This is a genomic window from Janthinobacterium sp. BCJ23, from assembly GCF_059617945.1.
Genome location: NZ_JCAQAW010000003.1, coordinates 396,692 through 512,034, shown reverse-complemented (window position 1 = coordinate 512,034; position 115,343 = coordinate 396,692). Strand labels below are relative to the sequence as shown.

The 115,343-nt window shown below is 61.0% G+C and carries 86 protein-coding genes and 2 tRNA genes (2 of these 88 running past the window's edge); 57 read left to right on the top strand and 31 right to left on the bottom strand.

Annotated features, from left to right (window positions below):
- Positions 1-1,778, bottom strand: the 5' portion of a protein-coding gene (locus AC54AG_RS13855) for an AsmA family protein (protein ID WP_496630658.1). The gene continues 316 nt to the left of window position 1, outside the view; the window shows 1,778 of its 2,094 coding nt (coding positions 1-1,778); its start codon is at positions 1,776-1,778; the stop codon falls past the left edge of the window.
- 121 nt (positions 1,779-1,899) lie between these two features.
- On the opposite strand from AC54AG_RS13855, the gene AC54AG_RS13850 reads away from it, so the two are divergent.
- Positions 1,900-2,271 (top strand): ArsR/SmtB family transcription factor, encoded by a 372-nt coding sequence (locus AC54AG_RS13850; protein WP_219330052.1) that lies wholly within the window; start codon positions 1,900-1,902, stop codon positions 2,269-2,271.
- Positions 2,268-2,690: an arsenate reductase (glutaredoxin) gene (gene arsC, locus AC54AG_RS13845; protein ID WP_496630657.1), complete on the top strand. Its 423-nt coding sequence runs from the start codon at positions 2,268-2,270 to the stop codon at positions 2,688-2,690. Before AC54AG_RS13850 ends, arsC begins: the two co-directional genes overlap by 4 nt.
- Positions 2,691-2,740: 50 nt before the next feature.
- Here arsC and ispB read toward each other — a convergent pair whose 3' ends face one another.
- Positions 2,741-3,730: an octaprenyl diphosphate synthase gene (ispB, locus tag AC54AG_RS13840; RefSeq protein ID WP_034754644.1), complete on the bottom strand. Its 990-nt coding sequence runs from the start codon at positions 3,728-3,730 to the stop codon at positions 2,741-2,743.
- Positions 3,731-4,034: 304 nt separating this feature from the next.
- On the opposite strand from ispB, the gene rplU reads away from it, so the two are divergent.
- From rplU to proB, 5 genes are all read left to right on the top strand, one after another.
- Positions 4,035-4,346: a 50S ribosomal protein L21 gene (rplU, locus tag AC54AG_RS13835; RefSeq protein WP_034754730.1), complete on the top strand. Its 312-nt coding sequence runs from the start codon at positions 4,035-4,037 to the stop codon at positions 4,344-4,346.
- 40 nt (positions 4,347-4,386) lie between these two features.
- Positions 4,387-4,659, top strand: a complete 273-nt coding sequence (rpmA, locus tag AC54AG_RS13830) for a 50S ribosomal protein L27 (protein WP_010395157.1) — start codon at positions 4,387-4,389, stop codon at positions 4,657-4,659.
- 113 nt (positions 4,660-4,772) lie between these two features.
- Complete coding sequence (obgE, locus tag AC54AG_RS13825) at positions 4,773-5,882, top strand: GTPase ObgE (RefSeq protein ID WP_034754647.1); 1,110 nt, start codon at positions 4,773-4,775, stop codon at positions 5,880-5,882.
- Between the two features lie 12 nt (positions 5,883-5,894).
- Positions 5,895-6,305: a hypothetical protein gene (locus AC54AG_RS13820; RefSeq protein ID WP_319992350.1), complete on the top strand. Its 411-nt coding sequence runs from the start codon at positions 5,895-5,897 to the stop codon at positions 6,303-6,305.
- Between the two features lie 27 nt (positions 6,306-6,332).
- Positions 6,333-7,451, top strand: a complete 1,119-nt coding sequence (gene proB, locus AC54AG_RS13815; RefSeq protein ID WP_496630655.1) for a glutamate 5-kinase — start codon at positions 6,333-6,335, stop codon at positions 7,449-7,451.
- Positions 7,452-7,570: 119 nt separating this feature from the next.
- On the opposite strand, the gene nth is transcribed toward proB, so the two are convergent.
- Positions 7,571-8,218 carry an endonuclease III gene (nth, locus tag AC54AG_RS13810; protein WP_331777572.1) on the bottom strand — a complete coding sequence of 216 codons (648 nt, stop codon included), beginning with the start codon at positions 8,216-8,218 and terminating at the stop codon, positions 7,571-7,573.
- On the bottom strand, positions 8,215-8,946 hold the full coding sequence (gene rsxB, locus AC54AG_RS13805) for an electron transport complex subunit RsxB (RefSeq protein WP_496630653.1): 732 nt from the start codon (positions 8,944-8,946) through the stop codon (positions 8,215-8,217). The genes nth and rsxB overlap by 4 nt, the downstream gene beginning before the upstream one ends.
- 316 nt (positions 8,947-9,262) lie before the next feature.
- On the opposite strand from rsxB, the gene AC54AG_RS13800 reads away from it, so the two are divergent.
- Positions 9,263-10,048 (top strand): substrate-binding periplasmic protein, encoded by a 786-nt coding sequence (locus AC54AG_RS13800; RefSeq protein ID WP_235194277.1) that lies wholly within the window; start codon positions 9,263-9,265, stop codon positions 10,046-10,048.
- A gap of 85 nt (positions 10,049-10,133) precedes the next feature.
- On the opposite strand, the gene AC54AG_RS13795 is transcribed toward AC54AG_RS13800, so the two are convergent.
- From AC54AG_RS13795 to AC54AG_RS13780, 4 genes are all read right to left on the bottom strand, one after another.
- A complete protein-coding gene (locus AC54AG_RS13795; RefSeq protein ID WP_072454276.1) occupies positions 10,134-11,354 on the bottom strand; it encodes a polyhydroxyalkanoate depolymerase in 1,221 nt (406 codons plus the stop codon).
- A gap of 275 nt (positions 11,355-11,629) precedes the next feature.
- Positions 11,630-11,953: a ferredoxin FdxA gene (gene fdxA, locus AC54AG_RS13790; protein WP_010395176.1), complete on the bottom strand. Its 324-nt coding sequence runs from the start codon at positions 11,951-11,953 to the stop codon at positions 11,630-11,632.
- A 341-nt stretch (positions 11,954-12,294) separates the two neighbouring features.
- Positions 12,295-12,582 carry a protealysin inhibitor emfourin gene (locus AC54AG_RS13785; RefSeq protein ID WP_496630652.1) on the bottom strand — a complete coding sequence of 96 codons (288 nt, stop codon included), beginning with the start codon at positions 12,580-12,582 and terminating at the stop codon, positions 12,295-12,297.
- 96 nt (positions 12,583-12,678) lie between these two features.
- Entirely contained in the window at positions 12,679-14,076 is a 1,398-nt protein-coding gene (locus AC54AG_RS13780; protein WP_219330049.1) for a gluzincin family metallopeptidase, read from the bottom strand.
- A 200-nt stretch (positions 14,077-14,276) separates the two neighbouring features.
- Between AC54AG_RS13780 and AC54AG_RS13775 the strand changes: the two genes are divergently transcribed.
- The 4 genes from AC54AG_RS13775 (at position 14,277) to proX (ending at position 18,549) form a co-directional block, all read left to right on the top strand.
- Complete coding sequence (locus AC54AG_RS13775) at positions 14,277-14,561, top strand: polyhydroxyalkanoic acid system family protein (RefSeq protein ID WP_034760280.1); 285 nt, start codon at positions 14,277-14,279, stop codon at positions 14,559-14,561.
- Between the two features lie 584 nt (positions 14,562-15,145).
- A complete protein-coding gene (proV, locus tag AC54AG_RS13770; RefSeq protein ID WP_034760513.1) occupies positions 15,146-16,378 on the top strand; it encodes a glycine betaine/L-proline ABC transporter ATP-binding protein ProV in 1,233 nt (410 codons plus the stop codon).
- Positions 16,375-17,478 (top strand): glycine betaine/L-proline ABC transporter permease ProW, encoded by a 1,104-nt coding sequence (gene proW / locus AC54AG_RS13765; RefSeq protein WP_070303355.1) that lies wholly within the window; start codon positions 16,375-16,377, stop codon positions 17,476-17,478. Before proV ends, proW begins: the two co-directional genes overlap by 4 nt.
- A 12-nt stretch (positions 17,479-17,490) precedes the next feature.
- On the top strand, positions 17,491-18,549 hold the full coding sequence (proX, locus tag AC54AG_RS13760; RefSeq protein ID WP_496630651.1) for a glycine betaine/L-proline ABC transporter substrate-binding protein ProX: 1,059 nt from the start codon (positions 17,491-17,493) through the stop codon (positions 18,547-18,549).
- Positions 18,550-18,640: 91 nt separating this feature from the next.
- Here proX and AC54AG_RS13755 read toward each other — a convergent pair whose 3' ends face one another.
- The 3 genes from AC54AG_RS13755 to AC54AG_RS13745 all read right to left on the bottom strand — a co-directional run bounded on the left by AC54AG_RS13755 (position 18,641) and on the right by AC54AG_RS13745 (position 19,968).
- Positions 18,641-19,111 carry a GNAT family N-acetyltransferase gene (locus AC54AG_RS13755; RefSeq protein WP_338680932.1) on the bottom strand — a complete coding sequence of 157 codons (471 nt, stop codon included), beginning with the start codon at positions 19,109-19,111 and terminating at the stop codon, positions 18,641-18,643.
- Between the two features lie 46 nt (positions 19,112-19,157).
- Positions 19,158-19,412, bottom strand: coding sequence for an acyl-CoA-binding protein (locus AC54AG_RS13750; RefSeq protein ID WP_034760268.1), 255 nt, complete (start codon positions 19,410-19,412; stop codon positions 19,158-19,160).
- Between the two features lie 199 nt (positions 19,413-19,611).
- Positions 19,612-19,968 (bottom strand): FKBP-type peptidyl-prolyl cis-trans isomerase, encoded by a 357-nt coding sequence (locus AC54AG_RS13745; RefSeq protein WP_034760263.1) that lies wholly within the window; start codon positions 19,966-19,968, stop codon positions 19,612-19,614.
- 197 nt (positions 19,969-20,165) lie between these two features.
- Between AC54AG_RS13745 and AC54AG_RS13740 the strand changes: the two genes are divergently transcribed.
- The 6 genes from AC54AG_RS13740 (at position 20,166) to AC54AG_RS13715 (ending at position 28,165) form a co-directional block, all read left to right on the top strand.
- Entirely contained in the window at positions 20,166-21,137 is a 972-nt protein-coding gene (locus AC54AG_RS13740) for a YVTN family beta-propeller repeat protein (RefSeq protein WP_034760259.1), read from the top strand.
- A gap of 50 nt (positions 21,138-21,187) precedes the next feature.
- Positions 21,188-21,991, top strand: coding sequence for a polysaccharide deacetylase family protein (locus AC54AG_RS13735; protein ID WP_496630713.1), 804 nt, complete (start codon positions 21,188-21,190; stop codon positions 21,989-21,991).
- Positions 21,988-23,028 carry a sterol desaturase family protein gene (locus AC54AG_RS13730; protein ID WP_496630649.1) on the top strand — a complete coding sequence of 347 codons (1,041 nt, stop codon included), beginning with the start codon at positions 21,988-21,990 and terminating at the stop codon, positions 23,026-23,028. Before AC54AG_RS13735 ends, AC54AG_RS13730 begins: the two co-directional genes overlap by 4 nt.
- Entirely contained in the window at positions 23,028-23,855 is an 828-nt protein-coding gene (locus tag AC54AG_RS13725) for an EI24 domain-containing protein (protein WP_219330045.1), read from the top strand. Before AC54AG_RS13730 ends, AC54AG_RS13725 begins: the two co-directional genes overlap by 1 nt.
- A gap of 31 nt (positions 23,856-23,886) precedes the next feature.
- Complete coding sequence (locus tag AC54AG_RS13720) at positions 23,887-24,672, top strand: competence/damage-inducible protein A (RefSeq protein WP_496630647.1); 786 nt, start codon at positions 23,887-23,889, stop codon at positions 24,670-24,672.
- A 364-nt stretch (positions 24,673-25,036) separates the two neighbouring features.
- Positions 25,037-28,165, top strand: a complete 3,129-nt coding sequence (locus AC54AG_RS13715; RefSeq protein WP_496630645.1) for a transglycosylase domain-containing protein — start codon at positions 25,037-25,039, stop codon at positions 28,163-28,165.
- 51 nt (positions 28,166-28,216) lie between these two features.
- Here AC54AG_RS13715 and AC54AG_RS13710 read toward each other — a convergent pair whose 3' ends face one another.
- The gene (locus tag AC54AG_RS13710) at positions 28,217-28,822 is read right to left on the bottom strand and encodes a glutathione S-transferase family protein (RefSeq protein WP_496630643.1); all 606 of its coding nucleotides are present in this window, start codon (positions 28,820-28,822) and stop codon (positions 28,217-28,219) included.
- Positions 28,823-28,953: 131 nt separating this feature from the next.
- On the opposite strand from AC54AG_RS13710, the gene AC54AG_RS13705 reads away from it, so the two are divergent.
- Positions 28,954-30,306 carry a TAXI family TRAP transporter solute-binding subunit gene (locus tag AC54AG_RS13705; RefSeq protein WP_496630642.1) on the top strand — a complete coding sequence of 451 codons (1,353 nt, stop codon included), beginning with the start codon at positions 28,954-28,956 and terminating at the stop codon, positions 30,304-30,306.
- A gap of 138 nt (positions 30,307-30,444) precedes the next feature.
- Here AC54AG_RS13705 and AC54AG_RS13700 read toward each other — a convergent pair whose 3' ends face one another.
- From AC54AG_RS13700 to AC54AG_RS13690, 3 genes are all read right to left on the bottom strand, one after another.
- Complete coding sequence (locus AC54AG_RS13700) at positions 30,445-30,729, bottom strand: XRE family transcriptional regulator (protein ID WP_034760245.1); 285 nt, start codon at positions 30,727-30,729, stop codon at positions 30,445-30,447.
- Positions 30,726-31,076, bottom strand: a complete 351-nt coding sequence (locus AC54AG_RS13695) for a type II toxin-antitoxin system RelE/ParE family toxin (RefSeq protein WP_100875765.1) — start codon at positions 31,074-31,076, stop codon at positions 30,726-30,728. The genes AC54AG_RS13700 and AC54AG_RS13695 overlap by 4 nt, the downstream gene beginning before the upstream one ends.
- Positions 31,077-31,234: 158 nt before the next feature.
- On the bottom strand, positions 31,235-31,696 hold the full coding sequence (locus AC54AG_RS13690; protein WP_070303347.1) for a rhodanese-like domain-containing protein: 462 nt from the start codon (positions 31,694-31,696) through the stop codon (positions 31,235-31,237).
- A gap of 385 nt (positions 31,697-32,081) precedes the next feature.
- Between AC54AG_RS13690 and glnA the strand changes: the two genes are divergently transcribed.
- The 7 genes from glnA (at position 32,082) to AC54AG_RS13655 (ending at position 42,521) form a co-directional block, all read left to right on the top strand.
- Positions 32,082-33,497, top strand: coding sequence for a type I glutamate--ammonia ligase (gene glnA, locus AC54AG_RS13685; RefSeq protein ID WP_029496182.1), 1,416 nt, complete (start codon positions 32,082-32,084; stop codon positions 33,495-33,497).
- 173 nt (positions 33,498-33,670) lie between these two features.
- Positions 33,671-34,153 (top strand): DUF4124 domain-containing protein, encoded by a 483-nt coding sequence (locus tag AC54AG_RS13680; RefSeq protein WP_051992119.1) that lies wholly within the window; start codon positions 33,671-33,673, stop codon positions 34,151-34,153.
- Between the two features lie 5 nt (positions 34,154-34,158).
- The gene (gene glnL / locus AC54AG_RS13675; RefSeq protein WP_034760227.1) at positions 34,159-35,247 is read left to right on the top strand and encodes a nitrogen regulation protein NR(II); all 1,089 of its coding nucleotides are present in this window, start codon (positions 34,159-34,161) and stop codon (positions 35,245-35,247) included.
- A gap of 48 nt (positions 35,248-35,295) precedes the next feature.
- Positions 35,296-36,786: a nitrogen regulation protein NR(I) gene (gene ntrC / locus AC54AG_RS13670; RefSeq protein ID WP_496630641.1), complete on the top strand. Its 1,491-nt coding sequence runs from the start codon at positions 35,296-35,298 to the stop codon at positions 36,784-36,786.
- Positions 36,787-36,926: 140 nt separating this feature from the next.
- Positions 36,927-37,892, top strand: a complete 966-nt coding sequence (gene corA, locus AC54AG_RS13665) for a magnesium/cobalt transporter CorA (protein ID WP_496630640.1) — start codon at positions 36,927-36,929, stop codon at positions 37,890-37,892.
- Positions 37,893-38,026: 134 nt separating this feature from the next.
- Entirely contained in the window at positions 38,027-39,400 is a 1,374-nt protein-coding gene (locus tag AC54AG_RS13660) for a GAF domain-containing sensor histidine kinase (RefSeq protein ID WP_034760214.1), read from the top strand.
- Positions 39,401-39,770: 370 nt separating this feature from the next.
- On the top strand, positions 39,771-42,521 hold the full coding sequence (locus tag AC54AG_RS13655) for a TonB-dependent receptor plug domain-containing protein (protein ID WP_338680939.1): 2,751 nt from the start codon (positions 39,771-39,773) through the stop codon (positions 42,519-42,521).
- A gap of 79 nt (positions 42,522-42,600) precedes the next feature.
- Here the strand turns inward: AC54AG_RS13655 and AC54AG_RS13650 are convergent, their stop codons facing one another.
- Positions 42,601-44,232, bottom strand: coding sequence for an NAD(P)/FAD-dependent oxidoreductase (locus AC54AG_RS13650; RefSeq protein ID WP_496630639.1), 1,632 nt, complete (start codon positions 44,230-44,232; stop codon positions 42,601-42,603).
- A gap of 1,091 nt (positions 44,233-45,323) precedes the next feature.
- On the opposite strand from AC54AG_RS13650, the gene AC54AG_RS13645 reads away from it, so the two are divergent.
- Positions 45,324-48,320, top strand: coding sequence for a TonB-dependent receptor (locus AC54AG_RS13645; protein WP_051992113.1), 2,997 nt, complete (start codon positions 45,324-45,326; stop codon positions 48,318-48,320).
- 126 nt (positions 48,321-48,446) lie between these two features.
- On the opposite strand, the gene AC54AG_RS13640 is transcribed toward AC54AG_RS13645, so the two are convergent.
- The gene (locus AC54AG_RS13640; RefSeq protein ID WP_496630637.1) at positions 48,447-49,172 is read right to left on the bottom strand and encodes a 16S rRNA (uracil(1498)-N(3))-methyltransferase; all 726 of its coding nucleotides are present in this window, start codon (positions 49,170-49,172) and stop codon (positions 48,447-48,449) included.
- A 196-nt stretch (positions 49,173-49,368) separates the two neighbouring features.
- Between AC54AG_RS13640 and tkt the strand changes: the two genes are divergently transcribed.
- Positions 49,369-51,366: a transketolase gene (tkt, locus tag AC54AG_RS13635; RefSeq protein ID WP_070303341.1), complete on the top strand. Its 1,998-nt coding sequence runs from the start codon at positions 49,369-49,371 to the stop codon at positions 51,364-51,366.
- Between the two features lie 77 nt (positions 51,367-51,443).
- Positions 51,444-52,454 carry a type I glyceraldehyde-3-phosphate dehydrogenase gene (gap, locus tag AC54AG_RS13630; protein ID WP_046685413.1) on the top strand — a complete coding sequence of 337 codons (1,011 nt, stop codon included), beginning with the start codon at positions 51,444-51,446 and terminating at the stop codon, positions 52,452-52,454.
- Between the two features lie 76 nt (positions 52,455-52,530).
- On the opposite strand, the gene AC54AG_RS13625 is transcribed toward gap, so the two are convergent.
- From AC54AG_RS13625 to glnE, 3 genes are all read right to left on the bottom strand, one after another.
- A complete protein-coding gene (locus AC54AG_RS13625; RefSeq protein ID WP_034760197.1) occupies positions 52,531-52,719 on the bottom strand; it encodes a hypothetical protein in 189 nt (62 codons plus the stop codon).
- A gap of 137 nt (positions 52,720-52,856) precedes the next feature.
- Entirely contained in the window at positions 52,857-53,633 is a 777-nt protein-coding gene (locus tag AC54AG_RS13620; protein WP_034760193.1) for a YoaK family protein, read from the bottom strand.
- Positions 53,634-53,646: 13 nt separating this feature from the next.
- Positions 53,647-56,400 carry a bifunctional [glutamate--ammonia ligase]-adenylyl-L-tyrosine phosphorylase/[glutamate--ammonia-ligase] adenylyltransferase gene (glnE, locus tag AC54AG_RS13615; RefSeq protein ID WP_442907247.1) on the bottom strand — a complete coding sequence of 918 codons (2,754 nt, stop codon included), beginning with the start codon at positions 56,398-56,400 and terminating at the stop codon, positions 53,647-53,649.
- A 257-nt stretch (positions 56,401-56,657) separates the two neighbouring features.
- Between glnE and AC54AG_RS13610 the strand changes: the two genes are divergently transcribed.
- Genes AC54AG_RS13610 through tldD form a run of 3 tightly spaced genes read left to right on the top strand, consistent with a single transcriptional unit; the run spans position 56,658 to position 63,128 of the window.
- On the top strand, positions 56,658-60,815 hold the full coding sequence (locus tag AC54AG_RS13610; protein ID WP_331777557.1) for a YhdP family protein: 4,158 nt from the start codon (positions 56,658-56,660) through the stop codon (positions 60,813-60,815).
- 30 nt (positions 60,816-60,845) lie between these two features.
- Positions 60,846-61,646 (top strand): carbon-nitrogen hydrolase family protein, encoded by an 801-nt coding sequence (locus tag AC54AG_RS13605; RefSeq protein ID WP_034760185.1) that lies wholly within the window; start codon positions 60,846-60,848, stop codon positions 61,644-61,646.
- Between the two features lie 21 nt (positions 61,647-61,667).
- A complete protein-coding gene (gene tldD, locus AC54AG_RS13600) occupies positions 61,668-63,128 on the top strand; it encodes a metalloprotease TldD (protein ID WP_331777556.1) in 1,461 nt (486 codons plus the stop codon).
- 138 nt (positions 63,129-63,266) lie between these two features.
- Here tldD and AC54AG_RS13595 read toward each other — a convergent pair whose 3' ends face one another.
- The gene (locus AC54AG_RS13595) at positions 63,267-66,113 is read right to left on the bottom strand and encodes a TonB-dependent receptor (protein ID WP_331777555.1); all 2,847 of its coding nucleotides are present in this window, start codon (positions 66,111-66,113) and stop codon (positions 63,267-63,269) included.
- Between the two features lie 498 nt (positions 66,114-66,611).
- Here AC54AG_RS13595 and aroG point away from each other — a divergent pair, with 498 nt between their 5' ends.
- The gene (aroG, locus tag AC54AG_RS13590; protein WP_034760477.1) at positions 66,612-67,676 is read left to right on the top strand and encodes a 3-deoxy-7-phosphoheptulonate synthase AroG; all 1,065 of its coding nucleotides are present in this window, start codon (positions 66,612-66,614) and stop codon (positions 67,674-67,676) included.
- Positions 67,677-67,764: 88 nt separating this feature from the next.
- Here the strand turns inward: aroG and AC54AG_RS13585 are convergent, their stop codons facing one another.
- The 3 genes from AC54AG_RS13585 to AC54AG_RS13575 all read right to left on the bottom strand — a co-directional run bounded on the left by AC54AG_RS13585 (position 67,765) and on the right by AC54AG_RS13575 (position 76,570).
- Positions 67,765-70,584 (bottom strand): TonB-dependent receptor, encoded by a 2,820-nt coding sequence (locus tag AC54AG_RS13585; RefSeq protein WP_496630635.1) that lies wholly within the window; start codon positions 70,582-70,584, stop codon positions 67,765-67,767.
- Between the two features lie 354 nt (positions 70,585-70,938).
- Complete coding sequence (locus AC54AG_RS13580) at positions 70,939-73,611, bottom strand: TonB-dependent receptor (RefSeq protein WP_496630633.1); 2,673 nt, start codon at positions 73,609-73,611, stop codon at positions 70,939-70,941.
- Positions 73,612-73,789: 178 nt separating this feature from the next.
- Positions 73,790-76,570, bottom strand: a complete 2,781-nt coding sequence (locus tag AC54AG_RS13575; protein ID WP_496630632.1) for a TonB-dependent receptor — start codon at positions 76,568-76,570, stop codon at positions 73,790-73,792.
- 624 nt (positions 76,571-77,194) lie between these two features.
- Here AC54AG_RS13575 and AC54AG_RS13570 point away from each other — a divergent pair.
- The 20 genes from AC54AG_RS13570 to AC54AG_RS13475 all read left to right on the top strand — a co-directional run bounded on the left by AC54AG_RS13570 (position 77,195) and on the right by AC54AG_RS13475 (position 102,820).
- A complete protein-coding gene (locus AC54AG_RS13570) occupies positions 77,195-79,036 on the top strand; it encodes an ABC transporter substrate-binding protein (protein ID WP_496630631.1) in 1,842 nt (613 codons plus the stop codon).
- A 28-nt stretch (positions 79,037-79,064) separates the two neighbouring features.
- Positions 79,065-80,003 (top strand): ABC transporter permease, encoded by a 939-nt coding sequence (locus tag AC54AG_RS13565; RefSeq protein WP_034760169.1) that lies wholly within the window; start codon positions 79,065-79,067, stop codon positions 80,001-80,003.
- Positions 80,004-80,012: 9 nt separating this feature from the next.
- A complete protein-coding gene (locus AC54AG_RS13560) occupies positions 80,013-81,122 on the top strand; it encodes an ABC transporter permease (protein WP_496630629.1) in 1,110 nt (369 codons plus the stop codon).
- A 9-nt stretch (positions 81,123-81,131) separates the two neighbouring features.
- A complete protein-coding gene (locus AC54AG_RS13555) occupies positions 81,132-82,823 on the top strand; it encodes an ABC transporter ATP-binding protein (protein ID WP_331777550.1) in 1,692 nt (563 codons plus the stop codon).
- Between the two features lie 27 nt (positions 82,824-82,850).
- A complete protein-coding gene (locus AC54AG_RS13550) occupies positions 82,851-83,813 on the top strand; it encodes a VTT domain-containing protein (protein ID WP_319992367.1) in 963 nt (320 codons plus the stop codon).
- Between the two features lie 377 nt (positions 83,814-84,190).
- Positions 84,191-85,210, top strand: coding sequence for a glucokinase (locus AC54AG_RS13545; RefSeq protein ID WP_219329499.1), 1,020 nt, complete (start codon positions 84,191-84,193; stop codon positions 85,208-85,210).
- 399 nt (positions 85,211-85,609) lie between these two features.
- Positions 85,610-86,404 carry an SMC-Scp complex subunit ScpB gene (gene scpB / locus AC54AG_RS13540; protein ID WP_034760153.1) on the top strand — a complete coding sequence of 265 codons (795 nt, stop codon included), beginning with the start codon at positions 85,610-85,612 and terminating at the stop codon, positions 86,402-86,404.
- Positions 86,397-88,478: a 23S rRNA pseudouridine(2605) synthase RluB gene (gene rluB, locus AC54AG_RS13535; protein ID WP_496630627.1), complete on the top strand. Its 2,082-nt coding sequence runs from the start codon at positions 86,397-86,399 to the stop codon at positions 88,476-88,478. Before scpB ends, rluB begins: the two co-directional genes overlap by 8 nt.
- Before the next feature lie 344 nt (positions 88,479-88,822).
- A complete protein-coding gene (gene rimP, locus AC54AG_RS13530) occupies positions 88,823-89,311 on the top strand; it encodes a ribosome maturation factor RimP (RefSeq protein ID WP_034760462.1) in 489 nt (162 codons plus the stop codon).
- Positions 89,308-90,873 (top strand): transcription termination factor NusA, encoded by a 1,566-nt coding sequence (gene nusA, locus AC54AG_RS13525; protein ID WP_034760148.1) that lies wholly within the window; start codon positions 89,308-89,310, stop codon positions 90,871-90,873. Before rimP ends, nusA begins: the two co-directional genes overlap by 4 nt.
- Before the next feature lie 46 nt (positions 90,874-90,919).
- Positions 90,920-93,778 (top strand): translation initiation factor IF-2, encoded by a 2,859-nt coding sequence (gene infB, locus AC54AG_RS13520; RefSeq protein WP_034760145.1) that lies wholly within the window; start codon positions 90,920-90,922, stop codon positions 93,776-93,778.
- Between the two features lie 114 nt (positions 93,779-93,892).
- Positions 93,893-94,309 carry a 30S ribosome-binding factor RbfA gene (rbfA, locus tag AC54AG_RS13515; protein ID WP_035825200.1) on the top strand — a complete coding sequence of 139 codons (417 nt, stop codon included), beginning with the start codon at positions 93,893-93,895 and terminating at the stop codon, positions 94,307-94,309.
- Positions 94,310-94,311: 2 nt separating this feature from the next.
- Positions 94,312-95,247: a tRNA pseudouridine(55) synthase TruB gene (truB, locus tag AC54AG_RS13510; protein WP_051992106.1), complete on the top strand. Its 936-nt coding sequence runs from the start codon at positions 94,312-94,314 to the stop codon at positions 95,245-95,247.
- Between the two features lie 207 nt (positions 95,248-95,454).
- Positions 95,455-97,287 (top strand): translational GTPase TypA, encoded by a 1,833-nt coding sequence (typA, locus tag AC54AG_RS13505; RefSeq protein WP_034760139.1) that lies wholly within the window; start codon positions 95,455-95,457, stop codon positions 97,285-97,287.
- A 119-nt stretch (positions 97,288-97,406) separates the two neighbouring features.
- On the top strand, positions 97,407-98,402 hold the full coding sequence (gene dusA / locus AC54AG_RS13500) for a tRNA dihydrouridine(20/20a) synthase DusA (RefSeq protein WP_072454302.1): 996 nt from the start codon (positions 97,407-97,409) through the stop codon (positions 98,400-98,402).
- A complete protein-coding gene (locus AC54AG_RS13495) occupies positions 98,402-98,863 on the top strand; it encodes a hypothetical protein (RefSeq protein WP_496630624.1) in 462 nt (153 codons plus the stop codon). Before dusA ends, AC54AG_RS13495 begins: the two co-directional genes overlap by 1 nt.
- A 535-nt stretch (positions 98,864-99,398) precedes the next feature.
- Positions 99,399-101,135: a methyl-accepting chemotaxis protein gene (locus AC54AG_RS13490; protein WP_072454304.1), complete on the top strand. Its 1,737-nt coding sequence runs from the start codon at positions 99,399-99,401 to the stop codon at positions 101,133-101,135.
- 63 nt (positions 101,136-101,198) lie between these two features.
- The gene (locus AC54AG_RS13485) at positions 101,199-101,546 is read left to right on the top strand and encodes an energy transducer TonB (protein ID WP_034760455.1); all 348 of its coding nucleotides are present in this window, start codon (positions 101,199-101,201) and stop codon (positions 101,544-101,546) included.
- 168 nt (positions 101,547-101,714) lie between these two features.
- Positions 101,715-102,287, top strand: a complete 573-nt coding sequence (locus AC54AG_RS13480; protein ID WP_496630622.1) for a hypothetical protein — start codon at positions 101,715-101,717, stop codon at positions 102,285-102,287.
- 149 nt (positions 102,288-102,436) lie between these two features.
- Positions 102,437-102,820: a hypothetical protein gene (locus tag AC54AG_RS13475; RefSeq protein WP_034782540.1), complete on the top strand. Its 384-nt coding sequence runs from the start codon at positions 102,437-102,439 to the stop codon at positions 102,818-102,820.
- 319 nt (positions 102,821-103,139) lie between these two features.
- On the opposite strand, the gene AC54AG_RS13470 is transcribed toward AC54AG_RS13475, so the two are convergent.
- On the bottom strand, positions 103,140-103,589 hold the full coding sequence (locus tag AC54AG_RS13470; protein WP_046685393.1) for a hypothetical protein: 450 nt from the start codon (positions 103,587-103,589) through the stop codon (positions 103,140-103,142).
- Between the two features lie 282 nt (positions 103,590-103,871).
- The gene (locus tag AC54AG_RS13465) at positions 103,872-105,983 is read right to left on the bottom strand and encodes a TonB-dependent receptor family protein (RefSeq protein WP_496630621.1); all 2,112 of its coding nucleotides are present in this window, start codon (positions 105,981-105,983) and stop codon (positions 103,872-103,874) included.
- 288 nt (positions 105,984-106,271) lie between these two features.
- On the opposite strand from AC54AG_RS13465, the gene AC54AG_RS13460 reads away from it, so the two are divergent.
- Positions 106,272-106,718 (top strand): response regulator, encoded by a 447-nt coding sequence (locus tag AC54AG_RS13460; protein WP_081368151.1) that lies wholly within the window; start codon positions 106,272-106,274, stop codon positions 106,716-106,718.
- A gap of 9 nt (positions 106,719-106,727) precedes the next feature.
- Here the strand turns inward: AC54AG_RS13460 and AC54AG_RS13455 are convergent, their stop codons facing one another.
- The 5 genes from AC54AG_RS13455 to AC54AG_RS13435 form a co-directional block, all read right to left on the bottom strand.
- Positions 106,728-108,086, bottom strand: coding sequence for a family 43 glycosylhydrolase (locus AC54AG_RS13455; protein ID WP_496630619.1), 1,359 nt, complete (start codon positions 108,084-108,086; stop codon positions 106,728-106,730).
- A 181-nt stretch (positions 108,087-108,267) separates the two neighbouring features.
- Positions 108,268-108,343: transfer RNA gene (locus AC54AG_RS13450), tRNA-His, on the bottom strand.
- Between the two features lie 133 nt (positions 108,344-108,476).
- Positions 108,477-109,322 (bottom strand): glutamate racemase, encoded by an 846-nt coding sequence (murI, locus tag AC54AG_RS13445; protein WP_496630617.1) that lies wholly within the window; start codon positions 109,320-109,322, stop codon positions 108,477-108,479.
- 65 nt (positions 109,323-109,387) lie between these two features.
- On the bottom strand, positions 109,388-110,929 hold the full coding sequence (locus AC54AG_RS13440; protein ID WP_034784516.1) for a fumarate hydratase: 1,542 nt from the start codon (positions 110,927-110,929) through the stop codon (positions 109,388-109,390).
- A 71-nt stretch (positions 110,930-111,000) separates the two neighbouring features.
- Entirely contained in the window at positions 111,001-111,624 is a 624-nt protein-coding gene (locus AC54AG_RS13435; RefSeq protein WP_046685387.1) for a YqhA family protein, read from the bottom strand.
- Between the two features lie 307 nt (positions 111,625-111,931).
- Here AC54AG_RS13435 and acs point away from each other — a divergent pair, with 307 nt between their 5' ends.
- The 3 genes from acs to AC54AG_RS13420 all read left to right on the top strand — a co-directional run.
- Positions 111,932-113,938: an acetate--CoA ligase gene (gene acs, locus AC54AG_RS13430; RefSeq protein WP_496630616.1), complete on the top strand. Its 2,007-nt coding sequence runs from the start codon at positions 111,932-111,934 to the stop codon at positions 113,936-113,938.
- Positions 113,939-114,141: 203 nt separating this feature from the next.
- A tRNA-Ser gene (locus tag AC54AG_RS13425) sits at positions 114,142-114,232 on the top strand.
- Positions 114,233-114,419: 187 nt separating this feature from the next.
- A protein-coding gene (locus AC54AG_RS13420; RefSeq protein ID WP_496630615.1) for a tyrosine-type recombinase/integrase crosses the window boundary here: on the top strand, positions 114,420-115,343 show its 5' portion. It continues 399 nt past the right edge of the window; the window shows 924 of its 1,323 coding nt (coding positions 1-924); the start codon lies at positions 114,420-114,422; its stop codon lies beyond the right edge, outside the window.

The following is a 115,343-nucleotide window of genomic DNA, read 5'->3' as shown; positions in this document are numbered from 1 at the left end:
CGCGGGCGCACGTCGAGGTCCAGGGTTTCGGTGGCCAGGTTGACGTTGCCCGTGACATTGACGACGGCCGTGTCCGTGTCGAGCACGAAGCGGCGCACGTCGGCCTGGCCATTCGTCACGGCGAAGTCGCTGGCCAGGCAGTTCAGGTGCACTTGCTTGTCGCCAAAGATTTTCACGAAGACGGCATTGGCCAGGTTCAGGCCAGCCAGTTCCAGCATGAACTGGCTGACGGAGCCTTCGCTGACGGTGGCTGCCAGCTCGCCATTCGCGCTGGCCAGCATGGCCGAGACGGAATTGCCGTGGCCCGTCAGCGCCGCGTCGCCATACACCTCGCCGAAACTCGCTTGCATCGATTGCAGCTTGGGAAACAGTTCGCGTATCTTGAGGTGGCGCGCCGCCACCTTGGCTTGCGCGGCGATGGTCTTTTGACGACCGTCGAGCGTGATGTTCGAGGTGATATTGCCGCCGGCCATGCCGAAATTGAGCGGCGTCAAACTCAGCACCTTGTCTTTCATGCGGATGTTGGCGACGATATCGTTGAGCGGGATATCGTGCGTGCGTACCAGTTTCTTGCCCGTGAACTTCACATCGGCGTCGAGCGCATCCCATTTGGCCGTATTGAACTGTTCCACTGGCAAGGCTTTATTCCCGGGTTGCACGGGCGCCTTGCCGCGCGCCTGTTTGCGCGCATTGCTGTTGGCACCGATGGTGGGGCCCAGGTCTTCCAGGCGCAGCTGCTGCGACGCCACTTCGCCGCGCAGCAGGGGCCGGGGCTGGCGTGGCAGATATTGCAGGGTGCCGGCCAGGTCGCTCTCGCCCACCGTGCCTTTGAAATTCTGGTAGGTCCAGTTCCAGCTGGCACCGTCCTTCTTGCCCAGCAGTCGACCCTTGGTGGCGTAGTCCGGCGTTTCCGGCAGCAGCACGCCCGTCAGCGGGTACAGGTCCGCCATGCTGGCGCCAGCGAGGCTCAGCTGCAAATCGATGCCGGACAGCGAGCGCGGGTCCGTCAGCGTGCCATCGATGCTGGCCTTGTTCTTGCCCAGCACGGCATGCGCCTGCACGGGATACACGGTGTGGTTGTCGGTCAATGACAGCACGGCGCCCGCCTTGCCGCCGCCCGTCACGGGCGCCTTGCGGTAGCTGCCGCCCAGGGTGAAGGCGATGCCGTATTTCTGCACGGGCGCATTGCCTGGCGCATCGCCGGGCGTGGCGTCGGGCGCCGTCGAGCTGACCTTGGCGTGCACGTCGAGGGCGATGCCTTCGTCCAGATAGCGGATGACGCCGTCGCCGAAGGCCATGCGCTGGATTTCCACGTCCCATGCCGAAGGACCGTTGTCTTTCAAGGTCCAGCTGTTGCTGCCATCGGCGCGCCGCTGCAGGGCAATGTTGGGCGCCTGGAGCGCCAGGTCCGTCAGCACCACGCGATGCTGCAACAGGGGCAAGGGATGGATGGCCACGTCGATACGTTTCGCGCTGGCCAGTTGCGGGCCGGCCGTCGCCCAGTCCGGGTTGCTCATGCGCACGTCCTGCGCGCTGATGACGGGCCGCGGCACGTAGCGGCGCCAGCCCGGCTCCGTCTTCAGCCCCTGCTGCCATTTCACCTGCAAGTCGCCGCCGATGACGAAGCTGCGGCCCGTGCTTTCCGACACCTTTTCGTTGATGTAGGGGCGGGCGCGGTTCCAGTCGAAGGTCAGCACGAAGATGACGACGATGGTGATCAGGGCGAGCAGGGCGGCCAGGCTCCAGCCGAGGATTTTGAGCGGGGTTGAGCGTGTCATGAGGATGCCAATCGCAGTGATTTTTTCATCAAGGTAGACCGATAGGCCATGACAGTCGGTGCGCTGGGTTACGTAAGACACCTCGCTTGAAATGATTCAATAATTCGACTATTATTGAAATATGGAAAATGAAAACTCAATCGCGGCGCAAGCCGAGCCACTGACAAGCACGGCCGCCATCGCAGCCCTGGCCGCGCTGGCGCAGGAATCGCGGCTGGCCGTGTTCCGCCTGCTGGTGCAAGCGGGACCGGAAGGCATGGCCGCGACGAAAATCGCCGAAGCGCTGGCCATTGCGCCATCGTCGCTGTCGTTTCACCTGAAAGAACTGGCGCACGCCAATCTGGTGACAGCGAGCAAGGCGGGCCGCTCCATCATCTACGCCGCCAACTATGCGGGCATGAACGGCTTGCTGGCCTTTTTGACCGAGAACTGCTGTGCTGGCGCGCCTTGCTGCGTCAGCGAACCACATTTATTGAAGGACATCACGACATGACGATCACGATTTATCACAACACGGCGTGCGGCACGTCGCGCAATACCCTGGCCCTGATCCGCAACACGGGCGTCGAGCCCGTCATCATCGATTACGTCAAGCATCCGCCTTCGCGTGAAGAACTGGTCGATCTGATCGCGCGCGCGGGCCTGTCCGTGCGCGCCGTCATGCGCGACAAGGGCGCCCTGTACGACGAGCTGGGCCTGGCCAATCCTGAGCTGAGCGATGCCGCCCTGCTGGACGCCATGCAAGCCCATCCTATCTTGATCAACCGTCCCATCGTCGTCACGGAACTGGGTGTGCGCCTGTGCCGGCCGTCGGAAAAGGTGCTGGAGATCCTGCCGCTGGCGCAGCAAGGGGCATTTGCCAAGGAAGATGGCCAGGCCGTGGTCGGCGCCGATGGCAAGCCGGTGAAATAAAAAAAACGGCGCCATTGGCGCCGTTTTGTATTATGGAGAGTAAAACGCGATCAGTGATTGCGGTCCACGGCAAACGAGCACAGTTGCAGCATCGATTGCTTGTAGACGCTGTCCGGCCAGCCGGCGATGGCGTCGGCGGCGCGCTGGCCGGCGATTTCCGCCTGCTTGCGCGTGTAGTCGAGGGCGCCACTGCTGGTGATGGCCGTCAAGACGGTATCGAAATGCTGTTCGTCGCCTTGCTCGATGCAGCTGCGCACCAGTTCGCGCTGTTCCGGCGTACCGTTTTCCATCAGCCAGATCAGCGGCATCGTTGGTTTGCCTTCGCGCAAGTCGTCGCCCACGTTCTTGCCGATTTCGGCGGCGTCGCCTGCATAGTCGAGCACGTCGTCGATCAGCTGGAACGCCGTACCCAGCGAGCGGCCGTATTCGGCTGCCGCTTCGATATCGTCTTCGCTGGCGCCGGCGATCAGGGCGCCCAGTTGCGCCGACGCTTCGAACAGCTTGGCCGTCTTCGAGCGGATGACGTTCAAATAGCTTTCTTGCGTCACGTCCGGATCGTGCATGTTCAGCAATTGCAGCACTTCGCCTTCGGCGATCACGTTGGTGGCGTCGGAGAGGATTTGCATGACGCGCATATTATTGAGCGACACCATCAGCTGGAACGAGCGCGAGTGCAGGAAGTCGCCCACCAGCACCGACGCGGCATTGCCGAACAGGGCATTGGCCGTCTGGCGACCACGGCGCATCGACGATTCGTCGACGACGTCATCGTGCAGCAGGGTGGCGGTGTGGATGAATTCGACCACGGCGGCCAGTTCATGGTGCGCCGTGCCGCGATAGGCGTGGGCATTGGCCACCAGCAAAATCAGCACGGGACGGATGCGTTTGCCGCCTGCGCTGATGATGTATTCAGCGATCTGGTTGATCAGAATCACATCGGAGTGCAACTTTTGGCGGATCACCGTATTGACTGCATCCATATCGGCGGCAATCGTTTGCACGATGGTGTTTTGGTTAACGTGTTTGTTAGCGTCAGACAAGGCGAACCTGCATTAGATTGTGGGTGCCGCGATTATACGACAAGGCTTGCGCGTGCGTGACGTTTGCCTATGACTGTAGGGCAATTGATTGATCTTGTTGGCACTGGCGCGCGTTTTGCTGTCCGCCTGGCGCAAGCCTGACATGACGGCCGGGTTGTCGACATACCACGATCATCGGCCTTTGTGAATAGTTTTTGACGCAATTTCTCAGTCCGTGTATAATCGCTGGTTCCCCCTGTTGTGTACGGCTTGCTTTGCACGGCAATGGGACAAATTCTTTCAACATTTGATGAGGTTTCAAATCATGTACGCGGTCATAAAAACCGGTGGCAAACAATACAAAGTTGTCGCTGGCGAAAAACTTAAAGTAGAACAGATACCGGCAGACATTGGTTCCGAAATCACCATCGATCAAGTTCTCGCAGTAGGCGCGGGCGACAGCATCAAGTTTGGTGCTCCATTGGTCGAAGGTGCAACGGTACTGGTTACGGTTGTGGCGCATGGTCGCCATGATAAGGTCAAAATTTTCAAGATGCGTCGTCGTAAGCACTACCAAAAGCATCAAGGCCATCGCCAGAATTTTACCGAAATCCAAATCGTTTCGATCAACGGCTAATCGCCGCTGTTTGAATTAATCAGCTATCAAGGAGTCTTAAATGGCACATAAAAAAGGCGGCGGCACAACGCGAAACGGCCGTGATTCAGAATCAAAACGTCTGGGCGTTAAAGTCTACGGCGGCCAAGCTATCAATGCTGGCGGCATCATCATTCGTCAACGCGGCACCCCAGTGCGCGCCGGCGAAGGCGTAGGCATGGGCAAGGACCACACGTTGTTCGCGCTGATCGCGGGCAAAGTGAAGTTCGTTGTCAAAGGTGCTGGCTCGAAGCAATTCGTGACCGTTGTACCTAACGCAGCAGTACCAGCGTAATTCATTGCGGAGCGCCAGTTCGCTCCGCAATGATCGCATGATGTAAGGCGCAAGCCTTCAATCGAAAGGCTCTGCCCAAGGTAGAGCCTTTTTAGTTTTATGGCGGCAAAATTATGAAGTTTATCGACGAAGCAAAAATCGAAGTCATCGCGGGCGATGGCGGCAACGGCTGCGCCTCTTTCTGCCGTGAAAAATTCCGGCCTTTCGGCGGTCCCGATGGCGGCGATGGCGGCAAGGGCGGCACCATTTGGGCAGTCGCCGACCGCAATATCAACACGCTCGTCGATTTCCGCTTCTCCAAAATGCACAAGGCTCGCAATGGCGAGCCTGGCCGTGGCGCAGATTGCTATGGCAAGGGCGCCGATGACATCCACCTGCGCATGCCGGTCGGCACCTTGATCATCGACAACGCGAGCGGCGAAATCCTGGCTGACCTGACCGAGCACGGCCAGACCGAAATGCTGGCCAAGGGCGGCGAAGGCGGCTGGGGCAATATCCACTTCAAGTCCTCGACCAACCGCGCACCACGCCAAAAAGGCGAGGGCAAGGAAGGCGAACGCCGCGAACTGCGCCTGGAATTGAAAGTGCTGGCTGACGTTGGCCTGCTGGGCATGCCGAACGCCGGCAAGTCGACCTTCATTTCGGCCGTCTCGAACGCGCGTCCGAAAATTGCCGATTACCCATTTACCACTCTGCACCCGAACCTGGGCGTGGTGCGCGTGTCGCACGAGAAGAGCTTTGTGATCGCCGATATTCCCGGCTTGATCGAAGGCGCTTCCGAAGGCGCCGGCCTGGGCCATCAATTCCTGCGTCACTTGCAGCGCACGGGTCTGCTGTTGCACATCGTCGACCTGGCGCCGTTTGAAACCAACGTCGATCCTGTCAAGGAAGCCAAGGCGCTGGTCAAGGAATTGAAGAAGTACGACGAGTCGCTGGTCGACAAGCCGCGCTGGCTGGTGTTGAACAAGCTCGACATGGTGCCGGAAGAAGAGCGCAAGAAGATCGTCAAGGACTTCCTCAAGCGTTTCGCCTGGAAAGGTCCCGTCTTCGAGATCTCCGCGCTGAACCATCAAGGTTGTCCGGAACTGGTGAATGCGATTTACCAGCATCTGGAAGAGAAGAAACACAGCGAAAGCCGTGCCGAAGAAACGCAGATGACCGAAGAAGCACGCGGTATCTCGTCGATCGACCCGGATGATCCGCGTTTCAAGATCCTCGACTAAGGCTTTATCCTGATGTCGGTACAAACGGTCGCTGCCGCGTCCGCGCGCAAGCAAGCGTGGCAGCGCCGTGTATTGCATCTGATCGCGTATGCTTACGGGCTGAGCGCGGTCGCCTGTCTGCTGTTCGCCGATGCAATGGCGGCCGGCATGGGCATCTTCCTCAATGGCGTCAATGGCTACAGCCAGTTCTACGCTACTCATGTCGGTGTCTGGGGCGCTACCGCGCTCCTGGCGCTGTTCGCGGCACGGCAGGGCGAACCGCCTGTCCTCGGCGATATCACTGCAATGTTGGTCCTGGCGCAGCCCGCCGGCCGTCTGTTCGCGGCCATCAGCTTCGGCTTGCCCCAGGGTTTTGTGTTGTTCATGTGCGCAATGGAGCTGACGGCGGGACTGGTCTTGCTGCTGCTGCGTCCTGCGCGCTGACGTCTATTAAGTGAAGAGCGCCGCCCCATGGATTCCGTGATTCAAAAAGCTACCCGCATCATCATCAAAGTCGGCTCCTCGCTGGTCACCAACGATGGCCGCGGGCTCGACCATGCCGCCATCGCGCGCTGGGCCGCGCAGATTTCCGGCTTGCGCGCCCTGGGCAAGGAAGTCGTGCTCGTGAGCTCCGGCGCGATCGCCGAAGGCATGCTACGCCTCGGTTTCGAGCAGCGCCCCACCGATATCCACGAATTGCAGGCGTGCGCCGCCGTTGGCCAGATGGGCCTGGCGCAAATCTATGAAAGCAGCTTCCGCGCCCACAGCCTCGGTACGGCGCAAGTGCTGCTCACGCATGCCGACCTGGCCGACCGCGAACGCTACCTCAATGCCCGCTCCACCCTGACGACCTTGCTGCGCCTGGGCGTGGTGCCGATCATTAATGAAAACGACACGGTCGTCACCGATGAAATCAAGTTCGGCGACAACGACACCCTGGGCGCCCTGGTCGCCAACCTGATCGAAGCCGATGCGCTCGTCATCCTGACGGACCAGCACGGCTTGTTCTCGGCCGACCCGCGCAAGGACCCGAACGCCTACCTGATCACGCAAGGCATCGCCGGCGACCCGGCCCTGGAAGCGATGGCCGGCGGCGCCGGCAGCAGCCTGGGACGCGGCGGCATGCTGACGAAAATCCTCGCCGCCAAGCGCGCCGCCAAGTCCGGCGCCCATACGATCATCGCCTGGGGCCGCGACAGCGACGTGCTCAGCCGTCTCGCCCAGGGCGAAGCGATCGGCACGGAGCTGCGGGCGCAAACGGGGCAATTTACGGCGCGCAAGCAGTGGATGGCCGATCATCTGCATACGGCTGGCGCCGTCGTGCTCGATGCGGGCGCCGTGCAAAAGCTGCGTCAGGAAGGCAAATCATTGTTGCCGATCGGCGTGACGGGCGTGAACGGCGAGTTCGGCCGCGGCGCCGTCATCACCTGCGTCGACGCGGACGGCGTGCCCGTGGCGCGCGGCCTGTCGAACTACACGAGCGGCGAAGCGCGCCGCATCATGCGCAAGCCGTCCACCGAGATCGAGTCCATCCTCGGCTACATGGAAGGCCATGAGCTGATTCACCGCGATAATATGGTGTTGCTGTAGGTCGGATTAGCGGAGCGTAATCCGACAACATTGTTGCCGCGTCCTGTCGGATTACGCGCTGCGCGCTAATCCGACCTACGACGTAATCACAGCGGCCCATTCGGGCCGTTTTTTTTTGACTACACCACAGCCGGCATCGGCGACTTGTCCTTGTAATCGCACAGGTCGGCGATCATGCAGTTCCAGCATTGCGGCTTGCGTGCCGTGCATGTGTAGCGGCCGTGCAGAATCAGCCAGTGGTGGGCGTCGTGCAGAAATTCTTTCGGTACAAACCTCAATAACTTTTGCTCGACGATATCGACATTCTTGCCCGGTGCGATGCCGGTGCGGTTCGAGACGCGGAAGATGTGCGTGTCGACGGCCATCGTCGGTTCGCCAAACGCCGTGTTCATGACCACATTGGCCGTCTTGCGGCCCACGCCGGGCAAGGCTTCCAGCGAGGCGCGGTCGCGCGGCACTTCGCCGCCGTGCTGCTCGAGCAGGATCTGGCAGGTGGCGATGACGTTCTTCGCCTTGGTGCGGAACAGGCCGATGGTGCGGATGTAGCTGGTCAGCTCGTCGACGCCCAGGGCTAGTATCTTGGCCGGCGTATTGGCGACCGGATACAGCAAACGGGTCGCCTTGTTGACGGACACGTCCGTTGCTTGCGCCGACAGCAGCACGGCGATCAGCAACTCGAACGGCGTCGTGTATTCGAGTTCCGTTTTCGGGGATGGATTGGCGGCGCGGAAGCGCGTAAAGATTTCCAGGCGTTTGGCGGCGTTCATGCGTCTTTTTTCGGCGTGTTGGGGGCTGGCGGGGAGGTGTCCGTGCTGGCGGCAGCGGCCTTGGCGCGCGCGCGCTCCATGGCGGCGGCGATGATGGCGCGCTTGCGCTCCTTTTCTGCTTGTTCATCTGGCGTGACGGGCACTTCCTGCGTCACTTCCTGCATCTTGGCGACTGCCTTGGCGGCCAGGCGCGCGTCGTTGGCCTCGGCTTCGCGGCGCAGGCGCTGCGTGCGGAAATCGTGGCGCACGCGCGCGTCATCGGCCTCTGCCTGGCTCCAGGCATCCCAGCCCGTGGCGTCGCCGCTGACCGGGTACATGACGATGCAGTCGACGGGGCAGGGCGCCACGCACAGGTCGCAGCCCGTGCACAGGCTAGTGACCACCGTATGCATCTGCTTGGCGGCGCCGACGATGGCGTCCACGGGACAGGCCTGAATGCACAGGGTACAGCCGATACACAGCGATTCGTCGATATAGGCGACAGATCGCGGACGTTCGAGGCCGTTGACGGGATTGAGCGGAATGACTTTTTTGCCCAGCAAGCCGGCCAGGCGCGCGATGCCTTGCACGCCGCCCGGTGGGCACTGGTTGATGTCGGCGTTGCCGGCGGCTATCGCTTCCGCATACGGGCGGCAGCCGTTGTAGCCGCATTTGGTGCATTGCGTTTGCGGCAGCAAGTCTTCGATCTGGTCGGCAAGTGAGGGAGGGGCGGGATGCGGCACGGTCATCTTCGATACGGTAAAACGCCATTATCGGCCATCCGGGGCGCGCACAAGTAAAAACCTGTTTCGCAAGAGGGGATAAGGTGTGTCATGGCGGGCTGTTGCAGGCGCGCCGCAATCGTATTTTATTTCCCTTGGGAATGTCAAAGTGCAAATAAACAACTTTGCAATTTCTTTTTTTTGTGGGAGCATGATTTTATCAAGTTAGTTATCAAAAGCCGACCGCCAGTCCTGTTGCCGCGCCTGCATTGCAATGCGCGCCAGGCCATAGGAGCCAAACATGCGTTTCCTCCGGACAGTTGGTTTGCCCTTCTGTTTGCTCATGCACTCTACACTTGCCCTTGCGTACGGGCAGGCGGCCTCGCCCATGGCGGCGCCGGGCGCTGCCAGCTCGCGCATCGTCCGCTTCGCGGCGGAAGACTGGCCGCCCTTCATTACCCGCAGCCTGCCTGCCGACGGCATGTCGGGCGCCATGGTCAGCGCCGTCTTCGAGCGCCTCGGCTATGCAGTCAAATATGAATATTTCCCCTGGAAGCGTGCCATGCAGTTTGGCCTGGCCAGCCCCCGCTACGCCGGGCTGCTGGCCGTCTGGCGCACGCCGGAACGGGAAAAGCTCTGCCACTTTTCTGTGCCGGTTGGCAATACGCAGGGCGTGCTGGCCTATTTGAAGGAAGATGGCGTGCCCGGCGCCACCCTGGCCGATCTGGGCAAGCTGCGCATCGGCACCGTGGCCGGCTATGCGAATGGGGAACAATTCGATGGCATGGTGGCGCGCGGCGAACTGAAGACGGAAGAGGGCTTGAACGACGCGACGAATCTGAAGAAGCTGTTGATCAAGCGTTACCGCGTGATCGTCATCGAGCGCCATGTCCTGCAGCACTTGCTGATGGGACGCAACTTCAGCAAGGCCGAACGGGAACGCATCGCCATCATCGATACCGTCTTCAAGGAGCGCCCCGTCTACGTGTGCTTCCAGCGCGATGCCGAAGGTGCTGCGCGGCAAAAGCGCTTCAACGAGGCGGCGCGCGATATCGACACGGCCCGGCTGGAACGCGATTACTGGAAGCGGCTCGATCAGAGCCTGGCCACGGCCCCATCCTCCCCTTGACGTGTGGCGCCGCTGTTGTACGTGCCTAAAAGAAAACGCCACGCCAGTGTGAACTGGCGTGGCGTTTTGATGGAGATGCCGTGTATCAGCCGTGTTTCTGAATGAATTCGCCGATTTTCGGGCAAATGATTTCGCGCCAGCGGCGGCCCGAGAAGATGCCGTAGTGGCCGCATTTCGGCGCCACGAAGTCTTGCTGCATCTCGGCAGGGATGCCGGAACACAAGTCATGCGCCGCCTGCGTCTGGCCGGCGCCGGAAATGTCGTCCAGTTCGCCTTCTACCGTGAACAGCGCCACGTTCGTGATGTCTTGCGGACGCACCAGCTGGCCGCCCACTTTCCACGTGCCCATCGGCAGGCTGAATTCCTGGAAAACCGTTTTAATCGTTTCCAGGTAGTACTCGGCCGGCATGTCCAGCACGGCGTTGTACTCGTTGTAGAACTGGCGATGGCCTTCCGCCGGCTCATCGTCGCCCGTCACCAGGTGCATATAGAACTCGCGGTGGCTTTGCGCGTGGCGGCCCGGGTTCATGGCGATGAAACCGGCGTGCTGCAGGAAGCCCGGATACACCTTGCGGCCAAAGCCCGGATAGTTCGGCGGCACCGCGTAGATCACGGTGTTTTCAAACCACGAGAATTTCTTTTCCGTCGCCAGGTTGTTCACTTGCGTGGGCGAGCGGCGCGGATCGATCGGGCCGCCCATCATCGTCATGGTTTTCGGCATGTGCGGATCTTTTGCCGTCGCCATCAGCGAGATGGCGGCCAGCACGGGCACGGTCGGTTGACAGACGGAAATCACGTGCAAGTCAGGCGCCAGCAGGCGGATGAATTCCTGCACATAATAAATGTAGTCGTCCAGGTGGAACGGGCCTTCCGTCAGCGGTACCATGCGCGCGTCCGTCCAGTCGGTGATGTAGACATCGTGCTCGGCCAGCAAGCCGCGCACGGTGTCGCGCAGCAGGGTCGAGTGGTGACCGGACAGGGGGGCAACCAGCAAAACTTTGGGCTGTTGCAAGCCAGTGGTTTCTTTTTTGAAGTGAATCAGGCGGCAAAACGGTTTTGTCACGACAACGTGTTCGCGGATGTCGACGCTCTCGCCTTGGACGAGAACGGATTGGATATCGAATTGCGGTTTTTCGTAGTCTTTGCCAAGGCGGTACATCAGCTCGTAGCCGGCTGCGATGCGTTGCGAAAACGGGGTGTGGGCCAGTGGAGAAACCGGGTTGGTAAATAACTTGGAGGACATGTCTGCCCATTGCATCACCGGAGTGAGGAAAGAGCGTTGCAGTTCGTGCAGTTGGTAAAGCATATAGAGTCCTTGTTTGATTCCAAGCGCCAATATCGGCTCAAATATCATAATCCAATTTTACGATATTTGTTGAGGACAAAATGTGCTTTACCGCGCATAGATCCACAGTTTGCGCATAGTTGTGACAGCGCGCCACACTTGCATGGATAGACCTGCAACCATGCTTTAAAAGCAAAAAAAGCAGCGTTTCCGCTGCTTTTTGTCTGTTTTTTGCCGCTACGCCCCTGCGGGGAAGAGCCTCCCCCGCAAGAATCGCCGCCGCAGCTGCCGTGCGCTTAGCGCACCAGCATGTCGAGCTTGTCCTTGACGTCCTTGTATTGCTCGGCTTCCGGCAAGGCAGCCTTCGTCTTGGTGATCGAAGGCCAGTTACGCGCCAGATCGACGTTGATCTTGATGAAGGCTTGCTGGTCGCCCGGCACGTCTTCTTCCGCGAAAATCGCGTTCACCGGGCACTCTGCCACGCAGACGGCGCAGTCAATACATTCGTCCGGATCGATTGCCAGGAAGTTTGGGCCTTCCCGGAAACAATCTACCGGGCAGACATCGACGCAGTCGGTATAGCGACAGGCGATGCAGGATTCGGTGACAACGTGGGTCATAACAGTCCTATCAATTTGGGGGAGGTGCTGTAGCGCCTGCAGGAACCTCGGCGGCGCGTACTAAAGCAAAGCATTGTATTTTAAGGCAATTCGCTATTTCTCACAAATCCCGCTTATATACAATACATATAAGCAAATTCATTTTTTGGCAGTGGCGTTGCCGCGCAGAGCGGGCAATTCAGCGACTATCCGGGACGTTGCGATGAAGAACGCGGCAAGAAAGCGACAGTCGCCCGATGCGGCAGGGTGCAGGGCGGGCGGCGCGCTGGCTTGCCGTGTGGTGTTTTTGTTTTACCCAAATCAAGATCGGTAAAAATAAGTGCCAAATCGTGCCGAAACTATCAGGCGCTGGCGCGTATTTGCGTCAGCAATTGCTGCCAACGTGCATTTTCAGCACTGCCATCCTCGGCAAACGTGATGGTGCGCCGCGCGTTGGGCGCGTCGACGGTGATCTGCCAGTGGGGAATATCGGCGCCCACCTGTTCGCCCGCCGCCTGCGCGTGCGTGAAAAAGCCGCTGCTGGTCAGTGCCGCTTCCAGCCCGGGGCCAGCCGGATGGGCTTGCGTATCGATCTCATATTGTTCGCTCAGGCCGGCAAAGCCGCCGCTGCTGCGGGCTGAAATTTTCATGCTGCTCCTTGCTGTTGGGGTGGTGGTGGGACGCGCCACGGCCTGCCGCTGTTCCGGCAGGCCTGGATAGGGCGCACTGGTGCGCTGCGGTGCTGTCTATTTGGGGCCGTAACTGCGGCACCAGGCGGCCAGGGCTTCACGCTCCGCTTCGAGCAATTGATCCGACTCGCTGTATTCCGCATGGTTCATGGTACCGCAGCAGGCGCGCCTGTCTTGCACGGCGTCGTCTTCGTCGACGACAGCGGGGGCAAATGTCATCTGCCCATCCTCCGTCATGGCATTGGCCTTGAGCACTTCGCGCACGGTAAAGCTGTTGCGGATGAAGTCCAGGTAGGCGCTGTTGCCATCGGTCTCGGCGATCGTCAGCATGTGGCCGGCCACGTCGGCATAGGTGGCGGCCTGGTCGGGCGATGCCACGAGGGCGCGCAGGACCAGACTGCGCAGGTAGTCGCCGCAGCGGTGCAGCACGGCCGCGTCGTCTTCCAGCTGTGGCTGGCGTTCGTGGGCAAAGATGTCGGCCAGGATGTCGTAGATGGCGCCCGTAAACACTTGCGAGATGGCGTGCACTTCCGTGCCTGCCTCCGACAACTTGATGTCGTTGTCGGCATTGCGCAAGCCGTTGGGACGGCCCAGGGCCAGGCCGAACTGCTCGGCCAGATCAGCCAGAAACGTTTTATCGTGCAGGTCGGATTTCGTTTGTGCGATGACCGCTTCCACCTGGTCCAGCTGCGACAGGGCCAGGAAGATGGCCGTCAGGTCGCCGAACGATTCGTGCAAGCCGCCCGTCTGCGGCGGGTTGTTGCTGAGCAGCCAGTTGGGCTTGAGGCCATCGAGCACGGCGTGCCCTGTTTCATGCGAGACGATGTCGAGCGAGCGGCAGGTGTAGACGCGCTCGGTGGCGCCGCTGGGAATGAAGTCGCCGAACTTGAGCGCCTTGTCGCTGCGGCTGTAATAGGCATTCATGACATTGGGCAAGCCGTGCGGGAACACGCGCAGCGGTGCCGTGTTGCTGGCGCTATTCCATTGCCAGGGCAGGGGCGGCGCCGTGTCGTTGCTGGCCAGCGCGCGCTGGTACATGGTCAATGTCATGCGCACGATGGCAAACGTGTGCACGGCGTCGAACTGGTCGGTGTTGGGCGAAACGATGAAGTCGCCGAAGGCATTCGGACTGACCTGCGCGATGCCCGGTTCGCCGAACGTGACGCGCGCGTCGCGCGGGCCTTGCAGGATCAGACCGGGCAGGAAGGTCTTGCGCGTGCCCAGTTCGCTGACGGACGGGTCCTGCTTCCAGATCAGCACGCGCGAACCGACGGGCACGGCGGCCGCGTTGCGCACCGTGGCCTCGGTCAGGCGGGGCGGCCCCGGCTGCAGAGTCAGTTGCGCATTCTTGCGGTGCTGGCGGTACGGCGCCGAGGGGGTGGGGACATAGCCGACGGGCAGGGACACGCATTTGGTCAGTACGGCTTCGACCGGCACGATGACTTTCTGGTCCATGGTAGCTCTCCAAGACACGCGCAACTGGAACTGGAATAGTCGTCCCGCTTCGGTGTATCCGGTTTGATACGGCGCAAGCGATGCGCGGGAAGGACGGGCTTTTTTAGCCGTCCGGCGCCAGCTTCGGCCGCGCCCGCCGCATGGCGGCTGGTATGATGCTGGCCGTATGGCACCCGTTTTTATAATAAAAGGATCGTTTGATGGCGGATATAAATATAGTTCAGCAACATAAGCTGACGGCGGCAAAGGCGCGCGAAGCGGCGCAGCAAGTGGCCGACAAGCTGGCCCAGGAATATGATTTGGCGTGCGCCTGGGATGGCGATGTGCTGCGCTTCGAGCGCAGCGGCGTCGATGGTTCGCTGACCCTGGAAAAAGAGCAGGCGCAACTGCAAATCAAGCTGGGCTTCATGCTCAGCGCCTTTGCTTCCACTATCGAAGGCAAGATTGCCGAGAAGATGCGCAAGGTGTTTACCGAGCCAGCTTGATGGCGTTTGCCCCGCTTGTCTCGCGCCAAGTTTGGTGGTAAAAATGGCGCTGCGGCGGAAGGCGAAAAGACGACGAAAACACGTCGCTTTTCGCCTTTTTTACGTCTGACTGTACGCTAGCGAACATTGCTAGCACATTTCTATTTGGAAAGCCATTGGACTTTGGCGGCTTTTTGCGTTATACTTGAGTCATATTTACAACAGCTACACCGCGTTTCACCTTCTGCTTCGCAGTACTCTCCACTCGCTCAGTGGTGAATAATTCTTCGGGTTTTACACCCGCATCCAGTTAAAAGTAGCTTGGTCGATTTTTTTTCGGTCAAATACATTTGGTGCCATGTATTTGCATGGCGCTAGCGTTGTTAAAAGTCCTGAACCACAGCCTCTTTTAGCACGCACACGGCACCCCGGCACCGGCCTTGGCCATCCGCTGGTCACACGCGTGTCACCCCCTGTTTCCTGTCGCTCCCGTGCGCTTTTTGCGCCGTGGCGTAGCCGACGCAACAGGGTTTGTTGATTCCCGCCGCAAGCTAGCAGGCTTGCTGGGTTTCATTCCATTCGTCAAATCGAGGGAGAACCACATCGTGGCAAAACAAATCATTATCGACCATGTGTTCAAAGTGTTCGGCGACAAGCCAGAAGAAGCACTTGAACTCGTTCATCAAGGCGCCAGCAAGCAGGACATCCTGGCCAAGACAGATTGCACCATCGGCGTTTTCGACGCCACCTTTACCATTGAAGCGGGCGAGATCTTCGTCATCATGGGCCTGTCCGGTTCGGGCAAGTCGACCCTGGTGCGCATGCTGAACCGCCTGATCGAGCCGACGGCCGGCCGCATCCTGATCGACGGCAACGACATCAACACCTTGCCGGATGCCCAGCTGCGGGCTCTGCGCCGCAAGGACATCAGTATGGTGTTCCAGTCGTTCGCGCTGCTGCCGCAAATTACCGTGCTCGACAACACTGCCTTCGGCATGGAACTGGCCGGCATGCCCAAGCCTGAGCGTCATGCGCTGGCCCAGCAAGCGCTGGAACAAGTGGGCCTGGACGGCTACGGCGCCAGCTATCCCGACGAATTGTCGGGCGGCATGCAGCAGCGCGTGGGCCTGGCCCGTGCGCTGGCTTGCGATCCATCGATCCTGCTGATGGATGAAGCGTTTTCCGCGCTCGATCCGATTATTCGTACGGAAATGCAATCGGAACTGCTGCGCCTGCAACAGATCAAGCGCCGCACCATCGTCTTCATTTCGCATGACCTCGATGAAGCCATGCGCATCGGCGACCGCGTCGCCATCATGAAAGACGGCCACGTGGTGCAAGTGGGCACGCCGGAAGAAATCCTGCGCAAACCGGCCAACGATTACGTGCGCAACTTCGTGCGCGGCGTCGATGCGGCGGCCGTGTTCAAGGCCAGCGATATTGCCCGCAAGAGCCAGATCGTCGTGTCCGAGTCGCCGAGCCGCGGCTCGCGCGCCGCGCTGTCGATGCTGGAAGAGCAGGATCGCGCGTTTGCGTATGTCGTCAATCCGCAGCGCAAGTTCCTCGGCGTCGTGTCGGCCGATTCGCTGCGCAGTGCGCTCGATGGCCATGTGGGACCGCTGGGCCTGGCGCATGCGTATCTGCCCGACGTGCAGACCATCAATGCAGACGAGCCCGTCGCCGGACTGTTCGGCCAGGTGGCGCAACTGCCTTACGCCGTCCCCGTGGTGGCCGATGACGGCAGCTTCCGCGGCGCCATCAGCAAGACAACCTTGCTGAAGTTCCTCGACCGCGATACGCCAGCCATTGCCGAACAACAACAGAAAGGACAAGCATGAATCCAAGCACCGTTTCCACAGTAGAAGCTGTTGTTGAACAGCCGGCCGCGCAAATCAATCCCTGGGCGCTGACGCCGCCGGGCGACACGTCCTGGCTGGACGCGGCCGGACCGGCCGTACAGCCGGAACACGCGGCCTCCGGTTTTCACCTGACGCAGATTTTCGACGGCTCGCTGCCGCTGGAAAGCTGGATCAACCAGGGCCTGGGCTGGGTCGTCGCGCATTTCCGCCCATTCTTCCAGGCCGTGCGCGCGCCGATCGACAGCGTGCTGTCCGGCGTGGAAGGCGTGCTCCTGGCGGCCCCGTCGCTGACGGTCATCGCCATCATCGGCTTGCTGGCTTGGCAATTTACCAGCCGCACCTTGGCCATCGGCACCGTGCTGGCGCTGCTGGTCGTATCGATGCTGGGCATCTGGCCGGAAGCCATGACGACCTTGTCGCTGGTGCTCACCTCCTTGGCCTTCTGTCTGGCCATCGGTTTGCCGCTCGGTATTTTCCTGGCCAGCAGCGACCGCGCGCAGAATATCCTGCGCCCTTTGCTGGACGCCATGCAGACGACGCCCGCCTTCGTCTACCTAGTGCCGGTGGTGATGCTGTTTGGTATCGGTAATGCGCCAGGCGTGATCGTGACAATCATCTTTGCCCTGCCGCCGCTCGTGCGTCTGACCAACCTCGGCATCCGCCAGGTGCGTCCCGACCTGATCGAAGCGGCCCGCGCCTATGGCGCCTCGCCGTGGCAGTTGCTGACCCGCGTGCAGTTTCCGCTGGCCATGCCATCGATCATGGCGGGTATCAACCAATCGCTGATGCTGTCGCTGTCGATGGTCGTGATCGCCTCGATGATTGCTGTCGGTGGCCTGGGCCAGATGGTATTGCGCGGCATCGGCCGCCTGGACATGGGACTGGCAACCGTCGGTGGCCTCGGTATCGTGCTGCTGGCCATTACCCTGGACCGCTTGACGCAAGCGATGGGCCAGCCACGCCGTGGCGTGCGCCACTGGTACCAGACGGGTCCTGCCGGTTTCGTGCTGCGCCTGGTGCGCGGCAACACGGAGAAAAATAATGTTGCACAGCAAGCTACGCTGGCCAACGCACAATAAGAAAGGATTTACATGCATCAAATCGCACATTTTAAAGAGACGCAAAAATCGCAACGCAAGTTCCAGTTGTTTTCCGCCCTGGCGATCGCCGCCATGGCCCTGACCACGAGCCTGGCCATGGCGCAGACGCCGGCCGCGCCCGCCGATGCGCTGCCCGGCAAGGGCATCAAGGTGCAGGCGCTGCAAAGCTCGATCGCGGAAGAAACCTTCCAGACCATGCTGGTCGACAAGGCGCTGGAAAAGCTTGGCTACGAAGTGCAGCCGATCAAGGAAGTGGAGTATCCGACCGCGCATATCGCCATTGCCAACGGCGACGCCACCTTCATGGCCGTGCACTGGGACCCGATGCACAAGGATTTCTATAACAATGCGGGCGGCGACGCCAAGCTGTTGCGCACGGGCCAATACGCCGGCCCTGCCGCGCAAGGTTATCTGATCGACAAGGCGACTGCCGAGAAGTACAACATCACGAATATCGACCAGTTGCGCGACCCGAACCTGGCTAAGCTGTTCGATCACGACGGCGACGGTAAGGCCGACTTGACGGGCTGCAACCCCGGCTGGGGCTGCGAAGCGCTGATCGAGAATCACATGGATGCGTACAAATTGCGCGAGACGGTGACGCACGTGCAGGGCAGCTATGCGGCCCTGATCGCCGACACCATGGGCCGCTACAAGCGTGGCGAACCGATTTTGTACTACACGTGGACGCCGTACTGGGTCAGCGGCGTGCTGGTCCCGGGCAAGGACGTGGTCTGGCTGAAAGTGCCATTCTCGGCCAATCCGGAGAAAGTAAACACGCGTCTGGACAATGGCAGCGACTACGGCTTTGCCGTCAACACGGCGCGCATCGTGTCGAACAAGGCCTGGACCGAGAAAAACCCGGCGGCTGCCAAGCTGTTCGAAGTGATGCAATTGCCCGTGGCCGACATCAATGCGCAGAACGAACGCATGCGCCGTGGCGAAAACACGCAAGCCGATATCGCGCGCCATACGGCTGGCTGGATCAAGTTCCACCAGCAAAAGTTTGACGGCTGGATCGCGCAAGCGCTGGCAGCGGCGAAAAAGTAAGTTCTAGCGCCGTTTCAACATGAAAAAGTGGCTACCATTTTGGTAGCCACTTTTGCGTTAACGGCCTGTTTTGGTGGTTTTTGGTGAGTTTTTAGCCGTTTTCGGCCAGTTTCAGGTGCAAAATGGGGAAAGGCTTGCCGAACGGGTCGCGTTCGGAGCGGCTTTCCCCGATAAAGCCCTGGTGGAGGTAAAAGCCATGCGCTTGCGTGTTGTGTTCGTTGACATCGACAGCCGTGGCGCCCAGGGCCGCGATGGCGTGCCGCACGAGCGCGCGGCCGGCGCCGCTGCCGCGCTGGTCGGGATGTACGAACAGCATCTCGATCTTGGCGTGCTCGACGCACAGGAAGGCATAGGCGACGCCGTCATCGGCGCGCAGCACGTGCAGCAGGCGTTCGGCCGTCACCCTGGCCAGCTCGTCGCGGACGAAAGGCATCAGGAAGGCGATATCGCTATCGGCAAGGAAATCGTGGGTGGCGCGTACGGACAGGTGCCAGACATCGAACAAGCGGGGCAGGTCGGCGGCATGGGCCAGGGAAACCAGGGAATTCGGTGATGGTGTCATGCAGAAATTATACTGCCCCGGCAGGCGCCGGGGCAGGGAGGGACGATCAGTCCTTCAAGTCTTCGATCAGGTCGATGTATTGTTGCTGCGCATCTTCCTTCGAGGTGCCGGCCAGGGCCGCCCAGGCGTCGAACTTGGCACGGTTGACGAAGTCGGTCATGCCAGGACGCTCGCCCGTGGCGTCGCCGCTCGACGCTTGCTTGAACAAGGCGTAGATTTTCAACAAGGTCATATTGTCCGGACGCTCGGACAGGGTCTTGGAATCGAGCTGCGCTTGTTCGAATTGCTCTTGTAAACTCATGATGGCTCCTGTGTGCTGATGGAATCGCTGGAAAAGTGCGGCAGGCCCGGCGGAGTGGCCACCGTGCGCGCTGCAGTGCCTGACATCATAGTGAAAAAAGCGCGCCGTGCATTAGAGGACACCCTCAAAACAAAAACGCCGCCGCTGAGTGATCAGGGGCGGCGCCTGGCGCGGTCGTTGGAACGCAGCCTTCAGCTTCTTATACGCCCAGCAGTTCGACGTCGAAAATCAGGGTGGCGTTCGGTGGAATCACGCCGCCGGCGCCGCGTGCGCCATAGCCCAGTGCCGCAGGAATGATCAGCTGGCGCTTGCCGCCCACTTTCATGCCTTGCACGCCTTCGTCCCAACCCTGGATGACGCGGCCTGCGCCCAGCGGGAATTCGAATGGATCGTTGCGGTCCTTGCTCGAGTCAAATTTCGAACCGGCGCTGCCGTCGTCGTTTTGCAGCCAGCCCGTGTAATGCACGACAACATTGTTGCCGGCTTGCGCTTCAGCGCCTTCGCCAACGACGGTATCGATGTATTGCAGGCCGGAAGCGGTAGTGGTGGTGGTCATGATAATCCTTGTGTAGGCGATGAAAGCTTCAGATTGTAGAGCAATGAGTTGCAAAGCGCCATTCCAGGCCCGGCGCAAGCGAAAACCGGAAATTACGCCGATGTGTGGCTGCCGGTTGTATTTAAGGGGGGATTTCACACAATAAATACAGTGTTCCACGTAAAATGCATGTTTTGTATTTAACAGTGATTTCTTCCATGTTCCGCAGTCTACGCCGCCTTGTTTTTTCCTCGCTGTGCCTGGTTTCCGCAATATCGACGGCGCAAGCCGAAGTGGTGGTGGTGCTCAATTCCCGTGATGCTACGGTGCAACTGCTGGACCAGAAAACCTATGCTCCCCTCTCTACCTTTGCCGTCGGCAAGGAACCGCACCATTTGATGGAGACGCCGGACGGCAAGTCGCTGATCGTCGCCAGTTCCGTCGGCAACGAGCTGATTTTCCTCGATCCTGTCTCGGGCCAGATCCAGCGCCGCATCAGCAACATCCTCGATCCTTACCAAATCGGCTTTTCGCCAGACCAGAAATGGTTCATTTCGAATTCGCTGCGCCTGGACCGCATCGACCTGTACCGCTACGACGGCAAGAACCTGACCCTGGCCAAGCGCATCCCGCTGCCGAAACTGCCCAGCCACATGGCGTTCACGGCCGACAGCACCATGGCTTTCATCACGCAGCAGGGCAGCAACCAGGTCAGCGCCATCGACCTGGCCACGCAAACCGTCAAATGGACCATGCCTGTCGGCCCCGCGCCGGCCGGTATCACGATGACGCCCGATGGCAAGCATTTGCTCGTCGGCATCATGGGCAGCGATTACGTGGAAGTGATCGACTGGCGCACGCAAAAGACCGTCAAGCGCATCAAGGCGGGCGCCGGCACGCATAATTTCCGTGCGCTCGGCGACAACCGCATGACGTTCGTCTCGAACCGCGTATCGAACACCATCAACATCATCGACCAGCAAACCCTTGAAAACGTGGGCACCATCAATGTGCCGGGCGGTCCGGACTGCATGGAAATCACGCCCGATGGCAAGACCATGTGGGTGACCCTGCGCTGGATCAAGAAAGTGGCCGTGATCGACCTGACCACGCGCAAGGTCATCAAGACCATACCGGTGGGCCGGTCGCCCCATGGCGTGTATTTCGCCACCCACTCGCCGCGCATGTGATGGCGGGTGTGATGATGAAACACCTGATTCCTGCGGGCCGCGTGTCCGCCATGCTGCTGTGCGCCAGCGCCATGCTGTCCCCCGCGCATGCCGCCGCACCTGCACCAGCAGCACCGGCCCCAGCCGCATCTTCTGCCCCGGCCGCCTGCAAGGGCACGATCTACATGACCTTCGACACGGGCAGCCAGTCGCAAGCGCAACTGATCGCTGACGTGCTGAACAAACGTCATGTAAAGGCAACCTTCTTCCTGGCCAATGAAAAGACCACGCGCGGCGACTATTCGCTCGATGCCTCGTGGGCGCCGTACTGGAAAGCCCGGGTCGCCGAAGGCCATGCGTTCGGCACGCATACGTTTGACCACGTGTACTGGAAGAAGGATCTGGCCAACGGCTTGATTCAGGTCAAGCCCCAGTTCGGCAAGGACGGCGGCAAACTGGCGTCGTTTAGCGATAAACAGTTCTGCGAGGAATTGCGCCGTGTCGATACGCGCTTCCAGGAACTGACCGGCCACAAGCTCGACCCATTCTGGCGCGCGCCGGGTGGCTACACGTCGCCGCGCACCCTGGCGGCCGGCAGCGCTTGCGGCTACCAGCACGCGGGCTGGGCGCCAGCGGGGTATTCCGGCGATGAGCTGCCCAGCGATAAGTATCCGAACGCCATGCTGCTGAAAAAAGCGCTGGCGAACTTGCGCAGCGGCGACATTTTCATTTCCCACATGGGCATCTGGTCGCGCAAGGATGCGTGGGCACCGGCCAACCTGGACGCTTTGATCACAGGCTTGCAAGACAAGGGTTTCTGTTTTGCCACCCTGCGCGAGCATCCTGCCTACGCGCAGAAGAAGGGCCAGCCATGATCGCCGCCGATATCCTCGGCTTCGTCACGCCCGTCATCGATGCGGTGGTCGACGCCTTTGGCGTGGCGCAAGGCTGGCTGTTCCAGACGGTGGTCAATCCCCTCGTCTATCACCTGGGCTTTGGCGAATTCACGGAAGAAGCGTTCGAAGGCACGGAGTGGCTGCTGATCGGCCTGTGCGAACTGGTGCTGCTGTTTCTCGTGCTGCGCCCGCTCGAAGCCCTGATTCCCGCGCAAAAGATCACCGACCCGCGCGCCCGCTGGAACGATTTCATCTACACCGTGCTGCACCGGATCGGCCTGTTTTCTGTCGTCGTCTTCTTCACGCTCGATCCGCTGATGGATGCGCTGGCGGGCGCCTTGCGTTTCGATGACATCCACCCCTTGAACCTTGAATCGCTGTTGCCCGGCATCAGTCCCTTGCTCAGTTTTATCATTTATTTTGTGATACTGGACTTCGTCGACTATTGCTATCACCGGGCTTCGCACCATTTCGGCTGGTGGTGGGGCTTGCACAGCCTGCATCACAGCCAGCAAAACATGAACTTGTGGAGCGATGACCGCAACCACTTGCTCGACGACTTCTTGCGCGACGTGGTGATGGCGCTGGTGGCGCTCGGTATCGGCGTGCCGCCGGGCCAGTACGTGCTGCTGGTGTCGGTTTCCCGCATTCTGCAAAGCTTGCAGCATGCGAATGTGAGGATACACTTCGGCCGCATCGGCGAGCGGCTGTTGATCTCGCCCCGTTTTCACCGTACGCACCATGCGATCGGCGTGGGGCACGAGTCGAAAGGCAAGGGCAGCATGGGCGGTTGCAACTTCGGCGTGGTCTTGCCGATTTGGGATATGCTGCTGGGCACCGCGAATTTCTCGGCCGGCTATGCGCGCACGGGCGTGCGCGACCAGCTGGCCCGTATCGACAGCAAGGGCATGGGCCGGCCGGGACGCGACTATGGCCGCGGCTTCTGGCAGCAGCAATGGCTGGGCCTGCGCCGCATGGTGGAATTTGCAAGAATCAAACGAAAAGGACGCCGTTGATGCGTAATGTGTTGAATTCGTATGGCCGCGCCTTGCTGTCGCAATTGCACGGCAGGATATTGCTGCTGAGCGTGGCGCCGTTCATCCTGTCGCTGGTGCTGTGGGGAGGACTGCTGTATGTGGGCTTGCAGCCGCTGATCGACAGCCTGCATGCGCTGTTTACGCAGTACGATTTCTTCCGCACCAGCGGTCAGGTGCTGTCCACCTTCGGCCTGGGCATGCTGAAAGCCGTGATCGTGCCGCTGATCGCCATGTTCATGCTGCTGCCGCTGATGATCCTGACGGCGCTGATCTTCATGGGCCTGTTCGCCATGCCGGCCATCGGCCGCCATGTGGGCGGGCGGCACTTTCCGCAACTGGACAAGAAGCATGGCGGCAGCCTGCTCGGCAGCGTCGCCACTTCGCTGGCCACGTTCTTGCTGTTCATCATCGCCTGGGTCATCATGCTGCCCCTGTACGCGTTTCCGCCCGCCGCGCTGGTGGGGCAAGCCGTGCTGTGGGGCTGGCTGACCTACCGCGTGATGGCGTATGACGCCATGGCCGACTACGCCAGCGCGGAAGAGCGCCATGCCATCATGCGCACGCAGCGCTGGCCCTTGCTGGCCATCGGCATGGTATCGGGCGCGGCCGGCGCCGTGCCGGGCATGCTGTGGATGGGTGGCGTGATGTCGGTGGTGTTCTTCCCCTTCCTGGCGGCGTTCGCCATCTGGCTGTATGTGCTGATCTTTATCTTTACGGGTCTGTGGTTCCAGTATTACTGCCTGGAAGCACTGTCGCGTTTGCGGGGCGTACGCGGCATGACCGACGTGGCGCCGGCGGACGCCTGACCATTCTTATCGAATTCTACGAGGGAGCTTCATGGCTATCGGATTGATCATCATTGGCGACGAAATCCTGTCGGGCAAGCGCACGGACCAGCATTTCCCGAAAGTGGTAAGCATGCTCAAGGCGCGTGGCTTGCAGCTGAGCTGGGCGGAATACGTGGGCGACGAACCGGCCCGCCTGGTCGCCTTGCTCAAACGCAGCTTTGCCAGCGGCGACATCGTCTTCAGCTTTGGCGGCATCGGCGCCACGCCGGACGATCATACGCGCCAGGCGGCGGCCGATGCGCTGGGCTTGCCGCTGGTGCTGCATCCGCAGGGCAAGCTCAATATCCAGCAACGGATCACGGAAATGGGCGAAGAGGCGGGCGTGCCGGCCGATTTGAACTCGCCGGAAAACCTGCATCGCCTGAAAATGGCGGAATTTGTCGAAGGCGCCGAGCTGATTCCGAATCCGTACAACAAGATTGCGGGCTTTGCCGTGCGCGAGCATTATTTCGTGCCCGGCTTTCCCGTCATGTCCTGGCCCATGATCGAATGGGTGCTCGACACGCATTACCCGCACCTGTTCAACCAGGTGCCGCATGCGGAACACGCCTTGCTCGTGTACGAAACGGCCGAATCGCTGCTGACGCCGCTGATGGTGCGCCTGGAAGCGGAGTTCCCGCTGATCAAGGTGTTCAGCCTGCCCAGCGTGGGCGATGCGCAGACGCGCCGGCATATCGAACTGGGTGTCAAGGGCGAGCCCGCGCAGGCCGAGGCCGCCTTTGCGCAGATGTGCGCCGCGCTCGATACCTTGCGGGCGGAATACACCACCATCTGAGATGCGGCCAGCCCGGCGCCGGCGGCTTTTTCGCTGGCGTCCAGTCCGCTTTGCATCTATGTACGCAAGCGTACATTCCAAGACGTTGTTTTTTTGCGAAAATCTTCAATGAAGCAAGATTTTTGTGTGCGCTCGTCAGTCGTTTTCATGCCGATGTGGTGGAATGGTGAACAGGGGCCTTGCGTGTCAAACGCGGGGTCGCCTGCCTGTGCAGTAGCGTGTTTTTTTGATTCACCGGTATGGACATCATGTTAAGCAAGCTTTGTTGTGACCGGCCCTGGCTGGCCCTCGTCTTATCCCGCGCGGAGCGGTATCGCTACCGCATTTCCCGCGCCGTCCAAACCCAACCTTACCCCAGCATCCCATGAAAGACACAGGCGTCAATCTGGCCGCGCAAGAGCGGCCCCCTTCTGATCCACTCGCCGACACGGGCGCCGAGGCGCCGCCGCCGGCGAGTCCTCCGAAGAAGCGCCATTCGCGCATCTGGCCCATCTTTGCCATCATCGTGCTGGCGCTGATCGCCGGCGTGGCGTGGTTTGTCATGCGCGAAGTGCGCACCTCGGCCCTGCAGGCGGAATTCTTCACGCGCCTGGACCGCCAGCTGGCGTTCAAGGTCGAGCCTGGTCCTGCACCGGCGGGCGCCATCCGCTATCCGCAGCATGGGCCCTACGACGAGCGCCTTGGCTATGCCAGCCTGCCGGACTTCATCACCAAGCTCAACGCCCGCGACTATGCCGTCACGGCGCAGGCGCGCATGTCGCCGAAGATGGTGCAACTGGTCGACCGGGGCATCTTTGCCACGTATCACGAGAAAAACCGCGCCGGACTGACCATTCTCGATTGCCGCGCCGCACCGCTGTTTGCTGCCAGCTACCCCGAGCGCATGTTTGACGGCTTTGCCGAAGCGCCGCCCGCGCTCGTGCAAAGCCTGCTCTTCATCGAAAACCGCGAGTTGCTCGACCCGGGCACACCCGAGCGCAATCCGGCTGTGGAATGGGACCGCCTGAGCAAGGCTGTCCTCGACAAGGCGCTGAACCTGTTCGGCGGCCACCGCAGTGGCGGCGGCAGCACCCTGGCCACGCAGATCGAAAAATACCGGCATTCGGAAGATGGCCGCACCAGTTCCATGCAGGACAAGCTGCTGCAGATGATTTCGGCCAGCCTGCGCTCGTACCAGGATGGCGAAAACACCATGGAAGCGCGGCGCAGGATCGTCGTCAATTACCTGAACACCGTGCCGCTGTCGGCAAAGAGCGGTTTTGGCGAAGTCAACGGCATCGGCGACGGCATGTGGGTCTGGTATGGCCGTCCATTTGCCGAAGTGAAAACTTTGCTCAAAGGTAAGATGGACCAGCCGGGCAGCGCGCTGGCCTACAAGCAGGCGCTGAGTTTGCTGATCGCGCAGCGCCGTCCTTCGCATTACCTGGTGGCCGGCGGTGCCGACCTGGAAGAATTGACCAACAGCCATCTGCGTCTGCTGGCGCAAGCGGGCGTGATTTCGCCGCAGCTGCGCGATGCGGCCATCGCCGAAAAGCTGCGTCCGTCGACGGCCTCGGGCGTGCAATCGGAAGCGTCGACCTCGTTTGTCACGCGCAAGGCCTCGAATGCCGTGCGCAATCACCTGGCCAGCATGCTCGGCGATCCGCGCCTGTACAACCTCGACCGCCTGGACCTGAAAGTGGTCAGCACGCTCGACGCGCAGGCGCAAAACGCCGTCACCAAGGTCTTGCGCGAGCTGCGCGACCCGGAAGTGGCGAAGGCGGCCGGCCTGACGGGCAAGGGCATGCTGGGCAATGGCGACCCGGCCAATGTCGTCTACAGCTTTACCTTGCTGCAAAAGGGCGACCAGGCCAACTTGCTGCGCGTGCAGACCGATAACTACGACCAGCCGCTCGACATCAACGAGGGCGCCAAGCTGGACCTCGGTTCCACGGCCAAGCTGCGCACCCTGGTCACGTATATGGACATCATCGACCAGCTGCACCAGCGCTACAGCGGCATGGGCGCCGCCGAGCTGGGCAAGATCGCCGTCGATCCGAAGGACATGCTGTCGCAGTGGGCGATTGCCTATCTGAAACCGTTGGCGCTCGGCGAGGCGCGCAACCTGCCTACCATGCTGGCGGCCGCCATGGAGCGCAAATATTCGGGCAACCCGGGCGAAGGCTTCTTCACGGGAGGCGGCTTGCACCATTTCGGCAACTTCTCCAAGCTCGACGACAGCCGCATCATGACGGTGCAGCAGGCGCTGCGCCAGTCGACCAACCTGGTGTTCGTGCGCCTGATGCGCGATGTGGCCCGCTACTACATGTTCTCGCGTCCCGATTCCTCGGCCTCGCTGCTGGCGGACGCGGACGATCCGCGCCGCGCCCAGTACCTGAGCCGTTTTGCCGACAAGGAAGGGCGCGAGTTCCTGCACCGCTTCTACCAGAAGTACCGCGGCAAGAGCGTCGACGAGCAGGAAAAAATCCTGCTGGCCAGCATCCGCCCGACACCCGTGCGCCTGGCCAATATCTTCCGCACCGTCAATCCGAAGGGGACCGTGGCGGAATTCGGCGATTTCCTCAACGCCAACCTGACGTCGCAAAACGAAGTGCCGCCCGAGCGCGTGGCCAAGATGTACCAGCAGTACGCGATGGAAAACTGGTCGCTGGCCGACCGCGGCTACCTGGCCAATGTACATCCGCTGGAACTGTGGATGGTGGCGTATCTGCGCCAGCACGAAGGTTCCACACTGTCGCAGATGGTGGCGGCCAGCGAGAAGGAGCGCCAGGAAGTCTACAAATGGCTGTTCAATACGCACCGCAAGCATGCGCAGGACCGTCGCATCGCCAACTTGCTGGAAGTGGAAGGTTTCCTGGAAATCCACCGCCAGTGGAAGAAGATGGGTTATCCGTTCGACTCGCTCGTGCCGTCGTATGCGACGACCCTGGGCGCGTCGGCCGACCGTCCCGCCGCGCTGGCCGAGTTGATGGGCATCATCATCAACGATGGTGTGCGCAAACCGAGCGTGCGCATCGATTCCATGCATTTCGCGGCCAATACGCCGTATGACACGATGGTCAAGCGGGGCAGCAAGGTGGAAGCGGAGCAAGTGTTGTCGCCGGACGTGGCGCGCGCCGTTGCCAAGGCCATCCGCGAAGTGGTGTCGGACGGCACGGCCAAGCGGGCGAAGACGGCGTTTGTCGGCGCCGACGGCGTGCCGATCCCCATGGGCGGCAAGACGGGTACGGGCGACCAGCGCTTCGACGTGTATGGCGCCGGTGGCCGCCTGATCGAATCGCGCTACGTGAATCGTTCCGCCACGTTCGTGTTCAATATCGGCGAGCGCTTCTACGGCAGCATGACGGCGTACGTGCGCGGACCGGAATCGAAGAACTACGATTTCACGAGCGCCTTGCCCGTGCAACTGCTGGTGTCGCTGGCGCCAAGCCTGATGCCGTTGATCGAAGCGCCTGCGCCGGCCGAAGGCGTGGCGAAACAGTGCACGAATTAGCCGCTGGCAAACAGTTGTAGCAAAACGCCGGCGTTCTCACCGGCGTTTTTTTTAGCCGGCAAACACGGCCGTCTTGTCCGCCAGACGCGCGTGATAAGCGGCGATGGCAGGGTAGTCGGGACGCTGCAGCGGCGCCATCAGCCAGCGCTTGACGGACAGGCCCAGCACGATATCGGCCAAGGTGAACGTTTCGCCGCAGACGAAGGCGCCCGTGCGCTGCAGCTGCAGTTCCAGCACGCCCATCATCTTGTTCCATCCTGCAATACCTGCCGCCAGCTGCGCCGCATCCTGGTGTGCCGGACTCTGGCGCACCAGCGACATGAAGGCGTAGCGCCAGCTGTTGTTCAAATCGCCCATCTGCCAATCCATCCATTTTTCCACTTCCGCACGGGCGCGGGGCGTGCTTGGCAGCAAGTCGTCGCGGCCCGCCTGGGCGCACAGGTAGCGGCATATCGTGTTCGATTCCCACAGCACCAGGTCGCCATCGAGCAGCACGGGCACCATGGCGTTCGGGTTCAAGGCCAGGAAAGCCGGGTCGTCGGTGCTGCGAAAGCCGCTGCCCCAGTCTTCGCGTTCGTACGGCAAGTCGAGTTCATCGCATGTCCACAGGACCTTGCGGACATTGATCGAGGCGGCTTTTCCAAGAATTTTCAGCATGCGGGGCTCCAGAGGGCAGGTGGTCGATCTTGTACTGTAGCGGATTTGGCCACGCCGCGCATGTGAAAGTGCCTTGCATAGTTGAGGTTTTCTTGGCATCGTAGCCACCCATGAAACCTATGCGCCACCACATGTCCAAAATCCTCGCGTTCAGCCGCTTTTCCGTGCGCGATTTCCTCGCCACCGCCGGTCCCACCTTGCTGCTGGTCGGCGCGTTTTGCGCGCTTGCTTACTGGCTGGTCGACCCGGCGCCGCCGCGCCAGGTAAGCCTGTCGACAGGGCAGGACAATAGCGCGTATGAAGAGTTCGGCAAAAAATATGTGGCCACCCTGGCCAAGCACGGTATCAAGGTGACCTTGCAGCCGTCGCTGGGTTCGCAGGACAACCTGCAGCGCTTAAATAGTGGCAAGACCGATATCGCTTTCGTGCAAAGCGGCTCGACGGAGCACGAGGAGGCCGAGCGCCACGGCCTCATTTCCCTGGGCAGCCTGTTTACGGAACCCGTCTGGCTCTTCATGCGCGAAGACAAGGCGGTGACGGAGCTGGCGCAATTGAAGGGCATGAAGATCAACCTGGGACCGGAAGGCACGGGCGTGCCCGGCCTGTTCCGGCAGTTGCTGTCCGTCAATGGCGTGGAGGCGAACGAGCTGACGGTGAGCGACTTGCAAAACACGCCTGCCACCGTGGAGCTGCTGGAAGGGCGCATCGATGGCCTCGTGTTCAGCTCGGCCCCGGAAGCGCCGCTGATCCAGATGCTGCTGCAAACGCCGGGCATCAAGCTGTTTGATTTTTCGCAAGCGGAGGCGTACACGCGGCGTTTGCCTTTCCTCACGCATGTCGTCTTGCCGCGCGGCATAGTCGACCTGGGGCAGAACATTCCCGCCCAGGATTATCATCTGATCGCGCCGACGGCCACTTTGGTCGCGCGCGAAGACTTGCATCCGGCCCTCGTCGACCTGTTCGTGCAGGCGGCGGCCCGCATCCATGGCGGCACGGGCTGGTTCCAGCAGCAGGGGCAGTTTCCGTCCGCGCGCTACACGGAAATTCCCGTGGCACCGGAAGCGCTGAAATTCTACAAGGATGGCGCGCCCGTGCTGCAGCGCTATATGAGTTTCTGGCTGGCCAATTTCTTTGACCGTATGTGGGTGCTGGTGGTGGCCCTGGGCGCCTTGATCCTGCCCCTGTCTCGCGTGGTGCCGCCGCTGTACGTGTGGCGTATCCGTTCGCGCGTGTATCGCTGGTATGGCCAGTTGCGCACCGTGGAGCAGGCGCTGGAAGATGTGCCGCCAGAGCAGCGCGCGCAAGTGTATGCGGCGCAATTGAAACGGCTCGATCAGATCGAGGAAATGGTCAACCAGATCTCGATTCCCCTGTCGTTTGCCGATGGGTTGTATGGCTTGCGCAGCCACATCAATTTTGTGCGCAAGCGCATTCTGTCCTTGATGGGCGAGCACCCAGCAGTCGAGGCTGGCGAGCCGGCCTGAGCGATTAACTCGCTTAACAACGCCTAACAAAACCGTAGCGAGCGGAAGGAAGTTGTGGTTGAGAAGCGCAGCTGTACGAAGGTACAGTGAGCATCGCAGACCGCAAATTACGACGCGTAGTAGGTTTTGATAGGCGTACTAAATGAGGGTGATTGACAGCTTGCGTCCGACCAGCGCGGCGGCCCGCTCCAGGGTCGACACGGTCACGTCGCTGCTGGGGTCGAGCAGGCGGTCGAGCTGCGAGCGGCTCGTCTGCAGCAGGGCCGCCATGCGCGTCTTCGACATCGATTGTTCCTGCATCGCCTGCGTCAGTTGCCAGGCGATCACTTCCTTGATGGCACGGTTTTGCGTTTGCTCGAAGATGCCTTCTTCCTTGAGGAAGTCGTCGAGACTGCTGCCGAGGTGGGGAGCGGTGGCGTTCATGTCAGTTCCTTGTAGCGTTTGCGGGCCAGCGCCAGGTCGTCATCGGGCGTGGCGCGGGTTTTCTTGATAAAGCCGTGCAGCGCCACCAGGCAATCGCCGTGATGGCAGATCAGCACGCGCGCGATGCGGTTGCCGGGCAGGCTGCTGCGTACTTCCGACAATCCTTGCCCCAGATGGCGGCACAGGGGCATGCCCACGGGCCAGCGCCATTGCGCATGCATCAAGTCTTGTCCGATCACATGGCGCTCTTCGATGGGCAGCGATTTGAGCCAGTCGCGCACGGGTTCGCCGCCATTGCCGTTCGCATAGAACAGCAGGGTAATCTGCCGCAAGCCGGAAGCATCCATGACGCACCTCTACGTTGTACTATATAAGGTACATATTCGCAAGGAGAATTTGCGCCGTAGTTGAAAAAAATCGGGCGCGCATGGATGGTTGTAGCTGATAGCGGACCGCAGGGTGGCCCGCCAGATCAAACACTGTTCAGATAGTGAGGTGGCCAGCGTCAGGCGCCCAGCCACGGCAGTCCCGCCTTGCACCAGCCGCCGATCTGCTTGCGGTGGCCGTCGGCATCCTTGTCGCCCTCGAAGCCTTCGAGGATGTCGAAGCAGTGCAGGTAGCCGTGTTCGGTCGCCAGTTTGGCCGCGTGGCGCGAACGCACGCCGGAGCGGCACAGGAACAGCAGCACCTCGTCTTTGCCGGCCTGGGCGGCCAGTTGCGCGAGAAAGTCGGGATTCGGCACGCCACCGGGGTAGGTGGCCCACTGCACCGCACCATGCTGGGTATCGGCGATATCGACCCGCCCCACCCAGTCGCGCTCGGCATTCGTGCGCACATCGATGAGCTTGACGGCGGGATCGCCCTGCAGCAAGTCATACGCTTCCTGCGGCGTGACGGCGCCGGCATACGGCGTACCTTCATTGGCCCGGCTACGGGCGGTGGTCAGGATGTCGGCGGCGGTGGTCATGGCGTCCTCGATGAAAGTGGGCAGGTGTGGTCGATTATAGTGCGCCGTCGGCGCCCCGCAAACGGGAAATCACGGTGCATGGCGCATGCACCATAACAAGGCATTTTTCAGGAATTGGCGCAAAATGCACAATAATGGTGCGTTATTCGTTTTTTGCACTTGCATAGTGCATTCTTGATTTGACGCAAACCCAGCATGAAAATCGCGGGCAGGAAAACTTTCACTGGCATGGCCGGGTTTTGACCTTGGCGGCGACATCCCACCAGAGGCTGGCATGGAATCTGCTATGATCCTTATGAGTTTTGGTGGCACGCAATGTTTGCTTCGCTTCATCAGCCCAGACGCACTAAGGTCGGCTCACCCCACATTCATTTAGGAGATACGCATGGCAATGACAGCCGCAGAAGTCTTGAAGATGGTAGAAGAAAACGAAGTCAAATTCGTTGATTTCCGCTTTGCTGATACCCGTGGTAAAGAGCAGCACGTGACGGTTCCCGTGTCGCACTTCGACATGGACAAATTTGAATCGGGCCACGCCTTTGACGGTTCTTCGATCGCTGGCTGGAAAGGCATTGAAGCGTCCGACATGATCTTGCTGCCGGATCCAAACACGGCCAATATCGACCCGTTCATGGAAGAAACGACCCTGTTCATGCAGTGCGACGTGATCGAACCGTCGGACGGCAAGGGCTACGACCGCGACCCGCGCTCGATCGCGAAACGCGCCGAAGCCTACCTGAAATCGTCGGGCATGGGCGACACCGCCTACTTCGGCCCTGAGCCAGAATTCTTCATCTTCGACAGCGTGCGCTGGAAGATCGACATGTCGGGCTGCTTCGTCAAGATCGGTTCGGACGAAGGTTCGTGGTCGACCGGCAAGGACATCGAAGGCGGCAACAGCGGCCACCGTCCTACCGTCAAGGGCGGCTATTTCCCCGTGCCACCAGTGGACAGCTTCCAGGACATGCGTTCGGAAATGTGCCTGATTCTGGAATCGCTGGGCATCCCGGTTGAGGTACATCATCACGAAGTGGCCGGCGCCGGCCAGAATGAAATCGGCACCAAGTTCTCGACCCTGGTCGAGCGCGCCGACTGGACGCAAAACCTGAAATACGTGGTGTGGAACGTGGCGCACAGCTATGGCAAGACCGCCACCTTCATGCCGAAACCTATCGTTGGCGACAACGGTTCGGGCATGCACGTGCATCAATCCGTATGGAAGGATGGCAAAAACCTGTTCGCTGGCGACGGCTATGCCGGCCTGTCCGATTTCGCCCTGTACTACATCGGCGGCATCATCAAGCACGCCAAGGCATTGAACGCGATCACCAACCCAGGCACCAACTCGTACAAGCGTCTGGTACCAGGCTACGAAGCTCCAGTGAAACTGGCGTACTCGGCGAAAAACCGTTCCGCCTCGATCCGTATCCCGCACGTGGCCAATCCAAAAGGCCGCCGCGTCGAAGCGCGCTTCCCGGATCCACTGGCGAACCCGTACCTGTGCTTCGCCGCACTGCTGATGGCTGGCCTGGACGGCGTTGCCAACAAGATCCATCCGGGCGAAGCCGCCTCGAAAGATCTGTACCATCTGCCGCCGGAAGAAGACGCGCTGATCCCGACCGTGTGCGCTTCGCTGGAAGAAGCCCTGGACGCACTGGACAAGGACCGCGAGTTCCTGACCCGTGGCGGCGTATTCAGCGATTCGATGATCGACGCTTACCTGGAACTGAAAATGCAGGACGTACAGCGCATGCGCATGACCACGCATCCTGCCGAGTTTGACATGTACTACTCGCTGTAATGGCGCTACGCCGGCAATGTGCCGGTAGTGAATAAAAAAACGCGGGTGAGGCGATGGTCTTGCCCGCGTTTTTTGTTATGGCGCCACAGTGCGTTGTTGTATAGTCGGCCCAGGAACGATGCGGCACGCGCCGACAGGAGTGGAGATTGACCAAGCATTACAGAATGGCGCTGATGGCAGGATTGCTGGGCGCGGCAGCACAGGCGCACGGGCAGCTGTATGTGTGCGCCGATGCGCAAGGACACAAGACGTACACGGACAAGCGGGCTGGCACGCATTGCCAGCTGCTCGATTTGCCGGGCGCCATGACGGAGCCGCCACGCAAGACGGCGCCGCTGGCCGGCGCGCCGGCCCGGCCCGCCACGCAGGCGGCGGCCACGGCGGCGCCTGCCGCCGGCACGTTTCCCAAGGTCGATGGCGCCGAGCAGCGCGCGCGCGACCTGGACCGGCGCCAGATCCTGCAGGACGAATTGCGCAGCGAAGAGCAGAAACTGGCGGCGCAGCGCCTGGAGTTCAATGGCGGCCAGCCCGAGCGCCAGGGCAATGAGCGTAACTATGCGAAATACCAGGAACGAGTGGCGCAGTTGAAGGACAACATTAGCCGGACACAGCAGAACGTCGAGGCCCTGAAACGCGAGATTGCGAATATTCGGTAAAGCACATGACACTAGACAACCATTCCAGCCGCCCGGCCCACCTGGCGGGCCTTGATTTGCTCGCTTCGGCCGTGATCCTGCTCGACGGCGACGGCCGCATCAGCTATGCCAACGCGGCGGCGGAAAACCTGCTGGAAAGTTCATTGAAGGCCCTGTCGCGGCAAAAGCTGACGGCCCTGTTCCTGAATCCCGACGAGCTGGCCGGCATTTGCGCGCAGGCGCTCGAGCATAAATTTTCCGACTTGCGCCAGGACCTGACTCTGGAGCGCCTGGGGCGCGAGCCGCTGCGCGTGCACAGCATCATCAGCGCGCTCGACGCGCCGCGCGACGGCGTGCTGATCGAGCTGCGCGAAAACGTGCAGCAGCTCAAACTCGACCGCGAGGAGCGCATCCTCGACCAGAGCCAGGTCAACAAGGAGCTGATCCGCAACCTGGCGCATGAAATCAAGAATCCGCTGGGCGGCATCCGCGGCGCGGCCCAGCTGCTGGAGCTGGAATTGCCGGCCCTGCATCTGAGCGAGCTGCGCGAATACACGCAGGTCATCATCAAGGAAGCGGACCGCCTGCAAACCCTGGTCGACCGTCTGCTGGCGCCGCACCGCCGCCCGCATATCGTCGGCGACGTGAATATCCACGAAGTGTGCGAAAGGGTACGCAGCCTGATCCTGGCCGAGTTTCCCAGCGGTCTGACCATTTCGCGCGACTACGACGCTTCGATTCCCGAGTTTCGCGGCGACAAGGAGCAACTGATACAGACCGTGCTCAACATCGCGCACAACGCGGCGCAAGCGCTGGCAGAGCGCATCGAGGCGGGCGATGCGGAGCTCATTTTCAAGACGCGCGTGGCGCGCCAGGTGACCCTGGCCAAGGTCCGCTACAACCTGGCATTAGACTTGCATATCATTGACAATGGACCGGGCATCGCACCCCAGATCCGCGACCGGATTTTCTACCCGCTGGTGTCGGGCAGGGAAGGCGGCAGCGGGCTGGGGCTGACCTTGGCGCAAACCTTCGTGCAACAGCACCTGGGCGTGATCGAGTGCGAAAGCCGGCCTGGATACACCGATTTCAGGATCGTTCTACCCTTGCCATAAGCGAGGCGGTATCCCACCCATGAAATCCATTGCGGGACGCACACACTAATGAAGCCAATCTGGATAGTTGACGACGACGAATCAATCCGCTGGGTGCTGGAAAAAGCCCTGGCGCGGGAAAATCTCGCCACCAAGAGTTTTGCCAATGCGCGCGACGCCATCGCCGCACTGGAATTTGACACGCCGCAGGTGCTCGTGTCCGATATCCGCATGCCGGGCGCGTCCGGCCTGGAATTGCTGCAGACGGTCAAGTCGCGCTTTCCCGGCTTGCCTGTCATCATCATCACGGCCTTTTCCGACCTTGACTCGGCCGTCGCAGCCTTCCAGGGCGGCGCCTTCGAATACCTGGCCAAGCCCTTCGATATCGACAAGGCTGTCGAGCTGATCCGCCGCGCGCTGGAAGAAAGCCTGCGCGAGACGAGCGTTGAATCGGGCCCGTCCGAAACCCCGGAAATCCTCGGCCAGGCGCCGGCCATGCAGGAAGTCTTCCGCGCCATCGGCCGGTTGTCGCAATCGAACGTGACGGTGCTGATCACGGGCGAATCCGGTTCCGGCAAGGAGCTTGTGGCGCGCGCGCTGCACAAGCACAGCCCGCGCGCGGCGCAGCCATTCATTGCCCTCAACACGGCGGCGATACCGAAGGATTTGCTCGAATCCGAACTGTTCGGCCATGAACGCGGCGCCTTTACGGGCGCGCAGACGACGCGCCGGGGCCGCTTCGAGCAAGCCGAGAACGGCACCTTGTTCCTCGATGAAATCGGCGACATGCCGTTCGACCTGCAGACGCGTTTGCTGCGCGTGCTGTCCGACGGCCATTTCTATCGCGTCGGCGGCCATCAGCCGATGAAGGCGAACGTGCGCGTCATTACGGCCACGCACCAGAACCTCGAGCAGCGCGTGCGCGACGGCCTGTTCCGCGAAGACTTGTATCACCGCCTGAACGTGATCCGTTTGCGCCTGCCCAGTTTGAGGGAGCGGCGCGAGGATATCCCCATCCTGGTGCGCCACTTCCTGGTGCAAAGCGCACGCCAGCTGGGCGTCGAAGCCAAACGCATGAGCGAACCGACGATGCAGTTCTTGAGCGGCCTCGATTTGCCCGGCAATGTGCGCCAGCTGGAAAACCTGTGCAACTGGATCACCGTGATGGCGCCGGGCCAGACGGTGGAAATCAAGGATTTGCCGCTGGAATTGACGCAGGGGCAGGGCGATGGCGCGGCCACGGCGGCGGCGGGCGAAGCTGCGCCAGCGGTCGTTGCCCACCCGCACGGCGGCCAGGTCTTTGAAGCTGCCGCGCCCGCCAACGGCGCGCCGCCGGGCTGGATCGGCTTGCTGGAATTGCAGGCGGCCGGCATGCTGGGCGCGGGGCAGCAGGAAGTCATGGCCGTGCTGGGGCGCCAGTTCGAGTCGGCCCTGATCAAGACGGCGCTCAAGCATACGCACGGGCGCAAGAACGACGCTGCCGTGCGCCTGGGCATCGGCCGCAACACCATCACCCGCAAGATCTCCGAACTGGGCATCGACGGCGCCAAGGACGACTGATTGCCGTCTGGACGGGGCTCCGCCCCGTCCGCTTCCCCTCCTGGCGTTCCTCGCACGCCACAACACCCACAGCAGGCGATAAGGTAAGCTAGCGCCTGCCGGACTGTTTCGTCCGGTTTTAACTTTATTGTGGAAACTGTATGCTGATTAACTGCGTGGCCTACCAGGATGGCAAAAAACTGACCGACTTGCCGATCGACGATATCAGCGATTACGTCGAGCGCCCCGATTGTTTCGTCTGGGTCGCCCTGCTCGACGCCACGCCGGACGAGCTGAAACAGATGCAGCACGAGTTTTGCCTGCACGAACTGGCGGTGGAAGACGCGCAGCGGGGCCACCAGCGTCCGAAGATCGAGGAATATGGCGACTCCCTGTTCGCCGTCGTGAAAACCGTGGAAATGGTCGAGAACGAACTGGTGCTGGGCGAAGTCGACATTTTTGTCGGCGCCAATTACGTGCTCTCGTCGCGCAGCAACAGCTCGCAAGGTTTTCTTGGCGTGCGCGCGCGCGCCGAGCGCGAACCGCACTTGCTGCGCCAGGGATCGGCCTTCGTGCTGTACGCGCTGATGGACGCCGTCGTCGACCGATACTTTCCTGTCCTCGACGCGCTCGAATCGGAGCTGGAACTGATCGAGGACCGCATCTTCGACCGTGGCACCGAGCGTGACAATATCGAACGGCTGTATCAATTGAAACGCAAGGTCATGGTCTTGCGCCACGTGGTCGCGCCCCTGATGGAAGCGGTGGGCAAGCTGCACGGCGGAAGAGTGCCGCCGCTGTGCCACGATACCCAGGAGTATTTCCGCGACGTGCACGACCATCTGGCGCGCATCAACGGCACGCTCGACACCATCCGCGACACGATCAGCACGGCGATCCAGGTGAATCTGTCGATGGTGGCCATCGATGAGAGCGAAGTGAACAAGCAGTTGGCGGCCTGGGCCGCCATCTTCGCCGTATTTACCGCGTTTGCCGGCATCTGGGGCATGAATTTCAAGTTCATGCCGGAACTGGACTGGCATTATGGTTATCCGGCCGCCGTGGCAGTGATGAGCTGTGTCTGCGGTTATATGTATTACTTGTTCAAGCGTTCCGGCTGGTTATAAAAAATTCCTGTGTATCTGTATTATTAAACAATAGCCAGGGGTACAATCGCGGCAAGTCCGTTGACCCGGACCTTTGCTGAGGATCGCCGCGCCGGCAGCTTTGCCTGCGCTTTCCGTGCTGCGCAGGAGCATTCATGAGTATTCCGTTGTTTGATGTGAATTCGCAAGAACCCCTGTTCGATCCCGAGCAGCGGCGCACCCTGGCGGAGGCGGCCCTGCGCTCGATCACCGCCTCGACGGCGCACGCCCGTGGCGACGATTTCCTGCGTATCCTCGTCAAGGATCTGGCCGAAGCGCTCGACGTGCACTATGTGATCGCCGGTCGGCTGGTGCGCATGGACGATGGCAGCGAAGGCATCCGCACCCTGGCCCTGTGGGGCGGCGGCGACTATCAGCCGAATATCGAATACAGCCTGCAGCACACGCCTTGTCAGGACGTGACCTGCCAGAGCATGTGTTTTCACGGCAGTGATATCCAGCGTCGCTTTCCACTTGATACCCTCCTGGTCGACATGCATGCGGAAAGCTATGTCGGCATGCCGCTGATCGATACCGATGGCAAGACCTTGGGCATCCTGTCGGCCATCGACACGCGTCCCATCGATGAAAACAAGCGCTTGCTGGCCTTGCTGTTGCTGTCGATCTTCTCGGCGCGCGGCGCGGCCGAGCTGCAGCACCAGGAGCGCACCCAGCAGCTGGAAGAAATCGTGCGCGTGCGCACCGAGTCGTTGGTGGCGGCGCAGGCGAACCTGATCGAGCAGGAACAGATGGCGGCCCTCGGTTCGCTCGTGGCCGGTGTCTCGCATGAAGTCAACACGCCGATCGGCGTGGCGCTGACGGCGGCGTCGAGCATGGGCAGCTATGCCGACCAGCTGGTGCAACTGCTGGGCGGCGCCAAGGTCAGCCGCGCTGAATTGATCGACATTGCCGAATCCCTGAAAGGCGCGGCCGCCCTGATCGAACGCAACCTGGCGCGCGCCGCCGACCTGATCGGCAATTTCAAGCAGCTGGCCGTGGACCAGGTCAGCGAATATGTGGCCGACCTGGCGCTGCACGACTATGTGCACGGCCTGGTGTCGGCGCACAGCCCGGAACTGCGCAAGGCGGCGCTGGGCGTGGAACTCGATATCGCCCCCGATTGCCAGGTGCGCCTGGCGGCCGGCAAGCTGTCTCAAATCCTTTCGAACCTCTTAATGAACAGCGCGCGCCACGGCTATCCGCAGGGCGGCCCGGGGCGCATCACGATACGCGCGCGCATCGAGGCGGACGGCGATGGCGCCGATGCGCGCTGGCTGCTGCTGGACTTTTCCGACGACGGCATCGGCCTGGCGCCGGCCGTGCGCGAACACATGTTTGAACCGTTTTTCACCACCAAGCGCGGCCAGGGCGGCTCTGGCCTGGGCATGCACATCGTCTACACCATCGTGCAGCAACTGGGCGGCCAGGTGTGCGCCATCGACTGCACTCCCGGCTGTCATATACAAATCAGGCTGCCGCTGGCCAACTGACACCGCGCGGCCTCCCGTCTAGCGGGGAGAGGCCGTCCTATCCCAAGCCGCCTCCGTTTTTCACATGTTGTATGTACGCCATACGCATGCTGAGTTCTGTTGACACTCATATTCTTGCCGTGATTCTATGTAGTTGTCTAGTTGACTTTTAGTCTCCTAGTGCCATTTCTGTACAAGTGTCCCAGCGAACTTCACGGTGTCTGATCAGGTGCCGTGCGAGACGTTTCCTTTAGATGAACGAGTGCAATCCGGGTAGCAAATCCGGAGTCATATATAACCGTACAAATGAAAAAAAGGGTTCACCATGCTTAAAGAAACCGTCATCTCTCGTGCAGTTCGCATCGTCTGCGCCGGTGGTGTAGTTGCCGCCATGTCAGTTGTTTCGCAGTCCGCGATTGCACAAGATGCGCAGGGCGCCGATGCGCAAATCCAGCGCGTTGAAGTCACCGGCTCGTCGATCAAACGGATCGCCGCCGAAGGCGCCTTGCCGGTCACTGTCCTGACCGCTGAAGCCATCCGCACATCGGGCGCCACCTCGGTCACCGATCTGGTCAAGAAACTCTCTTCCGCCCAGGGCGCCACCAGTGAAAGCTCCTCGGTTGGCGGCAGCACCTTCGGTTTTTCCGGTATTTCCGTGCATAACGTGGGTGAGACGCGTACGCTCGTCTTGCTGAACGGTAAACGCCTGGCCCAGTTCGGCGGCCAGACGCTGACGGGTTTCGCCGCTGGCTTCGACTTGAACTCGATCCCTATCTCGGCAATTGAACGCGTGGAACTGCTGACCGATGGCGCCTCCGCCCTGTACGGTGCCGATGCCATCGCCGGCGTGGTCAACTTCATTACCAAGCACGATACGACGATCGGTGATGTGACCATCGGCTATTCCGCACCCAAAAACGGTGCGCGTGAAAAACGCCTCAGCGCCACCAAGGGCTTTGGCAATCTGGACGAAGATGGCTACAACGTGGTGCTGACCTTTGGCCACGATGAGCGCGACAAGCTCGCTTCCGTCGACCGCAAGTTCGCCAACACGGGCAAGGTGCAATTCTCGGCCAATGGCAAGCGCTATCAGAAGCAGCAGTTTTCGGCCAGCCCGATTCCTGCCAATGCCACCGATGACAATGGCCAGCTGATCAGCCCTTACCAGAAGGCCAACGGTTCCTGCCCGGAAAAGACGTTCCGCGTGATCGAACCGTATAACGATGGCAGCGGCCTGGTCGATGACTATTGCGGCTATGACTTTACCAAGGACCTGGAAATCTATCCGGAACGCAAACGCGACAACTTCATGGCGTCGGGCACCTTCAAGCTCGCCGGCCAGGAAGTGTATGCGGACGTATTGCTGTCACGCACCAAGCAGACTTCGCGCATCGCTCCCGTACCTGGCGCGATCGCCGTCGATGCGGGCACGCCGCTGCATGACAAGTACTTGGTGCCAGCGGGTATCACCGGCGATAGCACGGCGTTCTACCGCTTGTTCGACATGGGCCAGCGTACCTCGAAAGATACGGCAGATTTTGCCAGTGTGGTGGTCGGCACGCGCGGCATTCTGGCCGGCTGGGACTATAACGCAGCCTATAACTTCTCCGAAAGCCGCGTAAAAGGCAGTATTTCCGGTTATCCTGGCGCCATTGCCGTCAATAACCTCACGTCGAGCGGCTTGCTCGATCCCTTCGTCGGCCCGGGCAAGCAGTCCCCTGCGGCACAGGAAGCCATCAAGTCGGCCGCGTACTCCGGTTACTGGGACGGCGGCACTTCGCGCCTGCAGACGATTAACCTGAATGGCTCGACGGAACTGCGTCGACTGCCTGGCGGCGCAATGATGCTGGGCATGGGCGTGAACATCAACCGCGAGGAATTCTCCGCCAAGCCAAGTCCGTTTGCCCAAGGCATCCTGGCCGATCCCGTGAAGGGCACCTTGTGCGGCGGCACGACGGGGCTGGAATGCGACCAGCGTTTCGGCGACGCGGCCAGCAGCCAGCCATACAGCGCCAGCCGTACGTCGAAGGGCATTTTTGGCGAAGTCATCGCGCCTGTGCTGAAAGAGCTGGAATTGGGCGCCGCCTTGCGTTTCGATGAATTCTCGGACTTTGGCGGTGCAACCACGGCCAAGGCCAGCTTCAAGTGGACGCCGGCACCCACCTTGCTGATCCGCGGTTCGGTCGGCAATGGTTTCCATGCGCCGACAGTGCCACAAGTCAACGCCTTGCAGCGCGGCTACGGCGTCACCAGCGACAAGTACACGTGCTCGCCAGCCTTGCAGGCGATCGCCACGCGTCTCAATGCGCAATGCCAGCCAGGCAACCGCCAGTACGACCAGCTGGCCGGCGGCAACCGCGAATTGCAGCCTGAGAAATCGAAACAGGCAACCATCGGCTTCCGTTACGAGCCGATCAGCGCCATCACCCTGGGCGCCGACCTGTGGCATGTGCAGATCCGCGATTCCTTCGGCCAACTGACCGAACAGCTGGTATTTGCCAATCCGGCCAACTTCCCGAAATCGTGGGGCGTCAACAAGGACGTGGGCACGGGGACCACCTACCTGGCCTTCCTGGCTGACAACCAGAACTTGGGCAAGTCGTTTGCCACCGGTGTCGATATCGATGTCAGCGCCCGTTACCGCTCCGGCATCGGCCTGTTCACGTCGCAGCTGAACGCGACGCAGATGCTGCGCGAGGACGTGCAGCTGGAACGCAATGGCAGGTATTATTCGGCGCTGGGCAACTTCGCTGATCTGGGCTCGGTGACGTTCCGCACGCGCGGCCAGTGGACGAACACCCTGAAAACGGGCAATTGGTCCAACTCGCTGACCGTCAATTTCCTGTCCGGCTACAAGGACCAGGAAACGTCGGTCGACGTGCTCGACGCCTCGGGCGCCGTGACGGGCCAGGAAAAGATCCGCATGCAGGTAGGTTTCTATTCGACCCTCGACTGGCAAACGGTATGGACTCCAAGCAAGAGCTGGGTCCTGACCGCCGGCCTGCTGAACCTGACCGACAAGAGCCCGCCATTCGTGCCATCGACGGCCGGCGCGAACCGCGGCCAGCAATTCGGCTATGACGACCGCTACTACGATCCGCGCGGCCGTACGGGCTACCTGAATGCTTCGTACAAGTTTTAAGCAAGGTACGCAGGCATCAAAAAACCGGCACTGAGTGCCGGTTTTTTTTCGTCCCGCCGCAGGGCGGGGAGGGCAGGGCCTAGCGGCGCGCCGCCATCGACAGGGCCACCGCCTCGGCCACCTTGATGCCGTCGACGGCCGCCGACAGGATGCCGCCCGCATAGCCGGCGCCTTCGCCGGCGGGGAACAGTCCCCGCGTGTTCAGGCTTTGCAGGTCATCGTCGCGGCGCTTGATGCGGATCGGCGACGAGGTACGCGTTTCCACGCCCGTCAGCACGGCATCGGCCTTGTAGTAGCCCTTGATTTGCTTGTTGAACGCCGGAAACGCTTCGCGCAGGGCCGTGATCGCGTATTCGGGCAAGGATGGCGCCAGGTCCGTCAGGTGCACGGCCGGTTTGTACGACGGCACCACGCTGCCAAATTCCGTCGAGGCGCGGCCGGCCACGAAGTCGCCGACCAATTGTCCTGGGGCATCGTAGTTGCCGCCGCCCAAGGCAAACGCGCGCTCTTCCAGTTCGCGCTGCAGGGCGATGCCGGCCAGCGGGTCGCCCGGGTAGTCGGCCGGCGTGATGCCGACGACGATGGCGCTGTTGGCGTTGCGCTCGTTGCGCGAGTACTGGCTCATGCCGTTCGTCACCAGGCGGCCTGGTTCGGATGCTGCTGCCACCACCGTGCCGCCCGGGCACATGCAGAAGCTGTACACGGAGCGGCCATTGCTGGCGTGGTGCACGAGCTTGTAGTCGGCGGCGCCCAGGATCGGGTGGCCGGCGCTGGGGCCGAAGCGGCAGCTGTCGATCAAGGATTGCGGGTGTTCCACGCGGAAGCCGATCGAGAACGGTTTCGCTTCGATGTACACGCCGCGGCGGTGCAGCATCTCGAAGGTGTCGCGCGCGCTGTGGCCGATGGCCAGCACGACGTGGTTGCTGGCGATGGTTTCGCCATTGTCCAGCACCACGCCGCGCACCTGGCCGCCATCGCTGCCTGGCTCGATGTCGAGATCGACCACTTTGCTGCTGAAGCGGTATTCGCCGCCCAGCTGTTCGATATTGGCGCGCATTTCTTCCACCATCTTGACCAGGCGGAAGGTGCCGATGTGCGGCTTGCTCACATACATGATTTCTTCAGGCGCGCCGGCCTTGACGAATTCCGTCAGTACCTTGCGGCCATAGTGCTTGGGATCCTTGATCTGGCTGTACAGCTTGCCGTCCGAGAAGGTGCCGGCGCCGCCTTCGCCAAACTGTACGTTCGATTCCGGGTTCAGCTCGCGCTTGCGCCAGAAGCCGAAGGTGTCGACCGTGCGCTCGCGCACCTGTTTGCCCCGTTCCAGGATGAGGGGGCGCAAGCCCATCTGTGCCAGGATCAGCGCCACGAACAGGCCGCACGGGCCCGTGCCGATGACGATGGGGCGCGGTTCATTGGTATGGCCGGCCAGCTGTTCGCCGCCGGCGACGAATTTATAGTCGGTGTCGGGCGCGGGCATCAGGTGGATATCGTGGCCCAGGCGCGCCAGCACGGCCGTTTCATTCTTGACGTCCACGTGCAGCGAGTAAATCAACACCACGGCACTGCGCTTGCGCGCGTCATAGCTGCGCTTGAAGACGGTAAAGCCGAGCAGCTCATCGGCGGCAATGCCGAGGCGCGCCAGGATGGCGGCGGGCAGTGCCGCTTCGTCGTGTTCGAGGGGGAGTTTTACTTCGTTGAGTCGCAACATGGTGTGTATTTTTAAAAATTGCCGGGCTCCGTATCTAGCGGAGAGTGTGTGGTGACGCGTGAGGGCATCCGGCCGCTATTTTACCTCCACAATGCTCGCTGCCTCGTTTCCCCGGACTTTTTTGGGGACGAAAAAGACAGGCATGCCGTCTGTGCGCATGCTTGCCACCGTGCCGTGAGGGAATCTGGAGATGTTTCCTTGCTGCCACAAACTGGTGCAAACCAGTGCGCTGCTGGTGCATCCGCCGCCCCTTGTTGGGGCGCGCAAATCTGGACCTAATTTTTCGCGTAAATTTGTGTTGCTTTTTTGTTGTGGCCGCTTGATTTTGTTGACGCCTTACCATTGCGTGTGATTTGATAGTGTTTTGTTACTCGCAGGTGCAATTCCGTATCTTTGTTTCGCACGCATTTAAGGAAATGAGCAGCGTTGTCTCTTGCCGCTGCCACTTCCTCAATGGAGTGCGGGATTTTTATTTTAAGATGATGACGAGAAATTTCTTTTTATACAGAACTATTCTGAAAAAATCTGATTGATTTATTGCGGGATGGATCTGCAATATATTCGGCCTCGTTCCGTAAAATAATTTCGTCTTGTGCGTCATTTATTTTGCGGGCTCTTTATATCCATCTTTTTAGAAACAACTCTTCCTGCAGTATTCTGATTCCATTGGTGCAAAGCCACTGTTTGCAGGCATTCCAAGCAAGTTTGATTATCGTCCGCGAATGTTTTCATTCAGCCTGGATGGGTTTCCGCGTGCCTGTTTCCTGGATAAATTGAAGTGTTGCGCCAACAGAACAGTTTTCCTAATTTTATTGACCAGTCCGTTTCAATATGTTCCGATGTGTCATTCTGTTTTCTTTGCATATGCAAAGTGGACCGAGAGGATGCCTTGTGTGACGGGATTGCAAGGTGATGAGAGTAAAAAGCGTTCAAAAACGCATAAGTGTGAGTGATAAACTCCTTTACCAAAGCAGTAATACTGCGCTCATAAATAAATAGGGAATGACATGTTGAGAAAAACTGTAATAGCACGTGCATTAACGATCGCTTTCAGCGCATCGGTATTGAGCGTTGCGATTGTTCCAGCGGTAATGGCACAGTCGAATGCCACGGGCAACATCATCGGCAAGATTGCGCCGGATGCCAGCGCGTCGGTGCAGATCGTCGGTTCCGACAATGGTTTCAAGCGGACCATTTCGCCCGATGCAAGCGGTACTTTCCGCATCACCTCCCTGCCAGTCGGTAACTACAAGGTAACGCTGCTGAAAGGTTCTTCCGTCGTCAGCACGCAGGACGTGGAAGTGCGCATCGGCCAGGAAAGCGAAGTAGCGCTGCAGCAAGTGCAAACCGTGAACGTGACGAGCCGCCGCCGCGCGATCGATGTCACCAGCTCCAACTCCGGTTCCTCCTTCAATTCGCGCGAGCTGGCTACCCTGCCACTGGCGCCTACGGTTGCCAACATTGTGCAATTGGCAGGCGGCACCACGCGCGCCGACTCGCGCTACGGCAACAACGCCGCCAGCTTCGGCGGCTCCAGCGCGTCGGAAAATGCGGCGTATATCAACGGTTTCCCCGTCACCAACAGCCTGTACCAGGTTGGCTACTCTTCCCTGCCTTTCGGCTCGATTGCTGAAGCGCAAATCATCACCGGCGGCTACGGCGCCGAGTTTGGACGTTCGACGGGTGGCGTGGTCAATATCACCACCAAGAGCGGTACCAATAACTGGGAATTCGGTGCTGGCTTTACCTACGCGCCTGATTCGCTGCGCGGCAAAGCCAAGAACATCATGTTCCCGAACACGGGCGCCAATCCCAAAACGGATGGCAAGATCTACAACTACCGCGAAGGCGACAAGCTGACCGAGAAGGTCTACAACGCCTACGTCAGCGGCCCGCTGATCAAGGACAAGCTGTTCATCTATCTGGGTGGCGAATTTACCAAGATGGACCGCGAAACGGCACGCCTGGCCTCGACCAGCACCGTGAACAACCAGACCGGCTGGCTGGTGCAAAAATCCGAGGTGCCGCGCTATATCGCCAAGATCGACTGGAATATCACCGACAACAACCGCCTCGAATACACGCATATTTCGGACGAGTCGAATGTTAACGATCAATACTACGGCTTCAACTATGACACCAAGAAGCGCGGCTATGTGCAGAACGGCGGCGCCAAATTCAAGAACTATTCGGCAGGTGTGCTGTTCCTGAACGCCACCGGCGCTGCGCTGGCGGCAGCCCAGGGCTCCAACATCGACATCCTCAAGCTGACCAGCTATGTGACCGATGATCTGACCGTGCAAGCCCTGATCGGCCAGGCCAAGACGCAACGCGAGCAAAATCCGTTTGGCTACATTCCAGGCTTGCGTCCTGTCGTTGCCTCCCCGGATAACCAGGTGCCAGGCGTGAATTACCAGCCTAGCCAGGTGCAAGGTTTTAGCTCGGCCCTGTTGCGTGATGGTGCGCAAGATACCAACCGCGGCTATCGCCTGGATCTGGAATACAAACTGGCCAAGCAGCATACGATACGCGGCGGTCTGGATCACAACAAGATCAATGCCCTGAACGGCACGGAAGCGGCTGGCGGCGGTACCTGGACGTACCTGAAGACCAATCCGAACACGGTATTGTCTGGCCACAATATGTCGCCGGCAGCTGGCGGCGGTTATGGTACCCAAGGTTACTACGTGCGTGAAAATCTGCAGCGCGGCGGCTCCACTCCGACCGTCGAGCAATCGGCGCAGTACATCGAGGACCGCTATCAAGCCACTGAAAACCTGGTCGTGACACTGGGCTTGCGCAATGAGTCGTTCAAGAACATGAACGGTATCGGCGAAACCTTCGTGGAACAGAAAAACATGCTGGCACCGCGCTTGAATGCGGCCTGGAATGTGTACGGCGACGGTTCCCTGAAAGTCTTCGGTACGGCTGGCCGCTATTTCATGCAATTGCCTGCCAACATGGCCGTACGTTTTGCCGGCGCTTCGCTGAACACCGACCGCTTCTACACCTACACCGGCGTCAACCCAACCACCGGCGCACCGCTGGGCTTGAACCCGATCAGCAATGTCGTGTCGGCTAACAATGAATTTGGCCAGGAAAAACGCGCCAATGAATTGGCTGCGACCAACTTGAAGGCTCACTTCCAGGACGAGATCAACCTGGGCTTCGAGAAGGCCCTGACGCCTGATTTCAACGGCGGTATCAAGTTTACCTACCGTAAGCTGAAAAACACGATCGATGACTACTCGGATCCACGTGCCATCTCGGCCAAGCTGACGGGCGCTGAAAAAGAGTACTTCGACGATCATGGCTGGAACGGCGCCCTGTTCAATCCAGGCAAGGACAACACCTTCATGATCCCAGTGGGACCAAACGGTGCACAGCGCGCGGTGACGATTTCGGCTGCCGATGCAGGCTTCCCGGAAAAAGCCAAGCGTACCTACACGGCGCTGGAATTCATGCTCGAACATCCGATGCGCAATGGCTGGTATGGCAAGATGAACTACACGTGGTCGCGCAGCGAAGGCAATCAGGAAGGCCAGACCAAGTCGGATAACGGCCAGGCCGACGTGGGCTTCAGCTCGGGCTGGGACTTCCCTGAAACGATGGTCAACGGCAGCGGCTTGTTGCCGAACAACCGTGCGCATCAGTTGAAAACCTACGGCTACTATGAGTTCACGAGCCAGTTCGGCGTCGGTGGCAACTTGCTGGTGGCAACGGGCCGTCCAATGTCGCGTACTTGCAATATCCCAGCGTCCATGGATCAACAGGGCTTGGGCTTGTCGCAATACGGTTCGATCTTCTTCCTGTGCCCAACCGGCCCGAACGGCCGCGGCGCTTACGGTACGCTGCCAACGGAAATGCGCCTGGACTTGAACTTCATCTACAAGCCAGAGCAAATCAAGGGCATCGTGCTGAAAGTCGACGTGCTGAACGCAACCAACCGTCAAGTGGCGCAATCGATCGACGAGGCTTACAACACCAGCGCCGCCGGTACTGCAGTCAGCCCAACCGCTGGCATGGTCAATGCGTATTCGAGCCCGCGCACCGTGCGCTTGTCGGCTCAGTACAGCCACAAGTTCTGATGTGACTCCGCCTTCGCCGGCTGACCTTGGTCAGCTGGCGTAGGCTGGGATGTACAGGCAAGTCTAGAAGTTTCTGGCGCCCCGCAAGCTGCAAAGCTTGCGGGGCGTTTTCTTGGGTGGCACAGTTTACATGCCGCCCCACAAGGCACTCAGCATCGCCAGCGCCGTCAATCCCGCCGTTTCCGTGCGCAGGATGCGCGGCCCCATGCTCAAGCCGATGGCGCCGGCGGCCAGGGCTGCCTTTTCTTCCGCTTCCGAAAACCCTCCTTCCGGCCCCACCATCACGGTGATCGCTTGCGGCGGCTGGTGACGCGCCCAGTCGGCCAGCGACTGCTGCGCGCGCGGTGTCAGGATGATGCGTTTATGCAAATCTTGCTGGCTGCTCCAGCTATTGAAGTCTTGCAATGGCGCCAGCTGTGCCAGCCGGTTGCGTCCGCATTGTTCCGATGCGGATACGATGATGCCTTGCCAATGCGCGAGTTTTTTCTCGGCCCGCTCGGCGGACAGGCGTACCACGCAGCGCTGCGCCGACAGCGGCACGATGCCCGCCGCACCCAGTTCGATGGCTTTTTCGATAATCCAGTCCATTTTAGACGCTTCCGGCAACGCCTGCGCCAGGGTCACGGCGTAGGGCAGCTCCGCTTCACGCGCCACGTGCGCCTGGATTTGCGCCGTCACGCTGCGCTTGGCGACCGCCACCAGGCTCGCCTGCACTTCGCCGCCTTCGCCATTGAACAGGGTGATGACGTCGCCCGGCGCCAGGCGCACGACCTGGATATGGTGGGCGACAGCCTCCGGCAGGGCGATGGTGGTGCCGGCAACGAGCGGCTGGGGGCAGAAAAAACGCGGCATGCAAATCCTCAACGGGGGTATATGTGGGGTGGAAAGACGTCAAAGTATAGCCATTTGGCTGGCCAGTACGCCGCAATTCTAATTTGCGGCCCCCTAGTCTGGTAAAATAGTTGACTACATAAAGCAGCCGGCCTGGGTTCTTTCTTGTCCGTGCTGTTGCAAACGAATCCCAAACTCGCGACTGACCCACACCATCATGACAACTACGCTCCCGACTACCAAAATGGCCAATGCGATCCGCGCACTGGCAATGGACGCTGTACAAAAGGCCAACTCCGGCCATCCAGGCATGCCGATGGGCATGGCCGAGATCGCAGTTGCCCTGTGGAGTGGTCACTATCGCCACAATCCCGCGAACCCGAAATGGCAGAACCGCGACCGCTTCCTGCTGTCGAACGGTCACGGCTCGATGCTGCACTACGCGCTGCTGCACCTGACGGGCTACGAGCTGTCGATGGATGACATCAAGGCCTTCCGCCAGATGCATTCGAAAACCCCGGGCCACCCGGAAGTCGATATCACGCCAGGCGTGGAAACGACCACCGGCCCGCTGGGCCAGGGCATCGCTAATGCCGTCGGCATGGCCCTGTCGGAGCAATTGCTGGCTGCTGAATTCAACAAGCCCGGCCACGACATCGTCAACCACTACACCTACGCCTTCGTCGGTGATGGTTGCCTGATGGAAGGCATTTCGCACGAAGTGTGCGCGCTGGCCGGCACCCTGGGCCTGAACAAGCTGATCGCCCTGTACGACGACAACGGCATTTCCATCGACGGCAAGGTCGAAGGCTGGTTCACGGACGACACCCCGGCGCGCTTCGAAGCGTACGGCTGGAACGTCATCCGCGCCGTTGACGGCCACGATGTTGCCGCCGTGGCTGCAGCCATCGCCGCCGCCAAGACCGCATCGAAGCCAACCCTGATCTGCTGCAAGACCATCATCGGCAAGGGTTCGCCGAACCTGCAAGGCGGCGACAAGGTCCACGGCGCCGCGCTGGGCGACAAGGAAATCGCCGCCGTGCGCGAATACATCGGCTGGGATGCCGCTCCGTTCGAGATGCCGGCCGACGTGTACGCGGCCTGGGATGCCAAGGAACAGGGCGCCCTGCTGGAGGCGGACTGGAACGAGCGCTTTGCCGCCTACAGCCGCGAATTCCCGCAGCAAGCCGCTGAACTGACCCGCCGCATGCAAGGCGAGTTGCCACAGGCATTTGAAACGGCCCTGTCGGCTGCCATCGCTTCCTGCGTGGAAAAGAAAGAAAACATCGCCACCCGCAAGGCCAGCCAGAACGCCATCCAGGCGCTGGCTTCGTCCCTGCCGGAATTCCTCGGCGGCTCGGCCGACCTGACCGGTTCGAACCTGACCAACTGGAAAGAGTGCGTGGCCGTGCGTTCGGGCCAGCCTGGCAACCACATCAACTACGGCGTGCGCGAATTCGGCATGAGCGCCATCATGAACGGCATCACCTTGCACGGCGGCTACATCCCGTTCGGCGCCACGTTCCTGACGTTCTCCGACTACAGCCGCAATGCCCTGCGCATGGCCGCCCTGATGAAACTGCGTTCGATCTTCGTGTTCACCCACGATTCGATCGGCCTGGGCGAAGACGGCCCGACGCACCAATCGGTCGAGCACGTCTCGTCGATGCGCTTGATCCCGAACCTGGACAACTGGCGTCCATGCGACACCGTCGAGTCGGCTGCTGCCTGGGGCGCCGCCGTGCGCCGCAAGGATGGCCCGTCGACCCTGATCTTCTCGCGCCAGAACCTGCCATATCAAGAACGTAGCGCCGAACAGATCGAGAACATCTACCGCGGTGGCTATGTGCTGAACGACGTGGCCGACGCCAAGGCGATCCTGATCGCCACCGGTTCCGAAGTGGAACTGGCCGTCGCCGCCGCCAGCGCGCTGGCTGCCGAAGGCATCGCCGTACGCGTGGTGTCGATGCCGTCGACCGACGTGTACGACCGCCAGGACGCTGCCTACAAGGCCAGCGTGCTGACGAAAGGCGTGCCGCGCGTGGCCATCGAAGCGGGCGTGACCAGCTTCTGGTACAAATACGTGGGCCTGGAAGGCGCCGTGGTCGGTATCGACACGTTTGGCGAATCGGCGCCTGCCGGCGTGCTGTTCAAGCACTTCGGTTTCACGGTCGAGAACGTCGTCGCCAAGGTGAAAGCCGTTATCGCTGGCTAATATTGATTTTGAGCAGACCCTGGCCATTGCTGGCCGGGGTGCTGTGCTGATACCTTTTTTTTAATCAGGAGCAGAGTATGACGATCAAAGTTGCAATCAATGGCTACGGCCGCATCGGCCGTAATGTGTTGCGCGCTTTCTACGAAGGCGGCAAGAAACAGGATATCCAGATCGTTGCCATCAACGACCTGGGCGATGCCAAATCGAACGCCCACCTGACCCGCTACGACACCGCGCACGGCAAGTTCCCGGGCACGGTCACCGTCGAAGGCGACAACATGATCGTCAATGGCGATCCGATCCGCGTATTCGCACAGCGCAATCCTGCTGAAATTCCATGGGGCGAGCTGGGCGTGGACGTCGTGCTGGAGTGCACGGGCTTCTTCACCACCAAAGAGAAAGCTTCGGCTCACTTGAAGGGCGGCGCGAAAAAAGTCATCATTTCGGCACCAGGCGGCAAGGACGTCGATGCGACCGTCGTGTTCGGCGTGAACCACTCGGTACTGAAATCGACCGACACCGTCATCTCGAACGCTTCGTGCACCACCAACTGCCTGGCACCGCTGGTCAAGCCGCTGAACGACGCCATCGGCATCGAAACGGGCCTGATGACCACCGTGCACGCCTACACCAACGACCAGGTGCTGTCCGACGTGATGCATGAAGACCTGCGCCGCGCCCGTTCGGCCACCATGAGCATGATCCCGACCAAGACGGGCGCCGCTGCCGCCGTGGGCCTGGTGCTGCCTGAGCTGAATGGCAAGCTGGACGGCTTCGCCATCCGCGTGCCGACCATCAACGTCTCGCTGGTCGACCTGTCGTTCATCGCCAAGCGCGACACCACCGTGGAAGAAGTCAACGCACTGATGAAGTCCGCTTCGGAAGGCGCCCTGGAAGGCATCCTGACGTACCAGACCGAACCGCTGGTCTCGATCGACTTCAACCACAACCCGGCTTCGTCGAACTTCGATTCGACCCTGACCAAAGTGTCGGGCCGTTTGGTGAAAGTATCGTCGTGGTACGACAACGAGTGGGGTTTCTCGAACCGCATGCTCGACACCACCGTTGCACTGATGTCGGCGAAGTAATTTTTTGACCGCATAAGAAAAAACGCCCAGTTTGAACTGGGCGTTTTTTTTCGTCTGTCGCCTGCGCTTGCTCCGCTTATTCTTTGGGTTCGCACTGGCTGCGCCACTGTTCGCACGCTACCTCGACACCCTGATAGCACATGTTGAGGATGTAATCGCAGTTTTCCGATGGAATCCATGCGCGCACGGCGGCCGCGCTGGAGAACGAGGCGGCGATGCCGACAGCAGCGGCAAAGACAAACAGGGCTTTTTTAATGGAAATCATTTTCTCGCTTTCACAATTGGACAACGGTAGGGTGTCAACTCAAAAGGCCGCCAGGGCAGGCATGATGGGCTCGCCAAGCGCAGAAAAATATTAGCATTAAAATCAGAATATTATTGCTTTAAAGAAAAATATTTTTATCAACGTTGGGTGTGCAGGCGACGGCGGTAGAAGCGCCATAGAAGGCGCAAGTCGCGCAGCACGGGTACGCCCGACAGCAGGGTCAGCACGCCGGCGAGCAGGATGGTGGCGGCGGGAAAGCCGATGTGCTTGAAGGCCAGGGCGCCGCTGACGCCGCCGATGAAGAAGCAGGCGATCAGCAGGCTGTGCGTTCTGAGCTTGCCGCGGTTGACCTTGACCATCCGGTCCGGCAGGTGGCGCCGGTTGTAATACGCCATCTTGCCCAGTTCGATGCCGATGTCGGTGGACAGGCCCGTCACGTGCGTGGTGCGGATGACGGCGCCAGAAATCTTGGTGATGATGGCGTTCTGTAAACCCATGACAAAGCACAGCAGCAAGATGGTGACGGGGCCCAGCACGTCGGGCATGGTGGCCAGGTAATTGCCCGTCAAGCCGAACAGCAGCAGTAATGCCGCTTCCAGCAGCAGGCTGGCGGCAAACTGGCTGTGCAGGCGCCGCCGCTTGCCCCAGTTCACCATGATGGCCGTGACAGCCGCGCCGCTGACAAAGGCCAGCCACGCGCCCAGCGCGGCCAGGGCCACCGTGATATTGCCCAGCGCCAGGTCGTCCGCCATGCCGGAGACGATGCCCGTCATGTGCGAGGTATAGCCGCCGATGGCAAGAAAGCCGCCCGCGTTCACGGCGCCGGCCACCAGCGCCAGCACGCAGCCCAGCTGCAGATTGGCTTGCGTATCGCGCGCCGATCCGCTCAGGCGCGACAGGTAATGGAGCGGCATGCCCGGGCCAGCCTCAGGCGGTGGCGCCGAAGATGGCTTGCCACAGGCGCATCACGTTGTCCGCATGCACGCGCACCCGTTCCGGTTCCACGCGGGCCAGGTCTTGCCCCTGCAGGCGCAGCTGGTGCTGGAGCTTGCGCAGCGCGCGGTAGGCGTCGGCGACCTGGGCGGCCAGCTGGGCGTCGATCAGGCCCAGTTCGCCGCACAGGCGCAGCAGGGCGATATTGCCCGAGTTGGCCGTCAGCTGCGGATACTGCGCCGCATGCTGGAGCACCAGGTATTGCACCATGAATTCAATGTCGATCATGCCGCCCGGATCCTGTTTCAAATCGAAGCTGCCGGGGCGGGGCGGATGCGCGTCGAGCATCTTCTTGCGCATGGCTACCACTTCGCCCTTGAGCGGGCCGTTTTCCGGGCGTTCCTTGCGCAAAATCGTGTCGCGGATGCGTTCGAAATGCTTGCCGATGGTGGCGTCGCCCGCGCAGAAGCGCGCGCGCGTGAGCGCCTGGTGCTCCCACACCCAGGCCGCGCTGCCCTGGTAGCGCTCGAACGCCTGCACGCTGGAGACCAGCATGCCCGAGGCGCCGTCGGGGCGCAGGGCGATGTCGATGTCGAACAGGATGCCGGCCGACGTGTGCGAAGTCATCCAGGTAATGAAGCGCTGCGCCAGCTTGGCGTACAGGCCGGGCGCTTCCTGGTCGTCATCGTCGAACAGGAAAATGACGTCGAGGTCGGAGACATAACCGAGTTCCTTGCCGCCCAGCTTGCCGTACGCGATGACGGCGAATTTCGGCACCTCGCGGTGGCGCGTCGGTAACGTTTGCCAGACGGCTTGCACGGTGGCGGCGACGATGATGTCGGCCAGCTGCGACAGGTAGTCGGCCAGCTTTTCCACGCTGAGGTCGCCCGCCAGGTCTTGCGCCAGGCACTGGAACAGCTGCGCGTGGTGCATTTCGCGCAGGATATCCATCTGCCGCTCCGTGTCGCCGGGCGCGTCGTCGAGCTGGCGCTGCAGGTCGAGCGCCAGCGCGGCCGGGTCCGGCACCGTGTTGCGGATGCGCTCGTCCAGCAGTTCGTCGAGCAGGATCGGGTGCTGCGTGAGGAAGGTGGCGGCCCAGCCGCTGGCGCACACCATGCGCACGACGCGCTCGAGCGTATGCGGGTATTCCGTCAGCAGCGACAGATAAGCCGAGCGGCGCGCGATGGCTTCGAGGAAATCGAGCAGCCGGCCCAGGGTGGCCAGCTGGCTGGCGTTACCATTGGAAACGGAGCAATCGGTGATCAGGGGCAGGGCGGAATTGACGAGGGCGACGAGGCGCGTGCGGCTCGCCTCGGGCAACGATTGCAAACGGGGTGCCTGCCACGTGGCCAGCAGGCGGCGCGCGCAGGCGGCCGGCTCATGGAAGCCGAGGGCGGCGAAGCGCGCTTCGATGGCTTCCTGCTGGTCCGAGGCGGCGCAGTCGTTCGACGTTTGCGGGTCGATGCCCGTGTCGGCCGGCGGCGTGCCGCTGCTCTTGTCGCTGAACATCTCGTCGAACTGGCCGGCAACAAACACGCGGTGCGCTTCCAGCTGGGCCAGCAGGGTGAGCGTGTCGGGTAAACCCATCATCTGCGCCACGGTGAGGCGGTCGGCGTCGTTGGCGGGCAGGGTGTGGGTTTGCGCATCGTCAAGATACTGCAGCCGGTGTTCGAGATTGCGCAGGAAGGTGTAGGAACCGAGCAGCTGTTCCACGATAGCCGGCTCCAATAAGCCCTTGTCCGCGACCGTGCGCAGGGTGGCGCGCGTGGAACGCTCGCGCAGCTCGGCGTCGCGCCCGCCCCGTATCAATTGGAAGACCTGGGCCAGGAATTCGATTTCGCGGATGCCGCCCCGGCCCAGCTTGACGTTGTTGCTGCGGTCCGGATGCAGCCGCTCCTGGCGGTTGACCTCGGCGCGGATCTGGCCGTGCATGGTGCGGATGGCATCGATGACGCCGAAATCGAGGTAGCGGCGGAAGACGAACGGGCGCACGATGGCGTCAAGTGACGCGATATCTTCCGGCTTGCCCGTCACGGCGCGCGCCTTGACCCAGGCATAGCGCTCCCATTCGCGGCCCTGCACGATCAGGTATTGCTCCACCATGCCCAGGCTGGCGGCCAGCGGCCCCGAGTTCCCGTTCGGACGCAGTGCCATATCTACGCGGAAAGTAAAACCGTCTTGCGTGATCTCGGCCAGGGCGGCGATCAGCTTCTTGCCCATGCGAATAAAAAACTCGTGGTTGGACAGGCTGCGCTGGCCCGGTACGGTGACTTGCGTGTCGCCATCTTCCGGATAGACAAAGATCAGGTCGATATCGGACGAGACATTGAGCTCGCCGCCGCCCTGCTTGCCCATCGCCAACACCATCAAGGCCTGTTCCTCGCCCGATTCCTCGCCGACAGGCATGCCGTGCAGGGCCACCATCTCGGCCATGATGGCGTCCACGTGCGTGCGGATGGCGAAATCGGCAAAGCCCGTCATGGCCGTGACGACTTCGTTCAAGTCGGCCTGGCCTTCCAGATCGCGTGCGATCAGGCCGCAAACGAGCAGGTTGCGCAGGCGGCGCATGGCCCGCTCGGGCGGCAGCGGCGGGGTGGCGGCGCTCGCCTGGGCGGCCAGCTCGGCGGCAAAATCGAGCCCGTCCAGCGGCGCGCGCACCAGTTGGGCTACCTGCGCGGCGCGCTCGGGGGCGGCGTCCAGCCAGCGCTGGTAGAAACGGGAGGCGGAAATCAAAGGCTGTGTGCTCATGGTATCGGTAAGTGTCTCGTGGATGCGGCGTGCATGTTCTTGTTTAACTTGGCTGCGAACGGCGGGGGATGCGGTAAAATTATGCCGCTGGCCTCACGGCCGGCATTGCGTGCTCTTCCGGACGATGGTAAGGGAGGCTTTGCTCAGACGCAAGCGCAAGGATGCAGGCGCGCACCACGAATGCAGACGATTTTTGCCATTATTTGACGCCGGGCCAGTTTATTAGCTTATTGATGCAAAAACCGCCAGAAGCAAGCGTGACAGAACATGTGCCATTGGCTCTGCGCTGGCAGCGGCTGCGTGCCGCCTATCGCATGGCCAACCTGGCCACCCACCATGTGTTGGGTTTTACCATCAAATTGGTGCTGCTCGCGTATTTCGCCTTCGCCGTACTGTTTTTATTCCTGCGCTATGCGATTCTGCCGAATATCGACTATTACAAAGGCGATATCGAGCGGGCGGCCAGCCGTGCGCTGGGCAACCCCGTCAGCATTGCGCGTATTTATGCCTCCTGGCATGGCGTTCGCCCCAATCTCTTCCTCGGTGACGTGACCCTGCGTGACCAGGCGGGCCGCCAGGCGCTGAGCTTGCCGAGCATATCGGCCACCGTGTCGTGGTGGAGCGTGCTGGGTTCAGTGCGCTTTACTACCCTGGAAATCACGCGGCCGGACCTGGACGTGCGGCGCAGCAAGGATGGCAAGCTGTACGTGGCCGGGGTGTTGATCGACAGTACGCAAGGCAGCGATGGCAAGGGCGCCGACTGGCTGCTGTCGCAACATGACATCATCATTCGCGATGGCAAGGTGCGCTGGACGGACGAGGCGCGTGGGACACCCGAGCTGGCCTTATCCCAGGTCAATCTGTTGCTGCGCAACCGCTGGCGCAGTCACCGGCTGGGCTTGCAGGCCACGCCACCCGCCAGTCTGGCCGCGCCCATCGATGTGCGCGCTCACTTCACGCATCCGCCTTTCAGCACGCGCATCTCCGATGTGTCGATGTGGAAAGGCGAGCTGTACGCCGACCTGAAAAACGCCGACCTGGCCGCCTGGCGCCGCTACCTCGATTATCCGTTCGAACTGAGCCAGGGCAAGGGCGCCCTGCGCGCCTGGCTGAGCCTGGATCACGCGCGCCTGGCCGGTTTCACGGCGGACGTGGGGTTGACGGATGTGACGGCGCAGTTGGGCGAGCATATCGCGCCGCTCGACCTGCTGTCGGTCAGCGGACGCATTTCGGCAAAAGAAGAGCTCTCGCAGACACCCGACGGCAAACCGACGTTTGGCGCGAATGGGCACCAGGTGGAGTTGACGAATTTCGCGGTGGAAACCCGAGACGGCCTCAGCCTGCCGCCCACGACTTTGTCCGAGCGTTTCATTGCTGCCACCAAGCGCAAGCCGGCGCGCACGGAAATCACGGCCAAATCGCTCGATTTGCAAACCCTGGCCGCATTGGCCGACAAGCTGCCACTGGGCGAACAGCAGCGCCAGCGTCTCGACGCCCTGGCGCCGCGCGGGCGTTTGCAGGATTTTGCCGCGCAATGGGAAGGCGAAATGGCGACACCGGCCAGCTACCGTTTGCGCGGCAAATTCATCGATCTGGGTCTGAATGCGCAGCCGGTGCGCCTGGCCGTGGCGAAGACGGCGACCGGCCCCGCGCAGGCCGCCGCACCGGCTATCCCCGGTTTCGAACATTTGACTGGCAGTATCGATGCCAGCGAAAAGGGCGGCAAGGTCGATATCGATACACGGGGATTGGTATTGCAACTGGCCTCCTATTTGAGTGAGCCGGCCTTGCCGTTCGAACAGTTCGAAATGGAGGCGCGCTGGGCTTTCCAAGCAGACAATATGCTACAAGTCGACCTGGACAGGCTTGATCTTAATCAAGAAGGCATGCGAGTCGCCCTGCATGGTTCGCAGCGTTTGCCTCTCGACGGCAAGAACCTGGGCCAGGTCGACTTGACGGGCACGATCGATAATTTCCAGATCAACACCATCGGCCGCTATCTGCCGCTGCAAACGCCCGAGCACCTGCGCCACTGGCTGACGGGCGCGCTGGAAGGCGGCATGGCGCGCGATGTCAGCCTGCGCCTGCGCGGCGAACTCGAGCATTTCCCGTTCAAGGCCGACACGCCTGCCCAGCGCAACCGCGGCGACTTCCGTATCGCCGGAAAGATCGAGAACGGCACCTTGAATTATGCGCCCGGCGAATTTGCGGAAAGCGGTCCGCTGGCGGGCAAGGCGCCCCTGTGGCCGCAGGCGGAAAAGATCAAGGGCAGTTTTTTGTTCGAGCGCGCGCGCATGGAAATTCGCGGCGACACGGCCACCACGGGCGGCGTGGCATTGACGAATGTCAAAGCCGTGATCCCCGACCTGACGGTGTTCGACACCTTGCTCGATATCGACGGCAACGCGGCCGGCCCGATGCAGGAATTTCTCAAGTACGTGACGGCCAGCCCCGTGCTGGGCTGGATCGAGCATTTCACGGATGAAACGACGGCGACGGGCAACGCTAAGCTGGCCCTCAAATTGCACTTGCCGATCGAACGCATGCTCGAATCGACCGTGCAAGGCAGCTTGCAGCTGGCGGGCAACGACGTGGTGCTGTTCCACGACATGCCGCCCGTGCTGGGCACGCAGGGCAAGATCGAATTCAACGAAAAAGGCGTCAACCTGAATGGTTTGAATGGCAGCCTGCTGGGCGGGCCGCTGGCCATCTCGGGCGGCACGCAGCCGGACAGCTCCATCCAGGTGAAAATAGCCGGCAACATGACCATCGACGGCTTGCGCAAGACCTATCCGGCGCCCGTGCTGCAGCGTCTGGCGAAACATTTGAATGGCGGCGCCCGTTACAGCGGCTTGATCACGGCCCGCGACCACCAGGTGGTGGTCAATGTCGAGTCGCCGCTGACGGGCCTGGGCCTGGATTTCCCCGCTCCCCTGAAAAAACCGGCCGGCGACAGCCTGCCCGTGAAATTCACCCTGACGGGCAATGCTGCCAATGGCGCCGGCTTGCGCACGGACGATATCCGCATCGCGCTGGGCTCCGGCATCGCTGCGCGCTACCAGCGCCAGAAGCAGGGCAAGGATGCCTGGCGCCTGGTGCGCGGCGGCATCGGCGTGAACGTGCCGGCGCCGGAACCGGAGAGCGGCATGATGCTCAACGTCAACATGAAAACCCTGGACGTGGACAGCTGGATTGCCGCCGGCAGCGAGATCGCCGGCAGCGCGACGGCGTCCGCCGACAGCGGCGGCGCCGACGATGCGCCCGATATCGCGCAATACGTCGTGCCGGACATGATGGCGGCCCGCGCCAGTGAACTGATGCTGGGCGAGCGCAAGCTGGAAAACGTGGTGGTGGGCGCCACGCATCAAAAGGATGTGTGGCAAGCCAATATCGATGCGAAACAGGTGTCGGGCTATGTGACGTGGCTGGAAACGCCATCCGGCCTGGGCAAGATGACGGCGCGCCTGTCCTCGCTGATCATTCCGGAGTCGGCCGCCAACGATGTGAAAAATTTACTGGAAGGAAAAAGTGGCGCCCAGTCGATTCCTTCGCTCGATATCGTCGCCGAGCAATTCGAGCTGTTCAACAAGAAGATCGGCCGGCTGGAGTTGCAGGCCTATAACACCATGGCGGCGGGCGGACGCGAGTGGCGCGTGGGCAAGCTGCAACTGTCAAACCCCGATGGCGCCCTGAGCGGCAGTGGCAAATGGGTCATCAAGGATGGGCAGAGCACGACCAGCCTGCGTTTCGGCCTCGATATCGTCGATGCGGGCAAGCTGCTCGACCGCTTCGGCTTTGCCGACACGGTGCGCCGCGGCAAAGGCCGTCTGAGCGGCGACATCGCCTGGAACGGCTTGCCGTATTCGTTCGACATTCCCACCTTGTCGGGGCAGATCGAGATGAACGTGGAGTCGGGCCAGTTCCTCAAGCAGGACCCGGGCGCGGCCAAGCTGTTGGGCGTGCTCAGCTTGCAAGCCTTGCCCCGCTTGCTGAAACTCGATTTCCACGACGTGTTTTCCGAAGGCTTGGCCTTCGACGGCATCACGGCCAACGCCAGCATCAAGCGCGGCGTCGTGACGACGAACAACCTCAAGATGCATGGCGTGGCGGCCACCGTGCTGATGGATGGCACGGCCGATATCGCCAATGAAACGACGAATCTGCACGTGGTGGTGATCCCTGAATTTAACCTGGGAACGGGGCCGCTCGTGTATGCGCTGGCCGTCAATCCCGTCATCGGCCTGGGCAGTTTCCTGGCGCAGCTGTTCCTGCGTGCGCCCGTGATGAAGGCGCTCACTTACCATATGCAGATCGCCGGTCCGTGGAAATCGCCCGTCGTGACCAAACTCGATGGTGGTAAATTGGAACCTGTCGCCGTGCCTGCCGCTGCGGCGGTGGAGGCCGTGGCGAAATAGGCGAGGCGTTCGAATGGATAAGAGGTGGCAATGATGCATACAGTCGCAGCAGTACAAATGATTTCCTCGCCTTCCGTGGAAGACAACCTGGCCACGGCGCGGCGCCTGGTGGCGCAGGCCGCCGCCGGTGGCGCGCAACTGGTGGTGCTGCCTGAATACTGGGCCATCATGGGCAAGCAGGAAACGGACAAGCTGGCCCATGCGGAACAGCCCGGCAGTGGCCCCATCCAGGATGGCATGGCGCAGATGGCGCGCCAGCACGGCATCTGGCTGATCGGCGGCACCTTGCCCCTGATCTCGGGCCAGGAGGGCAAGGTCTTGAATACGACGCTCGTGTACGATCCGCAAGGCGAACCGGCCGGCCGCTATGACAAGATCCACCTGTTCGGTTTTACGCGCGGCATCGAGTCGTACAATGAATCGCGCACCATCGTGCCCGGTGCGCAGGTGCGCGCTATCGAGACGCCGTTCGGCCGCGTCGGCCTGTCAATCTGCTACGACCTGCGCTTCCCCGAACTGTACCGCGCCATGGGCGATTGCGCGCTGATCGTCGTGCCGGCCGCGTTTACCCATACGACGGGCAGCGCCCATTGGGAAGTGCTGCTGCGCGCGCGCGCCATCGAAAACCAGTGCTATGTGCTGGCCTCGGCGCAGGGCGGCCTGCATCCGAACGGCCGGCGCACCTGGGGCCACAGCATGCTGATCGACCCGTGGGGCGAAGTGATCGCCGTGCTGCCCGAAGGCGAGGGCGTGGTCAGCGGCGAGATCGACCTGGTGTTCCTGGCCGGCGTGCGCGAGTCGCTGCCGGCCCTCACGCACCGCACCATGTAAATTGAATTGTGAGAAAAAGCCATGATCCCATTTGAACCCAATCTGTCCAGCCTGGCCGTGGCGCGCGATATCCTGCTCACGCCGTTCGGCCTGGACGAAGACAAGCTGCTCAAGGCCCTGGGCACGATGTTTACGCACAAGGTCGACTATGCCGACCTGTATTTCCAGTCGACCAAGAGCGAAGGCTGGAGCCTGGAAGAGGGCATCGTCAAGACGGGCAGTTTTTCCATCGACCAGGGCGTGGGCGTGCGCGCCGTGTCCGGCGACAAGACGGCGTTTGCGTATTCCGACGACATTTCCGAGCGGGCCCTGCTGGAAGCGGCGGCGGCCACGCGCACGATTGCGCGCGCGGGCGCCGGCAAAATCAAGATCGCGGGCCAGATGCAGCCGCAAGGCGGGCGTTCCTTGTACCTGCCCAACGATCCACTGGCCTCGCTCGATGCCACGGCCAAGGTGCAACTGCTCGAGCGCGTGGAAAAGATGGCGCGCGCGAAAGATCCCCGCGTGGTGCAAGTGATGGCGGGCCTGGCTGGCGAATACGACGTGGTGCTGGTGCTGCGCAGCGACGGTGTGCTGGCGGCCGACATCCGCCCGCTGGTGCGCGTGTCGCTGACCGTGATCGCGGAACAGAATGGCCGCCGCGAAACGGGCTCGGCCGGCGGCGGCGGGCGCTTCAGCTATGACTATTTCAGCGATGCCGTGCTGGAACAATACGCGACGGACGCCGTCAATTCGGCGCTGGTGAACCTGGAAGCGCGCCCCGCGCCAGCCGGTCCCATGACCATCGTGCTGGGGCCGGGCTGGCCCGGCATCCTGCTGCACGAAGCGATCGGCCATGGTCTGGAAGGCGATTTCAACCGCAAGGGCTCGTCCGCGTTTTCGGACCGCATCGGCGAGCGCGTGGCCGCCAAGGGCGTCACCGTGGTCGATGACGGCACCCTGGCTGGCCGGCGCGGTTCCCTGAACATCGACGACGAGGGCAACCCGACGCAGTGCACGACCCTGATCGAGGACGGCATCCTCAAGGGTTACATCCAGGACGCGATGAACGCGCGCCTGATGAAGATGCCCGTGACGGGCAATGCGCGCCGCGAATCGTTCGCCCACCTGCCCATGCCGCGCATGACAAATACGTACATGCTGGGCGGCGACAAGGACCCGGGCGAGATCCTCGCATCCGTGAAAAACGGCTTGTATGCCGTCAACTTCGGCGGCGGCCAGGTCGACATCACGAACGGCAAGTTCGTCTTCTCGGCCAGCGAAGCGTACATGATCGAAAACGGCAAGCTCAGCTACCCGGTGAAGGGTGCGACCCTGATCGGCAATGGCCCGGACGTGCTCAACCGTGTCTCCATGATCGGCAACGACATGCGCCTCGATTCGGGCGTGGGCGTGTGCGGCAAGGAAGGGCAGAGCGTGCCCGTGGGCGTGGGGCAGCCGACCTTGCGCCTCGATGGCATCACGGTTGGCGGGACTGCCTGATCTTTTCGGGCACTGCGCGGCCAACAACGGTGTCGGATTACGCGCGGCTGCGCCGCGCAATCCGACCTACATTTCTGGCAAGCTGATCGTGTAGGTCGGGTTAGCCCGAAGGGCGCAACCCGACACCACCGCTATTTCTCAGAATTTATACTTCACCCCCGCACTGACAAAGCGTCCTGCCGCGCCCGCGTAGTCGAGCGGGTTGTAGCCCGTGGCGCCATACGTCAGCGGGTCGAGCGGGGCGATCTTGTCGAACAGGTTTTGTATCGTCGCAAACACTTCCAGCTTGGGCGTGGCCAGCCAGCGGGCCGTCAGGTCCACCGTGGTGAACGAGGCGATGCGGCAGCCGCGCGGCGCGTCGGTGCCGTCGGCGAAATGCGTGGCGCAGCCGTCCGGGTCATTCTTGAACAGTATGTTGTCGAGCGGCGCACGGTAGTTGACGTTGGCCGTGACCCGCCAGTTCTGGCGTTCCCAGGTGGCGCCCAGGTTGATGCGGTCGTCCGGCGTACCCATGCAGTTGGACACGTCGCAATTGCCATGCGTGCCGGCAAAATCGCGCTGCGTGCCATCGCGTTCCGTGCGCAGCCATTTGTACAGATGCGTCCACTTCAGGTCGAAGGTCAGGTTGCCATAGTCGCCGCCCAGGTTGAAGCGCTGGCGGGCGTCGATATCGATGCCGCGCACCGTCGTTTGCGCCGAATTCACATAGTTGGCCAGCACGGCCGTGATGGCGCCCGGATCGCCGGCAATGCCGGTGGCCGTCGATGGGTCGCGCGCTACGTTGCCGGCGGCAATGGCCGCATCCGTTTGCTCCTGGTTGATTTCATTCTTGCGGCGGATTTGCCACAGGTCCACGGAAATGCTGCTGCGCGGCAGCGGGTCCCACACGGCGCCGACGGAAAAGCTGCGCGAACGCTCCGGCGACAGGTTCGGATTGGGCGAGGTGATGACGGCGATCGGCGCGGGATCGCACGCCACTTCCACGCCCAGCGCGCAGCGCAGCGGATCGCTGGCGGTGGAAAACGCGGCCAGGCCGCCGACGCCGTTTTCCGCCGCGCTGGGGGCGCGGAAGCCCTTGGCGAAGGTGCCGCGCAGGGCCAGTTCGCGCATGGGCGTCCATTTCACGCCCACTTTCGGCGTGTAGGAATTGCCCACGTCGGTGAAATGGTCGGCGCGCAGGGCGCCTGACAGCTCGACGGTTTTCAGCACGGGCGCCAGCACTTCGGCGTAGATGGCCGAGGCGTTGCGGCTGCCCTTGTAGGCGGAATAGCCGAGGCCGATGATATTGCCCCGTTCCGTGCCCGTGGTGGGCTTGAGTTCCGTCGATTCATGGCGGAATTCCGCACCCACGGCCACGCCCAGGCCGCCGCCGTCCAGCTTTGCCACCTCGCGGCTGGCCTTGAAGTCGATCTGCGCGATATGCGTCTTGGCATCGTTCGAGATGCGCGGCGACAGGGCCGCGTACAGCTCGGGCGAATTGAGGCCCGCGTTTTCCGCGATACGCCACAGGCTGCCGGCCGGCAGGGCCGCATAGGCGGGGTTCAGGCTGGCCGCCGCCACGTTCGTGGCGGTCGGGTTGAGCAGGGCGAAGGCGACGTCGCGCTGCAGGTAGCCGTTCAAGTCGTTCGACACCTTGTTCTGCGAGTACAGCAAGGCGCTGTCGATATCCCAGCCCGCCACCGTGCCCTTGATGCCGGCCACAAAGCGCGTGAAGGTCGAATTGACTTCCGACAGGCGCGGTCCCACGTCGGCCGCCAGGTAGCGCAGCCGCGCCGCCGTGCCGAAATATGGATTGTCCGGGTGGGCTGCGCCGAGCGACACGCCCGCATTGCTGACGGGCCCGCCCGGGTAGCCGACCGAGCCGCTGACCGTCGATGGCGTGGTGGCCGAGTTTGATTCGCTGTGATACACGTTCAGTTCCGCATACGTCTGCAGTGCTGGCGTCAGTTGCCAGGCGGCGCGGCCGAAGAAATTGATGTTCTTTTGCTTGGGCTGGATCTGCCCGTACTGCTGCGCGGCATCGGTCAGGCAGCCGCCGCCCGGGTCGCCTTGCGGATGCGTGGTGAAGTTGCCGCAGGCGGCGCCGGGGAAGGTGCGTGTAAAACCCGCGCCGGACAGGTTGCCGCGGTTGTAGTAGTCGAGCGTGTCGGGATTGCGCACATTGCCGTTGACGGCACTGCCGGCCGCGTTGTTGGTGGTGATGGCGCCCGCACCGCTGAGCGACTCCTGCGCGCTGAAACCCAGGTCGCGCAAGTCGCTGCGGCCCACGGCGCCCCGTCCGGCCCGGTCGCGGTTCCAGATGGCGGCCTTTTCGCTGTACTCGAGGTTCAGCAGCACGTTGTAGCGGTCGCTGTCGATGTCGCCGAAGCCGTGCGTGATGGCGGCGCGCGCATCGCGCCCGTCCCACTCCTTCGTCTTGCCGTAATTGCCCTTGATGGCCGTGCCCTGGTAGTCGCGCCGCAGGATCACGTTGACAACGCCGGCAATCGCGTCCGAACCGTAGATGGCCGAGGCGCCATCCTTGAGGATTTCCACCCGTTCCACCGCTTCCAGGGGAATGATGTTCAGGTCGGCGAATACCTTCTGGCCATCGTCGGCCAGGCCATACGGCGCGACGCGGCGCCCGTTCAGCAGCACCAGGGTCGAGGCCGTGCCCAGGCCTCGCAGCGATACGCCGGAAGCGCCGGCGGCAAAGCCGTTGCCGAAGGTGGTGGGCACCGAGCCCTGGTTGTCGACGGCTAAGGTCTGCAGCAGTTCGGCCACGCTGGACTTGCCCGATTTTTCAATGTCGGCCGCGTTCAGCGTTTGCACGGCCGACGCCGTTTCCGCCTGCGCGCGGCGGATGTTCGAACCGGTGATTTCCACGCGGGCAATCGGGGCAGCATCTTGCGCCAGGACGGGCAGACTCAGCAGCGCACTGGCCAGCGCCAGGCCCAGTCTGGGTGGTGAAAAGGCAGCGGATGGTAAGGATAGGGTAGGGATCATGCGGTTCTCCGGAAAGGTCAGGCAGTCAAAGGTCGTTGATGCGTCCTTGAGTTTTGTCCGTGAGCCGATGCCGGGATTAGATCTGGATCAAGGAGTGCCCCGCTTGTCGTCGATAGAATGGCTGGCGTGGCGTGGTTGCCACGACGGACACAGCGGTAGTGACCTGCGAACGGGTATGGGCAGCGCGCAACTTTTTATGCTTTTTAACGTACTTTGCAGTGTAAAACGGCAGCGGCATGCGGCTTTGCCGACAAATATGCTTGCCAACCCTTGCAATTTAGGTTTATAGTCGTTCATCACTTACGGATGACTCGCATGTTCGCTCGCCACTTTTTTACCGCTTATTTTTACTTTAGCAATTCCAACCCAAAGGCGGTGGAGTAGCGGTCGGTTCACGTAGCAGCAAAACGAGATCCCAGCAAATTCTAAAAAACCGCCACTGATGGCGGTTTTTTTTTACCCAGATGTTTTACCCATCCTTAAATTTTGGAGAAAATGATGCCCCGCACCGATGATTTGCGAATTCGCGAAATGAAGGAATTGACCCCGCCGTCCCACCTGATCCGCGAATTCGCCTGCTCGGAGCAAGCCGAACAGACAGCCGCCAGCGCCCGCATTGCCCTGCACCGTATCCTGCACGGCCAGGACGACCGCCTGATGGTGGTGATCGGGCCTTGCTCCATCCACGACACCAAGGCGGCGATGGAATATGCGCGCCTGCTGGTGAAGGAGCGCGCGCGTTTCGCGGGCGAACTGGAAATCGTCATGCGCGTCTACTTCGAGAAGCCGCGCACCACGGTGGGCTGGAAGGGCCTGATCAACGATCCGTACATGGACAACAGCTTCCGCATCAACGACGGCTTGCGCATGGCGCGCGAACTGTTGCGCGATATCAATGAGCTGGGCTTGCCGGCCGGTACCGAGTTCCTCGACGTGATCAGCCCGCAATATATCGCCGACTTGATCAGCTGGGGCGCCATCGGCGCGCGCACGACGGAATCGCAGGTGCACCGCGAGCTGGCGTCGGGATTATCCTGTCCCGTCGGATTCAAGAATGGCACGGACGGCAATGTCAAAATCGCCGTGGAAGCCATCAAGGCCGCCTCGCAGCCGCACCATTTCCTTTCCGTCACGAAGGGCGGCCACTCGGCCATCGTCTCGACCAATGGCAACGAGGATTGCCACATCATCCTGCGCGGCGGCAAAACGCCGAACTATGACGCGGCCAGCGTTGACGACGCTTGCAAGGCGATTGCGGCGCAAGGCCTGGCGGCGCGCCTGATGATCGACGCCTCGCATGCGAACAGCTCGAAAAAACCGGAAAACCAGATTCCCGTGTGCGCCGACATTGCCAGCCAGGTGGCGGGCGGCGACGACCGCATCGTCGGCGTGATGGTGGAATCGCACCTGGTGGCGGGGCGCCAGGATTTGATCCCGGGCAAGGAATTGATCTACGGCCAGTCCGTCACGGACGGTTGCATCGACTGGAGCGCCAGCGTGGCCGTGCTGGAAAACCTGGCGGCAGCCGTCAAGCAGCGCCGCTTGAAGGGCGACGCGGAATAAAGTGACGTGGCGCGCAGCATGAAAAAAAGCCCGGAAAGCTAAGCTTTCCGGGCTTTTCAGTTTTCAGCCGAGAGCAGATGCGGTCAGCTTAGAACTTGTAGGAACCGCTCAGGTAGAACTGGCGGCCCAGGGCGCTCGAGTACGATGGGTTGTAGCCCACTTGATGCGAACCCGTGTTACGCAGGGTGAACGGCGGATTGCGGTCGAACAGGTTCAGGATGCCGCCCGTGATTTCCACGTTTTTCAGTGGACGGTAAGCCGTCTGGAAGTCGAAGGTGGTGTAGCTCGGCACTTCCAGCTGGATGCCATAGCATTCGCCAGGGCTGCCGGCCACGATCACGGCGCAGTCTTTCGCCGTCTGTTCCTTGTCCGTGTAGCCATTGCGGTAGCTGGCGCTCAGCGTATGCGTGAACTTGGCTGTCTCATACGTGGTGGTGGCACGGATGATGTTGCGGAAGCTGACCTTGTCGTTCGAACCGTAGCGATTCAGGCTGGTTTCCCATTGATCATCGGTGCCCGGCGTCGTGTAGCGCGAACGCAGCAGATAGGTACCCATCAGGCGGCTCGTCAGGCGGCCGTCCAGCAGCTTCATCTTGTGGGTGAAGTCGTAGTCGATACCGCGGTTTTCCACCTTGCCGATGTTAATCGGCAGCAGCTTGATGGCCAGCACGTCCTTGCCCGTCGAGCTGATGTGCTTGGTGGTGAACAGATTGGCGTACTTGGCAGGATCGTTGAAGATCAGGCCTTCGGACACGGCGGTCACCTGGTCGCGGATTTCCACGTTCCACAGGTCAAACGACATCGACAGGCTGTCGATTGGTTCGAACACGGTACCGATGCTCCATTGCTTCGACGTTTCCGGCTTCAGGTCCGGGTTGCCGCCCTGGAAGGCTTCGAATTGCTGGCGTCCCACGCCGCTGCAGTAGCTGGCCAGCGGATGGCCGCCCATGCCGTTTGCTGCCGTCAATGGGCATTGATAGTTACCGCCCGTGACGCCCCAGTCTTCCAGTGGACCGGCGATTTCCTGCATGCTGGCGGCGCGGAAGCCGGTGCCGGCAGCGGCGCGGAACATCAGGCTCTTGGTGGCGGAATACTTGCCGCTGACTTTCCAGGTGGTGGCGTTTTCTTTCTTGCCTACCGTCTTGCCCGTCAGCTTGTCGTCGATGGATCCGATCTGGTCGTAACGCAGCGAGCCGGTCATTTCCAGTTTTTTTGAGATTGGCATCATCAGCTCGGCGTAGGCGCCGGCATTGTCGCGTGCGTATTCGCTGTCGACTTGTGCATTGTCAAACAGGATCTGCGCCTGTTTGGCAACATTCGCCTGCTGCACCTTGTACGAGGTGTTGCGGTAGTCGGCGCCCACGCCCAGCATGGCCGTGCCGCCTGGCAGCGAGAACACAGGACGTGAAGCGCGGCCGTCGATGCCCTTCATTTCCACGGTTTGCGTGTTGTAGGTGCCGCTGAAGCCCGTGCCCAGCAGTGCCTGGCGCATGGCATCCGGCATGGAACCGACCGGGTAGGCGAACGGGTCGATATTGCCGGCGGCTACTTGCGCGTCGAATTTGTCCGCCAGCGGGAAACCGCTGACGTATTCTTGCGTCTGCTTGTTTTTCGAGTACGTTACGGCGGAGTTGATGTCCCAGCCGAATGCATTGCCATCGATGCCGGCGACGATGTGGGTGGCTTTGGTGCCGTAGTCGTAGACGCGGTTGCCCATTTCCGACAGGCGGTATTTGGCGACGGCGCCCGTGGCGTTGGCCAGTTGCGCTGGCGTCAGGTTCGGCGCCAGATATTTGTTGAACAGCGGCGAGCCGACATCGACGGAGAAATCGGCCGGGTACGGCGCAATGCTGGCGACGACGCGCGCTTCCGTGTAGGCGAGGTCATAGAAACCCTGGAAGCCGGTTTTGCCCAGTTTGACGGTACCCGAGCTGAAGATGGCGTCGCGCTTCGATTCGGGATTGATTTCGATGGTCGATGGCGAATCGAAATAGCAATTGCCGTCGCCATAGAAATCCATGTTGCTGGCAGCACATTTGCCGCCATGGGCCAGTGCGTACGGGTTCAGGTTGACGGACTTGCTGACTGTCTTGCCGGTGGCAGGATCGATGGCATCGTAATCGACAGTTGCGTTGCCTGGCGCCGAGCGCGAAGAACCGTTGATGAATTGCAGTGCCTTGCCGTTCTTCGGATCGTTGAAATTGATGATGCCGCTTTTCGCGAAGCTGCGCTGCGATGCTTTCAGCGATTTTTGTTCGTCATGGCTGGCCGACACGAAGATGCTGTAGCCATCTTCGTCGATGTCGCCGAAGCCCTTGCTGATGGAAATCGAGTTGCTGGCGCCGCCTTTTTCTTCAGGACGCGAGTACTTGGCATTGATTTCCAGCGGCGATGCGCCTTTTTTCAGGATGAAGTTGACCACGCCGGCGATGGCGTCGGCGCCATACAGTGCCGAGGCGCCGTCCGTCAGCACTTCCACGCGCTCGATGGCCGACAGGGGGATCGAGTTCAGGTCGATGGTGGTGCCGGAATTGGATGGCGCAATACGGCGGCCGTTCAGCAGCACCAGCGTGTAGGCTGCGCCGATATCGTGGATCGAGGCCGTGGTGACGCCGCCGCCGCCGCCGCCCACCGAATCGGCGGCCACGGAGAAGCCCTGCATCGCAGGAATTTGCTGGATGAAATCGGTCACCGTGGTGACGCCGGTTTTCTTGATGTCTTTCTGGTTGAACGACTGCACCGGCAGCGACGCTTCGGAAGCGATGCGCTTGATGCTCGAACCGGTGACTTCCACGCGTTGCATGGTGCCATCTGTTGTTTCTTGTGCATACGCGGCGTGCATGCTCAGGGCCATGCCGCCTGCAAACATCAGGCGCAGCGACCGCGATATTACATTTTCTATCATCATCTGAAATTCCTTGTTATTGTGATAAAGGCGGCAATTATTTTGAAATAACTTGTTGCTTACTAACAATTTATTTGCCTTTTTACAAATCCACCAATGAAAATTCTGTAAATTTTCAGGGCCCTCATCAAAACATTCACGATTCAGATTGTCAATTTCGTGCGGACTTTTTGGACGAAATGCAACATTTCCCTGTTTTTTTTGTAATCCTTCAGCAATAAAGTATCGCGGACCCTTGTCAGTCCTGCTCAGATGCGTAAAATAAAACGGCGCACATCATCGCTGATGGCGCCGTCTTTGGCATGGCTGGCACACGCTGGCCAGCGCTGTCTGGTCTGTCTTTCTTCCGTCACTCCCTCAAAACGTATAGCTGCCGCGCAAATAGTAGGCGCGCCCGATCGGGTCCGTATAGCGCGGGTCATAGCCTTTCTGGAACAGGGTGCCCTGGTTCGAGAATGGCGGTTCCCTGTCCAGCAGGTTTTTCACGCCGGCCGTCAGCAACAAGCCTTTCCACACGTAACTGCCCGACACGTTGAGCAGGCTGTATGACGGCACATCGTGGCGGTATGGCGGCTCGACCAGATTCTGGTCCGTGTAGCCGGACTTGAACGATTGCGACACGGTGGCGCCCCAGTTGCCCAGGCGCCAGTTCAGCGCTGCCGTATGTTTCCAGCGGAACACGGGATTGTTGTCCGCATAGCGGCCCACGTTGGCAATGAATTCGCCGCCGCGCTCGTTCTGGTAGTCATATTTGTGGGTCCACGTGCCATCGACCGACACGCTGACATCGCCATACGCGCCTCGGGCCAGGCGCGCATTCAGGCTGACGTCGATACCGTCCGTTTTCACTTCGCCGAGGTTGTCGTTCAAGTCCAGGATGGCGTAGGGCGAACCATCGGGATTGCGCAGGAACAAAGCCTTGTATTTTTCGTAGTTGCCGAAGATCGATTGCTCGGGCAAGGACGAAATCTTGTCCTTCAAATGGATGTTCCAGTAATCGATGGCGAGCGTGACTTCCTTGATCGGTTCGAGCACGAGGCCGACGGCGAAGGTGGTGGATTTTTCCGGTTTCAGGTTTTCATTACCGCCTTGCAGCTTGAATTGCTGCAAGTCGCAATCGCGCAGGGGATTGGCGCCGGGCTGCGGCACGCCGCCCGGGCACAGGATGGGGTCGTCGTAGGTATCGTTGGTGTCGTTCTTCGATGGCGGCGCATTCTTTTCAAACAAGGTGGGAGCGCGGAAACCCGTGCTGGCCGAACCCCGCAGCACCAGCGCGCTGCTGGCCTGGTAGCGCAGGGCCAGCTTCGGATTGGTGGTGCTGCCCACGTCGCTGTAATGGTCGAAGCGGGCTGCCAATTGCACTTCCAGGTCCTTGATCAAGGGCAGGTTGACTTCGCCGAAGACGGCCTGGATCGTGCGCGAGCCGCTCTTCGACAGCGAGCCGGACAAGCCGGAACTGGCGGCCTGGCCGGCGATATCGCGGTTGACATTGAAGTCGGCCTTTTCGTGCCGTACTTCGCCACCCAAAGCGATGGCCAGCGGGCCGCCGGCCAGCTGCATCAGTTCGCGGCTGCCCTTGATGTCGAAGCCCGTGGTGGCGACCTTGGCGTTCTGCACCTCGCCGCGCAGGGCGGTGCTGTCCAGGTAAGCCTTGCCGGCCGCGTCCTGCACGCCGAACGGGTTCAGGATGCCGTTCAACACACCAGCGGCAAAGCCCGCATCCTGCACATAGCCACCCGTGAACTTTTCCGACGACTTGCTGATCGCGTGGCTCAGGCCCGTCTTGTAGTCCCAGCCGGACAGCTCGCCTTCGAGCGCCAGCACCAGGCGGTCCGCCTTGCCATCCGAATCGATCTGCCGCTGGCCTGCTTCCACGGGGCGCCAGTTGACGCTCAGCGGCTGGCCCGACAGGCCCGGCTGGGCCGGCACGCCGCCCGCATTGCCCGGATAGTATGGACTGGTGCTGGGCAGGATCAAGCCCGTTTGCGGCGGCGGCGCCGTGCGTGCCTTCACCTTGTTTTCCGAATGCAGGTATTCCACCGTGGCCAAATGGCCGCCACCGAGCTTGAAGGCGCCCTTGCCGAAGAATGCCAGCTGTTCCTGTGCGGGCAGGTTGTCGATCTGGCGCGTGTAATCCTGGCGGCAGGTGCCGTTGGCGGCTGCCACCGACAAGGGCGGCAGGCAACCGCTGGCCGCGTAGGGATTGCCGGCCAAGCCGTCGCCGCCATTGGCCGCCGCATCGAAGTAGTTGCCGGGGAAAGTCGTGCCGCTGGTAATGGACAGCCCGCGCGAGGGGATGATGCCGGTCTTGGAAAAGTCACGGTCCTGCGACGTCAGCACTTTTTGCTTGTGGTAGTCGAGCACGCCGAAAATATTGTAGCCGTCCGTGTCGAGCTTGCCGAAACCCGTCGACAGGTTGACGCGGTGCTCGCCGCCGCCCTTGTGTTCGGGCGAGACGACCTCGGCGGTGATATTCGTGACGTTGACGGAGCGCTTCGTGATGAAGTTGATGACGCCGCCGATGGCGTCCGTGCCGTAGATGGCCGAGGCGCCGTCGCGCAGCACTTCGACACGTTCCAGGGCGGCAATCGGGATGATGTTCAGGTCGACGCTGGCGCCGTCATACGGATGGTTGGCGATGCGCCGGCCGTTGAGCAGGACCAGGGTCTTGTCGCCGCCCAGGCCGCGCAAGTCGGCGCTGGCCTGACCGCCCGTGGGCAAGCCGCTGGTATTGCCGCCGACGGCATTGCCGCTGCCCATGCTCGACGCGTTCGAGGGGATCTTGCTCAGCACTTCCTGGGCCGTCGTCAAGCCCTGCTTGGCGAAATCCTCGGCCTTGAAGATGGACAAGGGCGTCGCCGTTTCCGAGACGAGGCGTTTGATGGAGGAACCGGTGACTTCGACACGCTGCATGGCAGGGGGCTCGCCGGCGGTGCCGGTGTCCTGTGCCATGGCCGCATGGCCATACGCGCCGAGCAAGGTTGCGCACAGCAGGCGCAAGGTTGGGGAGGGACTGCGGGTTTGCGTCATCTGACACTCCTGTGGCGTGGGTTTGGCCAAGTGGCCTGCAAGGGAGTTTTACAGGCGCGCAGCAGCTAAGGTTTGTGCTGGCACAAGAGCTGTGCGGATGAGCGACCTGGCGCCACAGTCCGGGCGAAAGAAAAGGCGGTGATTGCTCACCGCCTTGCGTGAGGATACGGATGTCGGCTTAGAAGAACTTGTAGCTGGCGCCCAGTTTGAAGTAGCGGCCGATGGCGCCGCTGGCATCCATCGGGTTGTAGCTCATGCCGCCGTAGGTCAGCGGGTCGAGCGGCGCGATCTTGTCGGTCACGTTGTTGATCGAGGCAAACAATTGCAACTGTTTGTTGACGTTCCAGCGGCTCGACAGGTCGAGCGTGGTGAACGAGGCGAGCTTGCAACCGTTCGGCGCCGCGGTGCCGTCGGCCAGCTTGGAAGCGCACGGCTTGCCTTCAAACAGAATGTTCTTCATGTCCGAACGGTAGTTCAGCACGCCGCTGACGTTCCAGTTGCCCAGGTCCCACGAGCCGGTCAGATTGATCTTGTCCTTCGGCGTGCCGGCGCAGTTGGACGTGTCGCAATTGCCATGCGTGCCGGCGAACTGGTAGCGCACGGTGGACGACTCGGCCCGCACCCACGAAGCGATATGGGTCCAGGTCAGGCCGAACGTGGCGCGGCCGTAGTCGCCCAGGCGCACGCGCTGCTTGACGTCCAGGTCGATACCCTTGATCTCCGTGAAGCTGGAGTTGCGGTACGGCGCCTTGGTGATCAGCAAGGTGCCCGTGTTCGGCGTGACGACGCCATTGATGGTCAGGTTGTTGTCGGCGCGGATGGCTGTCGGCAGGGCGGCCGCTTCGTTGTACGGCAGCGGGTTGATCTCGTTTTCACGCTTGATCTTCCAGGCATCGAGCGACAGGCTGGTATCGTTGAAAGGATCCCACACGAGGCCCAGGGTGTAGCCCTTGGATTTTTCCGGCTTGAGGCTGGGGTCGCCGACCTTGACGGCCGCCACTTGCAGTTCGCAGTCGCTGGCATTGGCGCCCGGCAGGCGGGTGCCGCCCGGGCAGCGCACGGGATCGCTCACGGTCGAGGTGCCCGTCGATTGCGAATCGGCATTGCTTTCGGCCGGGCCCGGTGCGCGGAAGCCTTCCGAATACGTGCCGCGCACGGCGAAGGTTTTCAGCGGCGTCCACTTGGCGCCCAGTTTCGGCGTGGTCGACGAGAAACGGTCGTATTTGTCGTAACGCAAGGCGCCCGACAGTTCCACCGTCTTGATGACGGGCGCCAGCACTTCGAGGAACACGGCCGAGACCTTGCTGTCGCCCTTGGCCGCCACGTAGCTGGCGTTGATGGAACCGTCTTCCGTGCCCGTCAGCGATGGATTGTCGAGCTTGTCGCGGCGGTGTTCCGCGCCGATCGCCAGGCCCATGGCGCCACCGGGCAACTGCATCAGTTCGCGCGTGGCCTTGAAGTCGATGATGTCGAGCTTGGTCGTGGAATCGGAGGTGGCGTTCGTCACCATGGCCGCGTACAGCGATGCGGGATTCTTGCCCGCCTGCGCGCCGATGTAGTACGGGAAATATTGGCTGTTCGGATTGCCTAGCGCATCCTTGACGACGGCCATGTTCAGCATGTTGCTGTAATCGAGGTGCAGTTTCGATTCCGAATGCGTGTAGCCGGCATCGTAGTCCCAGCCCATGGCATTGCCCTTGACGCCGAGCACGATGCGGTTGAACTCGTTGTTGGCCGTGCGCGTGCTGGCACCCACGTCGAACGCCTGGTAGCGCACGCGCACCGGCACGCCATACGGATTTTGCGGGTGGTTGGCGGCCAGCACGATGCTGGTGCCGGTGCCGGTGGCGTAGTTGATGACGCCCGCCTTGTTGCCGGCGTTCGGCGGGAAGGCGACGGTGGGCGTGACCGACGGCGGTATCATGGCGAACGCCGTATCGCGCTTCGAGTAGCCCGCTTCCGCATACACCTGGGTGTCGGCATTGACTTGCCAGGTGCCGCGCGTGTACAGGTTGATCGATTCGATCTTCGGCTGCATCGCGCGGAACTGGTCGTGGTGCCACAAACAGCCGCCCTTCGGATCTTGCGGTGAAGACACGGACAAGCTCGAGCAGCCGGGCAGGGACACATAGTTGTTGGTGACGGGGTCGCGGATCAGGCCTGTCGGTGCCGCATTCGCATCGTTGTTGCCATTGATATAGCCGCCGGCGAACTGGGTGTTGATCGCATAGCCATACGGGCGCAGGTCGGCCTTGCCTATCCATTTGCGGCCGGCGCGGTCGCTGTTCATCAGCATGTCCGATTTGCTGTATTCGGCATTGACGACGACATTGAATTTATCCGTATCGAGGTTGCCCTTGCCGAAGGTCAGCGAGGCGCGGTGCTGTTTGGCGTCGCTGTCGCCAGAGATGCCCGTGTCGCCTTTCAGGGTCAGGCCCTCGAAGTCCTTGCGCAAGATGATGTTGACGACGCCGGCGATGGCGTCCGCGCCATAGGTCGACGAGGCGCCGTCCTTGAGGATTTCAATGCGTTCGACGATCTGCATCGGCACTGTGGACAGGTCGGTAAAGCTCTTCTGGCCGTCATCGGCGCGCGCGAACGGCGCCATGCGGCGGCCGTTGAGCAGGACCAGGGTCGAGGTGGCGCCCAGGCCGCGCAGCGAGATGGCCGTGGAACCGGCGGCAAAGCCGTTGCCGAAGCCCGTCGGCAGGGAGCCGGCGCCATCGGCGGTCAGCGTTTGCAGGTATTCGGCGACGGTGGCCTTGCCCGATTTCATCAAGTCGTCGCGGCTGATGACCTGGACCGGCGATGCGGTCTCGGCCGTGGCCCGTTTGATGCTCGAGCCTGTAATTTCCACACGTTGTACATTGGCGTCTTGCGCCATTGCCGGCGCCGCCATCATGCCCAGGCTGAGCGCTGCTACGCTACCCGAAAAAATCAGGCGTACGGAGCGGGACATCACTGTTTCCATCATCATTCTCAGAACTCCGAAAGTGTGCTCGGCCGGCCCTTGTGCGGCACAGCTTTGCCAGGGTGATAAAGATTGCTGCGTCGGCAATCGCCATGGATCAAACGGCATATCGTGTGAGCCGTCGTGATTGATAAGACCACTTGCCGAGAAACCTTGTCAACGCACACACATCTGCTTTCAGCATGGAAACAACAGTGTTTTTTATCATGTTGATGCATTTCAATAATTGCAATTATTTTAATGTTGCAGTGCGATGCGTATTTTCCGTACTGCCATAAAAACAGCTGTCATTGGCAACCATAAGGGTTGCTGCCAGGCCGTTTTTTCATGGACGCCGCCTGTCTATGCTGCGCTGCGGAAGATTCTCCCCGCGAGGCTGGCGGTCGTGGCTGCGCGGCACGCCAGTGCTGCGGCTTTTCGCCCGGCGAACAGAATATGCGTTATCGTTACGCCTTTTTCCGGCTCGCCTGCATGTGGTCGGGGCTGGCGATGAGCAAGGCATAGATCTTGCGAGGATGGACTGGTTTTGGCGGTGGAATCCTGTATCCCAGGGGAAAGCCAGTACAAGCGCACCAATACGGTGCGACAGATAATCGAGATGAAGGGTATTACATGAAGTCACCATGGATGCGGCGCGTGGCGCTGCTCGCCTGCCTGGCCACCCTGCCGCTGGCGGCCGTTGCCGCCGATGCTACCCCTGCTGCCGCAGCCGCGCCGGTGAAAACCTTGCGCTATATCTTGCCGGCCGCCGAGACGGGCTTCGATCCGGCCACCGCGCGCGACCTGTATTCGAACCACATCACGCAGGCCGTCTTCGACACCCTGTACACCTATGATTACCTGGCGCGCCCCGTCAAGGTGGTGCCCGGTGCGGCGGCCGCGATGCCGGAAGTGTCCGCCGACGGCAAGACCTACACCATCCGCCTGAAGAAAGGCATGTATTACACGCCCGACCCCGCATTCGGCGGCAAGCGCCGCGAACTGACGATGGCCGACTACGTGTATTCGTGGAAGCGTTTGTTCGACCCGCGCCTGGCCTCGCCGCACAGCTGGCTGTTCGAAGGCAAGGTGGTGGGACTCGACGATCTGGCCAAGGATGCGGCCAAGTCGAACAAGTTTGACTACAGCAAGAAGGTGGCCGGTCTGGAAATCCTCGACCCGTACACCTTGCGCATCACGCTGACCAAGACCGATTTCAATTTCCCCATGATCCTCGCCTACGTGCCGACGGCGGCGCTGGCGCGTGAAGTGGTGGAGAAATACGGCGACGTGAAGGGCGAAGTGGGTTCGAATCCCGTCGGTACCGGCTACTACACCTTGGGCGAATGGACGCGCGGCAACCGCATCGTCCTGAACCGCAATCCGCAGCACTTGCCCGAAACGTGGAATTTCCTGGCCGGCGACGACCCGGACGACCAGCGCATCGTGCGCCAGATGCAGGGCAAGCGCATTCCCGCCATCGACCGCATTGAAATTTCCGTCATGATCGAGGACCAGTCGCGCTGGCTGTCGTTCCAGAGCGGCGGCACGGACGTGTTCTGGCTCGACGGACCGCTGGCGCCGAAAGCGATGCTCAACGGCAAGCTGCGGCCCGAGCTGGCGGAGAAGGGCGTGCAACTGTCGCGCCTGCTGGATCCCGAGATCAGCTATTACTACTGGAATATGGAAGACCCGACCTTAGGCGGCTTCAGCAAGGAAAAGATCGCCCTGCGCCGTGCCATTGCCATGGCGCACAATATCGACGAAGAAATCCGCATCATCTGGAATGGCCAGGCCAAGCGCCTCGACTATCCGATCCCGCCCGGCGTCGTCGGCTACGATCCTCACTACAAATCCCTGCTGCAATACGATCCCGTGCTGGCAAACAAATTGCTCGACAAATTCGGCTACAAGAAGGGTGCCGATGGCTGGCGTACTTTGCCGGACGGCAAGCCGCTGCTGATCCGCTACGCTTCGCGCAATGAAGCGAACGGCGTGCTGCAGGCGGAAATGTGGCGCAAGACCTATAACTCGCTGGGCATCCGCATGGAAAACGACCGCATGATCTTTTCCGACATTTTAAAGACGGAAAAACAGTGCAAGATGCAGTCGCGCACGGCGCAATGGCTGGCCGACTATCCGGACGGCGACAATTTCATGCAGCTGTTCTACGGTCCGAATACGCACCAGAACAACAATGGCTGCTACCAGGATCCCGAATACGACAAGTGGTATGCGGCCAGCCAGTCCATGCCGGCCAGCCCCGAGCGCGACGCGCTTTACCACCAGATGGCGCGCCGCCTGGAAGTGAACGCGGGCGCCCTGATCGGCTATGCGCGCTACCGCAACATGCTGGCGCAAAAGTCGGTGCTCGGCTACAAGAAGCACCCGATCATGTTCCAGGAGTGGGCGTACATGGATATCGACAGCAATGGTGCGCCGGTGGCGCCAGCTGCCGACTCGGCTAAAAAATAAGCGCAGCTTATAACAACAAGGAATCATTATGTTTGCTTATATCCTGCGCCGCCTGTGGCAGATGCTGCCCACCATGCTGGGCGTCGTCCTGCTGGTGTTTATCCTGTTCAACTGGGTGGGCGGCGACCCCGCCTACATCCTGGCCGGCAAGATGTCGAGTGCCGAGAGCATCGCCAACATCCGCCGCCAGCTCGGCGTCGACCAGCCGTACTATGTACAGCTATGGATCTTCATCAAGCAGATCGTCACGTTCGACTTCGGCCAGAGCTGGGCCACGGGCGAATCCGTGTCGCACATCATCACCTCGCGCCTGGGCCCGTCGATGATGGTCCTGATCCCGCTGACCGTGCTGGAAACGTTCTTTGGCGTAGCGCTGGCGCTGGCCATCGCTTTCGTGCGCGGCTCGCTGACGGACCGCGCCGTCATGATCGCCTGCACGGTGGGCATGTCGATTTCCATTCTCGTCTACATCATCGTCTTCCAGTATGGCTTTGCTTATAAACTGGGCCTGTTCCCCGTGCAGGGCTGGGGCGACAGCTTCTGGGAAAACCTGCTGCGCTATTCGACCTTGCCGATCTTGATCGGCTTGGCCGTCTCGATCGCGCCGACCCTGCGCCTGTTCCGCACCTTCGTGCTGGACGAGGCCAACCAGGATTACGTGCGCACGGCGCGCGCCAAGGGCCTCAAGGAAGGCCGCATCATGTGGGTGCACGTGCTGCGCAACGCCGCCATTCCCATCATTACCTATGTGATGTCGAACTTGCCGGCCCTGCTGATCGGCGCTTTCCTGCTCGAGCGCTTCTTCGGCATCCCCGGTATCGGGCGTGAAGTGATCCTGGCCGTCGAGCGCAGCGACTTTCCGGTGATCAAGGCGATCACCGTCTATGTTGCCGCCGCCACCATGCTCTTCAACCTGCTCACCGACCTGCTGTACCAGGCGGTCGATCCTCGCGTACAACTGAAGTAGAAAGAGACGATGTCGAAACCTCATACATCGCCCGGCCTGTGGGCCCTGGCGTGGCGCCGTTTGCGCGGCGACAAGATTGCAATGGTATCGCTGGCCGTGGTCGGCGCCTTTTTCCTGCTGGTGCTGGCATCGGCCAGCGGCCTGGTCGCCTCGAATTGGGAAGACGAAGTGGCCGTCAGCTACGCGCCGCCCACGTTTGTCGGCGCCGACAAGGACGGCGCCGCCGATGGCGCGATACATGCGCCGGACGAGCGCAGCGCGCCGACACCCGTCAACGTGCTTGATCCTTTGGCCGACGACATCGCCGAACTGCGCGCCCAGATGGGCAGCAATCCATCGGCTGGCGTGGAGATGTACGGCGTTACCGACCCGCTGGCCGACGACTTGACGGCCTTGCGCGCCGGCATGGGCAAGGCCAAGAAACTCGTCACGCACAAGGCGGCGACACTGCCGTTCGGCGCCGACAAGTGGGGCCATGACATTATTCAGAAAACCATCAAGGGCGGTGAAACGTCGATCGTCGTGGGCCTGGTGGCAGCCTTGCTGGCCGTCGTGCTGGGCACCTTGTTTGGCGCCGTGTCGGGCTATTTCGGCGGCGTCGTCGATGATTTCTTCAACTGGTTCTACAGCATCTTTACGTCGATTCCATCCATCCTGATGATCTTGACGGTGGCGGCCGTGCTGCAGCAAAAGGGCGTGCTGACCATCGTGCTGATCCTCGGCTTGACGGGCTGGACGGGGCCGTACCGTTTGATCCGCGCCGAATACATCAAGCACAAGGCGCGCGAATACGTGATGGCGGCCGACGCCATCGGCGCCTCGCACTGGCGCAAGATGTTCTCGCACATCTTCCCCAACGTGAGCCACGTGGCTTTGGTGCAGATGTCCATCCTCGTGGTGGGCTTCATCAAGGCCGAAGTGATTCTGAGCTTCCTCGGCTTTGGCGTGCCGGTGGGTACCGTCTCGTGGGGCAGCATGCTTAACGAGGCACAAAATGAACTGATCCTGGGCAAATGGTGGCAGCTGACAGCCGCTGCCACGGCGATGGCCGTGCTGGTGACGGCGTTCTCGCTGTTTACCGATGCCTTGCGCGATGCGCTCGACCCCAAAGTGAAATAGGAGTTGCTCATGGACCAGAATAACCTGTTGGAAGTGCGCGATCTGCGCGTCACCTTCCGCCTGGACAAGAAGACCACGTTCGAAGCCGTCAAGGGCATCTCGTTCAACGTGCCGCGCAACAGCACCGTCGCGCTGGTGGGCGAATCGGGCAGCGGCAAGTCCGTCAGCTCGCTGGCCGTGATGGGCTTGCTGCCGCCGGATAACACCATCATCGATCCCGCCTCGAGCATCCATTTTGGCGGGCGCAATTTGCTGGACCTGTCGATCGCCGAGCGGCGCACCATGTGCGGCAAGGATATCTCGATGATCTTCCAGGAGCCGATGTCGTCGCTGAACCCTGTGTTCACCGTCGGTTTCCAGATCGCGGAAGTATTGCGCCAGCACATGGGCATGAACCGCAAGCAGGCGCGGGCGCGTACGCTGGCGCTGCTCGAGGAAGTAGGCATTCCCGACCCGGCCACGAAGATCGACGCCTACCCGAGCCAGATGTCGGGTGGCCAGCAGCAGCGCGTGATGATCGCCATGGCGATCGCCTGCGAACCGAAACTCTTGATCGCGGACGAACCGACGACGGCGCTGGACGTGACGATCCAGAAGCAGATCATGGACTTGATCGCGGCGCTGCAAAAGAAACATCAGATGTCCGTGCTGTTCATTACCCACGACCTGGGCCTGGTGGGGGAGATCGCCGACCAGGTGATCGTCATGCGCCATGGCGAAGTGCGCGAAACGGGCGAGGTGCGCCAGGTATTCGAAGCGCCGCAAGACAGTTATACCAAGGCCCTGCTGCATTGCCGCCCCTCGCTCGATGAGCGCCCGTGGCGCCTGCCCGTGATTGCCGATTACATGGAAGGCAAGGCCGGTCCCGGTGTCGAGGTGAAGCAGCGCACGCGCGGCTACACGCCCGGTGACGAACCGGTGCTGGTGGTAAATAACCTGAGCAAAAGTTTTTATACGCGCGAAGGCCTGTTCGGCAAACGCGAGTTCCAGGCCGTCAAGGATGTGTCGTTCACTTTGCCGCGCGGCAAGACCCTGGGCGTGGTGGGCGAATCCGGCTCCGGCAAGACGACGGTGGGCCTGACCTTGTTGCGCCTGCACCAGGCGACGGGCGGCACGGCCATGTTCCACGGCAAGGACCTGATTGCCATGCCGAACAAGGAGTATTTGCCGTATAAACGCCGCATCCAGATCATCTTCCAGAATCCGTATGCGTCCTTGAATCCCAGGTTTACCGTCGGACAGATATTGCTCGAACCGATGCGCATCCACAGCATCGGCGCCGATGACAAGGAACGCATCGCCAAGGCCTACTGGCTGCTCGATAAGGTCGGCTTGCCGGAACAGGCCTTCCACCGCTATCCACACGAGTTCTCGGGTGGCCAACGCCAGCGCATCGCCATTGCCCGCTGCCTGACCATGCAGCCGGAAATCCTCGTCTGCGACGAATCCGTGTCGGCGCTGGACGTGTCGGTGCAGGCGCAGGTGCTCAATCTGTTGCAGGACTTGCAGGATGAATTCGGCCTGTCCTACATCTTCATTTCGCACGACTTATCGGTGGTGAAATACATCGCCGACCAGGTGATGGTGATGCACAAGGGGCAAGTGGTGGAGCTGGCCGATTCGGATGAACTGTACCGCAATCCCGTGCATCCGTACACGCGTACCTTATTGAGCGCCATACCGAAGGGCGTGCAAATCTAAACACGCTTTTACGGTAAGATAGCGACCATGCCCAACCTCATTTACCTGCTCGAACATTACGGTGTCCTGATAGTCTTTGGCATCGTGCTGGTGGAGCAGCTCGGCCTGCCGATTCCCGCTTTTCCCATCCTCGTGGTGGCGGGGGCGCTGGCTGTCGATGGCGACATGAATGGGGCGCTGGTGCTGGCCGCCGCGTTGAGTGCCTGCCTGATCAGTGACTTCACGTGGTTCCGCGCGGGCCGCCATTTTGGCAAGCGCATCCTGCGGCTGCTGTGCCGTATCTCGCTGTCGCCCGATTACTGCGTCAGCCAGACGGAAGACAAATTCAAGCGCTGGGGCCCGAAAGCGCTGATCGTCTCCAAGTTCGTGCCGGGCTTCAATACCGTCGCCGCGCCCATGTCGGGCGCGCTGGGCACGCCGCCTGGCCTGTTCTTCCTGTACGCGGGCCTGGGCGCCTTGCTGTGGAGCGGTACGGGCATCGTCGTCGGCGTGATTTTCCATTCCAGCGTGCAGCAGGTGCTCGACTTGCTCAGCACCATGGGCAGCACGGCCTTGCTGATGCTGGCCACCTTGCTGGGCTTGTTCCTGCTGTACAAATTCCTCGAACGCCGGCGTTTCCGCCAGGCCTTGCAGATCGAGCGCATCGGCATCGATGAATTGCTCGAACTCATAGAGCAGGGCGAGGAGCCGCTGATGGTCGATGCGCGCAGTGCCACGGCCCAGGCGCTGGAACCGGCCGTACCGGGCGCCTTGTTCTTCAATGGCAAGGAGCCGGTGCCCGCCATGATCGCCATGGACAAGGACCGCCACATCATCGTGTATTGCAGCTGTCCCAACGACGTGACGGCCGCGCAAGTGGCCAAACTGCTGCACCAGCACGGCTTTCACCGCGCCAAGCCTCTGCATGGCGGCCTGGACGCCTGGAATGCCGCCTACCGCTCGGACCAGCCGGCGCCCGCCAGCCTGCTGGGCGAAGGCTTGCCCTCCTGATTGCGCTGCTTCCTGCTCGCCAGGCGGGCAGTCAAAAACCGGTAGTAATAATACGAAAACCGCTTTGCGGCAGCGTCAGGACGGCGGCGCCGCACCCGCGCCGCCGCGTACAAAGCGGCTTTGCGCAAACTCCGGCATACTGTGTTTTCAAGGCGGCTCCTGCTGCTGTGCAGCATGCTTTTCGTGCGCCTGATGAGTGCAAGCACTTACTATAAATCATTGTTTCTAAGCAATTTTGGCGTTGCCTGTTGCATTTGGAGTGGAACTACCAATAAAGGCTTGTTTTGATGTACTTAAACTACAAACTTCGCTTGCCTCCGGGCGCATTCATCCTTTAAGCTTGGCGTCCCATGCGTCCCACTTCATCATTTAAAATCATGAGCGCTTCGTCTTCTCCCGTACTGCCGACTTCCGCCTTCGCCGATGGACCGCGCCTGCTGGCCGACGTGGGCGGCACCAATGCCCGTTTCGCCCTGGAAGTGGCCGCTGGCCACATCACCCTGGTGGAAGTATTGCCCTGTGCCGATTACCCTAGCCTGTCCGCCGCCCTGCAAGCCTACCTGGCCTTGCCGCACATCGCTGCCGCTGGCGGGCAAGCCGTGCGCCATGCCGTGATCGCCATCGCCAACCCGGTCGACGGCGATTTCCTCAGCATGACGAACCACCACTGGTCGTTCTCGATCCGCGCCATGCGCGAAGAGTGCGGTTTCACGACCCTGGACGTGGTCAACGATTTCACGGCGCTGGCGCGCTCCTTGCCGCAACTGTCGAGCGAGCAAAAGCACCAGGTGGGCGCGGGCACGGCCCGTCCGAACACGGCCATCGGCCTGATCGGCGCCGGCACGGGCCTGGGCGTGTCTGGCCTGATTCCGTCGCACGGCGGCTGGATCGCCCTGCAAAGCGAAGGCGGCCACGTCAGCTTTGCGCCGTTCAACGAAGTGGAAGTGAGCATCCTGCAATTCGCCTGGCGCGAATACGAGCACGTCTCGGCCGAACGCTTGATTTCCGGCGATGGCCTGGAACTGATCTACCGTGCCCTGGCCGACCGCGCGGGCGTGCCGGCCGAAGACTTGACGGCGGCGGAAATCACGCGCCGCGCGCTGGCCGGTGAATCGCAGCTGTGCGACGACGTCATCGAAGCGTTCTGCTGCATGCTCGGCACCGTGGCGGGCAACGTCGCCGTCACCCTGGGCGCGCTGGGCGGTATCTATATCGGCGGCGGCATCGTGCCACGCCTGGGCGCGCGTTTCGACCGCTCCGGTTTCCGCGCCCGCTTCGAGCGCAAGGGCCGCTTCGCCAATTACGTCTCGCAAGTGCCGACCTTCGTCATCACGGCGCAGTACCCAGCTTTCCTGGGCGCATCGGCCATTCTCTCGGAGAAACTCGCCTCCCTGTGACGCGGGCAAGCGGGCGATGTGTCGCGCCAGGGCCGGGTAAAACGCGTGTTTTGCCCGGTTTTGCGCTTTTCCGCTTTTTATCAGGTACAATTGGCATCGTTGGATGAAACGACGACTGTCGCTCTCCTGTCTGGCTGGTTCGCCGCCACGGGAAAAGCAGCTGCTCCGGAGTTCGTTTCATTGCTGGTTATTTAAGGCCAGCACCATGGATGGCAGGACTTTCACTGCATCCGCTTTAGTCCCGCTTTGCGCGCATCGGCCAAGGCGTCGGAAAAACAGCCTCAACTAGTAACCCAGCACGGCGTCATCATCGATGTCTGCCATCTGTTACGTTGAAATGAACGTTTTTGATTTCTTTCTCTGCATACGAATTGCAACACACATCCGCACAGAATTGCTATGAATACAATTGAGGCTAAAAAAGTCCTCGAAACCGCGTTGCTGTGCGCTCGTGAATCGCTGACGATCCACAGCTTGAAGAAGCTGTTCGTCGATGCGGACGAGAATGGTCGCGTGCGCGGTGTCGGCGTTGGCGCCGATACGATCAAGCAGTTGCTGGAAGAGTTGCGCGATGAATGGGAAGGGCGCGGCATCGAGATCGTCAGTCTCGCATCGGGCTGGCGCTTTCAAAGCCGCCCGGAAATGAAGATGTATCTCGACCGTTTGACGCCCGAGCGGCCGCCCAAGTATTCACGGGCAACCTTGGAAACCCTCGCCATCATCGCCTACCGCCAGCCGGTGACGCGCGGCGATATCGAGGAAATTCGCGGCGTTGCCGTCAATTCGCAGACGATCAAGATGCTGGAAGACCGTGGCTGGGTCGATGCCATCGGCTACCGTGACGTGGTGGGACGGCCGGCCTTGCTGGCCACCACCAAGCAATTTTTGGATGACCTGGGTTTGCAATCGCTGTCCCAGCTGCCGCCTTTGCAGCAAATCAGCGAGATGCAGGGCAATGGGCTCGAAGCCCTGGAAGCGGCCCTGCAGGAAAATTTTGACAAGGCAAGCAATGAGCTTGTCCCCCAGCTTGGTGCAGGTAGCAATACGGCTGTGACAGATGTAGATGTGACAGCAAGCCTTGATGCCGGCCCCGATGCTTCGCCCACGGACGAAGCCTACACTCACGACCCTGCGCCAGAACTAACGGTTGACGCTGCGCCAGGTCAGCACAGCCAAGAAACGAAGAATGAATAATCCGAACACACCCGAGACAGTTACCGCCAGCGACGAAGCCATCGTTGCCAAGCCCAAGCGCCGCACCAAGGCCCAGATCGAAGCTGATACGGCCGCTGCCGTTGCTGCAGGCGACACCGCCGCTGCCAAGCCGAAGCGCCGCACGAAAGCCGACGTGGCCGCCGATGCGCCCGTCGCTGCTGAAGCAGAAGCTGCGCCAGCCGCCAAGAAAACCCGCGCCAAGCCAGCCTTGAAGGCCGTGGCCGATGCCGCCGAAGCGGCTGCCGAAGCCGTTGCCGCCCCTGCACCGCGTCCGCCGCGCGCCCGCGCTGCCGCCAAGGCTGCTGCCGCCGTCGCTGAAACGGCGCCCGAAGCCGTTGCTGACAAGCCGGCCGAAGCACGCCCGACCCGTGGTCCGCGCCAGATGCGTGGCGTGCAGGCGGAACGCGCACTGCGCCAGCCGCCACGCGCCGAAGCGCCGCAGGCAGCCGACGCCGCGCCTGTCGCAGAGCAGGCCGCCGCGCCTGTCGCCGATGTGTTCGATGCCGAAGGCAACCTCGTGTCCGGTCCGCGCCTGCCGCGCGGTCCGCGCAACGACGTGCCGGGCGCCGGCAAGAATGCCGGCAAGAGCCGTAAAAAGGGCAAGGGCCGCCAGGCTGCGCCAGGCAAGCTCAGCGACGCTGACGCTGTCTTCTCGTTCGTTACCTCCGACGCGTTCGACAGCGAAGAGGGCGGCACGGGCCGCGTACAGAAAGTGGCCGTGCGCCGCGACCTGACGTCCGACGACGACGCGCCGAAGCTGCACAAGGTGCTGGCCGAAGCCGGTCTCGGTTCGCGCCGCGACATGGAAGACCTGATCATTTCGGGCCGCGTGTCCGTCAATGGCGAGCCGGCCCACATCGGCCAGCGCATCCTGCCGAGCGACCACGTGCGTATCAACGGCAAGTTGATCCAGCGCCGCGTCAGCAAGAAGCCGCCGCGCGTGTTGGTCTACCACAAGCCGGCCGGCGAAATCGTCAGCCACAACGACCCGGACGGCCGTCCATCCGTGTTCGACCGCCTGCCGACCATGAAGGCGGGCAAGTGGCTGGCCGTTGGCCGCCTCGACTTCAACACGGAAGGCTTGCTGCTGTTTACCACCTCCGGTGACCTGGCCAACCGTCTGATGCACCCGCGCTACGGCATCGACCGCGAGTACGCCGTGCGTACCCTGGGCGAGCTGGAAGAGGGCATGCGCCAGAAGCTGCTGGCCGGCGTCGAGCTGGAAGACGGCCTGGCGCAGTTCTCGAAGATCGCCGATGGCGGCGGCGAAGGCATCAACAAGTGGTATCGCGTGGTGATCGGCGAAGGCCGTAACCGCGAAGTGCGCCGCATGTTCGAAGCGATCGGCCTGACTGTGTCGCGCCTGATCCGTACCCGCTACGGCGCCATGACCCTGCCGAGCGGCCTGAAACGCGGCCGCTGGGAAGAGATGGATGAAAACACCGTGCGCGATCTGTTGACCGCCTACGGCATCGAAAAGAAAATGCCGGCATCGGGCGATCCCCGTGCCGCTGGCGCCGCCAAGGGCCGCGAAGCGCGCAAGGCGAGTCGCGATGACGAGCCGAATGGCAACCGTATCGATGTGAGCAACCGCAACGCCGATCCTTTCCCGGTCGCGCCGCGCCGTGGCCAGCCGCAAGGCCAGTTTGCCCGTCCGCAAGGCCAGGGTCGTCCAGGCGGCGCCGGTCGTCCAGGCGAAGCCCGTGGTCCTGGCCGTGGCCAGCCGCAAGGCCCGTTCCAGGGCGGCCAGCCCCGTTCGTCGGCCTCGTTCGAAGGCGCGCCGCAAGGCCAGGGCCGTCCGCCGCGTGCGGCAGGCCAGGGTCAAGGTCGTCCGGCCGGTGGCGGCGAAGGCCGCGCGCCGCAGCGCGGTCCGCGTCAGCCCGATCCGCTGCAAACGGCATTCGGCTTCGCCAACACGGGTCCGCGCCGCAATACGGGTGGTGGCGCCGGTGGGCAAGCGCGTTCCGGTGGCCAGCCGCGTGGCGGCATGGATCGTGGCGGCATGGATCGTGGCGGCATGGATGGCATGCCGCGCCGCCGCAGCAAAGGTTAATCGGGAAGAGTTTCTTCTTGCGCGCCCGCCGATCTGCCGCGGGTGCGCGCTCTTGTAACTGTTGTAAGCCGGGCCGCTCCTCGTGTGCGGCATTGCGGCGAAGTTAATAAGAGGTTATAATCTGCAGCCTAATAAAAGTTCTCCGCAGGGTTGTTTGGTGGGGAGTGCTTTCATCTGGTTGGGGAAATACAAGAAGATGGGCAGATGCCCATTTTTTTTTTGTTGAACCGTTTGTAATGGCTCCGCAAGGGGCCATATATGACTTGAATGCGTGTTTTTGCATGGTGTCGGCGCTCATTGCGGCGCTGTCATGCCGAAAACGGGCCTTATTTCTGGAGAATTTTTTGCAGCAGTTGGGATTAATTGAAAAGACAGTTACAGGTCTGGGCTATGAGCTCGTTGATGTCGAACGTGCCGAGCGCGGGCTGCTGCGCGTCTTTATTGATTTCAGCGCCGCCGATGCCGCTGAAAAAGGTCCGATCACGGTCGAAGACTGTGCCACGGTGAGTCACCAGTTATCGCATGTGTTGACGGTAGAGAACGTTCCTTACGAACGTCTCGAGATTTCTTCCCCGGGTCTCGATCGTCCGGTGCGCAAGCTGGAAGACTTCGTCCGTTTCGCAGGCCAGGAAATCATCGTCAAGCTGACTGTGGCGATGCCGGGTACGAACAACCGGAAATCGTTCCAGGGGATTCTGCAAGAACCCGTGGGCGATAAATTGTCGTTGGAATTTGAAGGTAAGGATGGTCCGGCGATGTTGGAGTTTACGCTCGCCGATGTGGATAAGGCACGCTTGGTGCCGCAGGTGGTTTTTAAGGGACGCAAAGCATGAGCCGCGAAGTTTTATTATTGGTTGACGCGCTGGCGCGCGAAAAAAACGTCGATAAAGATGTCGTCTTCGGCGCCCTCGAATTCGCGTTGGCGCAAGCCACGAAGAAACGGTATGAGGGTGAGGTAGACATCCGCGTTTCGATCGACCGCGAAACGGGCGAATTCGAATCGTTCCGCCGCTGGCACGTCGTGCCCGATGAAGCGGGCCTGCAATTGCCGGATCAGGAGATCCTGCATTTCGAGGCAAAAGAACAGATCGCCGATATCGAAGTCGATGACCATATCGAAGAACCGATCGAATCCGTCGAATTCGGCCGCCGTTTCGCCCAGGATACCAAACAGGTTGTCCTGCAGCGCGTACGTGACGCCGAACGCGAACAGATCCTGGTCGACTTCCTGGAACGCGGCGATTCGCTCGTCACCGGCACCATCAAGCGCATGGAACGCGGCGACGCCATCGTCGAATCGGGCAAGATCGAAGCGCGTCTGCCACGCGACCAGATGATCCCGAAAGAGAATCTGCGTATCGGCGACCGTGTGCGTGCCTTCATCTTGCGTATCGACCGCAACATGCGCGGCCCGCAAGTGATTCTGTCGCGCACCGCGCCGGAATTCATCATGAAGCTGTTCGAACTGGAAGTGCCGGAAATCGAGCAAGGCATGCTGGAAATCAAATCCGCAGCCCGCGATGCCGGCGTCCGCGCCAAGATCGCCGTCTACACGGCCGACAAGCGCATCGACCCGATCGGTACTTGCGTCGGCATGCGCGGTTCGCGCGTGCAGGCCGTGACCGGCGAACTCGGTGGCGAACGTGTCGACATCGTGCTGTGGTCGGAAGATCCGGCGCAGTTCGTCATCGGCGCCCTGGCGCCGGCGAACGTGTCGTCGATCATGGTCGATGAAGAAAAACACGCGATGGATGTCGTCGTGGACGAAGAAAACCTGGCAATCGCGATCGGCCGTTCCGGCCAGAACGTGCGCCTGGCCTCGGACCTGACCGGCTGGAAGATCAACATCATGACGGCCGAAGAATCGGCTGACAAAGCTGCCCAGGAAACGGCTGCCGTGCGCATCCTGTTCATGGAAAAGCTCGATGTCGACCAGGAAGTGGCCGATATTCTGGTGGAAGAAGGTTTCGCCAGTCTGGAAGAAATCGCTTACGTGCCAATTTCCGAAATGCTGGAAATCGAATCGTTTGACGAAGATACCGTCAATGAACTCCGTACCCGTGCGCGTGATGCGCTCGTGACCGAAGCGATTGCTTCGGAAGAGGGTCTGGAAGGCATGGACGAGGCGTTGGTGGGTCTGGAAGGCATGGACCGCATTACCGCCGGCAAGCTGGGTCTGGCTGGTATCAAGACCGTTGAAGCATTTGCAGCACTGGCATACGACGAATTTGGCGCAATCCTGGCCTTGTCTGCGGACCGTGCGCGTGAACTGATTACAAGTGAATTTAAAGATGTGACCGACGATGAGATGAAGTTGGTTGACTCGAAATACGACGATCGTGCCAAGGCGTTGCAAGCCAAGGCATGGAGTCTGGCCGAATCCGCAAAGGCTTAATTTGAGTATCTTTATCATCTCCGCGACACATAGAAAAGAGGACTGAATGGCGAGTAACAACGTAGCCCAATTTGCCACCGAACTGAAGATGCCTGCAGATTTGCTGCTGACGCAGCTGCGTTCTGCCGGCGTCGAGAAAAGTTCGACGTCAGATCCATTGTCGAAAGATGATAAGGACAAGCTTTTGGATCATCTGCGCCGCACACACGGCGCAGCGGCTGACACAGAAAAGAAAAAAATCACCGTGACCCGCAAGGAAACGACTGAGATCAAGCAAGCTGACGCCACCGGCAAATCGCGCACCATCCAGGTGGAAGTGCGCAAGAAACGCACTTTCGTCCAGCGTGACGAAGCTGCGCCGGTCGCGGCAGAACCGGTTGCGCCTGCCGCACCGGTGATCGATCCCGCCGACGTGGCGCGCCGTGAAGAAGAAGCCCGTAAACAGGCTGAACTGATCGCCCGCCAGGAAGCCGATCTGCGCGAAAAGCAAGAACGTCTGGCCAAGCTCGACGCGGAAAAAGAAGCCCAGGCGAAAGCCACGCAACAGGCTGAATTGGCTGCGAAGAAAGAAGCTGAAGCGGAAGCGAAGAAAGCCGCTGCCAAGGCTGCTGCCGCGCCTGCCGCCAGCGCCGCTGCGCCTGTCGTTGACGACGCCGCCGCCGAGGCGAAGAAAGCTGCTGCCGCTGAAGAAGCGAAGAAGAAAGCGGCTGCCGCTGCTGTTGCCGCCAAGGAAGCCGCTGACAAAGCGGAAGCCACCGAGCGTGCACGCAAGGCCGTTGCCGACGAAGTTGCCCAGATCAAGGCCATGATGAACGCGCCACGCCGCGCCATCAAGGCACCGGAACCCGTACCGGTTCCCGTCAAGCCGAAGGCGCCGGAAGGCACCCTGCACAAGCCTGCTGACAAGAAACCTGGCGACAAGCCGGGCGACAAGAAGCCTGCTGTTGCAGACAAGAAATCGATCAAGTCGGCCAATGTGTCGTCCACCTGGTCCGATGACGCGAAAAAACGCGGCACCACCGGTGGTCCGAAACCACGCGGCAATAGCGGCCCAGGCGGCCGTGACAGCTGGCGCGGTGGCGCGAAGGGCCGTCGCCCGACGCACCATGACGACCGTGAATCGAACTTCCAGGCTCCTACGGAAGCCGTCGTCAAAGACGTGCACGTACCAGAAACGATCACCGTGGCCGAACTGGCGCACAAAATGTCCGTCAAGGCATCCGAAGTCATCAAGCATTTGATGAAATTGGGCCAGATGTGCACGATCAACCAGGTGCTGGACCAGGAAACCGCCATGATTCTGGTGGAAGAAATGGGCCACAAGGCGTTCGCCGCCGAACTGGACGATCCGGAAGCGCTGCTGGCCGATGTGGGCGAACACGCGCACTTCGAAACCAAGCCACGCGCACCGGTGGTCACCGTCATGGGTCACGTCGACCATGGCAAGACCTCGCTGCTCGATTACATCCGTCGCGCCAAGGTTGCCTCCGGCGAAGCGGGCGGCATTACGCAGCATATCGGCGCCTACCACGTCGATACGCCACGCGGCATGATCACCTTCCTCGACACCCCGGGCCACGAAGCGTTTACCGCGATGCGTGCCCGTGGCGCCAAGGCAACCGACATCGTCATTCTGGTGGTTGCCGCCGACGATGGCGTGATGCCGCAAACGAAAGAAGCGATTGCCCATGCGAAAGCAGCCGGCGTACCGCTGGTGGTGGCGATCAACAAGGTCGACAAACCAGGCGGCAACGTGGACCGCGTGACGCAGGAACTGGTCGCAGAACAAGTCGTGCCGGAAGAATACGGTGGCGAATCGCCATTCGTGCCGGTGTCGGCGAAAACGGGTCAAGGTATCGACGACCTGCTGGAACAAGTGCTGTTGCAAGCCGAAGTGCTGGAACTGACGGCACCGGTCGATGCGCCTGCGCGCGGCCTGGTCGTCGAGGCGCGTCTGGACAAGGGCCGTGGTCCTGTCGCGACGATCCTGGTGCAGTCCGGTACCCTGAAACGCGGCGACGTGATTCTGGCTGGCTCTTCGTATGGCCGTGTTCGCGCCATGCTGGACGAGAACGGCAAGTCGATCGCTGAAGCGGGTCCTTCGATTCCGGTCGAAATCCAGGGTCTGACGGAAGTGCCGGTTGCCGGTGAAGAAGTCGTCGTCATGGCTGACGAGCGCAAAGCGCGTGAAATCGGTCTGTTCCGTCAAGGTAAGTTCCGCGACGTGAAACTGGCGAAACAGCAAGCTGCGAAACTGGAAAACATGTTCGACCAGATGGCCGAAGGCGAAGTGAAAAACTTGCCATTGATCATCAAAACCGACGTGCAAGGTTCGCAAGAAGCGCTGGTCGGTTCGCTGCAGAAACTGTCGACCTCCGAAGTGCGCGTACAAGTGGTTCACGCGGCCGTCGGTGGCATCACGGAATCGGACGTCAACCTGGCAGTCGCGTCGAAAGCGGTCATCATCGGCTTTAACGCCCGTGCTGATGCCCAGGCACGCAAGCTGGCCGAGTCGAATGGCGTGGACATTCGCTACTACAACATCATTTACGATGCGATCGACGAGATCAAATCGGCGTTGTCGGGCATGTTGGCACCAGAGAAACGCGAAACCGTTATCGGCCAAGTCGAGATCCGCCAGGTTATCCTGGTCTCGAAAGTGGGCGCGATTGCCGGTTGCCTGGTCACCGATGGCGTGGTCAAGCGTGCTTCTTCCGTCCGCCTGTTGCGCAACAACATCGTGGTGTGGAGCGGCGAGATCGATTCCCTGAAACGCTTCAAGGACGATGCGAAAGAAGTTCGCGCCGGTCTGGAGTGCGGCCTGTCGCTGAAGAACTACAACGACATTCAGGTTGGCGACACGCTGGAAGTGTTCGAAGTCCAGGAAATCGCTCGTACCCTGTAATCACAGAAGTAATGGCGCGGACATAGTGATGTCCGCGCAAACACGTGGGGCGCATTGGTCAACGGGCAACCGTTTGACCCATGCGCCCTGCGGCACTTAGGACAGCATAAAATCATGGCTAAACATAGCAAAACCATGCCAGCGCGCGGCTTGCGCGTGGCCGACCAGATCCAGCGCGATCTGGCTGAAATCGTCGCCTACGAATTGAAGGATCCACGCGTCGGCACGATGATCACCATCACCGAAGTGCAGATCACGCCCGATTACGCGCACGCCAAGGTGTTTTTCACGATGTTGAAAGACAGCAAGGAAGCCATCAAGAACACCACCGAAGGCCTGATGGCCGCGTCGGGCTTCATCCGCGGCTTGCTGGGCAAGCGCCTGCATATCCACACCCTGCCGATGCTGCATTTCGTGCACGACAGCTCGACCTCGCGCGGCATGGAAATGTCGCTGCTGATCGACAAGGCCAACGCCACGCGCGCCGCTGACGCCGAGCCGGATGTCAAACCAGAAGCGGACGAGCAATAACAGTGGCGGGTCCGAAGAAACCGCCCGGCATCAAGCGGGTGCGCGACCTGGTCGATGGCGTCTTGCTGCTCGATAAGCCTGTGGGCTGGTCCAGCAATGACGCCCTGATCAAGGCCAAGCGTGTCTTGAACGCCAAGAAGGCGGGCCATACGGGCACCCTGGATCCGTTCGCCACGGGCTTGTTGCCGCTGTGCTTTGGCGAGGCGACCAAGTTCTCGCAGGACTTGCTGGAAGCCGATAAAACCTACGAAACCCTGGTGCACCTGGGGCAGACGACGGATACGGGCGACACGGAAGGCGACGTGCTGGAAACGCGCGACGTCAACGTCACCGAAGAGCAGATCGAAGCCGTGCTGGCGCAGTTCCGCGGACCCATCCTGCAGACGCCGCCCATGTACTCGGCCTTGAAAAGGGACGGCAAGCCCTTATATGAGTATGCAAGGGCAGGCATCACCCTGGAGCGCGAAGCGCGCCCGGTGACCATCCACAAGCTCGAGTTCCTCGGCTATGAAGCCCCGTTCCTGAAATTGTCCGTGATGTGCAGCAAGGGCACGTATATCCGCGTGCTGGGCGAAGACATCGGCCATGCCCTCGGTTGCGGCGGCCATCTGAACGCCTTGCGCCGCACGCAGGTGGGCAACCTGACGCTTGACGGCGTCGTTACCCTGGATGAACTGACGGCGCATGCCGCGCCGCTGAGCTTGCTGGCTCCCGTCGATGCCTTGCTGTCGAGTTTCCCTGCCGTCCAGCTGACGGAAGAATTGGCCAAGCGTTTCCTGCATGGCCAGCGCATCGCGCTGGGCAAGGAAGACGTCGCCGTGCCAGCCGAGCCGGGCAGGGTGCGCGTGTATCACGACAGCAAGCTGCTGGGCACGGGCCAGTTGCAGGAATACAGCATCCTGGCGCCAGAGCGTCTCATTGCCACGGCGCACCAATAAGTCACGGCAACGTCACATTACCCAGCGACACTCTTGAACCAGTGTCGCTTTTTTAAACAAATCGTCCCCGACTGCAAGAGCCGCCAGCATTTTTAGATAGCGTTGCAACGCAACATGCTATACTACGCGGTTCCGGAAATAGATTAGCATTCGGGTATCTCGTACACCTTGTACGCACTCCGCAGTTTTTCAGTAACTACTACGACCATGTCAAATACAAAACGCGCAATTCGTAATATCGCCATTATCGCCCACGTTGACCACGGCAAAACCACGCTGGTGGATCAGCTGCTGCGCCAGTCCGGCACCTTCCGTGAAAACCAAGCGGTCGACACCCGAGTCATGGACTCGAACGACCTGGAAAAGGAGCGCGGCATTACGATTCTGTCGAAGAACTGCGCCGTTGAGTACGAAGGCACCCACATCAACATCGTCGACACCCCAGGCCACGCCGACTTCGGCGGCGAAGTGGAACGTGTTCTGTCGATGGTGGACTCGGTTCTGCTGCTGATCGATGCACAGGAAGGCCCGATGCCGCAAACCCGTTTCGTCACGCGTAAAGCGCTGGCACTGGGTCTGAAGCCTATCGTTATCGTCAACAAGATCGACCGTCCAGGCGCACGTCCGGACTGGGCGATCAACCAGACGTTCGAACTGTTCGACAAGCTGGGCGCTACCGACGAACAACTGGATTTCCCTATCATTTACGCTTCGGGCCTGAACGGCTATGCCGGCCTGACCGAAGACGTGCGCGGCGGCGACATGAAGCCGATGTTCGACGCCATCCTGGAACACGTTCCAGTACGCGACGACAATCCTGAAGGCCCGCTGCAAATGCAGATCACCTCGCTGGACTACTCGTCGTACGTCGGCAAGATCGGCATTGGCCGCGTCAACCGCGGTACCGTCAAAGTCGGCCAGGACGTGCTGGTCATCAATGGCCCAGGCGCGACCCCGATCAAAGGCCGCATCAACCAGGTGCTGAACTTCAAGGGCCTGGAGCGCGTGCTGGTTGACGAAGCCGTCGCCGGCGACATCTGCCTGATCAACGGTATCGACGAAATCGGCATCGGTTCGACCCTGTGCGCACTGGACACGCCTGAAGCGCTGCCGATGCTGACCGTCGACGAGCCGACCCTGACCATGAACTTCATGGTCAACAATTCGCCACTGGCTGGCCGCGAAGGCAAGTTCGTTACCTCGCGTCAACTGCGTGACCGTCTGGAAAAAGAATTGAAAGCCAACGTTGCTCTGCGCGTGGCACCAACCGACGACGACACGATCTTCGAAGTATCGGGCCGCGGCGAGCTGCACCTGACGATTCTGATCGAAAACATGCGTCGCGAAGGCTTCGAGCTGGCCGTATCGCGTCCACGCGTGGTCTTCAAAATGGTCGATGGCGTGCGCCACGAGCCGTTTGAAAACCTGTCCGTTGACGTTGAAGAAGTCAACCAGGGTGGCGTCATGGAAGAACTGGGCCGTCGTCGTGGCGACCTGCAAAACATGGAATCGGATGGCAAGGGCCGCGTGCGCCTCGAGTACCTGATCCCGGCGCGTGGCCTGATCGGCTTCCAGGGCGAATTCATGACCCTGACCCGCGGCACCGGCCTGATGAGCCACGTATTCCATGAATACGCGCCAGTCGACAACACCCGTGGCGAAATGGCCGGCCGTCGTAACGGCGTGCTGATCTCGCAAGATGACGGTGCTGCTGTTGCGTACGCTATCTGGAAACTGCAAGACCGCGGCCGCATGTTCGTGTCGCACAATGACCCAGTCTACGAAGGCATGGTCATCGGTATCCACTCGCGCGACAACGACCTGGTCGTCAACCCGATCAAGGGCAAGCAGCTGACCAACGTGCGTTCGTCGGGTACCGACGAAGCGGTGCGCCTGGTACCGCCAATCCAGATGTCGCTGGAATACGCAGTCGAATTCATCGAGGACGACGAACTGGTGGAAATCACGCCTAAATCGATCCGTCTGCGCAAGCGCTTCCTGAAAGAGCACGAGCGTAAAAAAGCGTCGCGTGATTCGTAATCTGTTGTAGAGCATGGCCTGCGGGCCATGCCGCGCTCAAGCCCGTTGCTCCGCCTTTCCTTCACCGGTGAGGCGCGCAGCGGGTTTGTCATTTGCAGCTCCTGTTTTTTGTAGACACCATGACTTCCACTTCTTTGCCTTCCCGCCGCCTGTCCGTCGCCCCGATGATGGACTGGACCGACCGCCATTGCCGCAAGTTCCACCGCGAAATCACGCGCCATACCTGGCTCTACACCGAGATGGTGACGACGGGCGCGCTCGTGTACGGCGACGTGGAGCGCCATTTGCGCTTCAATGAGGAAGAGCACCCGGTCGCGCTGCAACTGGGCGGCAGCGATCCGAAGGACCTGGCCACCAGCGCCAAGCTGGGCCAGCAGTGGGGCTACGACGAAGTCAACCTGAACTGCGGCTGCCCGTCCGAGCGCGTGCAAAAGGGCGCGTTTGGCGCCTGCCTGATGGCCGAACCGCAACTGGTGGCCGACTGCGTGAAAGCCATGCGCGACGTGGTCGACATCGACGTCACCGTGAAACACCGCATCGGCATCGATGACAGCGAGTCGTACGACTTCGTGCGCGACTTCGTCGGCACCGTGGCCGACGCCGGCTGCAAGACGTTTATCGTGCATGCGCGCAATGCCATCCTGAAAGGCCTGAGCCCGAAGGAAAACCGCGAAGTGCCGCCCCTGAAATACGATTATGCCTACCGCCTGAAGCGCGACTTCCCCCAGTTCGAATTCATCATCAATGGCGGCATCAAGACGCTCGATGAGATTGACCTGCACTTGCAGCACCTGGACGGCGTGATGCTGGGCCGCGAGGCGTATCACAACCCGTACGTGATGGCGCAGTTCGACCAGCGCTACTACGGCGACGATGCGCCTGTCAAAACGCGCGAACAAGTGCTCGAAGCGATGATCCCGTACATCAGCGCGCAGCTGGAAAAAGAAGCGGGGAGATTAAAACTGAACAGCGTCACGCGCCACATGCTGGGCCTGATGCAAAACCTGCCCGGCGCGCGCGGCTTCCGCCAGACCTTGTCCGATTCGAAGAAGCTGGCCTCGGGCGACCCGCGTTTGCTGCTGGAAGCGGCGGCGCGCTTGTCGCTGCCTGCGTAATGGACGATTTCCACGGCCATGCGCGGCACATCGACGGCTACCTGCAAGCCGTCAGCGCGCTCAAGGATGACGGCAGCGAGTTGCTCTGCACGTATCTGGGACCCGCCGCGCCGCAGGCATCGTTCGATGCCTTGTGCCGCGCGCTGGATGTGACGCCCGACGGCTTGCGCCTGCAGCCGCTCGAAACGGTCGTGTGCAGCGGCGCCTTGTGCGCGCCGCGCCAGTGGCTGCTCGAGCGCCTGCATCCGGCGAGCGAGGCGGACCGCCAGCCGCTCGACGCACGTTTATATGACGGTTTCGAGCGCGAATTGGCCGAACTGCTGGGCAGCGAACCCCGCTGGTATCAACTGGTATCGTCTGGCCAGCGCAGCCTGGCCAGCCAATTGGGCGCCATCTGGAGCGTCTTTGTCTTCGGCACAGAGTGCCACACCTATGTGATGCATTGCAGCTGGGACAGCTGAGTCAACTTGTCTATACCGGTGCTACTTCGCACTGGTATTGTCCGCACTTCCCCTTCCTCTGAGTACCTCTTCCAAAACGATGCAATATGGCTACGCCATGTGTTGTAAATGCGCTGTTTCGGCGCATGCCCGCACTGTCGTGGGGCATTTCTAAGAGGCAAGAAACGGCGTTGTTGCCATTTCCCCGAAGAAAGTTAATCAGCCATTTATTCGGGTACATATTGCTTGCTTTGAGGCAAAATTTACACCTATAATTGATTATAGACAAATATTTCTCATATGAATGTTTGATGTTGATCTCACATCAACGGTGTCAAAAATTCAGCGTGCGGAGCAAGTTTGCATTCGCAGTCACTGGCGTTTCCAGGGCTGCTGAAAGACCAGGAAGTACCCCGGGCTGCGTGCGGCCGGATACCGCCAGCATACCAATGGGTAAGGGCGGACACCGGTGTTGCGCAGCCTTCGTCTTGTCGTGCCGGGCAAAAATCCTTATCAATAGTTTCATTTACGAAGAGCCGAAATGAATTTAGCAAAAATGAAGGTTGGTACCCGCCTGGGCCTGGGTTTCGCCCTGGTACTGGTTCTGCTGGTGGCCGTGACCGTCCTCGGCATCGCGCGCATGGCGCAAATCCAGGAGCGTCTCGATCACGTGATCAATGTCAACAACGTCGTCACCCGCCTCGTGATCGACATGCGTGGCAACGTCAGCGACCGCATCACCTCGCTGCGCATCCTGACCCTGATGACCGACGCGGGCGATATGGAGCCGGAGATGGCGCGTATCAAGACGCAGACGAGCACCTATCAGGAAACGCAGAAGAAGCTCGAAGAGAAATTCGCCGTCGAGTCCACTCCTGAAGAAAAAGCGCTGCTGACCTCGATCAAGGAATACGAAGCGGCCGCGATGCCGGCCATCGCCAAGGCATCCGCATTGTGGATGGCCAACGATGCGGAAGGCGCCACGCGCGTGATGATCAAGGAAATCCGCCCGGTACAGAAAAAATGGATGGAAGCGCTGGAGCAGCTGGCCGTGCTGGAAGACAAGCTCAACGAGCAGATGCAATCGGATGCCCGCAAGGCCTTCGACAGCGCGCGCCTGTTCATGATCATCCTCGGCGTACTGGCCGTGGCGATGGGCGTGGCGGCGGCACTGGTGATTACCCGCGGCCTGCTGAAACAGCTGGGCGGCGAGCCGGACTACACGGCATCGATCGCCGGCAGCATCGCCAATGGCGACCTGTCGATCGGCATCCACACGCAGCCTTCCGATACGTCCAGCCTGCTGGCGGAAATGAAGGAAATGCGTAACAGCCTGGTGGGCATCGTTGGCCAGGTGCGCGTCGGTACGGAAACCATCGGCACGGCCTCGCGCGAAATTGCCGACGGCAATATCGACCTGTCGTCGCGCACGGAAATGCAGGCCAGCGCGCTGGAAAAAACGGCCTCGGCCATGGAAGAGCTGACCTCGACCGTGAAACAGAATGCGGACAATGCGCGCGAAGCCAACAAGCTGGCCGCCACCGCTTCGGATGTCGCCATCAAGGGCGGCTCCGTGGTGTCGCAAGTGGTGGACACCATGAGCTCGATCAATGAGTCGGCGAAGAAGATTGTCGACATCATTGGCGTGATCGATGGCATCGCCTTCCAGACCAATATCCTGGCGCTGAACGCTGCCGTGGAAGCGGCACGTGCCGGCGAGCAAGGCCGCGGCTTTGCCGTGGTGGCGTCGGAAGTGCGCAACCTGGCCCAGCGCTCCGCAGGCGCCGCGAAAGAAATCAAGATCCTCATCGACGATTCGGCCGAGAAGACGGAACGCGGCACGCGTCTGGTCGGCCAGGCCGGCGTGACGATGGGTGAAGTGGTCGACAGCGTACGCCGCGTGACCGACATCATGAGCGAGATCGCCAGTGCCAGCCAGGAACAAAGCGCTGGCATCGAACAGGTCAACCTGTCGATCATCGAGATGGATGGCATGACGCAGCAAAATGCGGCCCTGGTGGAGCAGGCAGCCGCCGCGGCGCAAAGCTTGCAGGACCAGGCGGCCGAACTGGCCCACGTGGTCAGCATCTTCAAACTGGTCGAAGGCGAAGAGAAACCGGCGGCGTATGTGCCGGCCCCCGTGGCCGCCGCACCGGTGGCCGTGCGCAAGCCGGCGCCGGCATTGCGCCCGGTGAAGTCGCTGACGCGCAAGACGGAAGCGGCCGCTCCCGTGGCTCCAGCGCCACGCAAGGCGGCAGGCGCGGGCAGCAATGACGAGTGGGAAGAGTTTTAAGCGCGGCCAACAGCGCACAGGAAATGGTAACTACCGTATTTGATAATAATCATGGGGAAGCACATGTTTGAGAATAAGCGTTTGATGAGTGTTGCAGCAGCCTTGCTGGTGTCCGTTTCTTCCGCCGCCTTCGCGGCCGAGGTGCCGGCGTCGTTCGATGCCAAGAACTGCAAGGCCGACTATCCGAAAGCCTCGCTGATGAACGAAGAGCAGGGCACCGTGTCGATGTCCTTCCTGGTCAATGCCGATGGTAGCGTTGCCGATTCGAAAGTCGAGAAGAGCAGCGGCTTCAAGAACCTGGACAAGGCCGCCATCAAGGCCCTGTCCGCATGCAAGTTCAAGCCGGGCACCAAGGATGGCGCCGCAGCGCAAACCTGGACCAAGGTCGATTACGCCTGGAAGCTGGACTGATCCACGTATCGCCGGGAGCCAGGCTCCCGGCATGGCCGTATCCGCTACGGGCGGCGCCTGCAAGGGTGCCGCCCGTACTGTTATGTGCGTCAGCCAACGGCACTGTTGCCGCCGATTCTGTTACCCTCGAAACATATCTTCGGGATCTCCCACCACAAGAGGCCTATCATGCAGCGCATCCTGACACTTTCCTCCCTGGCCGCCACCGGTTTGCTGCTTTCCGCCTGCGCCTCGCTGGGCACGCCCGTGGGCTTGCAGCCGGGGCAGACCGTGGCCGTCGTCAATAGCCTGAGCTGGGACAATCCCCTGACGGGCAAGCGCGACGGCGTGCGCACGAGCTGGCCCATCAAGAATGGCAAGATTGCCCCTGAATATTTCCCGCTGGCGCAGCTGAAACAATGCGAAGCGGTCGGTAAACCTTGCGCCTGGGGCGTGATGCGGGCGCAGCGCGGCGCGCCCACGCTCAGCTATGCGGACGGCGGCGTCGACCTGGCCGTGAATGTATCGATCGACGTGGCGCGGCGCCAGGATGCGCGCCAGGGCGAGACGCAAACGGCGATGGCGATTCCCCAGGACGTGGCCGCGCTGGAAGGCCGGCAACAGGTGCAACCCAGCTGGAAATTGAAGTATGGCAAGGTCGAGCAGGTCGAGCTCGACTATGGCGTGCGCTACCAGGTGTGCGTGCAGCGCTACGATGCGGCCGGCAAGGCCATCGACACGTGCGCGATTCCATTTATTTGAGGAAACATGCGGTGTAGGCCGCTTGTGGCGCGATTGCCACATTTCATGTTGCGGCGTGCGTCGGGGTGTAACAATCGGTAAAAGCGCAGCAAAGCTCCGCGTAATTTCTTATAGTGCTTAATTAAGTAGTACACATTAGGAGAATTGCGATGAAAACCCTGTTGGCAGTAATTTCGCTGGCCGCCTTGGGTGGCTGTGCCGTGGCCCCCCCCGGTCCTGCGTATTACGGTTCGCGCGCGCCGCAGGGGGCCTACAATCCCTATGAATGGCATACGGTCTCGTCCGAGCCGGTGCAGTCGGGCCGCGTGATGAGCGCGCCGCGCGTGGAATATACGAATGAGCCCGTGTATGTGCAGCAACAGCCTGTCTACGTTCAGCAGCCCGTGTATGTGCCGGCGCCCGTGTACGCACCGCAACCGTATTATTACAATCCGCCCGTGACAATTGGGCTGGACTTCATGTTTGGCTTTGGGCGCTACGGTGGACACCGCGGCGGCTGGGGCGGGCATGGCCGCTACCACGGCCGCCGCTAATCTATTGCGGTGGTAGGCAGGACAAAGCCGGACAAGCATTGCTTGCCCGGCTTTTTCATTTTATTAGTGGAAATACACGGCCGTCTGGTGCAGCACGTCCGCCGAGCACAGGATGTACATCGCCGCCGCTGCCAGACCTATTTGCAAGGCGCCAAAGCTGATCGGGATGAGGCGGGACATGTCGTACTCCTGAGTGGGATGAGGTGTGTTGTCAGGCTTTCATCATAGGATGAGTTGATGCCTTTGGGCATCGGATGAATGTCCGCCACCTTGTAGGACAACACCTCGCGCCTGGCGCCCCGCCTCGCTCTCCGGCCGCCTAGCGGTTTTTCCAGCGCACTACCGGCTCTTCCGGTGCCGTGTCCGGCACGTTCGAAATCGCCAGCCAGTGCGTCAGGCGTTCCGGATGCTTGAGGTTGATGCCCATGCCATCGATGATGCCCACCTGCTCCAGCATGCGCGCATCGATTTTCGCTTTCGACACCGTGGGCGCGCCCATGACCATGCGGTCATACGCCTTGCGCGCCTTGTGTTCCCATTTGTGCAGATTGCTTTCGTCGAAGCGGTTCGCTTCGAAATACACGGTCAGGGTGCCATCGAGGTTGCCGAAGCCGACAATGCCCGCGCCCTTGCGGATGGTGGTGGTGTTGCTGATGTCGAATTCCGCCGTGGGCACGAAAATGCCGGCGCGGCCATCGATGTCGGGACGTCCCACGGGCGTTTCTTTGCCGTAGGAACTCGTTTCGGTAATGGTTTTTTCTGCGGACATGGTGCGTGTGTGGTGGCCGTGCCGGGAGCGCGATCGGGCCCGGCAGCGCCAGTCATCCTGTTCAAAAAATGCGTGCTGATGATCAGGGCGGGGTAGGGGCCCTGGCGGAGCGATGCTTGGCATTGCTTGATACCCCGCTATTGTAGCGCCAGTTTAATTCTTTTGGGAAACATTCATTGATGTAATGCACCCATTTTTTTCATGAAAAATGCCGCCCGGCCATACGACGGGGCGGCATTTGTACGTCCGCTGCGCTTCGACGGGCTCAGCTGCGCACGGGCATCAGAACGCCAGGCGGCCTTGCAGGTAAACCATGCGCGGTGCACCCACCAGTTTGCCCAGGTTGCCGTCCGAGGTGCGCGTGAAGTAGCGCTTGTCGGCGAGGTTGTTGACACCGGCAACCAGCTCCAGGCCATTCTGCCCCGGTACTTTCCATTTCACTTGCGTGTTCCAGGTACGGAAGCCGGGAATCACGCCCAGGTTGCCTGCCGCATTTTCCGCCATGGTGTTGGCTTCGTCGGCGAACTGGCGGCTCTGGTGGCTGCTCGACAGGTCGAAGCCCCAGGCGCCCAGCTGGTAGTGGGCGCCGATGGTGTCCGTGGTGCGCGAATAGAAGGGCACGTCGTTGCCCGCGTTCACGCCATCCTGCAAAGTCGCCTTGGTGTAGGTGTAGGTGGCGTAGGCATTCAAGCCGGCCAGCGGGCCGGACTTGTCGAAGTGGTAGTCGACGGCCGATTCCAGGCCCCGGTGGTGCGTGGCGCCCACGTTGTAGAAGACGACGTTCTCGCCGCTGCCGATGGACTGGATCTGGTTGTCGAACTTGATGTTGAACAAGGTTGCTTCGGCCGACAGCTGGCCGCTCTTCCAGCGCGCGCCCAGCTCGGCCGTTTTCGCCAGCTCCGGCTGCAACGGGTTCTTGCTCGATTGCGCATTGAGCTGCGTATTTTGCACGGCGCCAAACGAGCTGTTGTAGTTGCCGAACAGGGTCACGTTGTTGTTGAGCAAGTAGGCCACGTTCAGCGAGGGCAGGGCCTTGTTATTGAGCAGATCGATCTTCTGGTCAGTCGGCAAGTGGTTGAAGCGTTCCGTCTTGATGTGCTCGTAGCGCACGCCCGGCGTGATGCGCCACGCGTCGATGGCGATCTTGTCGTCGATATACACGGCTTGCGCATCGGTCGAGTTGTCGGCGAAGCGCGTCGGCTTTTGTTGCACGCCGGTGGCGATGACGACGTTGTAGATGCTTTCGTCAGCCCGCTCGGCCAGGTAGCGGTAGCCGACGGTGACGTCCTGCGATACCTTGCCGGTCGTAAAGCGCTGCGTGTAGCGCGGCTCGATGGCCGTCGTTTCATAGTTGCGCGGCTGACGGCCCAGGCCGGTGCGGTTCGCATTGATCAGGGTACTTTCGCGCGAGCTCTTGTTGTAATAGGCGCGCACCTCGAATTCCTGCGTGTTCGACATGGCATTCAGGTAGCCGATGTCGAAGGCCTTACGCTCGCCGCTCCAGAAGTCGGTCGGTCGCGTGTTCTGGAATGGATCGGCCTTGTATTGCGCGGCGCTCAAACCGCCCGGCGTGCGCGACGTCACGTCGTAGTAGGACAGCTTGGCGTACACCTCGGCGCTTGGGCTCAGGTCGTAGCGGAATTTCAGGGCGAAGTCGTTGACCTTTTCATCGCTGCCCACGCGCCAGTCGCTGCCGCGAATGCCCGAATACAGCACGGCCAGTCCCAGGCCGCTGTCGAGCTGGGTGCCGGCAAAGACGCTGGCCTGCGTGTTGTGGCCCACTTCGCTGTACGAGTTATAGCGCACGGTGGCGTCGCCCGTGATGCCTGGCGTGGTGGGTACGCGGCGCGTCTTGAAGTTGATGATGCCGCCCACGTTTTGCGGGCCGAAGCGCACGGCGCCGCCGCCGCGCACCACGTCGACCGTCTCGACATTGGCCAGGCTGACGGGCGCGAACGACAGTTGCGGCTGGCCATACGGCGCCACCGACATCGGGATGCCGTCCAGCAAGACCGTGCTGCGTGGCGAATAGCGCCCGGCCAGGCCGCGTACGCCGATATTCAGGGAGATGGCGCTGCCGGCGCTGCCCGAGTTGTCGCTGATCTGCACACCGGGAATGCGGCGCATTACGTCGCTGAGGCTGGTTGCGCCCGAGTTCTCGATGTCGTCCTTTTGCACCACGGTGCGGGCGCCCGCGAAATTCTTCGTGCTGGCGGCCATGCTGGTGCCCAGCAGGTTGCTGCTGACCTGGATCGATTCCAGGATGGGGCCGGCGTTATCGGTCGTATTGGCTTGCTGTGCCTGCGCGGCGATGGGCGCGTTCAGGCAGGCGAGGGCGATGGCCAGCGCGCACGGGCGCAGCGAAAAGGGCAGTGTGGAAAATGTAGCGGCCATGCATGGATCTCCGTAGTGACAATGTTTGCGCGGGCAATCGGGCGGCGCGACAACATCGTGGCGTGGACATCCGGCGCAAGGGGATAGGAATGATAATGATTCTCATTTTATCCGTCAATTGCGAATGTTGCGTAGTGGCTATATGCCTGCCTGTGTGATGGGGAAGTGTTGTTGGCGCGGTACGGTGGGCGGTTTGGATTGCCGCTTGGCACCATTGCTCGGGTGCGGAGGCATTGAGGGCGCTTCTTGTATACTCCCGCTTTTGCAGCCGTCAGACGTGAACGTACAATGAGCCAGACAACTGAAACGACACCAGGCATTTCCTCCGTGGAACGCCGCCAGGGCGACCAGCCGGCAAGTGCTGCGCGCAAATTGAATCTGCTTGTGGTCGACGACAACCAGGAAGTGGGCGAATCGCTGGCCATGCTGCTCGAAGCGCTGGGCCACCATGCGGTGGTAGTACGCAACTGGCAGATGGCCGTCGAGCAAGTCAAGCTGTGCGTGCCCGACGCCGTCTACCTCGACATCGAAATGCCTGGCATCAGCGGCATCGAAATCGGCCGCCGCCTGCACCACAATCCCGAAACGGCCAACGCCGTGCTGATCGCCGTCACCGGCCACAGCCTGCCCATGTACATGGACGACGCGCTGGCCGTCGGCTTCCGCCACTTCCTCGTCAAACCCGTGCGCCTGGAAGACCTGGCGACGACGGTGCAGTCGGTGCTGGCGGGGTAGTTCGCTGACCTACGGCCGGCTCAGCGACCACTGCTGGTTGTTCGCATTGGTCAGATTCCACTGGATGATCTGCGCATTTTCCGCCGTGCTCAAGTTGAGTACATCCAGGGTCAGGTTGCTGTAGCGGTTGCTGATCGTCTGGTAGCCGGCAGCAGGGCTGGCGAAGCGCCATTGCTGGCCCAGTCCGCCCCAGTAGCTCCATTGCGCGATATTCGTGCCGGCCGTGGTCGAGTTGTTATAGTCGTCCAGACCCAGCAGGCTGTTCGCATTGATCAGGCTATAGTAGCCATCGCCGTGTCCCACCACATACCATTGCTGGTGTTTTGCCCCCGTATACGTTTGCTGCTGCACCAGTGCGCCATTCGCCGTGCCGGCGCCCGCCACGGCCAGCGCCTTGCCGCTCAGGCGCGAGCGCAGCACCGTGGGCCCATCCGAGATGCCGCCGCAGCTGGCGACCGTGAAATTGCGCGTCAGGCTGGGCCAGCCGCTGTCATACGTCATCTTTAGAATATCGAGCTTGGCCGCGCCATTGTCGTTGACGTCGTAGTAGTGGATTGAGGTGTAGTTGCAGCCATCCTGCTTGAGTACGCCGATATGGCCCGGGCCCTTGTACTTGCCGTCGAGGTTAGGCAGCACTGTGCGCGTGCCGCTGTATGGCCCCGTCACGCTGCTGGCGCGCTGCACTTCCACGTAATACGTGCTGGCGGCGCCCTGGCAGCATTTGCCGCGGTTGGCGAACAGATAGTAATACTCGCCATCGCGCGTGATGTAGGGCGCTTCGATATCCTTGCCGCCGCCACCGAGGATGGTGGTGACGTTGCCCGTGGTTTTGCCCGTGGCCTGGTTGATTTCCGTCACGCCGATGCCGCCGAAAAACGAGCCATACGACATGTAGACCTTGCCGTCATAATCGCGGAACAGGGCCGGGTCGATGGCATTGATTTCCGCGCCGCCTCCATACGATTGCACGACGATGCCCAAGTCCGTCCAGCTCGGGTTTTTCAGCGAGGCGGAACGGGCCACGCCGATGGCCGATACGGACGTGCCGAAGGTGGAGACCGAGTAATACAGATAATAGTAGCCGTTCATGTGGATCACGTCCGGCGCCCAGTACGAGCCGCTGAAGTTGGGGATTTTATTGGCAATCCAGGCCGGCGGCGTGCTGAACACGGGCGCGGGGCCGGCCGACCATTTCAGCAAGTCCGTCGAGGTGGAATACCAGATGCCGTCGCCCGTCGTGAAATTGAAATACGTGTCACCGTCGCGCGTGAGGGTGCCGGGGTCGTGCGCGTTGGGCACGCCCGTCAGGTTGATCGCTTGCGCATGGGCGCAGAACATCAGGCACAGTGCTGCCAGGATTTGCTTCATCGTTGTCTCCGTACTGTTTTTATGGGGCGGTCCAGGCCGCACCCCAGAGTAGGGCGATGGTCAAATTTGCACTAATGAATTTTTTATAGGAAGCGATACCGGGGCCGGTATCGGAGGAGAGATAAAACGGGCGCCGGAATAGAAAAAGCCCGATTCGAAAACCGGGCTCTTCTTTATTCTGTGGGGTGGCTGATGGGGCTCGAACCCACGACAACAGGAATCACAATCCTGGACTCTACCAACTGAGCTACAGCCACCACTGTCTTACTTACCTGTTTAGCTGTTTTGCTGAACAGGTGCCGAATTATACAAAGAACTCGGCAAAGTGGCAAATCTAAATGCAGTCTTTTTTAAAGAATCGAAAGATTGCATGAAAACGCCTGTTTTCCCTCATACGGACAGGTGTTCGACGGGTGGGTGCAAGTCCAGCAAACCGGCGAAGGCTTGCGCCAGGGCTTCGACCTTGGCCGTCGTGTAGCCCTGCAGTTGCGGCGCGTCGTTGCCGGTGCGGCGCAGGCTGGCAGCGTCGAGCAAGCGGGCCAGCTGGCGCGCCACGGCTTCCCCGGTGTCGACCAGGGTGACGGGTTCCGACGTATGCGCGCGCACCGTGCGTGCGATGGCGTCCTGCACGAAAGGGTAATGGGTGCAGCCGAGCACGAGGGTATCGACGCCTTGCGCCAACAGGGGCGCGATATAGCGGTCGAGCATGGCGCTGGTGGCGTCGAGCGGGTCGCTGCCCATGGCGGCCTGTTCGATGCGTTCGACCAGGCCGACGCAGGGCTGCAAGATGAACGTGGCGCCCGTCGCGCTGCTCACCTGTTCGCGCAAGGCCAGCAGTTTGTCGCCGCGCAAGGTGCGCTCGGTGGCCAGCACGCCGATCTTGCCGTTGCGGCTGATGGCGGCTGCCGGTTTCAGGCCCGGCTCGACGCCGACGATGGGCAAGTCCGGGTAGCGCGCGCGCAGCGCCTTGATGGCGGCGATCGTGGCCGTGTTACAGGCGACGACCAGTGCTTTTGCGCCTTGCTGCAGCAGATAGCTGGCTACTGCCAGTGAACGGTCGATCACCTGCTGTTCCGTCTTGTCGCCATACGGCGCATGGCCGGAATCGGCAAAGTAAATCAGGTCTTCCTGCGGCAGCTGCGCACGGATATGGCGCAGCACCGACAGGCCGCCCACGCCGGAGTCAAAAATGCCGATGGGCGCGTCAGGGTGGGCATTGCTTGCAATAGAAGTCATGGGAAACCGGAGTAGATAAAAAAACGCCGCGCTGATTGCTGCGCGGCGTTAATGGTAGAGCTTGTTTAAGCAACCGTCACGGGAATCTTGCTCACGCTATTGAGTTGCTCGATCTTCGCCTGCCACTCTTTCGGGCCCGTGTTGTGCACCGAGGTGCCTTTCGCATCCACGGCCACCGTCACCGGCATGTCGACGACGTCGAATTCGTAGATCGCTTCCATGCCCATGTCGGCAAAGCCCAGCACCTTGGCGTGCTTGATGGCTTTCGACACCAGGTAGGCGGCGCCGCCCACGGCCATCAGATAGGCCGACTGGTGCTTCTGGATCGATTCGATGGCAACAGGGCCGCGCTCGGCCTTGCCGATCATGGCGATCAGGCCGGTTTTTTCCAGCATCATGTCGGTGAATTTGTCCATGCGCGTGGCGGTCGTCGGACCGGCCGGGCCGACGGCTTCGTCGCGCACCGGGTCGACCGGGCCGACGTAGTAGATCACGCGGTTCTTGAAGTCGACCGGCAATTCTTCGCCCTTGGCCAGCATGTCCTGGATGCGCTTGTGCGCGGCGTCGCGGCCCGTCAGCATCTTGCCGTTCAACAGCAAGGTCTGGCCCGGCGTCCACGAAGCGACTTCTTCTTTCGTCAGCGTGTTCAAGTCGACGCGCTTGGATTTTTCCGTGTCCGGCGTCCAGTGCACTTCCGGCCACGACGACAGCGATGGCGGTTCCATGTAGGCAGGGCCCGAGCCGTCCAGCACGAAGTGGCCGTGGCGCGTGGCGGCGCAGTTCGGGATCATGGCGACGGGCTTCGACGCGGCGTGCGTCGGGTGCATCATGATTTTCACGTCAAGCACGGTCGTCAGGCCGCCCAGGCCTTGCGCGCCGATGCCCAGCGAGTTGATCTTGTCGCACAGCTCGATACGCAGTTCTTCCAGCTTGTTTTGCGGGCCGCGTTGTTTCAGCTCAAACATGTCGATGTCTTCCATCAACACTTCTTTTGCCATCAGCATGGCTTTTTCGGCCGTGCCGCCGATGCCGATGCCCAGCATGCCTGGCGGGCACCAGCCGGCGCCCATGGTCGGCACGGTCTTCATGACCCAGTCGACCAGCGAGTCGGACGGGTTCATCATGATCATCTTCGATTTGTTTTCCGAACCGCCGCCCTTGGCAGCCACTTTCACGTCGACGGTATTGCCTTCGACCAGTTCCATGTGCACGACGGCTGGCGTGTTGTCCTTGGTGTTCTTGCGGTCGAAATGCGGGTCGGCCACGATGGAGGCGCGCAGCTTGTTGTCGTCGAAGTTGTACGCGCGGCGCACGCCTTCGTTGACGGCGTCGGTGACGGTGCCGGAGAAGCCTTCGAAGCGCACGCCCATGCCGATTTTCAGGAAGACGTTGACGATACCCGTGTCCTGGCAGATAGGACGCTTGCCTTCCGCGCACATGCGCGAGTTGGTCAGGATTTGCGCGATCGCATCTTTTGCCGCCGGGCTTTGCTCGGCCGCGTAGGCGCGCGCCAGGTGCTCGATGTAATCAGCAGGGTGGTAGTAGCTAATGTACTGCAACGCTGCGGCGACGGATTCGATCAGGTCTTCTTGCTTTATGACAGTCATGGTGTTCTCGCGGTGGATAAGAAGGGTAGGACTTTGATGCTGTTTGCTAATCAGTATAGGAGCGCCGGAACTTAGTGGGGCGCCCTGGCTTGATTCTGGGTGACCGTCATGATGCGGTCGGTGTAGGCAATCGCCATGGCGGACAAAATGAAGACCATGTGGATCACCGTTTGCGCGATGACCACGTTCGGTTCCTTCGCATACGCGGTGGCGTTGATAAAGGTCTTCAGCAGGTGGATGGACGAGATGCCGATGATGGCCATCGCCAATTTCGTCTTTAGCACGGAAGCATTTACGTGCGACAACCATTCCGGCTGGTCTGGGTGGTCATCGAGGTGCATGCGCGAAACGAAGGTTTCGTAGCCGCCGATAATGACCATGATCAGCAAGTTCGAAATCATCACCACGTCGATCAGGCCTAATACCACCAGCATGATGGTCGCTTCGTTCAGCTTCACGGGAGGCGGCACGCCAGGCACGGTCACGGCGCTGATGACGTGCTGCAGGGCTGCATCATTGCCGAACACGGCGCCGATCAGGTCGGACAATTCCACCCAGAAATGAAATACATACACGCATTGTGCGAGGATCAGGCCCAGGTACAGCGGCAACTGCAGCCAGCGCGACATGAAGATGAAGGCGGACAGCGGATGCAGCTTGGTATGCTTGGTAGTCGGTGGTAGGTGGTCGATCATGTGGGGTTTCCTGGGGGAGTAAATACCAATTTTTGGCATGCCCGACATTTTACACTTGCTGTTGATTACTGCGCATGGCCTTGCTTCTGATTATTAGGTTTGATGAAACACAAAGTGGTATTGAACCTTCGGCGCACCGCGCATTTTCCCAGCGAAAATACTGTACGGCGTCCCCTTGACTCCTATTGCTGAAGGCGCTTATGGTTAGCCTTGATCGGGGTAAACGCTGCATAAACGCGACATGTAAGGCGTCCGTAAGACATGGGGCCTATCGTGTTAGCAAACAATTACTACACTGGAGACAAGCATGAGCGCTACAGAGAACCAAGGGCAGGGCACACAGCAGCAGGGACCAGAAGAGTCGCGCGTATTTGACCCGTCGGCAGCGTTTGCCGCACAGGCAACGATTTCCGGCATGGACGCCTACCGCGCCATGGTGGCTGAGGCCGAACGCGACTACGAAGGCTTCTGGGCCAAACTGGCGCGCGAGAACCTGAGCTGGAAAAAGCCGTTCACCCGCACCCTGAACGAAGACAATGCCCCATTCTACAAATGGTTCGAAGACGGCCAGCTGAACGTGTCGTACAACTGCCTGGACCGCAACATCGAAAATGGCCTGGGTGACAAGACGGCCATCATCTTCGAAGCGGATGACGGCACCGTCACCAAGGCAACATATAAAGAGCTGCACGAAAAAGTCTGCAAGTTCGCCAACGGCCTGAAATCCAAGGGTATCGCCAAGGGCGACCGCGTCATCATCTATATGTCGATGTCCGTCGAAGGCGTGGCCGCCATGCAAGCGTGCGCGCGCATCGGCGCCACCCACTCCGTCGTCTTCGGCGGCTTTTCGGCGAAATCCTTGCAGGAACGCATCATCGACGCGGGTGCCGTGGCCGTCATCACAGGCGACGAGCAATTGCGCGGCGGCAAAAAGCTGCCATTGAAATCCATCGTCGATGAAGCACTGGCGCTGGGCGGCTGCGACTGCGTCAAAAACGTCATTGTGTATAAGCGCACCGGCAGCGACCTGCCGATGGTAGCCGGCCGCGACACGTGGCTGCACGAGCTGGTCGAAGGCCAGAGCGCGCAATGCGAACCGGAATGGGTCGATGCCGAGCATCCACTGTTTATTCTCTACACCTCCGGTTCGACGGGCACGCCGAAGGGCGTGCAGCACTCGAGCGGCGGCTATTTGCTGTGGGCCGCGCTGACGATGAAGTGGAGCTTCGACATCAAGCCGGACGACGTGTTCTGGTGCACGGCTGACATCGGCTGGGTGACGGGCCACAGCTACATCGCGTATGGCCCGATGGCCGTGGGCGCCACGCAAGTGGTGTTCGAAGGCATCCCGACCTATCCGAACGCTGGCCGTTTCTGGGAAACGATCAAGAAGCACAACGTCAGCATTTTCTACACAGCCCCCACGGCCATCCGTTCGCTGATCAAGGCGGCCGACGTGGATCCGAAAGTCCATCCAAGCAACTACGACCTGACGAGCTTGCGCCTGCTGGGCACGGTCGGCGAGCCGATCAATCCGGAAGCGTGGATGTGGTACTACAAGAATATCGGCGGCGAGAAATGCCCGATCGTCGATACCTTCTGGCAAACGGAAACGGGCGGCCACATGATCACCCCGTTGCCTGGCGCCACGCCGATGGTCCCCGGTTCCTGCACCCTGCCATTGCCGGGCATCATGGCCGCCATCGTCGACGAAGCGGGCCAGGACGTGCCGAACGGCCAGGGCGGTATTCTGGTCGTGAAGCGCCCATGGCCATCGATGATCCGCACGATCTGGAACAACCCGGATCGTTTCAAGTCCAGCTATTTCCCGGAAGAGCTGGGCGGCAAGATGTACCTGGCAGGCGACGGCGCCATCCGCAACAAGGACACCGGCTACTTCACGATCACGGGCCGCATCGATGACGTCTTGAACGTGTCGGGCCACCGCATGGGCACGATGGAAATAGAATCGGCGCTGGTCGCCAACCCGCTGGTGGCCGAAGCCGCCGTGGTGGGCCGTCCGGACGATACGACAGGTGAATCGATCTGCGCTTTCGTGGTGCTGAAGCAAGCACGTCCGACAGGCGAGGAAGCGAAGAAACTGGCCCTGGAGCTGCGCAACTGGGTCGGCAAGGAAATCGGTCCGATCGCGAAACCGAAGGAAATCCGTTTCGGCGACAACCTGCCCAAAACCCGCTCCGGCAAAATCATGCGCCGCCTGCTGCGCGTGCTGGCCAAGGGCGAGACGATTACGCAAGACGTGTCGACCTTGGAGAATCCGGCGATTCTGGATCAGCTGAAAGAAGCGTCCTGATGTTGCTTGGATAGCCAAAACCCAAACCAGCATCCGGGGTCGGACCCGCCGGGTCCGACCCCAGCCTTTACTTGGTTACTGTAGATGCGCTACTTTTACCCCACGGTAAATAACTTTGGCAGTCCGTAGATTCTTTGCTATAATCTGCGGCTTCGCGACAAGCGAGAAATAGTACGCAATGTAAGTAAGACACATTGCCTGCAGGAGAGGTGGATGAGTGGTTGAAGTCGCACGCCTGGAAAGCGTGTATAGGTTCATAGCCTATCGGGGGTTCGAATCCCCCTCTCTCCGCCAAAGATACAAATTGGCCAGTTCAAGGAAGTCCAAGAACGTCCACAAAAAACCGTTTTAGCCCGTGCTAAAGCGGTTTTTTTGTATTCTGGCGTCCAGTACTGTCCAGCTGCAGCCAAATTTTTTGGGTGTTTGTTTGGGATCAATCCATAGTTCACACTGGGGACCATTCCCCGGTTAGTCGCCTATAGTGGTTTCTGACGCTTACGCAGAGGAGACCATCATGCCCAAGCTCATTCCACCCCTTACCGAACTCCAGGTCAAGAACGCCAAACCCCGGCCCAAGCCGTACAAGATGTTCGATGGTGGCGGCCTGTACGTTGAAGTGATGCCCAGCGGCTCGCGAATCTGGCGCTGGAAATTCCGTCATGCAGACGGCAAGGAAAACGCGCTGACGTTTGGCCCGTATCCGGAAATTTCAATGCAGGATGCGCGAGAAAAGCGTTTGGAGGCGCGCCGCTTGCAGCTGCAGGGGATCGACCCTGCCAAGCATCGCGATGACGCCAAGCGGCTTGCCGCCGAAAAGGCCGCCAATACCTTCGAGAAGGTGGCACGCGAGTGGTACGCAAACAAGGTGCCAACCTGGAGCGAGCGCACTTCCAAGAACATGCTGCAGCGCCTGGAGGCCGATATCTTTCCAAAGATTGGCAGCAGACCAATCGCGGAAATCAAGCACCGCGAACTGATTGTCATGCTGCGCAAGATCGAGGAGCGCGGCGCCACCGAGATCGCGCATCGCCTGAAGGCCGTCTGCTCGCAGATATTCAGCTACGCCATCCAGTGCGGGCTGGCCGACCGCAACCTGATGGCGGACATGAAAGACGTCCTCAAGACCAAGCGCGCGTCGCATTACGCCGCCATCAGTGCTGATGAATTGCCGACCTTCCTGGACATACTGTCGCGCAACGAGGCGCGCATGTTCGAGCCGACGCGCATCGCGCTACGCCTGATGCTGCTGATCTTCGTGCGCACCAGCGAACTGATAGAAACGCCATGGAGCGAAGTCGATCTGGAGAAGGGCGAGTGGATCATTCCCTGGCAGCGCATGAAGCGCGGCAAGCTGACCGTCAATCCCGACATGACCAATCACCATGTCTGCCTTTCGCGCCAGGCG

Bases quoted from the DNA above. Each gene is read 5' to 3' on its own strand.
- AC54AG_RS13850 (WP_219330052.1), top strand. From the start codon at position 1,900: ATGGAAAATGAAAACTCAATCGCGGCGCAAGCCGAGCCACTGACAAGC.
- arsC (WP_496630657.1), top strand. From the start codon at position 2,268: ATGACGATCACGATTTATCACAACACGGCGTGCGGCACGTCGCGCAAT.
- rplU (WP_034754730.1), top strand. From the start codon at position 4,035: ATGTACGCGGTCATAAAAACCGGTGGCAAACAATACAAAGTTGTCGCT.
- rpmA (WP_010395157.1), top strand. From the start codon at position 4,387: ATGGCACATAAAAAAGGCGGCGGCACAACGCGAAACGGCCGTGATTCA.
- obgE (WP_034754647.1), top strand. From the start codon at position 4,773: ATGAAGTTTATCGACGAAGCAAAAATCGAAGTCATCGCGGGCGATGGC.
- AC54AG_RS13820 (WP_319992350.1), top strand. From the start codon at position 5,895: ATGTCGGTACAAACGGTCGCTGCCGCGTCCGCGCGCAAGCAAGCGTGG.
- proB (WP_496630655.1), top strand. From the start codon at position 6,333: ATGGATTCCGTGATTCAAAAAGCTACCCGCATCATCATCAAAGTCGGC.
- nth (WP_331777572.1), bottom strand. From the start codon at position 8,218: ATGAACGCCGCCAAACGCCTGGAAATCTTTACGCGCTTCCGCGCCGCC.
- rsxB (WP_496630653.1), bottom strand. From the start codon at position 8,946: ATGACCGTGCCGCATCCCGCCCCTCCCTCACTTGCCGACCAGATCGAA.
- AC54AG_RS13800 (WP_235194277.1), top strand. From the start codon at position 9,263: ATGCACTCTACACTTGCCCTTGCGTACGGGCAGGCGGCCTCGCCCATG.
- AC54AG_RS13795 (WP_072454276.1), bottom strand. From the start codon at position 11,354: ATGCTTTACCAACTGCACGAACTGCAACGCTCTTTCCTCACTCCGGTG.
- fdxA (WP_010395176.1), bottom strand. From the start codon at position 11,953: ATGACCCACGTTGTCACCGAATCCTGCATCGCCTGTCGCTATACCGAC.
- AC54AG_RS13785 (WP_496630652.1), bottom strand. From the start codon at position 12,582: ATGAAAATTTCAGCCCGCAGCAGCGGCGGCTTTGCCGGCCTGAGCGAA.
- AC54AG_RS13780 (WP_219330049.1), bottom strand. From the start codon at position 14,076: ATGGACCAGAAAGTCATCGTGCCGGTCGAAGCCGTACTGACCAAATGC.
- AC54AG_RS13775 (WP_034760280.1), top strand. From the start codon at position 14,277: ATGGCGGATATAAATATAGTTCAGCAACATAAGCTGACGGCGGCAAAG.
- proW (WP_070303355.1), top strand. From the start codon at position 16,375: ATGAATCCAAGCACCGTTTCCACAGTAGAAGCTGTTGTTGAACAGCCG.
- proX (WP_496630651.1), top strand. From the start codon at position 17,491: ATGCATCAAATCGCACATTTTAAAGAGACGCAAAAATCGCAACGCAAG.
- AC54AG_RS13755 (WP_338680932.1), bottom strand. From the start codon at position 19,111: ATGACACCATCACCGAATTCCCTGGTTTCCCTGGCCCATGCCGCCGAC.
- AC54AG_RS13750 (WP_034760268.1), bottom strand. From the start codon at position 19,412: ATGAGTTTACAAGAGCAATTCGAACAAGCGCAGCTCGATTCCAAGACC.
- AC54AG_RS13745 (WP_034760263.1), bottom strand. From the start codon at position 19,968: ATGACCACCACCACTACCGCTTCCGGCCTGCAATACATCGATACCGTC.
- AC54AG_RS13740 (WP_034760259.1), top strand. From the start codon at position 20,166: ATGTTCCGCAGTCTACGCCGCCTTGTTTTTTCCTCGCTGTGCCTGGTT.
- AC54AG_RS13735 (WP_496630713.1), top strand. From the start codon at position 21,188: ATGCTGCTGTGCGCCAGCGCCATGCTGTCCCCCGCGCATGCCGCCGCA.
- AC54AG_RS13730 (WP_496630649.1), top strand. From the start codon at position 21,988: ATGATCGCCGCCGATATCCTCGGCTTCGTCACGCCCGTCATCGATGCG.
- AC54AG_RS13725 (WP_219330045.1), top strand. From the start codon at position 23,028: ATGCGTAATGTGTTGAATTCGTATGGCCGCGCCTTGCTGTCGCAATTG.
- AC54AG_RS13720 (WP_496630647.1), top strand. From the start codon at position 23,887: ATGGCTATCGGATTGATCATCATTGGCGACGAAATCCTGTCGGGCAAG.
- AC54AG_RS13715 (WP_496630645.1), top strand. From the start codon at position 25,037: ATGAAAGACACAGGCGTCAATCTGGCCGCGCAAGAGCGGCCCCCTTCT.
- AC54AG_RS13710 (WP_496630643.1), bottom strand. From the start codon at position 28,822: ATGCTGAAAATTCTTGGAAAAGCCGCCTCGATCAATGTCCGCAAGGTC.
- AC54AG_RS13705 (WP_496630642.1), top strand. From the start codon at position 28,954: ATGTCCAAAATCCTCGCGTTCAGCCGCTTTTCCGTGCGCGATTTCCTC.
- AC54AG_RS13700 (WP_034760245.1), bottom strand. From the start codon at position 30,729: ATGAACGCCACCGCTCCCCACCTCGGCAGCAGTCTCGACGACTTCCTC.
- AC54AG_RS13695 (WP_100875765.1), bottom strand. From the start codon at position 31,076: ATGGATGCTTCCGGCTTGCGGCAGATTACCCTGCTGTTCTATGCGAAC.
- AC54AG_RS13690 (WP_070303347.1), bottom strand. From the start codon at position 31,696: ATGACCACCGCCGCCGACATCCTGACCACCGCCCGTAGCCGGGCCAAT.
- glnA (WP_029496182.1), top strand. From the start codon at position 32,082: ATGGCAATGACAGCCGCAGAAGTCTTGAAGATGGTAGAAGAAAACGAA.
- AC54AG_RS13680 (WP_051992119.1), top strand. From the start codon at position 33,671: ATGGCAGGATTGCTGGGCGCGGCAGCACAGGCGCACGGGCAGCTGTAT.
- glnL (WP_034760227.1), top strand. From the start codon at position 34,159: ATGACACTAGACAACCATTCCAGCCGCCCGGCCCACCTGGCGGGCCTT.
- ntrC (WP_496630641.1), top strand. From the start codon at position 35,296: ATGAAGCCAATCTGGATAGTTGACGACGACGAATCAATCCGCTGGGTG.
- corA (WP_496630640.1), top strand. From the start codon at position 36,927: ATGCTGATTAACTGCGTGGCCTACCAGGATGGCAAAAAACTGACCGAC.
- AC54AG_RS13660 (WP_034760214.1), top strand. From the start codon at position 38,027: ATGAGTATTCCGTTGTTTGATGTGAATTCGCAAGAACCCCTGTTCGAT.
- AC54AG_RS13655 (WP_338680939.1), top strand. From the start codon at position 39,771: ATGTCAGTTGTTTCGCAGTCCGCGATTGCACAAGATGCGCAGGGCGCC.
- AC54AG_RS13650 (WP_496630639.1), bottom strand. From the start codon at position 44,232: ATGTTGCGACTCAACGAAGTAAAACTCCCCCTCGAACACGACGAAGCG.
- AC54AG_RS13645 (WP_051992113.1), top strand. From the start codon at position 45,324: ATGGCACAGTCGAATGCCACGGGCAACATCATCGGCAAGATTGCGCCG.
- AC54AG_RS13640 (WP_496630637.1), bottom strand. From the start codon at position 49,172: ATGCCGCGTTTTTTCTGCCCCCAGCCGCTCGTTGCCGGCACCACCATC.
- tkt (WP_070303341.1), top strand. From the start codon at position 49,369: ATGACAACTACGCTCCCGACTACCAAAATGGCCAATGCGATCCGCGCA.
- gap (WP_046685413.1), top strand. From the start codon at position 51,444: ATGACGATCAAAGTTGCAATCAATGGCTACGGCCGCATCGGCCGTAAT.
- AC54AG_RS13625 (WP_034760197.1), bottom strand. From the start codon at position 52,719: ATGATTTCCATTAAAAAAGCCCTGTTTGTCTTTGCCGCTGCTGTCGGC.
- AC54AG_RS13620 (WP_034760193.1), bottom strand. From the start codon at position 53,633: ATGCCGCTCCATTACCTGTCGCGCCTGAGCGGATCGGCGCGCGATACG.
- glnE (WP_442907247.1), bottom strand. From the start codon at position 56,400: ATGAGCACACAGCCTTTGATTTCCGCCTCCCGTTTCTACCAGCGCTGG.
- AC54AG_RS13605 (WP_034760185.1), top strand. From the start codon at position 60,846: ATGATGCATACAGTCGCAGCAGTACAAATGATTTCCTCGCCTTCCGTG.
- tldD (WP_331777556.1), top strand. From the start codon at position 61,668: ATGATCCCATTTGAACCCAATCTGTCCAGCCTGGCCGTGGCGCGCGAT.
- AC54AG_RS13595 (WP_331777555.1), bottom strand. From the start codon at position 66,113: ATGATCCCTACCCTATCCTTACCATCCGCTGCCTTTTCACCACCCAGA.
- aroG (WP_034760477.1), top strand. From the start codon at position 66,612: ATGCCCCGCACCGATGATTTGCGAATTCGCGAAATGAAGGAATTGACC.
- AC54AG_RS13585 (WP_496630635.1), bottom strand. From the start codon at position 70,584: ATGATGATAGAAAATGTAATATCGCGGTCGCTGCGCCTGATGTTTGCA.
- AC54AG_RS13580 (WP_496630633.1), bottom strand. From the start codon at position 73,611: ATGACGCAAACCCGCAGTCCCTCCCCAACCTTGCGCCTGCTGTGCGCA.
- AC54AG_RS13575 (WP_496630632.1), bottom strand. From the start codon at position 76,570: ATGTCCCGCTCCGTACGCCTGATTTTTTCGGGTAGCGTAGCAGCGCTC.
- AC54AG_RS13570 (WP_496630631.1), top strand. From the start codon at position 77,195: ATGAAGTCACCATGGATGCGGCGCGTGGCGCTGCTCGCCTGCCTGGCC.
- AC54AG_RS13565 (WP_034760169.1), top strand. From the start codon at position 79,065: ATGTTTGCTTATATCCTGCGCCGCCTGTGGCAGATGCTGCCCACCATG.
- AC54AG_RS13560 (WP_496630629.1), top strand. From the start codon at position 80,013: ATGTCGAAACCTCATACATCGCCCGGCCTGTGGGCCCTGGCGTGGCGC.
- AC54AG_RS13555 (WP_331777550.1), top strand. From the start codon at position 81,132: ATGGACCAGAATAACCTGTTGGAAGTGCGCGATCTGCGCGTCACCTTC.
- AC54AG_RS13550 (WP_319992367.1), top strand. From the start codon at position 82,851: ATGCCCAACCTCATTTACCTGCTCGAACATTACGGTGTCCTGATAGTC.
- AC54AG_RS13545 (WP_219329499.1), top strand. From the start codon at position 84,191: ATGAGCGCTTCGTCTTCTCCCGTACTGCCGACTTCCGCCTTCGCCGAT.
- scpB (WP_034760153.1), top strand. From the start codon at position 85,610: ATGAATACAATTGAGGCTAAAAAAGTCCTCGAAACCGCGTTGCTGTGC.
- rluB (WP_496630627.1), top strand. From the start codon at position 86,397: ATGAATAATCCGAACACACCCGAGACAGTTACCGCCAGCGACGAAGCC.
- nusA (WP_034760148.1), top strand. From the start codon at position 89,308: ATGAGCCGCGAAGTTTTATTATTGGTTGACGCGCTGGCGCGCGAAAAA.
- infB (WP_034760145.1), top strand. From the start codon at position 90,920: ATGGCGAGTAACAACGTAGCCCAATTTGCCACCGAACTGAAGATGCCT.
- rbfA (WP_035825200.1), top strand. From the start codon at position 93,893: ATGGCTAAACATAGCAAAACCATGCCAGCGCGCGGCTTGCGCGTGGCC.
- typA (WP_034760139.1), top strand. From the start codon at position 95,455: ATGTCAAATACAAAACGCGCAATTCGTAATATCGCCATTATCGCCCAC.
- dusA (WP_072454302.1), top strand. From the start codon at position 97,407: ATGACTTCCACTTCTTTGCCTTCCCGCCGCCTGTCCGTCGCCCCGATG.
- AC54AG_RS13495 (WP_496630624.1), top strand. From the start codon at position 98,402: ATGGACGATTTCCACGGCCATGCGCGGCACATCGACGGCTACCTGCAA.
- AC54AG_RS13490 (WP_072454304.1), top strand. From the start codon at position 99,399: ATGAAGGTTGGTACCCGCCTGGGCCTGGGTTTCGCCCTGGTACTGGTT.
- AC54AG_RS13485 (WP_034760455.1), top strand. From the start codon at position 101,199: ATGTTTGAGAATAAGCGTTTGATGAGTGTTGCAGCAGCCTTGCTGGTG.
- AC54AG_RS13480 (WP_496630622.1), top strand. From the start codon at position 101,715: ATGCAGCGCATCCTGACACTTTCCTCCCTGGCCGCCACCGGTTTGCTG.
- AC54AG_RS13475 (WP_034782540.1), top strand. From the start codon at position 102,437: ATGAAAACCCTGTTGGCAGTAATTTCGCTGGCCGCCTTGGGTGGCTGT.
- AC54AG_RS13470 (WP_046685393.1), bottom strand. From the start codon at position 103,589: ATGTCCGCAGAAAAAACCATTACCGAAACGAGTTCCTACGGCAAAGAA.
- AC54AG_RS13465 (WP_496630621.1), bottom strand. From the start codon at position 105,983: ATGGCCGCTACATTTTCCACACTGCCCTTTTCGCTGCGCCCGTGCGCG.
- AC54AG_RS13460 (WP_081368151.1), top strand. From the start codon at position 106,272: ATGAGCCAGACAACTGAAACGACACCAGGCATTTCCTCCGTGGAACGC.
- AC54AG_RS13455 (WP_496630619.1), bottom strand. From the start codon at position 108,086: ATGAAGCAAATCCTGGCAGCACTGTGCCTGATGTTCTGCGCCCATGCG.
- murI (WP_496630617.1), bottom strand. From the start codon at position 109,322: ATGACTTCTATTGCAAGCAATGCCCACCCTGACGCGCCCATCGGCATT.
- AC54AG_RS13440 (WP_034784516.1), bottom strand. From the start codon at position 110,929: ATGACTGTCATAAAGCAAGAAGACCTGATCGAATCCGTCGCCGCAGCG.
- AC54AG_RS13435 (WP_046685387.1), bottom strand. From the start codon at position 111,624: ATGATCGACCACCTACCACCGACTACCAAGCATACCAAGCTGCATCCG.
- acs (WP_496630616.1), top strand. From the start codon at position 111,932: ATGAGCGCTACAGAGAACCAAGGGCAGGGCACACAGCAGCAGGGACCA.